The following is a 113,354-nucleotide window of genomic DNA, read 5'->3' as shown; positions in this document are numbered from 1 at the left end:
TTATGGTTTCTTTATGCCCAGAGCCGGGATTCACATCGCGCCGTTACGGCCCCGCATGATCTCCTCTCGCTTCACTTGAGCTTGAGGAGGCCGGATTGGCCGACGTGATCTTTCTGGCGGTGGGGGCAGGGGCGTTCGCCGCCTTCGCCGCCTTGGCCACTGCGTTGAAACGGGTATGACGATGATCGCCATGCTCTGGGGGGCGGGGGCGCTGGTCGTCGCCGTCTATATGGTCGCGGCGCTGCTGCGGCCCGAGCGGTTCTGAAGAACCGGGACGGAATTCATGAACATTCAAGGATGGGGCGAGATCGCCCTGACCCTTGGGCTGGCCGTAATGCTCGGCTGGCCCATCGGCATTTATATGTCGCGCGTCTGGAACGGCGAACGGACCTGGCTGGACCCGGTGCTCAAGCCGGTGGAGGCCGTCTTCTACGGCGCGGCGGGCGTCGATCCGAAGCGCAGCCAGGGCTGGCTGGGCTATGCCGGCGCCCTGTTGGCCTTCAACCTTGCGGGCTTCGTCCTGCTGTATGCCATCCTGCGTTTGCAAGGGCTGCTGCCGCTGAATCCGCAAGGCTTCGCCGGCGTGTCGCCGCACCTGGCCTTCAACACCGCCGTCAGCTTCGTCACCAACACCAACTGGCAGAGCTATGGCGGCGAGACGACCCTGTCGACCTTCACCCAGATGGTGGGCCTGACGGTGCAGAACTTCTTATCGGCGGCCACCGGCGCGACCATCGCGGCCGCCCTGGCGCGGGCCTTCGTCGCCAATCGGGGCGAGGGCGTCGGCAACTTCTGGGCCGACCTGACGCGCACCACCCTCTATGTGCTGCTGCCCGCCGCCCTGATCCTGGCCGTGGCCCTGTCCGGCCTCGGCATCGTCCAGAGCCTGGCGGCCAACGTCCATGCGACCGGCGTCGAGGGTGGATCCCAGACCCTGCCGCTGTTCCCGGCGGCCAGCCAGGTCGCCATCAAGCAGTTGGGCATCAACGGCGGCGGCGTCTTCAACGTCAACGGCGCCCATCCGTTCGAGAACCCGAGCGCCATCACCAATCTGCTGAGCGCCGTCGCGATCAACGTCATGGGCTGGGCTGCCTTCTTCGCCTTCGGCCGCACGGCCCTGGCGGGACGCGACATCAAGGCCTTGGCTGCAGCGGCCCTGATCATCCTGACCGTCTCAAGCGCGGCCATGTATGTGATCGAGACCCAGCCGGCCCCGTCCCTTGTCGCAGCCCAAGTGGACGCCTCGGTGAACATGGAGGGCAAGGAGGTCCGCTTCGGCGCGCCGGCCTCCACCGTCTGGTCCGTCGTCACGACCGGCGCCTCGAACGGCTCGGTCAACTCGATGCACGCCAGCTACATGCCGCTGGGCGGGGCCTTGCAGATGTTCCTGATGCAGCTTGGCGAGATCCTGCCGGGCGGGATCGGTTCGGGCATCGCCATCATGGTGGTGATGGCACTGCTGTCGGTCTTCGTCGCCGGCCTGATGGTCGGGCGGACGCCGGAATATCTGGGCAAGAAGATCGAGGCGCGCGAGATCCAGTTCGCCATGATCGCGGTGCTGATCCTGCCGCTGGCGGTGCTGGGGTTCTCGGCGATCTCCGCCGTCTTCCCGACGGCGCTGGCGGGCCTGCTGAACAAGGGACCGCATGGGCTGTCCGAGATCCTGTACGCCTACACCTCGGCGGCGGCGAACAACGGTTCGGCCTTTGCGGGCCTGACCGCCAACGCGCCCTGGTGGAACACGACCCTGGGGCTGGGGATGCTGTTCGGACGGTTCGTTCCGGCCGTCGCCGTCCTGGCCATGGCCGGCAGCCTGGTGGTCAAGCCCAAGCTGGCGCCCTCCACCGGCACCCTGCCCACCGACAACGGCCTGTTCATCGGCCTGCTGATCGGCGTGATCCTCATCCTCGGCGGCCTGCAGTTCCTTCCCGCCCTCGCCCTGGGACCGATCGTCGAGCACTTCCAGGTGCTCGCCGCGGTCGCCGGCGCCTGATCCCCCGGATATCCTGACATGACACAACTCACATTGGATCCCGGTGAAGGCGGCCGTTCGTCGCCCCTCGCGGGCGGGCTATCGGGACAGATGATCGGCCGGGCCGTGGGCGACGCCTTCGTCAAGCTGAACCCCGTCAAACTGATCAAGAACCCGGTCATCTTCACCACCTGGATCGTGGCGCTTCTGTCCACCATCTCGGCGGCGGCGGCCATCGCCGGCGGTCAGTCGGCGGGCTTTGCGTTGCAACTGGCGCTGTGGCTGTGGGCCACGGTCCTGTTCGCCAACATCGCCGAAAGCATCGCCGAAGGGCGCGGCAAGGCGGCGGCCGACAGCCTTCGCGCCACCCGCGTCACGACCAAGGCCAAGCTGATCGTCGATCCCAAGACCGGCACGGTGGTCCCCACCAATGCGTCGGAACTTGAGGTCGGGTCGATCATCCTGGTCGAGGCCGGCGATGTGATCGCCTCGGACGGCGAGATCATCGAAGGCGTGGCCTCGGTTAACGAGGCCGCCATCACCGGCGAAAGTGCGCCGGTGATCCGCGAAAGCGGTGGCGACCGGTCGGCCGTCACCGGGGGCACCACCGTGGTGTCCGACTGGATCAAGGTGCGCATCACCGCCAAGCCCGGCTCGACCTTCCTCGACCGGATGATCGCCATGGTCGAGGGTGCGGACCGTCGCAAGACGCCGAACGAGCTGGCCCTGGCCGTGCTCCTGGCCGGACTGACCCTGATCTTCCTGATCGCGGTCGTGACCCTGGTCGGCCTGGGCGCCTATTCGGGCGTCCGCATCGATCCGATGGTGCTGGGCGCCCTGTTCATCACCCTGATCCCGACCACGATCGGGGGACTGTTGTCCGCTGTCGGCATCGCCGGCATGGACCGGCTGCTGAAGGTCAATGTGCTGGCGACCTCTGGCCGTGCGGTGGAGGCGGCGGGCGACGTCGACACCCTGCTGCTCGACAAGACCGGCACCATCACCTTCGGCAACCGTATGGCGACCGAGGTCATTCCTGTCCCCGGCGTTCGTCCGGAAGCCGCTCTGGCCGCCGCCGTCATGGCGTCCCTGGCCGACGAGACGCCGGAAGGCCGGTCCATCGTCGAACTGGGCCGCAACGCCGGCGTCTCGGTGGATCAACCGGCCGGCGCCGTCGCCATTCCCTTCACCGCCGTCACCCGTCAATCGGGCCTGGACGTCGGCAAGGACAGCTGGCGCAAGGGCGCGGTCGATGCCGTGCTTAAGGACCTGAACCTGACCGACGGTTCGGCCCCGTCCGAGTTCCGCCAGGCCGTGGACCGGATCGCCCGCTCGGGCGGCACGCCGCTGGCCGTCACCCAGAACGGCGCCCTGGTCGGCGTCATCCACCTGAAGGACGTGGTCAAGCCGGGCGTGAAGGCGCGTTTCGCCGACCTGCGCCGCATGGGCCTGCGCACCGTCATGATCACCGGCGACAATCCGGTGACGGCGGCGGCCATCGCCTCGGAGGCCGGGGTGGACGACTATCTCGCCGAGGCCACGCCCGAGGACAAGATGCGCCTCATCAAGGCCGAGCAGGCCAAGGGCCGTCTGGTCGCCATGTGCGGCGACGGCGCCAACGACGCGCCTGCCCTGGCGCAAGCGGATGTCGGCGTGGCCATGCAGACCGGCGCCCAGGCCGCGCGCGAGGCCGGCAACATGGTCGATCTCGACAGCGACCCGACCAAGGTCATCGAGATCGTCGAGGTCGGCAAGCAACTGCTGATCACGCGCGGCGCCCTGACGACCTTCTCGGTCGCCAACGACGTGGCCAAGTATTTCGCCATCATCCCGGCGATGTTCGTGGTCTCCCTGCCGGCCCTGGGCGCGCTGAACGTCATGCATCTGCACAGCCCGCAGAGCGCCATCCTGTCGGCGGTGATCTTCAACGCCCTGGTCATCGTCGCCCTGATCCCGCTGGCGCTGAAGGGCGTCAAATACCGGGCCATCGGCGCCGGCGCCCTGCTGGGTCGCAACCTGCTGATCTACGGCCTGGGCGGCCTGATCGCCCCGTTCGTCGGCATCAAGCTGATCGACCTCGTCATCTCCGGCCTGGGCCTGGCCTGATGCGCCAGGAGGTTTCCCGCATCCTTCAACTCGTCCTCGCCGTGCTGGTCATTGCGGCCCTGTGGGGCGTCGCGACGATGCGGGAAACCGACCAGCGCAACGGTTCGAACCTCAGAGCCATCCATCCTGTTCAGAATGAGAATTCCAATGCGTAAACCCCTCTCCAAGGCCTCGGGCCGCAACGACGCCTGGTTCGCCGCCGCCTGTATCGTCGGCATCGCCGGCCTGGGCCTGTGCAGCGAAGCCAAGGCCCAGGACGCCTCGGCAAACGTCGCCCTGACCTCTGATTACGTCTTCCGCGGCGTCAGCCAGACCCAGGAAAACCCGGCGATCTCGGCTGGCGTCGACCTGACCAGCAACGGCTTCTACGCCGGCGGCTGGGCCTCCAACGTCGATTTCGGCGACGATACGGACGCCGAAGTCGATCTCTACGCCGGCTATCGGCCCGAGGTCGCCGGCTATGCCCTGGACTTCGGCGTCATCGGCTACCTCTACGCCGGTCAGCCGGACGGCGCGGACTATGACTATGTCGAGCTGAAAGCCGCCGCCTCGCGCGCCGTCGGTCCCGCGACCCTGGGCGCGGCCGTCTATTATTCGCCCGACTTCTTCGGCGCATCCGAGGACGAGGCGACCTATGCCGAGATCAACGGCGCCGTCAGCCCGGCCGACAAATGGACCATCTCGGGCGCCGTCGGGCGTCAGTGGGTCTCGTCGGACCTGGACTACACCACCTGGAACCTGGGCGCGGCCTATCATCTGACCAGCAATCTGGCCTTGGACGTCCGCTATCACACCGATCAACACGACTTCGGCGACATCTACGGCGCGGGCGCCGTGGCGACGCTGAAGGCCAGCTTCTGAGGCGACGACCATGGTCAATCAACTCCGCCCGGCCCTCGTGAAGATGGCCCTGTTCACCCTGCTGCTGGGGCTGGCCTATCCGCTGGCCGTCACCGGCGTCGCTCAGCTCGCCTTCCCCAGCCAGGCCAACGGCAGCCTGGTCAGAGACGCAGGCGGCAAGGTGATCGGCTCGTCCCTGATCGGTCAGCCCTTCGCGGGCGCGACCTATCTGCACCCTCGTCCCTCGGCGGCGGGCGACGGCTATGACGCCGCCGCCTCGTCCGGCTCCAACATGGGCCCGCTGAACCCGGATCTGGCCGCGCGCGTCGCCGAGACCGCCCAGGCGATCCGCGCCGAGGACGGTTCGGGGATCATCCCCGCCGATGCGGTGACCACCTCGGGTTCGGGCCTCGACCCGGACGTGTCTCCGGCCTACGCTCGGCTTCAGGCCGCGCGGATCGCCCGCGCCAGAGGCGTTCCCGTGCAGCAGGTCCAGAGCATCATCGACGCGCGGACCGAGGGGGCCTTCCTCGGCTTCATCGGCCAGCCGCACGTCAATGTCCTGATGACCAATCGCGCGCTGGACGCCCGCTTCGGCGCGGAGGGCTGATTGCCCGAGACCGAGGCCGAAACGCCCGCGACTTCAGCCGTTCCGCGCCGCAAGCGCGGGCGGCTGAAAGTGTTTCTGGGCATGTCGCCGGGCGTCGGCAAGACCTATGAGATGCTGCGCGCCGCCCGCCGTCGAAAGGCCGAGGGGCTGGATGTCGTCGTCGGCGTGGTCGAGACCCACGGCCGCAAGGAGACCATGAGCCTGCTGCGCGGCCTGGACGTCATGCCGCGCGCGCCGATCGATCACCGCGACCGCGCGCTGATGGAGTTCGACCTCGACGGCGCCCTGGCGCGGCGACCCGAACTGCTGCTGGTCGACGAATACGCCCATTCGAACGCGCCCGGCTCGCGCCATCCGAAGCGCTGGCAGGACGTGGAGGAATTGCGCGACGCCGGAATCGATATTTGGACGACTTTGAATATCCAGCATCTGGAGAGCCTGTCCGACGTCGTCCTTCGCATCACCGGGGTGCGCCAGAGGGAGGCCGTGCCCGACAGCGTCCTGAGCGAGGCCGACGACATCGAGGTGGTGGACATCACCCCCGAGGACCTGCGGGCACGTCTCGCCGAGGGCAAGGTCTATGTGCCCGAGACGGCGCGGGTGGCGTCCGAGAACTTCTTCAAGATCGAGAACCTGACGGCCCTGCGCGAACTGGCCCTTCGCCGCGCGGCCCAGACGGTGGACGATCAACTGCTGTCGCACCTGCGCGAGCGGGGCGTGTCGGGGCCGTGGGCGGCGAACGAGCGGATCCTGGTCCTGGTCGGCGGCGACGCCATGACCGCCTCGCTGGTGCGGACCGGGCGGCGGATGTCGGACATGATGATGGACGCCCCATGGTCGGTGGCTCACGTCGAACGGCCCAGCGGATCGCGCGCCGACGCCCGCTCGGCGGGCCGCCTGTCCGAGGCCTTCAAGCTGGCCGAGCAGTTGGGCGGGCGGCCGGTGACGATTAGCGGCGACGACGTGGTGCGCGCCGTGCTGGATCACGCCCATCGCAACAACGTCACCCAGATCGTCATCGGCAAGACGCGCGGCGGGCGGTTCGCCGAATGGACCGGACGGGCGCTGGCGACTGAGCTTCTACGCAAGGCCCAGGGCGTCGCCGTCCACGTCGTGACCGAGGGCGACCTGACCGCGCCTGAACCGGCGACGAAGCCGGGCTTCCGGGCGGCGTTGGACTGGCGTGGCTATCCGGCCGGGGCGGCCTTCGTCCTGGCGGCGACCGGCGCGGCCCTGTTGCTCGACACCCGGTTCGAGCGGGTCGATCTGGGCGTCATCTATCTGGCGGCGGTGGTGGCGGCGGGGGTGCTGAACGGGCTGCGGCCTGCGCTGGCGGCGGCGACCCTGGCTTTCCTGACTTACAACTTCCTCTTCCTTCAGCCGCGCTACAGCTTCCTGATCGGCTCGCCGACGGACGTCCTGACGCTGATCGTCTTCTGGGGCGTGGCCCTGGGCACGGGCGCTTTAGCCGGACGCGTGCGCGAACAGGCCAGAGCGGCCCAGCGCCGCGCCGCCGCCGTCTCGGCCCTTCTGGCGGCCAGCCAGACCCTGTCGGCGGGTCAGGATCGCGCCACCACGGCCCGAACCCTGGCTGAACAGGCCTCGGCCGCCGCCGGGGCCGGGGCGGTGGTGCTTCTGCCGGACGAGGACGACCTGGTCCTGACCGCCGCCAGCCCCGAGGGCGTAGCCCTGGCCCCCGACGCCATGGCCGCCGCCCGCTGGGCCTGGACCCACGGCGAGGTCACGGGACACGGCACCGGCACCCTGCCGCAGACCCACTGGCGGTTTCAGCCCCTCCAGGGCGTGCGCGGCCGGGCCGGGGTGGCGGGCATCGACGCCTCGGCGGTGGCGGCGGGCTCGGACGAGGAGCGGCTGGCCATGGCCCTGCTGGATCAGGGCGCGGTGGCGCTGGAGCGAGCCGATCTGGCGGGTCAGGCGCTGGAGACCGAGACCCTGCGTCGCGCCGACCGCTTCCGCGCCGCCCTGATGAACTCGGTCAGCCACGATCTGCGCACGCCTCTGTCCACCGTCCTGGGCTCGGCGACGACACTGATCGATTATGGCGCGACGCTGAAGCCCGAGGTCCGCGACGACCTGCTGCTCAGCATCCGCGAGGAGGCCGAACGCCTGTCGCGCTATGTCGGCGACCTGTTGGACATGACCCGGCTGGAGGGCGGCGGTCTGAACGTCCGCACCGACTGGAGCGATGTGCGCGACATCCTGAACGCCGCCGCCGACCGGGTGTCGCGCCGCCTGGGCCAGCGCCGCATCACGCGCGACTTCCCGGCCCAGCTCAGCATGGTGGAAGCCGATCCCGGGCTGCTGGAGCAGGCCGTGGTCAACATCCTGGAAAACGCCATCGCCTACAGCCCCGACGGCACGACCATCGAACTGGCGGCCTATGAGGATCGCGGCGCCGTCGTCATCTCCATTGAGGACGAGGGCAGGGGCATCCCCACCGCCGAACTGGAACGGGTGTTCGACAAGTTCCGCCGCATGGAGGAGTCCACCGACCGCGCCCCCGATCGCGTGCAGGGCGCCGGTCTGGGCTTGGCCATCGCCAAGGGCTTCGTCGAGGCCATGTGCGGCCGCATCGCCGCCGCCAGCCCGATCCAGGATGGCCCGGACGGCGGAAAGCTGGGCACCCGCATCCTGATCAGCCTGCCCAAGTCCATCGCCACCCACCGGGATCTGCTGTGATGTCCGCCGTTCGCCCCCAGGTTCTGGTCATCGACGACGAACCGCAGATCCACCGCTTCCTGGCCCCCGCCCTGGACGCCGCCGGCTATGAGCCCCGCCGCGCCGACAGCGGTCAGGAGGGCCTGCGCGCCATCGCCCTGTGGAGCCCCGACGCCGTGGTTCTGGACCTGGGTCTGCCCGACATGGACGGCAAGGACGTGCTGACGCGGGCGCGGGACTTCTATCAGGGGCCGATCATCATCCTGTCCGCGCGCGACCGCGAGGCCGAGAAGATCACGGCCCTGGACCTGGGCGCCAACGACTATGTGGAAAAGCCTTTCGGCGTCGGCGAACTGCTGGCCCGCATCCGCGCTGGCCTGCGTCAGGGCGCACTGACGCCGGTCGCGGGCGGTGTGGTCACGGCGGGCGACGTGGTGATCGATCTGGACCGCCGCATCGTCACGCGGGCGGGCGAGCGGTTGAAGCTGCGGCCCAAGGAATATGAGGTGCTGGCCTATCTGGCCCGCAACGCCGGCAAGGTGCTGGGCCATGCCGACCTGCTGAAGACGGTCTGGGGCGCCGGCCATTCCGCCGACGTCCAGTATCTGCGCGTCGTCGTCGGCCAACTGCGGCACAAGCTGGAGGTCGATCCGGCCGAGCCGATCCTGGTGGTGACCGAGCCGAGCGTCGGTTACCGACTGAACGTCTGAGCGCCTGCGCTGGCGTCCGCCGCCCGACTTCCCTTATTAAAGGACGCCGTCGCTCTCCGACCCACAGGATTTCCCCGCCTCATGACCGCATCGCCGCCCCGGATCGGAGGCCTGGACGTCGAAAGCTGGGGCGATCCCGAGGATCCGATCGTGCTGCTGATCGGCGCGCCTGATGGCCTATCCCGCGACTGGCGCCGCTCGGTGCGCGCGCTGGTCGAGGCGGGACGCCACGTCCTGCTGGCCGCCGGTTTCGACGAGGCCGACGACGGCCCCGTCGCCCTGAGACGGTTGCTGACCGAAATCCCCTCGCGCCCCGCCATCGTCTGTTCGGGCGCGACGCTGCAGGCCGTGGCGCCCGCCCTGGCCGTCACCGGCCCGGCCCTGGCCAGCTGTCTGGTGGTGGTGGCCGAGGGGCAGGCGCTGTCTCCTGACATAGACATCCTGCTGGCCGGTCTCCCGGTCCAGATCATCGCGCGCGACGAGGGCCCCGATCCGGTCGAGGCCGAGAACGCCGCCCTCCTGGGCTTTCTGGAACGCCAGGCCCCGCGCGAGGCCATGCTTTATCAGGCCGGCTCCGACCCCCGCACCCTGCGCGACGCCCTGGGCTGTTTCGCCACCGGCGTGACGGTGGTGACGACGCTGGACGAGGCGGGCCAGCCCATCGGCCTGACCGCCAACTCCTTCTCCTCGGTGTCGCTTGACCCGCCGCTGATCCTGTTCTGCCTGGCCCGGTCGTCCACCAACGTCGAACGCTTCCGCCAGGCCCGGCATTTCGCCATCAACGTCCTGCATATCGGCCAGCAGCCGACCTCCGGCGTCTTCGCCCGCTCGCACGCCGACCGGTTCCAGGACGTGGCGTGGGAGGCCTGGGACACCGGCGCGCCCATCCTGTCCGGCGCCCTGGCCAGCTTCGAATGCGGGACCGAACAGATCGTCGAGGCCGGCGACCATCTGGTCATCATCGGCCGGGTGACGCGCGCGCGGTTCGAGCCCCGCCGCGATCCGCTGCTCTATTTCCGGGGCAAGTATCGGCGGCTGCACTTTTCCTGACCGGCTCGGATCGCTATCTGTCCGCGCAACAAGAGGAAGCCGCTCCATGTCCGATCCCGTCGTCATCGTCTCCTACGCCAGAACCCCGATGGGCGGTTTCCAGGGCGCGCTGTCGGACGCCAAGTCCACCGACCTGGGCGCCGTCGCGGTCAAGGCGGCGCTGGAGCGCGCCGGGCTGGACCCGAACAAGGTCGAACAGATCATCATGGGCTGCGTCCTGCCCGCCGGCCTGGGCCAGGCGCCGGCGCGTCAGGCGGGGATGGGCGCGGGCCTGCCCGTCTCGACCGAGGCGACCACGATCAACAAGATGTGCGGCTCGGGCATGCAGGCGGCCATGATGGCGCACGACGCCCTGGCGGCCGGGTCCGCCGACGTCATCGTGGCGGGCGGCATGGAGTCCATGACCAACGCCCCGTATCTGATGCAAAAGCATCGGGGCGGCGCCCGCATCGGCCACGACGTCATTTCCGACAGCATGTATCTGGACGGGCTCGAGGACGCCTATACCCCCGGCAAGCTGATGGGTCAGTTCGCCGAGGACACGGCCAAGGTCTATCAGTTCACCCGCGAGCAGCAGGACGCCTACGCCATCGAAAGCGCCGGCCGGGCCAAGCGCGCCCAGGACTCAGGCGCCTTCGACGCCGAGATCGCCTCGGTCGAGGTCAAGACCCGCAAAGGCCCCGTCATCGTCGATCGCGATGAACAGCCGACCAAATCCGACCCCTCCAAGATCCCCAATCTGAAGCCCGCCTTCGGCAAGGACGGCACCATCACCGCCGCCTCGGCCGCCTCGATCTCGGACGGCGCCGCCGCCCTGGTAATGATGCGTCAGTCGACGGCCCAGGCCCTGGGCCTGACGCCCATCGCCCGCGTCGTAAGCCAGGCCGCCCATGCGCAAGAGCCCAGCCTGTTCACCACCGCCCCGGTCTTCGCCCTGCAGAAGGCGCTGAAGAAGGCGGGCTGGAGCGCCGACGACGTCGATCTGTGGGAGGTCAACGAGGCCTTCGCCATCGTGCCGATGATCGCCATGCGCGAACTCGGCATCCCCCACGACAAGATCAACGTCAACGGCGGCGCCTGCGCCCTGGGTCACCCGCTGGGGGCTTCAGGCGCCCGCGTCCTGACCACCCTCCTGTCCGCCCTGAAAGCCCACGGCAAGACCAAAGGCATGGCCGCCCTGTGTATCGGCGGCGGCGAAGCCACGGCGATGGGCGTGGAGTTGATCTAGGCCCTGGGCTCTTAGCGGACCCGATACATGAAAAAGGGCCGGCCGGTTTCCCGGTCGGCCCTTCGTCGTTCAGCCCTGCGTCTGGACGATCAGTATTTGACCTTCAGCGTCACGCCCCAGGTGCGCGGGGCGCCCAGGTAGGCGTTGTAGGTCGCCGTGTCGGTGGCGATGTTATAGTATGTGCCGTCGGCCTGGGGCGTCGTGGTGTTGGCGAAGGCCGTGCCCTGCAGCGGCGCGGCGAAGCCGACCTGAGTGTATTCTTCCTCCAACAGGTTCTGGGCCCAGACGTCCACGGTCCAGCGTTCGTCTTCCGAACCGATCGAGATGCGGCCGTTGACGACGGTGAAGGCGTCCTGGTTCTTGTAGGGCAGCAGGTCCGAGCCGGTGTTGTACTCGGTCGAATATTTGGCCGACAGGTTGAACCCGCCGCGCAGGCCGCCGCCCAGCGAGCGGTCGAAGGCCAAGGCGCCGGTCAGCGACCATTCCGGAGCGAACGAAGCGCGCGCGCCGGGCAGCAGCGATAGCTGCGGGAAGCGGCCGGGGCTGGACAGGTCGCCTGCGCCGAACTCGCCGTATTTGGCGTCGGTGTAGGTCACGCCGCCCTGGAACGACAGGCCCTCGACCGGGGTGAACCAGACCATGTCGGCGTCGACGCCGCGCGAGGTCAGCTCGGGGATGGATTCCACCACGAAGGCGGTGCCCAGGAAGGTGTTGAGCTGGAAGTTCTCGAACTTCTGATCGAAGTAGGTCAGGTTCAGCAACATGGTGCGGTTGAACAGGGTCGTCTTGACCCCCGCCTCATAGCTGTCGACCGTTTCGGCCGCGAAGAACAGCGAGGCGTCCGGCGTCACGCCCGTTTGCACCCGGTCCATATTGTAGCCCGCGCCCTTATAGCCGCGCGCATATGAACCATAGACCATGATCGACGGGTTGAAGCGGTAGGACGCCTTGATCGTGCCCGACAGGTCGGTGTCGCTGAACTTCTCCGAGATCGCCCGGTTGTCATACAGCGGGTTCGACCAGGGCAGGCAGAGCAGGCCCAGGGCGGCCGTCGGCGTGGACACATTGGCGGTGCCGGGGATGGGCGAGACGGCGAGATTGGCCGGGTTCTGGTTGGCCAGGGCGCCGCCGCAGGCCGCGCCGTTGCTTCCCAGATTGTCCTGGAGGCCCAACAGGCGCTTGCTGTCGTAGGTGTAGCGCAGGCCCAGATTGATATCGAAGGCCTCGCTCACCTTCCAGGTGTTGTTGGTGAACAGGGCCACCGATTCCGAGCGCTGCGAATAGTGGTCCTGATAGGCCTTGCCGGGGGTGAACCCAGGGGCCGTGGCGCTGGGGGGCACGAGGCCCGCGGCGCACAGGGGCGTGCCCGGCGGCACGGGCGAGGGCGGCGAGGGCGCCGTGCTGACCAGGAAGCCTTGCGGATTGGTGAAGCAGCCCAGACGACCGGGGTTCGGACCGCCCAGTGCCGCCGGCACCGTCGCCGTCAGCAGGAAGGAGGCGAAGGCGTTGTAGTCCGAGCCATAGACATAGCTGTCGTCGCGATAGACGCCTTCCTTGGTGGCGAACAGGCCGACCAGCCAGTCGAACTTGTCCGTCGAACCCGCCAGGCGGAACTCCTGGGTCAGGTTGTCGACGCCGTAGCCGTTGGAGCCGTCGTTGGCGCGGTACAGGATGTCGGCGCCGGTATAGTCGAGGTCCATCCCCTGCTGGAACGACCAGTCGCGCCACGAGGTCTGCGACGTCAGAGTGGCGTTGATGCTGGGGAAGTCGATCGTGGCTTCCGCCGACAGACCCATGTCCTCGATTTCCTGCGGGGTCTCGCGGTTGGAATAGGCCAGGCGCGAGAAGGGCACCGTGCCGAAACCGGCGACGGGCGGCGTCTGGCCGGGGCCGTTGGGCGCCGTCAGGGCGGCGATGAAGGCCTGCGACGGGCCGACGCGGGTCTGGACGGCGGCGCAGCAGAACTCGTCGCGCTTGGTGTAGTCCGCGATCAGGCGGATCGAGGTGGTGTCGTTGGGCAGGATCAGCAGCTGGCCGCGGCCGGTCCAGTAGTCCTGGGTATTGTCCTCGGTCAGGGTGCGCGGGCCGTCGCCGACGTTGACGTCGTAGAAGCCGTCACGCTCGCGGTGGGCCACGAAGATGCGCCCGGCGATCATGTCGGTGAGCGGGCCGGTGGCCGAGACGGAGCCGCCGACGGCGCCGAAGTTGCCGGCGGTCAGTTCCGCCGAGATCGACGGGTCGAACGACGGGCGCTCGGTGATGATGTTGATGACGCCGGCCGAGGTGTTCTTGCCGAACAGGGTGCCCTGCGGCCCCTTCAGGACCTCGATGCGGCTCAGTTCGCCCAGGTCGCCAAAGCCGACCGAGTTGCGCGAGCGATACACGCCGTCGATCACCACGCCGACCGAGCTTTCCAGGCCGGGGTTGTCGCCGACGGTGCCGGCTCCGCGGATGCGGACGGTGGTCGAGGCTTCCGACTGGGTCGAGGTGACGGTCATGCCGGGCGTCAGGATCTGCAGATCCTTGATGTCCTGCACGCCCGCGCCGTCCAGCAGTTCCTGCGAAAGGGTCGTGACCACGATCGGCACGTCCTGCAGGCTCTGTTCGCGCTTCTGGGCGGTGACGATGATGTCGTCGACGCTGGCCGGCGCTTCCTGCGCGGCGGCGGCCCCGGCGAGGCCCCCGGCGAGGCCGAAGACGGCGGCGCCCACGACGGCGGCGGACACGGTGGTCCTGAGTTGATGAGTGCGGCGCATAGGCGACCTCCCGGCTCTGAAGCTGTGACCGCATCAGGCGATCACGGCGTTTCCTGTTCCCAATCGACGCCCCTCTTCGTGGAGAGACGTTCAGTACCGTGAGGCTAAGCGCGCTTCGGCCCGACCCACAAGCGAGCGTTGTTACCCGCGACGATTTTTCGCCGCAGTTCGACCCGCGTGTGACAAGGAAGCGACAGAAAAACCTGACGCAAGGTCAGTATTTGCGCGGATTCATTGAGTTTCAGGTTCAGAAGAGGCGTCGCTGCGGCTGGTCTTTCCGCGCCCCGCCAGACCCAGCACCAAGGCTGCGGCCACGGCCGACAGGATCGACCCGCCAATGACGCCCAGCTTGACCTCGACCTGTTCGGGCGAGTCCACCGCGCCGGGGAAGGCCAGCACGCCGATGAACAGGCTCATGGTGAAGCCCACGCCGCACAGCAGCGACACCCCATAGACCTGCAGCCAGCTGGCGTCGGTCGGACGGGCGCCGATCTTCAGGGCCGAGGCCAGCCAGGCGGCGCCGAACACCCCGATCTGCTTGCCGAAGAACAGGCCCAGGGCGATGGCCACGACCAGGGGGGCGAACGCCTGTTCCATCGACAGGCCGGCGAAGGACACCCCCGCCTTGGCGAAGGCGAACAGCGGCAGGACCAGAAAGGCGTTCCACGGATGCAGGTCGTGGATGGCCTCCTTGAGCGGGCTCTGGCGATCTTCCTTCCTGGCCTTGATCGGCACGATCATGGCGAAGGCCACGGCGGTCAGGGAGGTGCTGAGCCCCGACAGGACCGTCAGATACCAGACCACGGCGAACCCCATGACCCAGAAGGGCGAGGCGAGGCGGATCCGGCTGGCCAGCACCCCGCCGAGGGTGATGAGGCCGAGAGCCCAGAACAGCGGCGTCCAGTTCGCGCCCTCGCTGAACAGCACGGCGATCAGGGCGATGGCGCCCAGGTCATCGACGATGGCGAGGGTCAGCAGGAAGACCCGCAGCGACGACGGCAATCCCTTGCCCACGAATCCGAAGATGGCCAGGGCGAAGGCGATGTCGGTGGCCAGCGGAATGGGCCAACCGGCGTGCGGCGCGCCCATCGTGCTCGACAACAGCAGATAGACCGCCGCCGGTCCCGCCATCCCGCCCAGCGCCGCCAGCACCGGCGTCGCCAGCTTGCGTGGATCGCTGAGTTCGCCGCGCACGATCTCGTATTTGATCTCCAGCCCCACCACGAGGAAGAAGATCGCCATCAGACCTTCCTTGATCCAGTCGGAGATCGTCTCCTCCAGCCGGATCGGGCCGAGCTGGAGCACATGATAGCTCTTCAGCCAGGTGAAATAGTCGCCGGCCCACGGCGAGTTGGCCACGATGACCGCAGCGATGGCGGCCAGCGCCAGGGCCGAACCGGAGGCGGCCTCGGTCTTGAGGAAATCAAGCGTAAATCTGCGCGCCACGGCGGCCTCCTAGCGGAATACTGAAGCTGTCGTGACGCCAGGTTATCGACGGGCGTCGGACCGGATTCGCCGTTTCTTCCTGGAAGACGACGCCGGCCTGGCCGCAAGCGCGACCTGATGGCTGCGACCAGGATAGCTCCTGCGTCTCCACGGGCCAAGACGTTCAGACCGTTTTACTTTTGCGCCCTACGAGGAGCTAACCGCGCGGGCCCAGCAATATGACCCCCGCCCCGGCCAGGCAGACCAGGCCGCCGATCAGGTCCCATCGGTCGGGCGTGGTCTTCTCGACCATCGCCATCCAGACCAGGGAGGCGCAGATATAGACCCCGCCATAGGCGGCGAAGGCGCGGCCCGCTGCGTCGCTGGGGACCAGGGTCAGCAGCCAGGCGAAGGCGATCAGGCAGACGACGCCCGGCGCCAGCCACAAGGGCGAACGATCCAGTTTCAGCCAGGCCCAGAAGGCGAAACAGCCGCCGATCTCCGCCAGCGCCGCCAACGGATAGATCAGCAAGGCTTTCACTCGGGCGTGTCCGTCTTCGCCTTGGCCCGTTCGGCCGCCAGCTTGGCCAGCACCCGTCCCCGCCCCTTGGCCAGGGCGTGGATGGCGCCGCGCATGGTGGCGACCTCTTGCTCCGAGAAGGCGGCGCGGCCCAGCATGACGCGCAGGTTCTGGCTCATCGAGCGCTTCTTCTCGGGCGGATAGAAGAAGCCGCCGTTTTCCAGCTCCTCCTCCAGGTGCTCGTACATTCCGACCAGAAGCTCGTTGGATGCCGGCGGCTCGCTGTCCCGGAAGCGCGGCGGCGGGGCGTCCAGGATCAGGGTGCGCCATTCATAGGCGTTGATCGCCACCGCCTGGGCCAGGTTCAGCGAATGGTGCCGGGGGTCGATGGGGATGGTGACGATGCCGGCGCACAGGGCGATGTCGGTCGTCTCCAGCCCCGCCCGTTCGCCGCCGAACAGCAGGCCGGTCTTCAGGCCCGAGGCGGTGTCGTCGTACAGGACGCGGCTCGCCTCGCGCGGGGTGCGGACCGGCTGGCGCGTCTCGCGCGGGCGGGCGGTGGTGGCGAAGACGGTGTTCAGATCGGCGACGGCGTCCGCCACGCTATCGAACACCCGCACGCCCTCCAGCACCCAGTCGGCGCCCGAGGCCATGGCCCAGGCCCGTTCCTGGGGCCAGCCGTCGCGGGGCGTGACCAGGCGCAGGTCCGTCAGGCCGAAGTTGGCCATCACCCGCGCCACGGCGCCGATGTTCTCGGCCATCTGCGACTTGTCGAGGATGACGGCGGGGGGTGTTAGCTCCGACAAGGAAATCAGTCCTCGCCCACCATGGCGATCCAGGGGTCGGCGGTTCCGGCCTCGACCTCGGCGACCTTGACGGCGGGCCAGCCGATGGAGGCGCTGCTCGAAGCGGTCCAGGCGGTGACGATGAAGTCGCGCAGTTCGCCGGCGCCCGCCGCCAGACGTTCGTTGACGAAGGCCGCGCCGCGCGGATCGGCGTCGCGGAAACCGCCCGCCTTTTCCAGCCGGTAGAAGGGGATGACCGTGCCCAGGGTCGTGGTCAGATAGGAGACGGTGCGCGCCTTGACGTCGAAATCGTCCAGATTGGCGGCGGGCATGGCGGCCTCGATGGCGTCCAGGCGGGCGACGCGACTGGCGAATTCGCCCTCGAACATGCCGTGGGTCTGGCGCGAGTTGGTGAAGCCTTCCGGGTTCGGGAAGTCGCCCCAGCCGTTGTAGTGAATGCTGGTGTGATGCGGTTGGGAGCCGTCGCCGACATAGTGGCCCATCACGCCGATGTCGCGCAGGATCAGGGCCTCGCGGCGGATGCGGTCGGCGCGGTACCAGGCCTGGCGTTCCATGTTCGTCTCGCGCTTCTCGGCGGCGTTCAGCACGCGCCAATAGGCGAAGTCGCGGCCCAGCTGCTGCCAGCCGTCCATCATGGCGTAGGGCAGATAGCCGGCGTCGTTCACGTCCAGACCGGCCTTGGTCAGGGCGGCGTCATATTCGGATTTCAGGCGCGGCAAGTCGGCGAGGGCCATGCCCCGCTGATCGAAGACGTGGCCCTGGTCGTCCATGTCGATGAAGTGGGCGGTGTCGCGCTCGCGGTCGTGCGGCTGGCCGGCGCCCTTCCAGCGGTCGGGCTCGCGCGCCAGTTCACCCACGTCGGCGACGGCGGCCGGGGTGCGCAGGAAGGCGGGCAGATCATCGGGCAAGGCCCGCATCGCCGCCACGCCGATCAGGCGGTGGCCGGTATTGCCCCAGGCGGTGACGGTGACGGCCGGCGCGGCGACCGCGATCAGGGCCAGGGCGGCGATGGCGAGACGTTTCATGGGGACGAACCTTTGGAGCGATCACGCCCGTCTAACGTATCCTTGATCGCCTCTCCAGCCCGCCCGGAGCCCCAAAAGGTTGCAAAGCGGCGCCGTGTCCCTAGGTTAGGAGGGCTCCCGCATCCTTATTTGTCAAACCCAGGCTCCACATCCTGCGGAGAGCGTCGGCGTGATTGCGTCGTCGCCGTCGTGACGGTTTGTGGACGCCAGACCGAAAGGACACGCCCATGCGCGCTCCCCGTCTCGCCCTTCTCGTTTCCGCCGCCGCCCTGCTGACCGCTGCGGGCGCGCAGGCCCAAACCCCGGCCCAAGCTCCGGCCCAGACCTCGCCCGCGGCGCCCGCCGCCGCGCCTGCGCAAACCATGCCCGCGCCCGCCGCCACGACCGGATCGGACTTCACCGACGACGAGCTGATGAAGTACGACGCCGCCATGACGCGCGTTCGCGCCGTCAGCGACACCCTGAACGGCGCAGAGCCCACGCCCGAACAGCAGGCCGAAATGGCCGCCGCCGTGCAGGAGTCCGGCCTGGAAGTCGTCCGCTTCAACGCCATTTCCAGCGCCGCCGCCGAAACCCCGGTGATCAACGCCCGCATCAACCTGCTGAAGGCGCCCGAGCCGGCCGCAGGATCGGTGGCCGCCAGCGTCACCGACGCGGAGCTGGCACAGTTCGTCACCGCCATGACCAAGATCCGCGCCATCACCGCCACCGTCCAGAACAACCAGGCGACGCCCGAGCAGAGCGCCCAGTTGACGGCGGCCGTCGAGGGATCGGGCCTGGCGGTCGATCGCTTCAACGCCATCGCCACGGCGGTGTCGCAGGACGCAGGCCTGCGTGCGCACGCCGAGTTCCTGGGCGCCCAGGCTCAGGCGGCCGGCGGCCAGTAAACGTCAGGCGTCGGCGGGTTCGCTGCTGCGCGTTTCCGGCGCGGCCGGACCCGCCTCGTCCTCGTTCAACAGACGGCCCTCGCGGCGGGGCTTGATGTAGGGCGCCGGTTGCGGCGTCGTCATGTTTCCGCGCATCAGCTGGCGGCCGGCGCTGAGGCCGCCCGTCAGTTGCAGGTCCAGGCGCGCCTCGTCGCGGCGGCGCACGTCGCCGATGGCCTCGGCCGCCTGGCCTTCGTCCATCCCGAGCTCGATCAGGGCGCGCTCGCCGAACTTCAGCGCGGATTCGAAGGTCTCGCGGATCTGGTAATCGACCCCGGCCTGGATCAGCCGCATCGAATGACCCCGGTCGAAGGCGCGGACCATGATCTTGGTGGTCGGGAACTCGGACTTGACCAGTTCGACGATGCGGTCGGCGACCTCGGGCTTGTCCACGCAGACCAGGACGATCTCGGCCTCGTCGGCGCCGGACGCCCGCAAGGTGTGCAGCTGGGCGCCGTCGCCGTAATAGACCTTGAACCCGAACTGCGAGGCGGCCTGGATCATCTCGACGTCGTTCTCGATGATCGACACGTCCACGTCCTTGGCCAGCAGAGGCTGAGACACGACCTGGGCGAAGCGGCCGAAGCCGATGATCAGGACCTGACCGCGCAGATCCTTGGCGAACTCCACCCCCTCGGCGCCCTCGGCGGAGACGACCGGCTTGGGCAGGAAACGCTGGGTCAGCAGGCTGGTCAACGGGGTCAGCGCCATGGACAGGATGACGATGGCCGACAGCATGGCGCCGACCTGGGCGTCGAACAGGCCGGCGGCGACAGCGGCGCCATAGAGCACGAAAGCGAACTCGCCGCCTTGGGCGAACAGGGCCGCGCGCTCGACCGCCTCATGGTGCGAAGCCTTGAACAGGCGCGCGATCCCATAGATGCCCAACGCCTTGACCGCCATGAAGGCGACCACGCCGCCGATGACCAGCCGCCAGTCGGCGACCACCACAGACAGGTCCAGCGACATGCCGACGCTGAGGAAGAACAGACCCAGCAGGATCGCGCGGAACGGCTCGACGTCGGCTTCCAGCTGGTGGCGGAAGGTGGATTCCGACAACAGGACGCCGGCCAGGAAGGCGCCCATGGCCATGGACAGGCCGCCCAGCGACATGGCCCAGGCCGCGCTGACCACGACCAGCAGGGCCGCCGCCGTCATGACCTCGCGCCCGCCGTATCGGGCCAGCAGGCGGAAGATGGGATTGACCAGATATTTGCCGGCCAGCAACACGCCGCCGACGGCCGCCAGCGCAAAGCCGATGGTCTGCCACAAGGGCGGCGCCTGTTCGTTCGCCACGCCAAGCACAGTCGCCAGGACGGCGACGATGGCCAGCAGCGGCACGATGGCCAGGTCTTCCAGCAGCAGGATGGACACCGACCGTTGGCCCGGCCCGCCCGCGATCTCGCCGCGCTCCTCCAGCATCTGCATGATGACGGCGGTGGACGACAGGACGAAACCCATGGCCCCGACGAAGGCGACCGGCGCGGAGAAGCCGGCCAGCATGGCCGTCAACGTCAGGATCAGGCCGCAGAACAGCACCTGGGCCGCGCCCAGGCCGAAGATTTCCTTCCTCAGCCCCCACAGGCGTTTGGGCCGCATCTCCAGCCCGATGATGAACAGGAAGATGACCACGCCGAACTCGGCGACGTGCAGGATGGTCTCGGGCTCCTGAAACAGTTTCAGCCCGAATGGCCCGATGGCCAGGCCCGCCGCCAGATAGCCCAGCACCGACCCCAGGCCGATGCGTTTGAACACCGGCACGGCGAGCACGCCCGCCGCCAGCAAGGCGGCCGCAGCGCCCAGATCCAGTCCCGTCGTCGCTTCGGCCATCGTGCTCCCCGCATGCTCAAGCTCCATTGTGGGGATGCGCGCAGCCAATTGCCATCGGCCTTGTGGCGAACGGCGGTTCGAGCGAAGACGCGGCCATGTCGCGTTCGCTGATGCTCGCCCTGTTCACCCTGACCTTCGGCCTGGCCGCGCCCGGCGTCGGACGGGCTCAAACCGACGCACCCGAGGCCGCCGTGGCCCAGGGCCGTGTGCGGGGCGTGACCCTTGATGGGACGGACCAATTCCTGGGCCTGCCCTACGCTGCGGCACCAGTCCGCGACCTGCGTTTCGCCCCGCCCGCGCCCGCGCCGGCCTGGGACGACGTGCGTGACGCCGGCCGGGCGGGACCGCGCTGTCCGCAAGGCGGCGGCCCCGACACCTGGTCGGAGGACTGTCTGGTGCTGAACGTCATCCGTCCCTCTGCGCCGGCCGCCCAGCCGCGCGCCGTGATGGTCTATGTGCACGGCGGGGGCGCCACCAGCGGATCGGCGGCGGACAACGGCGGCGCCGCGCTGGCGCGCGAAGGCGACATCGTCGTCGTGACCATCAACTACCGCCTGGGCGCGCTGGGCTTTCTAACCCATCCGGCGGTGGCGGCGGTGGAAGGCCAGGCGGGCAACTATGGGGTTCTGGACACGCGCGCGGCGCTGATCTGGGTGCGCGACAACATTCGGGCCTTCGGGGGCGACCCGGAAAAGGTGACGCTGGCGGGCGAGTCCGCCGGCGGCACGGTGATCTGCAACCTGGTCGCAGGCGCGGACGCGGGCACGCTGTTTCGCGCCGCCATAATCTCCAGCGACGATTGCCTGCACGACGTCGACGACCTGACCGTGTCCATCGCGCGCGGGCTGGAGACGGCCCGCCGACTGGGATGCGAGGAGGCCGCCGATCCGCTGGCCTGTCTGCGCGGCCGTTCGGCGGTCGAGATTCTGGCTGCGGGAGGTTTTGCGGCACCGCATTACGGCGGACGGACCGAGCCAGGCCGCAGCGCCTTCGACCGGATCGCCGCAGAGGGCCGCGCACCCATCCCGCTGATGATCGGCGCCAACGCCGAAGAGGGACGCATCGCCGGCCCCGCCTTCGTCGGCTTCGACGTCGCCGAATACCGCGCCTGGCTGCGTCGCCTGGTGGACGAGGAGAACGCGCGACGGATCGAGGCCCTCTATCCGCTGGACCCGGCGCATGGCGACCATGCGGCGGCCGAGGCGATCACGCGCATCCTGACCGACAGCGGCATGCGCGGTTACGGCGGCTGCGCCAGCCTGGTCCTGGCCGAAAACGCCGCCCGACAGGGGCCCGTCTGGTTCTACGAGTTCGCCGACCTGAACCCGCCGATGTGGGACGGTCCGGACGGCTGGCGGTTCGGCGCCGCCCATGCTGCGGAACTGGCCTATCTGTGGCCGGACGGCGTGTTCCAGAGCCATTCGACCCGGTTCGAGCCCGCCCAGGCCGCGCTGGCCCAGCGGATGCGCCAACGCTGGAGCGCCTTCGTGCGCACCCTGTCGCCGAACGCCGAGGGCCTGGCGCCCTGGTCGGGCGTCGGGGAGGCGAACGCCGCCATCGTGTTTCGACCCCAAGGGGACGTCGTCGTGCCGATGTCGGGGCTGAGCGACGCGCATCACTGCGCCTTCTGGCGGTCGATGCCGTGGATCATGGATCGCGGCGAAGACTGAGGCTGTCGTCAGCGTCACCGCGCGCGCCGGACGCGTGCAAGCATTCGTTTCGCCATAGTTTCGACGAACACGGGCCGACGAATGTCGTCGGGGGCGAGAAAGCGGGAGGACGCCATGTCTCATATTTCACGGGCCGCTCTGGCGGCCCTGATCGGTCTTTCGTTCGTCGCGCCGCCGGTGGCTCTGCCGTCAGTCGCCCTGGCCAAGCCGATGGACGGCGAGGCGACGCCTGCGGCCTGCGGACCGCTGGGTTTCGACCTGCGGCCGTCGGCGCTCATGCCGGCCCTCGTGCGCCGGGTGGCGCCCGCGGGGCCTCCCGTTATGGTCGCGCCCACCCGCAAGGAGGATCGCGTCGAATACGCCGCGCCGCCGCCACCGCCTCCGCCACCGCCGCCTCCGGCCCCGCCCGCGCCGATGCGGCCGACGGTGATGCAGAACAATGTCGTCGTCAGCGGCTCGAGGATCATTCCGGGCGGCGTGGCGCCTGCGCCGGCAGACACCGAACGCTATCCCGATGCGACGCCCAATCCGGTGAAGCGGACCAGCGATCAGCCGATCTCGACCTTCTCCATCGACGTGGACACCGCCGCCTATTCGAACATCCGCCGCTTCATCGACGAGGGGCGCATCCCCCCCAGGGACGCGGTGCGGGTGGAGGAGCTGATCAACGCCTTCGACTACGATTACGCCCGGCCGACCGCGCAGAGCCGGCCGTTCGCCGTCACCACGGCGGTCACCGCTTCGCCTTGGGCGCCGGGGCGTGAGATCGTTCATATCGGTCTGCAAGGCTATGAACTGCCCGCCGGGGAGCAGCGGCCGCTGAACCTGACCTTCCTGGTCGATGTCTCGGGATCGATGGCGTCGGCCGACAAGCTGGACTTGGCCAAGAAGGCGATGAACCTGGCCATCGACCGGTTGAGGCCGCAGGACACCCTGGCGGTCACCTATTATGCGGAAGGCGCCGGCACGACCTTGCAGCCGACGCCGGGCGATCAGAAGCTGAAGATGCGCTGTGCGGTCGCCAGTCTGCGCGCGTCGGGCGGCACCGCTGGGGCGACCGGCATGACAAACGCCTATGACCAGGCCCAGGCCAGCTTCGCACGCGACAAGGTCAACCGCATCCTGATGTTCACCGACGGCGACTTCAACGTCGGCGTCACCGACGACAAGCGGCTGGAGGACTATGTCGCCGACAAGCGCGGGACCGGCGTCTATCTGTCTGTCTATGGCTTCGGGCGCGGCAACTATCAGGACGCTCGGATGCAGACCATCGCCCAGGCCGGCAATGGGGTGGCGGCCTATGTGGGGGACCTGCGCGATGCGCGCCGGCTGTTCGGCCCGGCCTTCGACAAGGGCGCCTTCCCCATCGCCGACGACGTCAAGATCCAGGTCGAGTTCAACCCCGCCCGCGTCGCCGAATGGCGGTTGATCGGATACGAGACCCGGCTGCTGAACGAGGAGGATTTCAACAACGACCAGGTCGACGCGGGCGAGGTCGGATCGGGCGCCAGCGTCACGGCCCTGTATGAGATCACCCCCGTCGGCGGCCCGACCCAGGTTCCCGAGCGTCGCTATCCGGACAACCGCATCGGCGTGGGCGGCGGCGATCCGAACGGCGAGATCGGCTTCATCCAGGTGCGCTACAAACAGCCGGGCCAGAGCCGGTCGGAGTTGATCCAGCAGCCGCTGACCAACGCCGCTTCCGGCCGGGTCGGCGCCCAGCCGCCCGAGGCGACGCGCTGGGCCATCGCCGTCGCCGGCTTCGGCCAGAAGCTGCGGGGCGATCCGTGGATGGCGGCCGACTATGGCTGGGACCGGATCGTCGATCAGGCGCAAGGGGCCAGGGGCGAGGATCCGTACGGCGACCGGGCCGAGTTCGTGCAGATGGTGCGGGCGGCCGAGAGCCTGCCGCCGCAACGCACGCCCTGATCGGAACCGCTACGCTCGCGGCGGGTTTCCAGCGCAACGCTTCAACCAAGGAAACCCGCCATGAAGATCCGCGACGTGATGACCAAGGACGTGCATCTGGCCCGCCCCGCCGACAGCATCCAGGATGTGGCCAGCCGCATGGCCAAGGGCGGCTTCGGCTTCGTGCCCGTGGCGGACGGCGACCAGCTGATCGGCACGATCACCGACCGCGACATCGTGGTGCGGGCGCTGGCGACCGGCGCGGCCTCCAGCGCGGCGGTGGTGGAGTTCATCACCCGCGATCCGCACACGGTGCTGGACACCGACGACCTGAAGGTCGTGCTGGACCTGATGGGGTCCAAACAGATCCGCCGCGCGCCCGTCGTGGACAAGCATGGCCGCGTCGTCGGCGTGGTCTCGCTGGGCGATCTGTCCACGCGGGTGAAGGAGAAATACGCCGGCGAGACGCTGGAAAGCATCTCGCGTTAAGACCTGCGTAACCGCGCCCCGACACCGGGCGTCAAGGATCGTCGTTCATCCTGTCCTTTGAATTCTCGGAGAGGTCCATGGCGCGCGCGCAGTTCCAGAAGGGTCAGAAGGTCTGGGTCGAATGCGTCGGCGCCTGGGCCTTCATCGAACAGGTCCAGCCCGTGTGGGCCAAGGGCTTCGAAGAGCCCGTGCGCGTCACCTATGATGTCGGCCTGGGCCGAGAGTTCACCGCCAATGAGCTGATGCTGGCGACGGACGACCCGACGGTCGCGGGCGGCCTGGGCGAATGGCGGCTGCTGCGCGCGCGCAACAAGTGGCAACTGCCCGAGGACTGTCTGCACCATCCCCACCCCGGCACCTATCCCGTCGTGGTCACCGACCGCGCGGACTGGGGCGGCTGGCGCGTGCCGGGCGCGGAATACGACCGCGATCCGCAGCATATCGAGCTTCAGGCCCGGCTGATCGCCGCCGCGCCCCAGCTGATGCAGATCGCCGAGGCCCTGGTGGATCTGGTCTCTGAAAGCCCTGACGACGCGCCGCCCGAGGTGCTGACCCTGGCCCGTCAGGCGCGCGATACGCTTCAGGGCGTGACACGGGTGCTGGAATCCGCGCCAGAGCGCATTCCCTCGCCGGTCGCCTGAAGACGTCGAAAAGGCGTAACCAAGCCTCGACAGGAATCCGCGACGCAGCCTAGATTCCCCCGACAGCTGATTTGCCGGAGGGACAAGCTTGCGCGACGAGGAGCGGCGGGAAGAACGGCCGGGGCGTCGCGCCGCCGACCGCGCCGTCGGCGCGCCGGCCTGGCTGCGCGTCACTGCCCTTGCGCTGGCTCTCGTCACGACCGGCTATGTCCTTCTGGCGTCACGCGAAATCACCCAGCCGACGCGCGACGTCAGCCGGCTCGAAACCGAGAACCTGACGCTGAACGCTCGCCTGGTCGCCAGCGAGACCGGCGCCCTGATCCAGTCCGCCCGCGCGGGCCTGGCCGTCGGCCAGGCCGAGGCGGCGGCCGGTCGCACGCCGGCCGAGGTGGTCGAGGCGGCCCGACGCGCGGCGCCCAGGGCCGGTTTTTCACTGATCGGCGCCGACGCCGTTGTTCAGGCGAGCGCGGGCGAGGGCGAGATGACGGCCGCGAGCGCGGACTTGGACGGTCGGCGTCTGGAGGCGCGCATCGACCCGCCGTCTGCGGCTTCGGACGACGCGCGGATCGTGTCGCCGGCGGGGGTGGTGCTGGCGTCCAGACGCGCGGCCGAGATCGGTCAGCCGATCCGGGCGCTGGTGGGCGTCGACGCCGCCGCCCTGGCCGAGCTGTCGAGCCCGCGCAACGTCGTGATCGACGGCAAGACCCGGACGGTGGTCGCCGCCCGCACCACACCCGACGGTCCCTATGTCGTGGCCCTGTCGAAGGACGCTGCGTCCGCCTTCCTGGACGACGCTTGGCTGGTGGCGGTTCCGCTGCTGCTGGGCCTGGTGGTCGTCGCCCTGTTCGTCTTCTACGGCTTTCGCCAGACCCGTCAGCACCGCGAGCGCATCTCCACCGAGAAGCGGTTCCGCATTGCGGTCGAGGCCGCGCGGTGCGGCGTGTGGGAATGGGACCTGAAGAAGGACGAGGTCTCCCTGTCCGACTATATGGCCGCCCTGCTGGGTTTTGATCGCGGCGGCGTCACCTCAGGCGAGGAGGTGATCGCCCGGGTGCATCCGCGCTTCCGTGAGGAGGTGCTGCATGCGCTGCGCCAGGCTGCGGCCTATGGCGCCTTCGAGATCACCTTCCCGGTGGCCGGCGCCGACGGCCGCACCCGCTGGATCGACGCGCGCGGCCAGGCGCGGGGGACACGCGGCGAGACCGGCTTCACCGCCATACTGGGCGTGGCGCTGGACATCACCGAGGCCCGCCGCGCCAAGGCCGCCGCCCAGGCCGCCGAGAGCCGGCTGCGCGACGGGGTGGAGAGCATCTCCGACGCCTTCGTCCTGTTCGACCGCCAGGGGCGGCTGATCCTGTGGAACCAGGCGTTCGAGGACGCCTTCGGCTTCGAGCACGGCGTGGTGCGGCGCGGCGCGATGAAGGACGAGCTGAACCGCATCGCCGGCCTGGCCATCAAGGCCGAGCACCGTCCCGCCGGCGGGCGCGCGGGTCTTCGCGAGGTGGAACTGCACGACGGGCGCTGGCTGCAGCTGTCCGAACGGTTCACCTCGGAAGGCGGCTCGGTCGTCACCGCCGCCGACATCACCGCCATCAAACGCCAGGAGGCCGAGCGTCGCCGCGCCGCCGACGACCTGCGCGCCACGGTCGATCAGCTGGAAGCCAGTCGCGAGACGCTGGCGCTGCTGGCGCGCAAATACGAGGTCGCCATGACCCGCGCCGAGGCCGCCAACCAGGCCAAGTCCGAGTTCCTGGCCAATATGAGCCACGAGCTGCGCACGCCCCTGAACGCCATCAACGGCTTCTCGGAGATCATGGCCAGCGAGCTGTTCGGGCCGCTGAACGAGAAGTACAAGGGCTATGCGGGCGACATCCTGAAGTCGGGCCAGCACCTGCTCAGCCTGATCAACGACGTGCTGGACATGGCCAAGATCGAGGCCGGCAAGATGACCCTGCACTATGAGCCGGTGTCGCTGCGCGAGGTGTGCGAGGACGCGGTGCGCCTGATGCGCGGCAAGGTGCAGGAGGCGGGGCTGAAGATCTCGGTCGAGGGCGGCGACCTGCCCGACATCGAGGCCGACCACCGGGGGGTCAAACAGGTGCTGCTGAACCTGATCTCCAACGCGGTGAAGTTCACCCCCGAGGGCGGCTCCATCATCCTGGCGCTGACGCCGTTCCAGGGGGCGGCAGGCGAGGACCGCATCCGCGTCGCCTGCGCCGACACCGGCATCGGCATCGCCCCCGACGACCTGGTGCGCCTGGCCCGCCCGTTCGAACAGGTCGAGGGCCAGCACTCCAAGACCACGCAAGGCACCGGCCTGGGCCTGGCCCTGACCAAGGCCCTGATCGAGATGCACGGCGGCCAGCTGACCATGGAAAGCGAACCCGGCGTCGGCACGGTGGTCAGCTTCGACCTGCCGGTGAAACGGCCGGACCAGACGGTGCAGCCGATCCGGGCGGCGTTCGCGGCCTAGGGCGTTCAACCCGTCAGCTTAGCGGCCTCCGCCGTGTTGAGAGATGATGACCGCGTTCGACCCAAAGGCGACTTCGCGCCTGATCGGGCTGTGCATGATTGTGCGTTCGCGGCATGTTGGGGCATGCGCTCGATTTTATTCTCAGTCTTCGTGGTTCTGGCACTGGCCGGTGTCGCCGATGCCCAAGTCCGAACAGATGCCGGACGTCTCCCCCTTCGTGACTGGCTCGATCCCGATCTCGGCGGCTCGATAGTCGAGGGGGTCGCGACACACGACAGCCTCTGGCTGCGAGGCGCGTCAAACAATGTCGTCCGATTTGATCGGCGATCTGGCGAACGGTCAGTCGCCGCAACGGATGTTCTGGATGTGCTGGTAGACGGTCCGCATCTCTGGGCGTTGGTCGCTCTGAACGCGAATGAAAGCCTCGTGCGCGATCTGTGGGACACTGGTTTGCCGGATCGGCGAGTTTATTTGGAAGGTAGCCTTCTCGCCCTGTTCGCGACCCCGACCGGTCCGGGGGTTTTGACAACCACGAAGGATTTGCTGCCTTCGGGTGAGCACTGGGACCGGAGACAGCTTGCTGCATTGCTGGAGCCTGGTGCGCACGTCTCGGCTCTCACTGCCAACACCCTGTTTGTCGGCTACAACAGGGGAGAGTGGGGTGGCGGATTGCGTCGCGTTGATACCTTAACCGGCACGATTTCCGTCGTGAAGGACCCGAACGACCAGACCTGCGGTGGGCGGCTCGATCCTGAATGCGCTCCGGTCGTCGGCGTCATCCCAGACACGGAGTATGCTGGATGCGTGTTGGTCGGAGCCAGCTTGGCGCATCTCAGCGGACGATACGGCGAAGTCCTGAGGGTTTGCGATGACAGGATCACGGCGGTCTTCTCCGATCAGCTGCCCATCGTGCCTAACTCAATCGTCAATCGTCCCGGCCAGACTTGGCCGTTCACGAGTTTGGTTCCGACCAACGATGGCTGGGTGGCAGTCGGTCAGGACCGCTTTGCCCGTTCGCGAGCCAATGTTGTGACCATGGGCGACGTCCCAGCTCTTCGGTCTTGGGCAGGACTCCAGATTTCCGCACCAGCCGACGGCGTCATTTTCGTCGAAGCGGCCTGTTGCTGGGGATCGGAGGCGTCTGTCCAGTATCAGGTCGTGGCGATCCCCGTTGAGCCATGAAATCAGATCGGAAGGTCCGCTACCCCACCCTTTGCGGACCCGCCGAGGGTCCGCAAAGGGATGATCGACCTCACTCCACCACCGTCCCCGGTCTCGGCTTGGCCAGCTCGCGCTGTCCCGCCGTTGAGCGGCTCAGGATGCGGCGGCCCCAGCCGGCGATGTCGTCGACTATGGTGAAAATGGCGGGGATGTAGAGCAGGGACAGGAAGGTCGAGGAGATCAGTCCGCCCAGCACGGCGATGGCCATGGGCGAGCGGAACTGGACGTCGGCGCCGACCCCCATGGCGATGGGCACCATGCCCGCCCCCATGGCGAAGGTGGTCATCAGGATGGGCCGGGCGCGCTTGTGCGCCGCGTCCATGATGGCCTCGTGGCGCGGCATGCCGTCCCGCTCGGCCATGATGACGTAGTCGACCAGCAGGATGGAGTTCTTGGCCGCGATCCCCATCAGCATCAGCACCCCGATCAGGGCCGACATGGAGAAGTTGGCGCCGCCGATGGCCAGGGCGATGAAGGCGCCGCCGATAGCCAACGGCAGGGCCGCCATGATGGTGATCGGATAGGCGAAGCTTTTGAACAGCAACGTCAGAACCGCATACATCAGCAGGATGCCCGAGGCGAAGGCGATGGCGAAGCCGGTCAGCATCTCCTGGATGAACTCGGCGTCGCCGGCCGGCACCTGGCGCACGCCGGCGGGCAGGTTCTGGACCGAGGGCAGGCGGTTGACGGCAGCCCCGGCCGCGCCGGTGGCGATGCCGTCCAGCTCGGCGCTGATCGAGGCGATCCGCGACCGGTCCTGGCGGGTGACGGTGGCGGGACCGGCCCCGAACTGGATGTCGGCGACGGCGCTCAGCGGCACGGAGTTTCCGCCGTTGCCCGGCACGCGCAGGTTCTCCAGCACGGTCAGATCCTCGCGCGCGTTCTCCGTCAGTTGAAGGCGGATCGGGATCTGGCGGTCGCCCAGATTATATTTGGGCAGGTTCTGATCCACGTCGCCGATGGTGGCGACCCGCACGGCCTGGGAGATGGCGCCGGCCGAGACGCCAGCCAGGGCCGCCTCGTCGGGACGCGGCGTGACCAGAATTTCGGGACGGGCGATGGCGGCCGAGTTGACGATATTGGCCAGGCCGGGAACGCCGCGCATCTCCTCTTCGACCTTGCGCGCTGCGGCGTTCAGGGCGTCGGGATTATCGCTCAGGATCGAGAAGGTGTAGCTGGTGCCGTCGCCGGGACCGCCGCCTTGCTGGGCGATGCCCGCGCGGATGCGGGCGCCGGGGATCTGTTTCAGCTCGTCCACCATGGCACGGGCGAAGGCCTGCTGGCTCAGGTCGCGGTCGCCCTTGGGCACCATGTCGGCATAGACATTCGCCTGGGTCACGTCCTGACCGCCGACGGCGGCGTAGACCGAGGTGACCTCGGGACGGGCTTCCAGCCGCCTGGTCACCTGCTGAACCACGGCGTCGGTCTGGCGCAGGGTCGAGCCGGGCGGAAGCTCGACCTGGAACGCGGCGCGGGCGACGTCGCCGGGCGACATGAACTCGAACGACATCTTGGCCACGATGGCCGTGCCGACCGATCCGACCAGGAACAGGATGCCGATGACGAACACCTTCCACCGGTTGCCCAGCGACCAGCGCAGCGCCTTCAGATAGCCGCCCATCCAGAACGGATCCTTGTCCTCATGGTGGCTGTGCTTGAGGATGAAGGCCGCCATCAGCGGCGTCAGGGTCCGCGCGACCAGCAGAGAGAAGGCCACGGAGACACAGGCCGCCAGGGCGAAGGCCTTGAAGAACTGGCCGATGATGCCGGGCATGAAGCCGACCGGCGCGAAGACGGCGATGATGGTGGCGGTGGTGGCCACGACCGCCAGGCCGATCTCGTCGGCCGCCTCCAGCGAGGCGTCATAGGGCGGCTTGCCGTCGCGCATGTGGCGGACGATGTTCTCGATCTCCACGATGGCGTCGTCGACCAGGATGCCGATGGTCAGCGACAGGGCCAGCAGGGTCACCACGTTCAGCGACTGATCCAGCGGGCCCAGGATGGCGAAGGTCGGGATCAGCGACATCGGCATGGCCGTCGCCGCGATGAAGGTGGCCCGCCAGTCGCGCAGGAAGATGAAGACGATGATGACCGCCAGCACGGCGCCCAGCAGCAGGGCCTCCAGCGAGGCGAGATAGCTTTCCTCGATCTGTTCGACGCTGGCCGTGACCTGCTGGATCGTCAGTTCGGGATGGGCGTCGTCGAGTTTCTTGACCTCTTCGCGGACCTTCTCCGCGACCTTGACCTCGGACGCGGTGCGCGAGCGCAGGAAGTTGAAGGTGACGGCCTCCTGGCCGTTGTAGCGGGCCAGGCGGCGCGGTTCGCTCCACTTGTCCTCGACCTTGCCCAGATTATCCAGACGCACCGTCTTGCCGTCGCCCAGCGGGATCAGGGTGCCGCTAAGCTGTTCGACCGAGGTGGCGGCGCCCAGGGTGCGCACGGCGCGTTCGGACCCGGCGATGGTGACGCGGCCGCCCGGCAGGTTGTTGTTGACGTTGTTCAGCGCCTGGCTGACCTCGGCGGCGGTGACGCCATAGGCGGCCAGACGTTGCGGATCCAGCTCGACGCGGATCTCGCGATCCACCCCGCCCGAGCGGTTGACCTCGCCCACGCCGCCCAGGGCCAGCAGGCCCCGGCTGACTTCGTTGTCGATGAACCAGCTGATCTCTTCCGGCGTCATGGTCGGCGAGCGGACCACATAGGTGATCAGGGCGTCGCCGGTGATGTCGATGCGCTGGACCGCCGGTTCCTGCATGTCCTGGGGCAGGCTGGCGCGCAGGCCGGTCATGGCGTTGCGCACGTCGTTGGTCGCGCGGTCGGTGTCGGTGCCCAGTTCGAACTCGATCGTCGTGGAGGACACGCCGTCGGTGATGTTCGACGTGATGTGGCGCACGCCCGACAGGCCGGCCAGCGAATCCTCGATCAGGCGCGTGACCTGAACCTCCATCTCCGCCGGGGCCGAGCCGGGGCGGGCGGCCGTGACGGCGACCAGGGGGAAGTCGATGTCGGGGTTCGAGTTGATCCGCATCCCCATGAAGCCGACCACGCCGCCGAGCGTCAGCAGCAGGAACAGCAGGATGATCGGAATCGGGTTCTTGATCGCCCAGGACGACATCTGGTTCATGGCGTCGGTCCTACTTCTTGGCCGCGGGGGCCGCAGGCTGGGCGGCAGGCGCGGCCTGCGTATTGCCAACAGCCTGGGCCACGTTGACGCGGTCGCCTTCGTTCAGGAAGCCGGCCCCGTCCACCGCCACGCGGACGCCGACGGCGACGCCGCTGACCGCAGTCTGGGCCTCTGTGCGCGACAGGACCGTCACGGGCTGGAAGTGGACCGTGCTGTCGCCGTTCAAGACGAAGACGCCCGGCTTGTTCTCGCGATACAGCACCGCGCCGGTCGGCACGGTGGTCGCGGGCTGGTCGCCGACGGCGATGTCGGCGCGGGCGAACATGCCGGGACGAAGTTGGGCGCCGGGCGCCAGGGAGATGCGCGCCAGGCCCAGGCGGGTCGTGGCGTTCACCTCGGGCGTGACGATACGGACCGAGCCGGTGGTCTGACCCGCCTCGCTGGAGGTCACGGTCGCCGACTGGCCGGCGCGGATCAGGCCCAGTTCGGTCTCGGGCACCTGGGCGTCCAGCTCAAGCCGGCCGTCGCGCACCATGCGGAACAGTTCGGTCCCGGCCGAGATGATCTGACCCTTGGTCACGCTGCGGCTGATGATCAGGCCGCCGACGGGCGCGCGGATGGTCGCCTGCGAAAGCTGGGTCTGGGTCTGGGCCAGGGTCGCGCGGGCCGCCGCCAGATTCGCGTTGGAGGCGCGCTGGTTGGCCAGGGCCGTGTCCAGCGACGCCTGGCTGAGGAAGCCGCGTTCCTTCAGCTGCTGGGCGCGATCAAGCGCCGCGTCGTCGCGCGCCACATTGGCCTGGGCCAGCTGGACCTGGGCCTGCTGCTGCTGCAACTGGGCGCGCAGCAGGACGTCGTTCATCTGGACCAGGGCCTGGCCCTGACGGACGTAGGAGCCTTCGTCCATATAGACGGCGACGGCGGTCAGGCCGCCCGTCTCGGCCGCCACCGGCACCTCTTCCCAGGCCGAGACGGTGCCCGAGGCGGTGACGGTGCGGTTCAGGCTGGTCTGGGCGACGGTCGCGGCGCTGACGGTCTGGCGCGAGCCGCCTGCGGCCTTTTCGTCCGTCTTTTCCTCGCCATGTCCGCCGCAGCTCGCCAGCAGGAAGGCCGACAGGGCCATGGCGCCGAGTTTGAGAGCGGTTCGGGTCGTCTTGGACACGGGGGAAATCCTCGGTTGCAGGCGAAGCGGATCGCCGGCTTGCGCCGGTGGGGAAGAAGGCCTTGCTGCATACCGCGTCCGCGAGCCGTTCTCAAACGCCGAAACGGTTTATTGCCAAGGCTTAATGTGACGCGGGCACGGCGGGATCGGCCGTGCGGCTGGCCCCCGCCCTCTACGCGTGATAGGGGCGCGCGGATGACGACTCCCCCTATCTCGAACATCCGGAACTTCAGCGTGGTCGCGCACATCGACCACGGCAAGTCCACCCTGTCCGACCGACTGATCCAGCACACCGGCGGCCTGACCTCGCGCGAGATGTCCGAGCAGGTGCTCGACAACATGGACATCGAGAAGGAACGGGGCATCACCATCAAGGCGCAGACCGTGCGCCTGAACTACCGGGCCAAGGACGGCCAGGACTATGTCCTGAACCTGATGGACACGCCCGGCCACGTGGACTTCGCCTATGAGGTCAGCCGCTCGCTGGCCGCCTGCGAGGGCTCGCTGCTGGTGGTGGACGCCTCGCAAGGCGTCGAGGCCCAGACCCTGGCCAACGTCTATCAGGCCATCGACAACAATCACGAGATCGTCCCCGTCCTGAACAAGGTCGATCTGCCGGCCGCCGAGCCCGAGCGGGTCCGCGCCCAGATCGAGGACGTGATCGGCATCGACGCCTCCGAAGCCGTCCTGTGCAGCGCCAAGTCCGGCATCGGCATCGAGGACGTGCTGGAAGCCATCGTCACCAAACTGCCGGCGCCCAAGGGCGACCCGAACGCGCCGCTGAAGGCCATGCTGGTCGACGCCTGGTACGACCCCTATCTGGGCGTCGTCGTGCTGGTGCGCGTCTTCGACGGCGTGCTGAAGACCGGCATGCGGGTCAAGATGATGCGCAACGGCTCGACCCACCTGATCGACCGTGTCGGCGTCTTCCTGCCCAAGAACACGCCGGTCGATCAGCTCGGCCCCGGCGAGGTCGGCTTCATCACCGCCCAGATCAAGGAAGTCGCCCACGCCGCCGTCGGCGACACCATCACGGATGAAAAGAAGCCCACCGCCGAACCGCTGAAGGGGTTCAAGGAGGTCCAGTCGGTGGTCTTCTGCGGACTGTTCCCGGTGGACGCCGCCGATTTCGAGGACCTGCGCGCCGCCATCGGCAAGCTGCGGCTGAATGATGCGTCATTCACCTATGAGATGGAATCCAGCGCCGCGCTTGGCTTCGGCTTCCGCTGCGGCTTCCTGGGCCTGCTGCACCTGGAGATCATCCAAGAGCGGTTGAGCCGCGAGTTCAACCTGGATCTGATCGCGACCGCCCCGTCGGTGGTCTACAAGATCGGCCTGCGCGACGGCTCCGAGATCGACCTGCACAATCCGGCCGACCTGCCCGACGTGATGCAGATCGAGACCATTTCCGAGCCCTGGATCAAGGCCACCATACTGACGCCCGACGAATACCTCGGCAGCGTGATCAAGCTGTGTCAGGACCGTCGCGGCCAGCAGATCGAACTGTCCTACGTCGGCGCCCGCGCCATGGTGGTGTACGAATTGCCGCTGAACGAGGTGGTGTTCGACTTCTACGACCGGCTGAAGTCGATTTCTAAGGGCTACGCCTCGTTCGACTACGAGATCACCGAGTACAAGGTCGGCGACCTGGTCAAGATGAACATCCTCGTCAACGCCGAGCCGGTGGACGCCCTGTCCATGCTGGTCCACCGCGCCCGCGCCGAGACGCGCGGCCGGGGCATGGTCGAGAAGATGAAGGAACTGATCCCGCCCCACCTGTTCGTCATCCCGATCCAGGCGGCCATCGGCGGCAAGATCATCGCTCGCGAAACCGTGCGGGCGCTCCGCAAGGACGTGACCTCCAAATGCTACGGCGGCGACGCCACCCGCAAGAAGAAGCTGCTGGAGAAGCAGAAGGCCGGCAAGAAGAAGATGCGCCAGTTCGGCAAGGTCGAAATCCCGCAGGAAGCGTTTATCGCCGCCCTGAAGATGGACGACGATTGATCGTCGTCCATCTGACCTGAGCTTAAGCCCAGGCCATCCAGCCCATCCAGACCGCCATCAGGACCATCATCACGTTCTCGGTCAGGGACACAAAGCCCAGCGGCACGTTGCTGTCGCCGCCGACGCAAGCGCACTTCAGCTCGCGCTTCTGGATATAGACGGCCTTGAACACCGACCAGCCGCCGATCAGCCCTGCGAAAGCGGCCGCCGGCGCAGATAGCCACGTCAGCACGCCCGCGACCATCAGCACGCCCGCGCCCAGCTCCACGAACGGATAGACGTACGCATAGGGGACCCAGCGCCGCGCCAGCAGGTCATACCCCAAGAACATGGTGGCGAACCCGTCCAGATCCCGCAGCTTCAGCATCGCCAGGGCGCACATGGAAAAAGCGATGAACCACTCGGACGTCCGCATCGTCAGCAGCGTCCCGCTGGCGTAACTGGCGGCGACGGCCATCAGCGCCGTGACCGCGAAGACGACAAGCACAGGCGTATAGGTCTTGCGGTTCGGATCCTTGACCGGCCTGCCCAGGAAGCGCCGCAGATCGTCATAGCCGCCGATCCTTTTGCCTTCGATGAAGGTCTGCGGCGTGGTCTTCACCTCGTGTTCGGCCTTGAAGGCGTCGGTCTGCTCGCGCGCGGTCAGCCAGCGGTCGTCGACGACATAGCCCTGACTCTTCAGCAGATGTTTCGCCCGAAGTCCCCAGGGGCAGACGTGTTTTTCCATCACCATGCGATAGAGGACGGCGGTCTTTTTGGCGGCCATGACGGCGCTCCTTCGGCTTTGCGTACAACGCGACCGACCCTATCTGGGGTGCGGACCATGGTACGGAGTCAAGGGATGATCACGACTGTCGCAAACTGGACGATCGCCGGCCTGGCGCGCGCCGGGGGCGTCGGCGTCGAGACGGTGCGCTACTACCAACGACGCGGCCTGATGCCGACGCCGGACGGGGCTGGCGGGGTTCGTCGCTACGACAAGAGCCACGTGCGACGCCTGCGCTTCATACGCACCGCCCAGAGCGCAGGCTTCACCCTGGAGCAGATCGGCGAACTGTTGGCGCTGGACGCCGGTTACGATCACGAGCGGGCCAGAGACCTGGCCCAAGCGCGGATCGCCGACCTGGACGCCGAGATCGCCGCTTCAAAAGGCGCGCACGTCCTTGCAGACGCTGGCCCAGCGATGCGGCGCCGCCAGAACCGGTCCTTGCCCGATTCTGACGGCGTTCGAGGATGGGTGATGGTTCAGTGCGCGCCGTTCAGACGCTCGAACACCGCCTCATAGCTATTCGCCTCCGCGAAGCGCAGCGGCTTGACCCGTTCGACCAGAATCTCGCCGCGCGGGGTGTCGCCGCGTTCGATCAGGCCGATCACCTCGGCGGTGAAGTCGGCCAGCGGCATGGAGTTGGGGTTCTCGGCATGGCCCGGCATCAGGTCGGTGGCGACGGCGGGCGGGGCCAGCTCCAGCACCTCGACCGGGGTGTCGGCCAGCTGATGCCGCAGCGACTGGGTCCAGGAATGGATCGCCGCCTTGGTGGCGTTGTAGGTCGGGGTCGCCGTCAGCGGGATGAAGGCCAGGCCCGAGGTCACGGTGATCACGGTGGACGCCACCTGAGCCCGCAGATGCGGCAGAAGCGCCGCCGTCAGGCGGATCGGGCCCAGCAGGTTCGTCGTGACGGTCGCGTCCACCACGTCCAGGTCGAACGGTTCGGCCTTCAGGTCTTCGGCCTGCATGATGCCGGCGTTGTTGATCACCACGTTCAGGGCGGGGTGATCGCGCACGACCTGGGCGGCGAAGGCGCGGATCGCGGCCGGGTCTGCGACGTCCAGCGCGGCCCAGGCCATGCCCGGATTGGCCTCGACCACCCCCTTCAGCGCGCTCTCGCGGCGGCCGGTGATGACGACCTGGTTTCCGCGTGCGTGCAGGGCCTCGGCCAGGGCGCGGCCGATGCCGGAGCCGCCGCCGGTGATCAGGATGGTGTTGCCGGTGATGTTCATGGGTGTCTTTCCTGACGGGGGTGCGTCGTTGCGACAGACGAGGTATGCCTGACGCTCTCCATTGGAAAGTAGGCACCGAAAGCCGCCATACTTACCCAGGCGAAAGATTTGGACATGACGGCCGTTCCGCCCGCAAGAATTTCGCATCCCGAGACCGGCGAATACGCCGACCCTCGCGTCGAGGCCCTGGTCAACGATGTGATCGGCCGGGTGGCGGATAAGTGGACGATGCTGATCCTGGAGGTCCTGGCCGAACACGGGGAGCAGCGCTTCACGCGCGTCGGCGACCTGGTCGGCGGCATCAGCCAGAAGATGCTGACCCAGACCCTGCGTCAGATGGAGCGTGACGGGCTGGTGATCCGCACCGTCCACCCGGTCATCCCGCCCAAGGTCGAATACCGCCTGACCGACCTGGGGCTGACCCTGGCCGAAGCCTTCTGCGGCGTCTGGACCTGGGCCGAGAAGAACATCGACCGCATCGAGACGGCGCGGGCCGCTTTTGATGGGCGCCAGGGGTAGGGGCGGCCGGTGTCGCGCCGCCCAAACTTGGCAATTTGCGTCTAGTCGAAGTTCGTGGACTTGGAGAGCGCCTCCCAAGTGGCGATCTCTGATCGCATCTGGTCCAGCTTCTGCTCGACCACAGCCAGCGCGTCCTCGCCAAGGAAGAGCCGCGTGGGCGGCGCGTCGGAATCGACGAGCTTCAGCAACGCCTGGGCGGCCTTGGCTGGGTCGCCCGGCTGGTGTCCGCTCTTGGCCTGTCGCGCAGCGCGGATCGGGTCCATGATGGCGTCGTAGGCGGGGATGCTGCGCGGCGCACGGTCCATCGAACGTCCGGCCCAGTCGGTGCGGAATTGCCCGGGCGCCAATGCGGTCACATGGATGCCGAGCGGCTTGACCTCCTTGCCCAAGGCTTCGGAAATCCCCTCCAGCGCAAACTTGCTTCCGCAATAGTAGGCGATGCCGGGCATGGTGATGAAGCCGCCCATTGAGGTGACGTTGATGATGCGGCCGGAGCCACGCTCGCGCATGCCGGGCAGCACGGCTTTGATCATCGCCACTGCGCCGAAGACATTGGCGTCGAACTGGCGGCGCAGATCGTCGATCGACGACTCCTCCACCACGCCTTCCTGGCCGTAGCCGGCGTTGTTGACGAGAACATCGACCGCGCCGAACCGACGCTCGGCGTCAGGGACTTGAGCGGCCACGGCGTCGAAATCGGTGAGATCGAGCACCAGCGCGTGAGCCCGGCCCGGCGCCAGCGCCTCATGCGCCGCTGCGGCCTGTGCGTTTCGAACAGTGCCGATCACCACATGACCGGCCTGCAAGGCGGCGGTGGCGAAGGCCTGCCCCAGACCGGAGCTGACACCGGTGATCAGAAACGTCTTTGTCGATGCGATCATGGCGGTTCTCGAAATCGTCGGATGGGATGAATAAGTTATATCATGATATAGATTGTTGACGCAAGAAGCGGTCTGGATCACCTTGGTCCACATGGTCGAGATGTCCCTCCGAGAGCAGAAGCGAACAATCACGCGCGAGGGGGTGCTTGACGCGGCCGAACGCCTGCTTCGGGCCGATGGCGACGCCGCGTTCTCAATGCGCGATCTGGCGGCCGAGGCGGGCGTGAGCTTCGCCACGCCTTTCAATCATTTCGGAAGCAAGGCGGCCATCGCGCAGGCGCTGTCGGCGCGCCGCATCGATCTGATGAGCGAGCGCTTTTTAGCGACTGCGCCTTCCGGCGATACGATCGACCGTGTGCTCGCCGCCGTCTCGATCGCTGTCGCCGTCATGCTCGATGAGCCCCAGATCAACCGGGCGATCATCCGGTCGCTGGGCTTCCCCGGCGCCAGCCCGAGCGAAGTCAGCGCTCAGTCCCGCGCCTTGTGGGCCGCTGCATTCGGCGACGGCGACGGCGTCGATCCCGCCTTGGCCAAGGCGGCCGTCGAGCGTGTGCCCGAACAGCTGGCGATCGCCTTTCGCGGTTGCCTGTCTTTCTGGATCGCCGACGAGATCACCGATGCTCAGCTGCCTGACAAGGCGCGCACGACGGCCCTTACCGTGCTTCTGGGCTTCGTTAGGTCCGAGAGGCGCGCCGCTCTGTTGTGGCCGTGACGCGTAAAGAGCAACGACTGTCCGTCACCGAGGCGCTGCTAGCGGCGCAAAATATCGACCGTGCCGATGGGCCGCCGAGGGGCGACTTGAAGGTAATCCGCCGGCCTGGTCCTCGGGAGTCATCCGCAGCGGCCAGTCGTCGATTACGTCGCGGGCAGCGACGACGCCAACAGGGCCGCTCCGATCCTGTGTTGTTGTCCCATGTCACCCTCCGAAGCTCGCTGCCAGGATGTTGGGGCGACGACTGTCGATTGGCGCGTGAATTTTCGGACAGTTTGGGCCGGTGCTCAGCCCTGCACCTTTTCCGTGATGAAATGCCGGCCCTGTTTGTCCTCGATCTCGACGACCCACAGGTCGGGATCGTAGCCGCGTTGGCGGGCGATGTAGGCGTCCAGTTCGCTTTCGCTGTCACTGGTCACCGGCTGGATCCACAGGCGGTCGCCGTCGGTTCCGAAGGCCTCGGTGTAGAGGCGGGCGGTGCGGGTGGAGGTGTCATAGGCCTTGACGATGACCGAGCCGGCGCGCTCGTCGCCCTTCTTGACCACGGTGGCGTATGCGCCCTCGATCTGGGCGCGGCGGATCAGGGCGCTGACCCACAGGTCGCTGGAAAGAAGCAATTCGCTAACCCTGCTCGAACACGGAACCCCAACCCTGGCGGGCTAGGGTGGCGGCATGAGGATAGGCCTTTCCCCCCGGCGCGCCAGAGCCTTGATGTCCGCCGTGCTGATCGCGGCGACGCCCGTCGTGGCTTTCGCCGCGCCGCAGGACCGCTTTTATGAGCGCAGCTTCGTGCTGGCCGCCAACGACCGCTGCAGCCTGTTCGAGCCGCAACTGACCGCCGCCCTGACCGCCGCCGCCTATCAGGCGCGGGGCGCGGCCCTGCGCGCGGGCGCCAATGACCGGCAGCTGGCCGAGACGGCGCAGAGGGCGCGGGCTCGGGCGGGCGAGACGCCGTGCGGTTCGGCCGATCTGAAGACGGTCAGCGGCCGGGTCCAGACCGCCTTTTCCGGCTGGTCGCGCGTGACGAAGATGGAGTTTCCCGGCGACCGCAGGGGATGGAGCGCCGACCGCGCCGCCTACGCTCGCCCGACCTGGCGGCTGATGCAGGCGACCACGACGGGCGCCTCGCCGGTGCGGTTCGGGGTGGTGGGCGGCATGGACCGGCCCGACCAACTGGCCGCCGTGGTGTCCTGGCACGGGCGGTCGCGGCCGACCGGGGTGCGGGTGGTGATGCGCGACCACACGGTGGCGCCGCGTCCGTGGCTGGCGCACGAACTGCCGCCCGCCGCCCAGCGCCGCGCCTTCTGGGCCGCAGGCGTGACCGGCGCCGATACAATGCTGCTGCCCGAAGGCCGCCCGGCCGGTCAGGCCTGGCTGTTCCCCGCCGACGCCGCCGACGCTCTGTCGGCGCTGGACCCGCGCGAGGTCTTCACCGTGGAGTTCCTGTTCCGCGACGGCAGCATCGCCCGCTCGACCTTCGAGGCCGGGGATTTTGCGGCGGGCCGGGCGTTCCTGGCGATGGGGCAGGTTTAGCGGCGGGGAGGTGTCGGATCCACATCGCCGAGCGGGCGCGGCTTTGCCGCCCTCCAACCGCGCAGGGTGATGACGAGGCCCAGCAAACTCATCAGGAGCCCAACCAGGACGAGGGCAACGGTGACCGCCTCGGGCCAATGACCCCAGCCCAACAGTCGCACGCCTGATCCGTTCAAGGACGGCAAGCCCAAACACAACAGGCCGACCAGCGCCACATTCAGCCCCGAAGGCGTGCTGAGTTTCAGCTTTGTCTGCATGGTGCGCCTCAACCTCGGTGAATAGGATCTGTTTGGTCGAGTTATATGCGGCGAGGCAGGTTTACAACTCGAAGCTGATCGCTGCGTCGCTTTCAGACATTCACCGGCGCGGGCTTCGCATCGTCTGTCGCTTCCTCCAGCCCACTCGCCTCCTCCACCACCATCACCGGCAGCCGGATCATCACCGCCGCGCCTTCGCCCAGGGTGCTGTCGATGGTCATGCTGCCGCCGTGCAGTTCGGTCAGGGAGCGGACCAGGGACAGGCCCAGGCCGGTGCCTTGCGCCTTTTGATCCGCGCCGCCGGCCTGTTCGAAGGGGCGGCCCAGGCGTTTGAGGTCTTGCGGCGCGATGCCGACGCCGGTGTCGGATACGGCGAGGTCCAGGTCCGGGCCGTCGGCGTCCAGGGTGATGGTGACCGAGCCGCCGGCGGGGGTGAACTTGACCGCATTGGACAGCAGGTTCAGCGCCATCTGCTTCAGGGCGCGGGCGTCGGCGCGTACCTTCACCGGCTCGGACGGCAGGACGGCGGCGAGGTCCACGCCCTTGTCGTCGGCCTGGAGCCGGACCAGGGCGACGGCGGCGGACACGGCGTCGCGGGCGTCGAACGCCTCCATGACCAGCTGGTAGCGTTCGGCCTCGATCTTGGACAGGTCCAGCACGTCGTTGATCAGGTCCAGCAGGTGTCCGCCCGCCTGGTGGATGGCGTCGGCGTATCCGGCGTAGCGGTCGGGCAGGGGGCCGAATAGCTTTTGGCGCATAATGTCGGCGAAACCGATCACGGCGTTCAGGGGGGTGCGCAGCTCGTGGCTCATGTTCGCCAGGAAGCGGGTCTTGCCGGCGGACTGGGCCTCGGCCTCGACGCGGGCGGTCTCAAGGCCGAGTTCGCGGGCGAACTGGGCCGTGCCGTCGAAGGCCTGGGCGATCAGGCGGGGGTGGCCCGCATCGTGCTGGAACGGCCCCAGGATCATGACCACGCGCCTGTCGAGGGCGATGCGCGGGGTGAACTGGACCTCGGCCTGCTGGCCGGACAGGGCCCGGGCCAAGGCTGCGGACACCGCGGGGCGGTCGGGCGCATGGACCGCCGAGATCAGCCCCTGTTCGCTGAGCGCCAGCACCGACAGGGCGGGCGGCGGATTGCCCCAGGTCGCGACGGCGCGGCCGGACGGATCGAGCAGCAGGGTCAGGGCCGGCTGGTCTTCCAGCAGGGCGGCGATGCGCGCGGCCTCGTCTTCCGCCTCGGCCAGGCGGCGTTGGCGCTCGCTCCAGGTCAGGCGCATGGCGGCGACGATCGCGCCCATGGCCAAGAGGCCCGAGACGGCGGCCAGCAGCGGCCCCTGCGCCTCCGGCCCGTTCAACCAGGTCGAGATCAGGCCCGAGATCAACGGCAGGGCCAGGGCGTAGGCGCCCAGCCGCGTCAGCCGATCCTCGCCGATCCGGGCGTGATCCAGGGCGATCCCGGCGGCCAGCGGCATGAGCATCAGCCCCGGCAGGGCGCCGGTCGCCCCGCCCGTCAGCCCCGCCGCCGCCGTCGAGGCCAGCAGCCAGCCGCCCATGGTCGCCAACCGCAGGCCGGCGGTGTCGCGCACCATCAGCACCACGCCGAGGATGCCGGGGAAGGCCATGACCAGCAGGGCCGCCAGAGGCGCGTCCTTCAGCCCGTCCAGCATCTGGGCCGCCAGCGCCGTCAGACTGACCGCCACGGCCCAGATCGCATGCCACAGGGCCACCAGCGGCGTCCCGGGCGACAGGACGCGCGACCCGTCGTCCGCCGGTCGGGCGGGGCGGTCGTCCTCTGGTCTGGCGGAAGCGTCGGTTTTCAAGCGGGGCCGTTATCTCTGTACGCGTTCAGACTAATCGTCGCCTTGAGTCGGTGCGAGGCCGCTCCCCCTTCAGGCGACTCCTACAGCGGCGTTCACCATGAATATCGGGGGACAAAACGGCCGGTTGTCGTTAACGGCCCGGCGGCCTATCTGGCGGGCCATGAGCGCGCGCACCCCTCCGACCGAGACGATTGGCCAGACCCTGGCCGAACTGGCCGAGGATTTCGACCTGCTGGGCGATTGGGAGCAGCGGATCGAATATGTGATCGAACTGGGCAAGGGGCTGGCGCCGCTGGACGAGGCCGACCGGATCGAGGCCCACAAGGTGCCGGGCTGCGCGGCCCAGGTCTGGCTGGCGACGACGCCTGCGGATGGGCGGCTGTGGTTCGCCGCCGACAGCGACAGCGCCCTGTCCAAGGGCAATATCGCCCTGCTGCTGAAACTGTATTCCGGCCGCGCCCCGGCCGAGATCCTGGCCTTCGACGCTCGCGCCGCCCTGGACCGGCTGGGCCTGCCGTCGGCCCTGACGCGTCAGCGCGCCAACGGCCTGAACAGCATGGTCGGGCGCATCCGCGAGGCGGCGATGGCGGCCGGCTGAGATTTTTTCAGGGTGTAATCTGTGCACTTTCACCCGATCCCGTAGTGGTCCGCCAGCGCCTGAAGCGCCTGTTTCAGCAGGGTCTTGCCCTGGCGGCGGCGCAGACCTAGGCCGGTTTCCGCCAGCTTCATACTGTCGCCGTGGATGCAGATGCGGGTCAGCATGGGCCGCAGGCGCGGGCCGACGGCGGTCAGGGCCGCATCGACACGGCGCGAGGCCGACAGGGCGCGGTCGGTCGGCTCCATCCGGGCGGCGGTTCCCGATCCGCCCTGGGGCAGGGCGTCCCAGCGCATGGTCAGGGACGGGCCGCGCAACGACTGTTCGGCCTCCAGCCGCAGCCGTTCGCCGGCGGCGGTCTCGGCCGGGGTCAGCCAGGGACGGCCCGAGGCGTCCTTGCGCCGCGCCAGCCAGGCGATGGGGCTTTCGCCCAGGTTCGCCGTTCGGCGCACCATCCGGCCGTCGGCCTGGATCATCTCACGCTCGCCGGGGATGAGGCCGGGTCGGCCGGGCGGCGTCGAGGCGGTCTCGGTCCCGACGGGCCGCGCCATCCAGCCGCCCTTGGGACGGGGCCGCAGGCCGGGCCGCTCGATCAGGGCGCGGAACTCGGGCTCCGTCAGGGTCAGGCTGATGCGGCTGCGCCGGTCGGCGGTCAGTCTCAGCGCATAGACCCCGCCGTCTGCGGCCAGCCAGGCGTCGGGCCGGGTCAGCAGGTCCCGCGCGCGTTCCACCGTGCGGCTCATTGGGCCAGGTCCAGGCGCGGCGGCTGGTACAGGCCCCGGATGCAGGTCTCCAGTTCGTTCAGCACCGCGTCCACCGAGCGGCTCTCGCGTTCGTCCTCGACCCAGCGGCAGGCGGCGCCGACGCTGGCGCGGTTGACGCAGAAGACGTGGCTGACCCGTTCCATCGTCCAGCCGAAGGCGACGTGGGACAGATACATGGCCAGCCAGCGCGGCCGGGCGATGCGGGAGTTCATCCGCTTGCCGCCGATCATCTCCCACGGCCGCGCGCCCGTGCGCGCCGCGACCAGATGCATGGCCAGCCCGGCCTTGATCCGGTCCTCGTCAGTGACCGGCACCCTGTAATCCTCCATGACGAAACGCCTCCTCTCACAACCTCGATGTCGGCATGATAGGGGGCCGCCATCCCAGTGATAGGAAAATAGTCCTATTCAACGTCAAAAGCGGTCGTGGCGCTTTAGCCGCCTTGAGGTTGTGAAAGGGACGTTGCGCGGGCTGGCGCGGAAGGCGCCGCCATCGCGCTCACCGGGTCTGACGGCGTGGGCCGGCGAACATGGTTAATAAATTTCGAATCGTTGACTCCAACCCCTCGACGGCGATTCGCAAATCACCCTAGATTCGACTCAATCGGATGGCGTTAACCCTTCTTAAGGTTTTCACGTCTTAACTTGCGAACAAGGTTACCCGGACGTTCGTCAGGGTGGTTACCGCAAAGCTTTTGCCTGGAGGGGCACGTATGCGCGTCCTGTTGATTGAAGACGATCACGCAACCGCCCAAAGCATCGAACTGATGCTGAAGTCGGAAGGCTTCAACGTCTATACGACGGACCTGGGCGAGGAAGGCATCGATCTGGGCAAGATCTATGACTACGACCTCATTCTGCTTGACCTGAACCTTCCGGACATGAGCGGCCTGGAAGTCCTGCGCCAGCTGCGCGTGGGCAAGGTCAACACCCCGGTCATGATCCTGTCGGGCAGCCACGAGATCGAAACCAAGGTCAAGACCTTCGGCGGCGGCGCCGACGACTATATGACCAAGCCCTTCCACAAGGACGTGCTGATCGCGCGCACCCACGCCGTGGTCCGTCGCTCCAAGGGTCACGCCCAGGCGATCATCCACACCGGCGAGATCGCCGTGAACCTGGACGCCAAGACGGTCGAGGTGAACGGTCACCGCGTCCACCTGACGGGCAAGGAATACCAGATGCTGGAGCTGCTCTCGCTCCGCAAGGGCACGACCCTGACCAAGGAAATGTTCCTGAACCACCTGTACGGCGGCATGGACGAGCCCGAGCTGAAGATCATCGACGTCTTCATCTGCAAGCTGCGCAAGAAGCTGGCCACCGCCGCCGACGGCAAACATTACATCGAAACCGTCTGGGGCCGCGGTTACGTCCTGCGCGACCCGTCCGAGAGCGTCGTCACCGTCGCCGCCTGATCGATCTTCGATCCGCTGAGTTCGAAACGCCCGCCGGCAACGGCGGGCGTTTTGCGTTTCGGCGTCGAGGTCATCGATTGAGCCGGCATCGCGACGGTTGACGTCTGGCGCTGCGACGACCACAACCTGAAATATCTGTCGGGGCCATGTTAGGCTGATCTCGATCTCCGAAAGGGATGATGGCCAAATACAAGCCGATCGATTGCGGTCCATTGGCGGTCAGCCTCGTCAACGATGCGATGGGTTGGTCGCTTCGTCCCGGTCCCGTCCATTTCTCCGCATCGGCTCAGGAACATGCGGAAGATCGCCATCCTGCCGACTATCCGATCTGCATTCGACACATTGGCCAGATCCTCCAGGCGCCCGATTGGGTGGGGCAGGGGCCGAAGGATCGCGAGGGCTTCGTCATGGTCCGCCGCATCGCCGTCGCAAAAGCGATCCTGCTGGTGGCGATAAAGCTGAAGCCGGACGAGCAGGGGCGGTATGTCGTCGCCAGCACCTATCGGGTGTCGCAGCACGATCTGGATGGGCGCGTCGCCAAGGGCTACTGGCTGCCGACATAAGCAAAAGGCCCCGCCGGTGACGGGGCCTCTTTCCAATCCGACGGCGGGTTCCCAAGGTCCCGCATCTCTTTCGGCTTTCGCCTACTTTACGCCGTCGTGAGACGGAGTGTGTGAGGAGGGAGTTCTCACCTCATCAGATCAGGCATTCAACCTAGCCTTGAAACGGCGAAATTTCAAGACCGGTCACTGCCGCTTGGCGGGCATGTCGCGGCCGCCCTGATGCAGGACCAGACCCTCGACGGCGCCGGCTGTGTCGCGGGTGAAGGTGATCTGGGCGTCGACAGCGGTCAGGTAGAAGGCGTCCTCGGCCTCGGCCGTTAGGGCGAAGGCCGGCTGGCCGGTGGCCTGGGCCATCAGGTTGCCCTCCACGACCGAGATCGTCAGGGCGAAGGTCGGGGCCAGATTATAGACGCCCTCATAAGCCTTCAGCACGTCGGGCGAGAGGGCGACGGCGCGGCGTTCGCTGGGCAGGGTGACGGTCCCGCCGCGCGCCAGGGTGACCAGGGCGGCGCCCAGCTTGTCCGGCGCCTCTCCGTTCAGATTGCCCAGGACGATGACGGCGGTTCGGTCGCCCGGATCATAGGCCATATAGGTGTTGAAGCCCTCGATGGCGCCGTTGTGCCAGACCAGCTTCTTGCCGTCGGCCTGGGTGACCAGCAGACCCATGGCGTAGTCGCTGCGGACGGGGGTGGTCAGGGCAATCATGGACTGGGGGTTCAGCACCCGGCCGCCGAACAGGCCCTCTTCCCATTTCAGCAGGTCGTGGGTGGTCGAATACAGGGCGCCGGCGCCGGTCGGAATGCTCATGTCCACATAGTCGGCGTTGACGACGCCGGTTGCGCCCGGCGCATAGCCGGAGGCGCGGCGGGGCAGGATGGCGTCGTGGCGGTCATAGCCGCTGTCGCTCATGCCCAGGGGTGCGAACAGGTTGGCGATGACGAAGTCGGCGTAGGTCTGGCCGCTGACCGCCTCGATGATGGCGCTGAGCAGGATATAGCCCGAGTTGGAATAGGCGAACCGCGCGCCGGGCGCGAAGTCCAGCGGCCGGTCGCTGAACCGGGCGATCAGTTCGGCCATCGTCGCCGGTCGGGTCTTCAACGTCTCATAGGCGGGGAAGGCGGTGAAGTTGGGGATGCCGGCCGTGTGGCTGAGCAGATGGCGCGGCGTCACCGCGTCCCAGGCGGCCGGCGCCTGGGGCAGCCAGGTCTTGATCGGCGCATCCAGATCGACCCTGCCCTGCTGGTTCAGCAGCATGATCGCGACGGCGGTGAACTGTTTGGTCAGCGAGCCGAGCCGGAACTTGGTGTCGCCGTCGTTGGGAATGTTCCACTCCCGATTGGCCAGGCCGTAGCCCTGATCCAGCAGGATACGCCCATCGCGCGCGACGAGGACGGCGCCGGAAAAGGCGTCGGCGTCGCTGGAGGCGCGCACGACCTGATCCATGCGCGCGACGTCCTGGGCCGCGACGGGGCCGACCGCAAACGCCAGCGCGCTGAAGGCGACCAGCAGGAGCGCGCTACGACGACGGGCGGGAAGAAACTGGGGCAAGGGCGGTCTCCTGGAGCGCGTCACGGTGACGCTTTCAGGGAGAGGCGTCGAGCGGGTGTTATGGATGCAGGCCCGGCGGATTTCTTCAGGCGGGGGTCTTGAACCCCGCCGCCAGGGCCGCCGCCATCGGGTTGGGGCGGCCGAAGCTGTCGAAGGGCAGGGGCTTGTCCTTGCCGTCGTCCTTGTCGCCCTGGCGATACCAGCTGTCGGTGTCGCGCAAGCCCCAGGCGGTGAAGGCGAACTGCTGGGCCTTGGGCAGGGCGGCGAAGGCCGAGGCCAGTTCGGTGACGCGGACGCCTTGTGCGGCGATGCGGTCGGCTTGGCTGCGCAGATCCAGCCGGTTCTCGGTGCGCAGGGTGCAGTCCAGCTCGGACACATGGATGGGCAGGCCGAACTGGGCGACTTCGCGCATATAGGCGGCGATGACGCCGTCGGGGATGTCGATCCACAGGTGGGATTGCAGGCCCAGCCCCTGCAGCGGGCAGCCGGCCTTCAGCAGGCGCTCGACCAGTTTGAGGAACTGCGCACCCTTGGCCGGCACGCTTTCCTGATTGTATTCGTTCAGGAACAGGACGGCCTCGGGATCCGCGATCCGGGCCTTTTCGAAGGCGCGCAGGATATAGCCGTCGTGGCCGTAGCGCTGTGACCAGTGGCAGTCGCGCATGGCCGAGCCGTCGTCCAGGATCGGCTCGTTGACCACGTCCCAGCTGCGGACCTTGCCGCGATAGCGACCGGCGACCGTGGCGATATAGCCGTCGAAGGCGCGGTCGAAGGCGGCGTCGTCCAGGCCGGCGAACGCTTCCTTGCCTTGCGAATACCAGATCAGGGTGTGGCCGTGCATCGCCATGCCCTGGGCCTGGGCGAAGGCGGCGATGCGGTCGGTGCGGTCGAAGTTGGGGCGGTCCAGGCCGTTGGCCAGGATGTATTCCATCTTCATCTCCCACTCGGGCGTGAGCTGGGAGACGTTGGCGCGGGCAAGCGTGACCCAGTCGGAGTCGTCGATCTGCATCGCCTTGATCGCCGTGCCAAAGGGGGCGGGGGCGATGGATTTCAGCGGGGGGACGTTCGGGGGCGTCGGTTCGGCCGAGGCGAAGCGGTCGCAGGCGGCGAGGCCACCCATGGAGAGGGCAAACGGGGCGGCGAGGACGGTGCGGCGGCTGAAGCCCTTCTCCCCTCGGGGGAGAAGGTGGCTCGCGGAGCGAGACGGATGAGGGGGCTGTGTCGTCATCCCTGATCTCTCATCTTGAGGTCGGCGCCCCCTCATCCGAGCCCTTCGGGCCCACCTTCTCCCCCAAGGGGAGAAGGGTCGTCATTCAGACCGCACGTTTCCGCAGGCCCAGTTCGTCGAAGGCGGCGGTTTCGCGTTTGGCGATGGCGATCAACTGGTTCAGGCGGGTCGTCTCGGCGACGTGTTCGAACTTCTTCAGCTCTTCGAAGGCGCCGGTCAGGGCGTCGCGGGCGCCGGCTTCCTCGGCGTCCAGCACTGTCAGGTCGCCCTCGGCCTTGGCCTTGCGGGATTTCCAGCCGTTCAGATAGGCGCCCAGCATCATGCCGGCCTCGGCGTCCATGCGGGCGCGGTCGCGTTCGGCCTCGGCCTCGGCGTCCAGCACGGCGAGGCGCATTTCGGCGGTGGCGCGGCGTTCGGTGATCTCGGCCAGACGCTTCTGCAGCGTCTCGACCTCGTAGTTGGAGATGCGGATCAAGGATTGGGCCCAAGCGGTCATTTAAATCATTACTCCCTGATCATGCCTTGGTTCAGGATTGTCTCCAGCCGGGTAAAGGAATCGGAAAGACGCGTGGCGTCGTCCTTGTCCTGTCCCAGGAAATCTTCCAGCGCGGGGTTCAGCGCGATGGCGCGGTCCACGATGGGGTCGGCGCCGGAGCGATAGGCGCCGATCTTGATCAGCTCTTCCATGTTCGCATAGGCCGACAGGCACTGGCGGGCGCGCTTGTTCAGCTCGCGCTCGGGCGGGGTCTGGCAGGCGGGCATGGTGCGGCTGACGGACTTCAGCACGTCGATGGCGGGAAAGCGCCCGCGTTCGGCGATCTTGCGGTCCATGACGATGTGGCCGTCGAGGATACCGCGCACGGCATCGGCGATGGGCTCGTCATGGTCGCCGCCGTCCACCAGGACTGTGAACAGGGCGGTGATCGGCGCCGCCGTCGTGCCGTCGGGGCGCACCGGACCCGGCCCGGCGCGCTCCAGCAGTTTGGGCAGTTCGGTGAAGACGGTGGGTGTGTATCCCTTGGTGGTCGGCGGTTCGCCGGCGGCGAGGCCGATCTCGCGCTGGGCCATGGCGAAGCGGGTGACGCTGTCCATCAGGCACAGCACCTCCAAGTCCTGGTCGCGCAGATATTCGGCGATGGCCATGGTCATGTAGGCCGACTGGCGGCGTTTCAGGGCCGGCTCGTCCGAGGTGGCGACCACGACGACGGCGCGTTTCAGCCCCTCTTCGCCCAGGGTCTCTTCCACGAACTCGCGCACCTCGCGGCCGCGTTCGCCGATCAGGCCGACCACGACGGCGTCGCAGGTCGCCTGTTTGGCCAGCATGGACAGCAGCACCGACTTGCCCACGCCCGACCCGGCGAAGATGCCCAGGCGCTGGCCCCGGCAGGTGGTGGTGAAGACGTCCATGGCCCGAACGCCCAGGTCCAGACGCTCGCCGACCCGGCCGCGTGAGTGGGCGGGCGGCGGCGGGGCGCGCAAGGGATAGGGGGCCGGACCCTGGGGTAATGGTCCCTTGCCGTCGATGGGCTGGCCGAAGGCGTCGATGATGCGGCCGAGCCAGGCGGTGGTGGGGCGCACGCTGGCGGCCTGGTCGATGATCTTGATGTCCGCGCCGGGAGCCACGCCCTCGACCGGGCCGAAGGGCATCAGCAGGGCCTTGGAATCGCGGAAACCGACGACCTCGGCGGGCAGGGGGACGTGGCCGCGTCGGCTGATTTCGGCGCGGGCGCCGACCGCCAGCCGCGACAGGCCGCCGCGGGACTCAATCAGCAGGCCCGAGACGCCCGCGACCTTGCCGGTCACGATCAGCGGATCGATCGCTTCGACGGCGGCGACGAGATTGCGCAAGCTTTACCCCAGGAACAGCCCCCGATGAGATGCGCCATCATGGTTAACGGGGGGTGAAGCCGCCCTGCCGGTTGCGTACGGTTCCGCAACTCTTGGTGATACAGCTACGCAATTTCCCGCATTGTTCACAACCTCTGCGAGAAAGACTTTGGCAATCATTTGGGCGGAAGCTGCTCTCAGAGATGTCTGGGAGGGGAGGCCGAGATGTTCGCCAAGCGTCGCGTTTCAGCGGATCAGGGTCGGCTGGAGGACATGGACGGCAAGCTCGCCGCCATCGGTCGGTCCCAGGCGGTGATCGAGTTCAATCTGGACGGCACTATCATCGACGCCAACCAAAACCTGCTGACCACGATGGGCTACAGTCTGGAGGAGATCCGGGGCGCCCATCACCGCCAATTCATGGACCCCGCCGAGGCGGCGTCGCCGGAATACGCCGGCTTCTGGCGCGAGCTAAACGCGGGCCAGTTCCTGGCGCGGAAGTTCCGGCGGCTGGCCAAGGGCGGACGCGAAGTCTGGCTGCAGGCCTCCTACAACCCCGTCTTCGGACCCGACGGTCGGCCGACCAAGGTCATCAAACTGGCCATCGACATCACCGCCGAGGAGCAGGAGGCCGCCCGCCGAGAGACCCAGCGGGTCGAGGCGGAACAGGCGCAGAATATGCTGGTCGAAGCCCTTGCCGGCGCCCTGGCGCGGCTGTCTGCCGGGGACCTGACCGCGCGGATCGAGGCGCCGATGCAGGGCGCTCATGCGCGGGTGCGTGACGACTATAACGCCGCCGTCGAAAGCCTGCGTCAGACTTTGGGTCAGGCGCTGAAGGCGGTGTCGGGCCTGCGGGGCGGGGTGGGGGAGATCTCAAGCGCATCCGACGACCTGTCGCGCCGCACCGAACAGCAGGCGGCCAGTCTGGAAGAGACGGCGGCGGCCCTGGACCAGATCACCGCCACGGTGAAACGCAGCGCGGACGGCGCCCGACAGGCCTCGGCCGCCGCCGTCGGTGCGCGGTCGGAGGCGGATCGGTCCGGCGATGTGGTGCGCCAGGCCATCGCCGCCATGGACGGCATCAAGCGCAGCTCGACCCAGATCAGCGACATCATCGGCGTGATCGACGAGATCGCTTTCCAGACCAATCTGCTGGCCCTGAACGCCGGGGTCGAAGCGGCGCGGGCGGGCGACGCGGGGCGCGGCTTTGCGGTCGTGGCCTCGGAAGTCCGCGCCCTGGCCCAACGGTCGGCCGAAGCGGCGAAAGAGATCAAGACCCTGATCACCACCTCGGGCCAGGAGGTGGCGCAAGGGGTGAAGTTGGTGGACGAAACCGGCTCGGCCCTGACGTCCATCGCGGTCAAGGTGGCCGAGATGGACGCCCTGGTGTCCGAAATCGCCGCCTCGGCCCAGGAACAGGCGACCGGCCTCAGCCAGGTCAATAGCGCAGTCAACCAGATGGATCAGGTCACCCAGCAGAACGCCGCCATGGTCGAGCAGACGACCGCCGCCGCCGCCAGCCTGAAGACCGAGACCGAACAGCTGGCGCGCCTGGTCGAACGCTTCGACACCGGGGAGACCCACGCCCCCGAGGCCGCCGCCAACGCGCCCATCCCCCTGGCCCGCGAACGCGCCCGCCTGCGCGCCTTCGCCGGAGGCGGCGCGCCTGCCGCCGCGACTCAGGACTGGGAGGAGTTCTGAGGCGCGCGCTTACTTCCCTTCGCCTCGGGGGTATGACGGTCTGAGAATCTGTCATGCCTCCAGCGTCCGCTGCTGGGTCCGTTTCTCAGGGAGGAGCGGGCATGGCGGGCGGCGCCAGAAATCATCGTCGCGCGGCTGTTGCGGATCGTCGACGGTCTCTATCTGTTATGAGGCCGACAGACCTTACCGGAGCAGCCCCATGTCCGACTTCAGCTACGACGCCTCCCGCCACCTGAAGAAGGGACGCGGCAAGGTGTATGACTCGATCATCGACACCATCGGCGACACGCCGATCGTGCGCCTGCCGCGCCTGTCGGCCGAATACGGCGCCAAGGCCACGGTGCTGGCCAAGCTGGAGTTCTTCAACCCCATCGCCTCGGTCAAGGACCGGATCGGCGTGGCCATGGTCGAGGCGCTGGAAGACGCCGGCAAGATCAACAAGGACACGGTCCTGATCGAGCCGACCAGCGGCAACACCGGCATCGCCTTGGCCTTTGTGGCCGCCGCCAAGGGGCTGAAGCTGATCCTGTGCATGCCTGAGAGCATGTCGATCGAGCGGCGCAAGATGCTGGCCCTGCTGGGCGCCCAGCTGGAACTGACCCCGGCCGAGAAGGGTATGAAGGGCGCCATCGCCCGCGCCCAGGAGCTGCTGGAGACCACGCCGAACGCGGTCAGCCCATCGCAGTTCGAGAACCTGGCCAATCCCGCCATCCACCGGGCGACGACGGCCGAGGAGATCTGGAACGACACCGACGGCGCCGTGGACATGGTGATCGCCGGCGTCGGCACCGGCGGCACCATCTCGGGCGTCGGTCAGGCGCTGAAGGCCAAAAAGCCCTCGGTGCAGATGATCGCGGTCGAACCCGAGGCCTCGCCGGTCCTGTCGGGCGGCGCCCCCGGCCCGCACAAGATCCAGGGCATCGGCGCCGGCTTCATTCCGTCAATCTATGATCCGTCGGTCGTGGACGGGGTCGAACAGGTCTCCAACGACGACAGCTTCGACATGGCCCGCAAGGTCGCGCGTGTCGAAGGCATCCCCGTCGGCATCAGCTCGGGCGCCGCATTGGTCGCCGCCTTCCGCATCGCCGCGCGCGAAGAAAACGCGGGCAAGACCATCGTGGTCATCATCCCGTCCTTCGCCGAACGCTATCTGTCCACGGCCCTGTTCGAAGGGCTCTGAGTCCGGGGCGTCCCTCACTCCCGGTTAACCGCGCGCGTTTAGTCTGATCGGATGAGCGAAGCCTCGGCCATCATTGAGGATGACGACGCCGCGCCGGAGACGCCGGTGAAGGCGCGCCATGCGCTGCTGAAGCGTCTGGCCGACGTCGTCTCCCTGCCCGCCAGCCGGATCAACGCCTTCGAGCGGGCGGTGACGGGGGACCTGCTGGTCGAGATGCTGCGGCTGGCCTCGGCGGAGGAGCGGCGGCGGGTCGCGGCGCGTCTGGCGCCCCTGTCCGAACTGCCCAACACCGTGGCGCGCCTGTTGCTGCGCGACGAGCCCGAGATCGCGGGACTGCTGATCGAACAGTGCGCCTCGCTGAACGACGCCGACCTTCTGGCCTGCGTGCAGGAGACGGGGGCCGAGCATCGGCGGATGATCGCCGTGCGGCGCGGTCTGTCGGAAGTCGTGACCGACGCCCTGCTGGCCTCGGGCGACGCCTCGGTGATGGAGGCCCTGATGCGAAACGCCTCCGCGCGCATCTCCCAGCCGGGGATCGAGGTCGCCGTGGGTCTCAGTCGTCAGAACCCGGGCCTTGGCCACCTGCTGCTGAAACGCCCCGAGCTTCGGCCGTCGGGCGCCTATGTGATGTTCTGGTGGTGCGGGCCGGACGACCGGCGCACCATTCTGCAGCGGTTCGCGGTGTCGCGCGAAGTCATGCAGGAGGTGTCCGAGGACGTCTTCGCCATGGCGGCCCAGGAGAACTGGGCCGACCCGGTCGTGCGAAAGGCGCTGCAGTTCATCGAGCGGCGCCAGCGCAACCGCGCCGCCATTGAAAAGAGCCCGTTCGACAGTCTGGAACACGCGGTCATGGTCGCCGCGCGCGACGGGCTGACGCGAGAAACCGCCTCGGAAATCGCCTTCCTGGCCGGGGTCAAGCCGCTGACGGGGGCCAAGCTGTTGGGCGATCCGGGCGGCGAGCCGCTGGCGATCCTGTGCAAGGCGACGGGGATGTCGCGCACGGACCTGACCAACCTGTGGCGCTCGATGCGGCGGCCCGAGACCACGGCCGACGGCGGCCTGCACCCCGACTGGGAACGGGTGCAGATCACCTATGAGATGTTGGCGGTGGACCGGGCGCAGACGGTGCTGCGTTACTGGAACTGGTCTCTATCCTCGGCGCTGACGCCCGCCTTGCTCCGCGCCATACGCGATGGCGAGGATGATGCGGTCGATGAATATTCTGCGCCGGAACGCGCAGCGATGATGGTGCTGGCCGAAGACTTCGGCCGCTGATCTTCACCACTACAGATACGTATATTTGCGTGTGATATGTGCCGTTATGGGGCGAGTTTGCTTTCGGCCTGAAACAACTCTATGAGCGCATAGGGATAGATCGGCTGGGACTCAGTCGAACTCAATAGATCAGGAAAGCGACGCCGAGAATGGAAGACAAGCCCGAACTGCTCGAGATGACCGCTGACATCGTGTCGGCCTATGTCGGCAACAATACAGTCTCGGCCGAAGCCCTGCCGTCGCTTATCGCCAATATTCACGCCGCCTTGTCGGGCGTCTCCAATGGTCCGGTCGAGCCGGAACCGGAGCCCAAGGAACCGGCCGTGCCGATCCGCAAGTCGATCGCTCCCGACTTCCTGATCTGCTTGGAAGACGGTCGCAAGTTCAAGTCGCTGAAGCGTCACCTGCGCACCAAATACGACATGAGCCCGGAAGACTACCGCGCCAAATGGGGTCTGCCGAAAGACTACCCCATGGTCGCACCGAACTACGCCAAGGCGCGTTCGGAACTGGCCAAGCAGATGGGCCTGGGCCAAGGCGGCCGCAAACCCGCCCGCGCCGCTCCCCGCGCCAAGAAATAAGCCGGGTCTATACCGGTCGACAAACGCCCGCTTCCGAAAGGAGGCGGGCGTTTTTGCTTTCTCTCTCCCCATAAAGGGGAGGGAGATTTCCAGTCAGGCCGCCTGGGCGCTGCGGCGCATGCGCCAGAAGCGCAGGGTGCGCAGGGCGGCGTCGCGGGTCAGCTCGCCGTACATCCGGCCATAGGCGGCGGCCTTGCCCATCGGATTGTCTTCCGACCCCAGCACGGCGACGGCGTAGGTCAGATAGACGGCTCGGTCGATGTCGGCCGCCTTGCAGACCACCGACAGGGCGTCCAGCTCGCGCCGCTCGACGATGCCGCGCGCGGTGTGGAAGTCGATATCGGCCAGTTTGGACAGGGCGATCAGGAAGGGCGTGCGGCCGTTCGAGCGCAGGAAGCGGATCAGCACCTGGGGCGTCAGCTGTCCGGCGGCCTTCAGCTCTTCGACATAGGCCAGATTCTCGGCGTAGTCGGGCGGCAGGGCGCCGTCATCGGTGGCGACCCGGGTGCGGCCGGCGGCCAGGGCCGCCTCCAGCAGTTCGGGGTCCATGCGGGCGTTCTGTTCGAGGATCTGCTGGCGCAGCCGGGCTTCGACGACGAAATACATGTCGTTCAGCAGGTCGGCGGGCAGGCTCTGACGCTCAACCGTGGCGGCGTGCAGCGCCGGATTGGCCTTGGCGCGTTCGACGGCCGTTTCCGACGCCGCGCGCGACAGGCGGGCGCCGTCGTTGCGCAGCAGGGTGTTCAGGGTGTCGTCGTCGCCGCGTTCGACGATGATGTCCGACACGGCCTCCGACACGGAGGCCCGGCCCGAGACGGCGCGCAGGTGCCCTTGGCTGCGTCGGCTCACCACCTGGATCAGATCCTCGTCGGTCAGGACGTTGGAGGCGAGCAAAACCTGTTCGGCGACTTCCAGTTCGTCATCGGCGAAGCGGCGGATCAGATTGTGCGGGGCGTCCGGCGCAGCGGCGAAACGAGCGGCCAGTTCGGCGCGGACGGCCGTCTCCATCTCGTCGGACAGGCGGGCCAGGACCGTGCCGTAAAGGGCGGTCTCGGCAGCTGAATGCTCGGGCGCGCCGAAGAAATGGTCGGTCAGTTCGCGCAGCAGCAGGCGGCGCTTCTCGCTGGAGCCTTCGCCGGCCAGGGCGATCAGCTGCGGCAGGCGCGAGCCTGGGACGACGGCGGGTTCGATCACGGTCTGATCGCTCATGGCAGGGTGTCGGCCTCGGTTTGCGGCATGACCCGCAGGCTGCCGTCGGTGTTGCGGATCATGGCCGGCGGCCCCTCCGGCTGGGCCAGGTCGGTCGAGCGCGGCGTCTGGGTCATCTCGACCGGCAGGGCGTCCAGATAGGTCTGCTGCGGAGCGGGGATGGCGTCGGGGTGACGACCGGCCTGGCGGTGGACCGAATAGTAGCGGGCGCCGTTGTCGGCTGTGGAGGCCAGTTGGGCGGTCTGGCGCGAGGCGGCGACGGCGGCTTCGTCGAGCGGGACGCCGGCCTGGGGCCGCTGAAGGCGGTAGATGGGGGCGTCGCGGCGCGGGGCCATCGGATCGACGACCGCCGCATCGGCGGCCTGGACGGGTTCAGGCTCAGGCTGGGGCTGGGGCTGGGGCGCCGGTTCGGGAGAGGCGGGGGGCGCAACGGGCGTCGCCTCGGCCTGGGGCGGCGGCGCCGAGACGCGAGCCGCGACGGGCGCCGGGACAGGATCGGGCTGATACGGCTGGGGCGCGGCCTGCACGGGCGCCGCTGTGGGCGCCAGCGCCTGGCCGGTCCAGGCGCTGGCGGGCGTCAGGCCGCGGCGCGGGGCGTCGATCGATGCGGGAGGAGGGGGAGGAGCCGGCGGCGGGGCCGCCGGCTCCAGCCTGGCCAGGGGAATGACGGCGGGCAGATCGCGGGCGGCGGCGCTCGGACGGGGCGCGGCGACCCGGGTCACGGCGGGCGTGGCGGTCACGGGCGGCTTGCCCGGCCAAGACAGGTATCGCAGGCCGGCGGTGTTGGTCGCCGCCTGCTGGGCGGAGGCCACGCCGGACACGGCGCCGGCGGCGATCAGGACGGACGAAAGGACGAGGGCGCGGCGCAAGGGCGGCTCTCCGGTGAGGAATTGCAACCTGCAGCCTAGGCTTCACCGCTTAATCGCGCGCTAACGCCGGGAACGATCGCGCCGAGACGCGCTCAGGGCGGCGTGATCCGCCGGCCGTGTCAGCCGCGGCCGGGCAGATAGTTGTCCGTGAAGGCCTCGCGCCAGTTCAGGCCCGGATCATAGACGCCTGCCTGGCTGGTCACGTCGAAGAAGGCCTTCCAGCGCTCCTCGGTCATGGCGCCCAGGCCGTAGAGGGCGGCGTCGCCGCCGTCGACGATGGCGTTGTCGCGCAGCTTCTGACGGGCCTGATCCAGGATGGCCTGGGTCATCTCGGGATTGTCCTTGCGGATCAGGGCGTCGCCCGGCGCCGCATCGCCCCGCAGATAGTCGCGCCAGCCCTCGGCCGAGGCGGCGATGAAGCTGCGCAGGGCGGCGGCGTTGTCGCGTGCGAAGCCGTTCGGCGCCAGGACCATGGCCGCGTAGGAGGGATAGCCTTCGTCGGCCAGCAGGAAGACCTTGGGCTCGAAATCGGCTTCCTGTTCGATGGCGTAGGGCTCCGAGGTCAGATAGCCCTGCTGCACCGCCCGCTCGTCCGCCAGGAAGGGCGCCAGGTCGAAGGCGTATTTGCGCACCTGCTCGTCGGTGAAGCCATATTTGGCCTTCAGCCAGACCCAGAAGGTGTTGACCGCGGCGTCGGCCAGCAGGAAGGGGCGACCGGTCAGATCGGCGAGGGTCTCCAGCGCCGGATCGGGGTGGGCGATCAGGACCTGGGGGTCCTTCTGGAAAAAGGCGGCGACGGCCTTTACGGGTGCGCCGGCCGCGACCAGGTTCATCGGAATGAAGCTGTTGGAGCCCATGCCCAGTTCGACCGCGCCCGAGGCCAGCAGTTGCGGCACGTTCACGCCCGGCCCGCCTTGAACGATCTCGACGTTCAGCCCGCGCTTCTCATAGGCCCCGGTCGCAAGCGCCTGGTAGAAGCCCCCCTGTTCGGCCTGGGCGCGCCAGTCGGTGGCGAAGCGCAGCCGCACGCGCCCCTGTTCGTCCACCGGCGCCTCGACCCGCCCGCAGGCCCGCAGGCCCACAGTCCCCGCCGCCACGGCCGCGCCCGCCGCGATCAGGGCGCGGCGGCGGGTCAAAAGAGGGCGATTCCCGCTCTGGATCATCGCCATGCTTTACGAGGCGATGCGGGCCTTGGAAAGGCGAGGGTTCAGTTCTGATCCGTGTTCGCGGACCCGTCGTCGTCCTGCAGCGTGTAGCGTACCGGAACGACGCATCGGACGCCGGCCTCGAAACCCGGCGTGGCCTGGCTGTTCTGCACCAGCCGCAGGGCGTCGACGCCGAAGGCGGCGGCGGGCTGGGCCTCGATCACCGAGGCGTTGCCGATCTGGCCCCAGGGGGCGATGTCGAAGCGGATCAGCGCCCAGCCCTCCACGGAACGCTCGCGGAAAACCGTTGGAAACACGAGATTGCCGCGAACGGAGAACCGATCGGCGATGGCGGGCGGGCACTGCTGCAGCGGGTCTTCACGCTGGCTCTCCGGCGTCATGGGCGGCGCCGTCAGGGTCTCGCCCGACCGATAGAGGTTATAGACGCAGCCCGTCCGGGCCGGGCCGGGATGCATTCGGGTCTGGGCCGTCGCGCGACGCGCCTCGGAGTCCAGGTCTGCATCGCCGGATGAGCCGAGGGTCTCGACGTCGGTCGCGCGGCCGTCGGCGTCGATATTCCATCGGGTCACGGACCAACTGCGGCCGCCGGGCGTGGGTTTGCGGCCTTTTTCGAAGTCGGGAAATACGACGGTGTCCGGCCGGCGGCCGCCAAACCGGTCGCCGCAGTCGGCGCCGTCCCCGCCCAGACGTTTCGCCACGGCGTCGCGCAAGGCGCCCAGATCCCGGGTGACAGCGAAATAGTTCAGCAGGTCCGGCGTTTCGGCCTCGTCCAATCGGACGCTGCGCCAGCGGATCGTCAGGCGGCAATCCTTTCGCGCCTGGGCCGGAAAGCGCCAGGCCGCGAGGCCGGCCTGAAGAGTGGCGAAGGCTATAGGCGCTGCGTCGGCGGGCCGGATATCGACCGTGCGCCCGTCCGCCGCGATGGAAAACGATAGAACCGTTTCTGCGTCGGATTCGCCTTGTCGTGCGGCCTGCTGCGCCGGCAGGGTCTCGCTGTAGAGGGGCTGCACCGCCAGGCCCCCGCATGTCGTTTCCGTTTCGGGCAGACGCAGGACGGTGTTCTCGTCCGGCTGGGCCAGAGCGCCGAACCTCACGGCGACTGGAGGGGGTGGAGGCGTCGGATTGATGACGGGGGGGCCGACAGGCTCGGGCTGTTGATCGGCGCGGGCCGCACCTGTTGAAATCACGCCGACGGCGAGGGCGCAAAGCGCGGTCTGGATTACACGCATGACTGTCTCCAACTGCACGGCATGGATGCAGATGTCGCAGCGGCTGTCTAGCGTAAGTCCATGAATTCGGTCTCGCATTGACCGACGCCCAATTGAGCGAGGGGACGAAGCGTCCGGGCGAACCCGTGCTCTTCGTCCCCTCGCCAAGTCCGGGTTGGACTTGGCCGGCTGGGTCCGGACCTTGGCGTCAGCGCCGTTTCGAGCGAACCCGAAAGGGCGGTCGGCTGTATCCTGTCGCGCTCCTGGTCTTGGGCGTCCCACGGCATTGCGTCCGCGTCGTCCCTCGATCCCGATCCGGTTCCCCTGGCCTCTCGTCGATCCGAAGATCGTCGAAGACCGGAGCCTTGATCCCGCCTGTCGCACGTTACGATCCGAAGATCGCCCGATCGCGCCAGGTCGGAGAGCCGGGCCGGTTCGCTTGATTTCCGGGGTCTCCCCTGGATTTCCGCGCCGCCGTGTCCCTGTTGGCCCGTTGACGTTCCGACGAAATCGGGTATCAGGCAAGCGTCCCAACTCGCCCCGATGTGCACGACTGGCCCGGCGGCGGTGGACAAGCCTGTTAATGTTGGTGGACGGATTGAATTCGCTTTGGCGGATCAGCGGTTTGGGTTGTCCACAGAAACGCCGTGCTCAGTCGGTCGGCGTCGTCGCCTTGATGAAGTCGATGAAGGCGCGAAGGGGCGCGGGCAGAAGACGACGGCCCGGATAGTAGAGGAATGGGCCTGAGAAACTCTCCCACCAGGGCTCCAGCACCGGCTCCAGCGCGCCGCTGTCGAAATGGGGGCGCAGCCAATCCTCGAACAGGAAGATGACGCCGGACCCGGCGATGGCGGCGTCCACCGCCAGATCGACCGCCGCGCCCAGATGCACCGTCAGCGGCCCGCCCGGGTCGATCCGCACCACCTCGCCGTTCCGCTCGAACTCCCACGGCGGCACCGCGCCGTTTCGGCGGCCGCGCAGGCAGGCGTGGTCGAGCAGGTCGCGCGGATGTTCGGGCCGGCCGCGACGGTCCAGATACCTGGATGCTGCGCCGGCGGCGAAACGCTGGACGCGGGGACCGATCGGGATGGCGATCATGTCCTGTTCCAGCCGTTCTTCGTAGCGGATGCCGGCGTCGTAGCCACCGGCGATCACATCGACCAGGCCGTCCTCGGCGTTCACCTCCAGCTGGATGTCGGGATAGGCGGCCAGGAAGGCGGGCACGATGGAGGGCAGGACCATGCGGGCCGCGCTGACGGGCACATTGAGCCGGAGCGTGCCCATCGGCCGGTCGCGGAAGGCGTTGACGCCGTCCAGCGCCGCCTCGACCTCGTTCAGGGCGGGCTCCAGCCGGTCCATCAGTCGCCGGCCGGCTTCGGTGGGAGTGACGCTGCGGGTGGTGCGGTGCAGGAGCCGCACGCCCAGACGCGCTTCGAGCCGCCGCACCGCCTCGCTGAGGCCCGAGGCGCTGACGCCGCCGTGCCGCGCGCCGTCGCGAAAGCCGCCTGCCCGCGCGACGGCCAGGAAGGCGTTCAGGTCCGAAAGGTCCGTCTTCATTGTTCGCCACTTCGCACAGCCCGTTCGGATTGTGCCTGATTATCGCGCGATCCGACAGGGGCTAGGCTGGCCGCTCATCAAGGAGTTCGCCATGTCCGTTCCCACTTCCGCCGTCTTCAAACTGGGCGACCGCACGGTCCGCCGCATGGGTTACGGCGCCATGCAACTGGCCGGGCCGGGCGTGTTCGGTCCACCCAAGGATCACCAGGCGGCGCTGGCCGTGCTGCGCGAGGCGGTGGCTGCGGGCGTCGATCACATCGACACCAGCGATTTCTACGGCCCCCATGTCACCAACCGTCTGATCCGCGAGGCTCTGGCCCCCTATCCCGACGATCTGGTGCTGGTGACCAAGGTCGGGGCGGTCAGGGGCGAGGACGCCTCGTGGCGGCCGGCCTTCTCGGCCGAGGCGTTGACGCAGGCGGTGCACGACAACCTGACCAATCTGGGGCTCGACGTGCTGGAGGTGGTCAATCTGAGGGCCATGTTCGACGTCCACGGACCGGCGGAAGGCTCGATCGAAGCGCCCCTGACGGTTCTGGCCGAACTGCAGCGCCAGGGCCTGATCCGCCACATCGGGCTGAGCAACGTCACCGCCGCCCAGGTCGCCGAGGGCCGCAAGATCGTCGAGATCGTCTGTGTGCAGAACCAGTACAATCTGGCGCACAGGAACGACGACGCCCTGATCGACGCCCTGGCGAAAGACGGCGTGGCTTATACGCCCATCTTCCCATTGGGCGGGTTCAGCCCGCTGCAGTCGTCGGCCCTGTCGGAGGTGGCCGACAGCCTTGAGGCGACGCCGATGCAGGTCGCCCTGGCCTGGCTGCTGCGCCGGTCGCCCAACATCCTGCTGATCCCCGGCACGGGCTCGGTCGCCCACCTGCGCGAGAACCTGGCCGCCGGATCGCTGGACCTGCCGGATGAGGCGATGGCGAAGCTGGACGCGATCGGCGGCTAAGGGGTCAGTCCGCCTGCAGTCGCGCGTCCAGCCAATGCCGGATGGCCGCGCGGGCGCCGCGGGCGGCGGGGCCGCCGAAGTGGAGGAAGCCGTGGGGCGTCTCGGGGACGCGGATCAGGTCGGCGTCGGCGGCCTCGCCCCAGCGGGTCGCCATCAAGAGGCTGTCCTCGAACAGGGGATCGTATTCGCCCGCCAGGAACAGGGCGGGCGGCAGGCCGGTCAGGTCGGCGTAGAGGGGCGACACGTCGGCCTGGCGCAGGCCGGCCTCGTCGCGGTCGGGGGCCAAACGGGCCAGATCGGCCTGCATGGTGGGGCCGTTGAACAGCAGGGTCTCGGGACCGGCCGAGCGCACGCTTTCGGTGGCCGACAGGTCGAAGACGCCGTAGCTGAACACGCAACCCTTCACCAGGTCGATCAGACCCTGGTCGCGCAGGGCGACGGCGGTCAGGGCCGCCAGATGGCCGCCGGCGGATTCGCCCGTCAGGAACAGGGTCGAGGCGCCTAGTCGATCGACATTGGTCACGGTCCAGTAGGCGGCCGCCAGACAGTCGGCGATGGCGGCGTCGATATAGATCTGGCGACGCTCGGACAGCAGGCGGTAGTCGACCGAGACCACGCAGAAGCCGTGGTGGGCCAGATAGCCGTTCAGCCGGTCGTTCAGGCTGGCGCTGCCCAGAACCCAGCCGCCGCCGTGGATGTCCAGGATGATGGCGCGCGGCGTGCCGGTGGGGTGCAGGATGCGCAAGGGGACGGGGTGGTCGCCGTCTGTCGTGAGCAGTTCGACGGTGACGCCGCGCTTGCGCAGACGCGGCACGGTGACGACGCCCGCCGCCGCATCCAGCCATAGCGACATCCGCTGGCCCGCCTCGACACGCCAGGGGTCGGTGCGCAGGCGCGGCGCGCGGTTCAGAACCGCATTGATCCGGCGCACGGCCGCCAGCTGAGGCGGCGGGAAATCGACGGTGTGGGTGCGCAGGGTCATGGGTCTGGAGTGGGCGGCGGCGGGTTTGGTTTCAAGAGGACAGGGCGGGTCCACTCACTTGCCGTCATCCTAGGCCTTGTGCCTAGGATCCAGACTCCCGGTGTTCGATGGGGTGCGCCGCTTCCCCGACGGAGTCTATGGATCCTCGCCACAAGGGCGAGGATGACGGGTGAGGGGTTGGTTACCCCGCCAGCGCCGCCTTCTTCTCTTCCAGCTCCAGCCATTCCAGTTCGGCGCTTTCCAGGTCGGCGCGGGCCTTGTCGGCGGCCTTCATCGTGGCGTCGAAGGTCTTGGGATCACGGGCGTAGAGGGCGGGGTCGGCCAGGGTCGCGTCGTGCTTGGCGATCGTGGCGGGCAGGGCGTCGATCAGGGCTTCCAGCTCCTTCAGGCGGTGGGCGTCCTTGAAGGTCAGCTTTCCGGCCTTCTTGGTCGCGGCGGCGGGCGCGGGGTTGTCGGCGGCGCGCTGGGCGGCGGCCTTGTCCTGGGGGCGGGGGTTGGAGCCGGGCTGGAGGAAGCCGGGGTTCTGGCGGATGAAGTCGGTCCAGCCGCCGGGGGTCTCGACGATGTCGCCGCGCCCGTTCAGCGCCAGGGTCGAGGTGGAGAGGCGGTCGATGAAGTCGCGGTCGTGGCTGACCAGGATCAGGGTGCCGTCATAGCCCTCCAGCAGCTCTTCCAGCTTGTCCAACGTGTCCATGTCCAGGTCGTTGGTCGGTTCGTCGAGGATCAGCAGGTTCGCCGGTTTCGCCAGGGCGCGGGCCAGAAGCAGGCGGTTGCGCTCGCCGCCCGACAGGGTCGAGATCGGCTGGCGCAGCTGGGCCTCGGAAAACAGGAAGTCCTTGGCGTAGGCGGCGACGTGTTTGGACACGCCGCGCACCAGGATGGAGTCGCCGCCGCCCGGCGTCAGGGCGTCCCACAGGGTCATGTCCGACTTCAGCCCCTCGCGCGACTGGTCCAGATAGACGGACTCCAGGTTGGAGCCCATGCGAACCGTGCCCTCGTCCGGCGGCAGTTCGCCCAGCAGGGTCTTGACCAGGGTGGTCTTGCCCGCGCCGTTGGGGCCGACGATGCCCAGACGGTCGCCGCGGATGATGCGGGTGGTCAGGTCCTTGAACAGGGTGCGGCCGTTGAAGCCCTTGGACACGCCCTTGATCTCGGCGACCAGCTTGCCCGACGTTCCGCCGGAATCGACGCCCAGATAGAGCTCGCGCGGGGCGTCCTTCATCTTTTCGGCGCGTTCGGCGCGGAGCGCGTTCAGCGAGCGGGCGCGGCCCTCGTTGCGGCTGCGGCGGGCGGTGATGGAGGAGTAGAAGGTGGCGGTCTCGCGCTCGATGGTCTTGGTCAGGCGGCGCAGGGATTCGGCCTCCTCCTCCATGACCTTGGAGGACCATTCGTCGAACTCGACGAAGCCCTTGCTCAGGGTGCGGACGCGGCGGCCTTCCAGCCAGTGGACGGTGTTGGTGACGCGGTTCAGGAAGGCGCGGTCGTGGCTGACGACCAGCAGGGCGAACCGGGCCTGAATCAGCTCGTTCTCCAGCAGTTCGATGGCCAGGATGTCGAGGTGGTTGGTCGGCTCGTCCAACAGCAGCAGGTCGGGCTCTTCGGCGAAGGCCTTGGCCAGGGCGGCGCGGCGGGTCTCGCCGCCGGACAGGCCTTGGGTGGATTTCTCGGGGTTCAGGCCGAAGGTGGCCAGCCAGCTCTCAGCCGTCCAGCTCTCGGCCTCGCCGGAGGAGGCGTAGTCCAGCAGGGTTTCGCCGGAGATGACGGGTTCCTGGGGCACATAGGCGAAGCGGACGGCGGACTGGACCGAACGGTCGCCGCTGTCGGGCTCGATCATGCCCATGACGACCTTCATCAAGGTGGACTTGCCGGCGCCGTTGCGGCCGACGAGGGCTGCGCGGCTGCGCGGCTCGACCGCGAGGTCGACGCCGTCGAAGAGGGGGCGCTGGCCGTCCTGAAGACGGACGTCCTTGAGAGCGACGAGGGGGGGTCTGGCTGCCATGGGCGGCCATATAGAGGAGGGGAGGCCGAACCGCCATCGGCGTTGACGGTTTCCGGGCGACACGGTGTAGTTCGTGCACAGTGTGCAGTCGGGGGATGCAGGGATGGATATGACGTCGAACGGGCGCGGGGGCGCGCCAGCGCACAGGACGGAGCGCAAGCCGGGGCGGATCTTCTATCTGCTGGCCGTGCTGCCGGCGATCTGCGGGATCGTGACCATGGTGGTCGTTCTGGTCACGAAACTGCCGGCGCTGGACGACGGTCTGGAGCAGATCGTCGTGCCGGGGGCGCGCGACCTGATGCTGAAACCCGGCGACCATACGGTGTTCCTGGAGTACCGCAGCGTCGTCGACGGGCGGGTCTATGTCGTGCAGGACGTCGGCGGACTGGCGGTCAAGGTCCAGGCGGCGGACGGAACGCCGGTGGCGACGCGAACACCCAGCGGCAGCTCGACCTATACCTTCGGTGGACGACAAGGGCAGTCGATCCAGGTGTTCCGCATCGACCGGGCCGGGACCTACAGGGTGTCGGCGGATTACGAGGGCGGCGCCGGGCCGCAGACCGTGATCGCCGTGGGGCGGGGCTTCATGACAGGAATGTTCGCCGTCGTCCTTTCGGCGCTGGGGGCGTTCTTCGGCGGCGTGTTCGTGTCGGTCGTCGGCATCGCCTGGGTGGCCTGGAGCCGACGGCGGGCGCCGCGCGGGGCCTGATCAGACCTGTCGATTGACAGTTACCGTCCGGTTGGTATGTAGCGGTCATGGATACGATCACACGCCGCCGCGCGCCCGACGACACCCGCGCCGAGATCATCGACAAGGCCCTGGAGGTCGCCGCCGAACTGGGGGCGTCGGGCTTTACGCTGGATGCGGTGGCGGCGCGGACGACGGTCAGCAAGGGGGCGCTGCTGCATCATTTTCCGACCAAGGTCGCCCTGCTGGAAGGGATGATCGACCATCTGGGCCAGATGCATACCGACGGCATCCTGGCCGAGGCGGCGCGCGATCCCGAACCCTATGGCCGCAATGCGCGGGCCTATCTGCGGGCCACGGTGACCGAGCCGGTGACGCCGCAGGACGTCAGCATCGGCCGGGTGGTGATGGCCGCCTGCGCCATCGAACCGGCGCTGGCCCGACGCTGGCGGACCTGGGTGGATCGGGTGAAGGTGGACGATCCCAGCGATCCGGTCGGGGCGGACGACGCCCTGATGTTGCGGTTGCTGGCCGACGGTCTGTGGGTGTCGGACCTGTTCGGCATCCATGAGGTTTCCCCGGAGCAGCGGCAGGCGCTGCTGTCGCTGCTGACGCCCGGCCATCCGATCACGGCGAACGACGTATGAGCCCGGTCACATGGGCGGCGCTGCTGGGCGCCATTGCGCTGGAGGTGGCGGGGACGACCCTGTTGCAGGCCTCGCAGCAGTTCACCAGGGTCTGGCCGACGGCGGGGATGGCGGCCTGTTACGGGCTGGCCTTCTATCTGTTGTCGGTCGCGCTGAAGCAGATGCCGGTGGGGATCGCCTATGCGATCTGGAGCGGGCTGGGGGTGGTGCTGATCTCGGTGATCGGGACGGTGGCGTTCCGCCAGCGGCTGGACCTGCCGGCCATCGCGGGCCTGACGATGATCGTCGGCGGGGTGGTGGTGATCAATCTGTTCTCCAAGACGGTGGGGCATTGAGGCTGTGACAAGCGGCGACGCGGCGCGTATGAGGCGCGCCATGCAGCCCTACTGGGAAACCAAGACCCTGGCCGAGATGTCGCCTTCCGAGTGGGAGGGGCTGTGCGACGGGTGCGGGCTGTGTTGCGTGATCCGGTTCGAGGACGAGGATACGGGCGACGTCGTTCCGACGCGGGTGCATTGCAAGCTGTTCGATTCCCAGGCCTGTTCGTGCTCGGACTATGCGAACCGCAACGCGCAGGTGCCCGACTGTATCAAGCTGACGCCCGGAAACATCCAGGCGCTGGGGTGGATGCCCCTGTCGTGCGCCTATCGCCGTCTGCACGAGGGGCGGCCGTTGGCGGGGTGGCATCATCTGATCTCGGGCAGTCGCGAGACGGTGCATACGGCCGGGGTGTCGGTGCGGGGGCAGACGATCTCGGAGTTGTCGCTGGCCCAGCCGGAGGATGCGCTGGACTTCGAGGCGCCCGAATGGATGCTGGAGCGGGGCTGAGGCTGCTAGGGTAGACCCCGTCAGCCAGCGCAATGACGCTGGTCGAAGTCTTTATAAAACAATCCATTGGCGAATTATGTAGGCGTTCTTCCGGCCTGAGGACGCTGGTGCGCTATGGTTTGGGCATGGCGGGAAATCGGGATGACGGAGAGGGCGGCTGCGGCGGTGCCGGCGGGAGGGCTGCGGCCTGCGCCGGGTGGCTGGAGCCGCTGTTCCTGACGCTGAAGGCCAAGATCGAAGAGACCGCAGAAGCCGTCTGCAAGACCGACGTCAATGAGCCGGGCGCAGCCGAGAAGGTCGCGCGCCAGATCGGCGTGATCGCGCGCTCGGCCAAGGCGGTCGAGGCGATGCGGCTGTTGTGCCTGAGCGACAACGAAGAGGATGAGATGGGTGGACGAACCTACGACCCCGCGGAGGACGAGCGAATCCGACAGGAGCTGGTCGTCGAGCACGCGCGGCTTGATCGGATTCTGGAAGAGAAGAACGCTGAGGCAGCTGAACGGGCGCGAGCTAAGGCTGCATCGCAGCCACTGTCAGGTGGCGAGCCATCAGTGCCTTCCGACTGACGATGATCTGAAAACCTGGCTGCTGCTGGGCGGGCGGGGGTCGGGCAAGACCTTCGCCGGATCGGTCTGGATCGACATCATGGCGCGCGAGCTGCCCGGCATCACCCTGGCCCTGGTCGGCCCCGCTCTGCACGCTGTTCGCGAGGTGATGGTGGAGGGGGCGTCGGGGATCAAGGCGCTGGCGGAACCGGGCGACCGGCCGCGCTGGGAGGCGGGGCGGCGTCGGCTGGTGTGGGACAATCAGTCGGCCGCCTATGCGTTTTCGGCGGAAGACCCGGACAGTCTGAGGGGGCCGCAGTTTCATGCGGCTTGGGCGGACGAGTTCTGCGCCTGGCGCAAGCCGGAGATGGTGCTGTCGAACCTGAGATTCGGGTTGCGGCTGGGAACCGAGCCGCTGCTGGCGGTGACGACGACGCCCCGGCCGATCCCGGCGCTGAGGCGGTTGATGGCCGAGGCCGGGACGGTGACGGAGCGGGCGGCGACGGCGCTGAACGCGCAGAACCTGTCGCCCGGATTTCTGGCGCATCTGAACGACGTCTATGGCGGGACGCGGCTGGCGGCGCAGGAGCTGGAGGGTCTGGTGGTCGAGGGCGAGGGCGCCCTGTTCCGCATCGAGGATCTGAAACGGGCCAGGGGCGCGCGGCCGGTCGAGCTGGAGCGGGTGGTGGTGGCGGTCGATCCGCCGGCGACGGCGGGCGGCGACGCCTGCGGGATCGTGGTGGTCGGTCGCAAGGGGCGGCAGGCGTTCGTGCTGGCCGACCGGACGGTGCGGGGGCTGTCGCCCGGCGGCTGGGCCGGGGCGGTCTGTCAGGCCGCGCGGGATTTCGGGGCGCACGAGGTGGTCGCCGAGGGCAACCAGGGCGGGGACATGGTGCGCGCGGTCCTGAGGACCAACGACTGTCCGGCGCCGGTCGAGATGGTGCACGCCTCGCGGTCGAAAGCGGCGCGCGCCGAGCCGGTGGCCCTGCTCTACGAACAGGGGCGGGTGGTCCATTGCGAGGCCTTTCCCGCGCTGGAGGAAGAGATGCTGGCCCTGGGGTGCGAGGGCGGACCCAGCCCGGACCGGGCCGACGCCCTGGTGTGGGCGATCACGCGGCTGATGCTGGGACCGCAGTCGGCGGGGCCATCGATAAGAAGACTCTAGGGCTTTTCCCTCCCCGTTCCGGGGAGGGAGAATTTGTTGGAACAGGAGAGACGAGATGCCGGCCATTCCCGAGCGGGACGGATTGCTGAACCATGGGCGCGATGCGAGCGGGCCGGCGCGCCTCGCGGGGGCGGTAACGCCCAGCGATACGGTCGATCTGACGACCTACGCCAAGGCGCTGTATGTCGGGGCGGCGGGCAATGTCCGTGTGCTGACGGTTGGGGCTGAGGATACGGATGCGGTGACGTTCGCCAACCATCCGGTGGGCTGGTTGCCGGTGCAGGTGCGCCGGGTGCTGGCGACCGGGACGACGGCGACGCAGATCGTGGCGGCCTTCGACTGATGGCTGAGGTCGGGTTCAGCGTCGGGGCGGCGGCGCCGGGCGGGGTGCTGGGGCGGTCGCGGTTTTCCGTGCCGGACTTGCCAGCCTGGTCGTCGGCGGTGCGGACGATGCAGGCGGGCGGCCGCGAGGCGCGGCTACTGTGCATCGGAGACAGCGTGACGCAAGGCTATGGCGGGGTCTCCGGCGGCTGGACGTCGAACGGTCGGGCGGGCGCCTGGCCCGAGCGGCTGGCGGCCTTGATGAGCGGGCGGGGTCTGCCGGCGTCGGCGGAGTCGGTCGCCGGCGCGGGGGCGGCGGATGCGGCGAGCGGGGGCTATCCGGCCTATGATCCAAGGGTGACGATGGGCGCCGGGTGGGGCGTGAACGCCCTGACGGGGATGGGGGGGCAAGCTGTTCTCGGGCACGGCGTCGTCCAGCGGCGTCTGGAGCTTTCAGCCCGACGGGCCGGTCGATCGGTTCGACCTGTGGGCCGTGACCAATACGGCCCTGGGGGTGATGACGGTCGAGACGGACGGGGTGGTGCGTGCAAGCGTGAACACGACCAAGGCCGCGTCGATGGAGGTGACGACCGTGGCCTTTCCCGAGACGAGCGGGCCGGTGACGGTGCGCTGGGCCTCGGGCGGGGCGGTGTTCGTCGCGGGCGGGGTGGCGTGGCGATCGGACGTGCGGCGGGCGCAGGTGATCAATGCGGGATGGGGCGGGGCGAAGGTGGCGGACTGGACTGCGACGGACCAGCCGTACCGGGCCTATGGGTCGATTCCGGCGGCGGCGCCCGATCTGTCGGTCGTGTGCCTGACGATCAACGACTGGAACGCGGGGACGGCTGTGGCGACCTACAAGGCCGGACTGGGGGCGTTGGTGGATCGGTGCCTGACGACGGGGGACGTGCTGCTGATGACGGGCTGTCCGTCGGACCCGGCGCAGGGCAAGGCGAGCTATGCCGCGCAAACCGCGCTGCGAGATGCCGTTTTCGAGGTCGCGGCGGCGCGGGGGCTGGCGACGCCCATCGACGGGACGGCCCTGTTCGGCGGCGGGTTCGCCGGCGAACTGATGTTCGACGCAGTCCATCCCGATGGGGCGGGTCAGGCCAGGATCGCCGAGGCGGTGCGGGCGCGGGTGACGATCTGAGGTTGTCTGTTCTGCACGCACGGTGTTAACCGTGGCGGATGGGGGAGCGGTTCTACGGGGTGCAGGCGCTGCGGTTCGCGGCGGCGACGGCGGTGGTCGTCACGCACGCCGTGGATCTGGCCGGGACGCGGCTGGGGCTGGAGACGGCGCTGGCCGGCGGGACGCTGGAGAACTTCGGCGCCGTGGGCGTGGACGTGTTCTTCGTCATCAGCGGCTTCATCATCGCCACGACGACGCGGGGGCAGGCGGGTGTCGGTGCGGCCGGAGCGTTCCTGTGGCGAAGGTTTCGGCGGGTGGCGCCGATCTATTGGCTGCTGTCGCTGCCGATCCTGATCGGGATGGCGCGGGGCGGGACCCTGAGCCCGGAGGTGGCTGCGGCGACGTTTCTGTTCTGGCCGTTCAGCGGGCTGGAGATGACGTTTCCGGCGCTGGGGCCGGGGTGGACCCTGTGTTTCGAGATGCTGTTCTACGCCGGGTTCGGGTTGGCGATGGCGGGCGGTAGGCGGGTCGGCTGGGGGCTGGTCGGGGCCTATGCGGCCATGCTGGCGGCCGGGTTGGTCGTGGCGACGCCGGTGCCGAGGTTCTGGGGCGCGCCGATCATTCTGGAGTTCCTGCTGGGCGTGGGGATCGCGTCGGTGTGGCGGAGGACGCCGCGTCGGTCGGGGATATGGGCGGTCGGGCTGGCGCTGGTCGGGTTCGGGCTGAGCCTGGTCGTCGGCTATGGCGGGATCGACGATGTGCGGGCGTTGAACGATCCGTGGAACGGGTTGAGGCGGGTGCTGATCTGGGGGGCACCCAGCGCGCTCTTGGTGTTCGGCGTAGTGCGGATGGAGCGGACGGACACGGCGCCGGGGCGGTGGGAGCGAGCGGCGGCCTTCATGGGGGATGCGTCCTATTCGATCTATCTGGTCCATGTGCTGGTGATCCGCGCGTTGGGACGGTTGTTCGAGAGCGGCATGGTCGCCATGCCTGGGGATGCGGTGGCGGTGTTGACGGTGGTCGCGAGTTTGGCGGCGGGGGTGGTCGTGCACCTGGCGGTGGAGCGGCCGTTGTTGCGGCTGATGACGCCTTCAAGACATCGCGCTTTGCTTCACACATCGTCATCCTAGGCCTTGTGCCTAGGATCCATAAACACCGGACCTGAGCGGCGAGCACCGTGAGTATGGATCCTCGGGACAAGCCCGAGGATGACGAAAATAAAAGGAAATCGACACGATGGTTTCGATCCGGTGGCCGTTCGGCCAGGCGGGGCGCGTGCGTGCGCCTGAGGGCAAGGAGAGCCGAGCGGGCGGGGTGATCGCCTTGTCGGGCGTGGGGCGGCCGCGGTGGACGCCCAACGACTACGCCAGCCTGGCGCGCGAGGGGTATCAGAAGAATGCGGTGGCCTATCGCTGCATCCGCATGATCGCCGAAGCGGCGGCGGCTGCGCCGTTTGCAGTGTTCGTGGACGGGGTGCGCGACGAGGCGCATCCGCTGGCGAAACTGATCCGCCGGCCCAATCCCGAACAGTCGGGGGCCGAGCTGATGGAGGCGGTCTATGGGGCGTTGCAGGTGTCGGGCAACGCCTATGTCGAGGCGACCGGCGATGCGGACGGGGACGGGGCGCCGGACGAGCTGTGGGCGCTGCGGTCGGATCGGGTGAAGGTGATCCCCGGCCGGTCGGGCTGGCCCGAGGCTTGGGATTATTCCGTGGACGGACGTTCGGTTCGGATCGGGCGGGCGGCGGACGGCTGGGCGCCGGTGATGCACCTGAAGCTGTGGCATCCGCTGGACGACTGGTACGGGCTGTCGCCGATGGAGGCGGCGGCGCAAGGGGTGGATGCGCACAATGCGGCGGGCGCCTGGAACAAGGCCCTGCTGGACAATGCGGCGCGGCCGTCGGGGGCGCTGGTCTATGGGGCGCGCAACGGCGAGCGGCTGACGGACGGGCAGTTCGAGGCGCTGAAGGATCAGTTGTCGAACGTCTACGCCGGGGCGACGAACGCCGGACGGCCGATCCTGCTGGAAGGCGGGATGGATTGGAAGCCGCTGAGCCTGACGCCGGCGGAGATGGATTTCACGGCCGGCAAACATGCGGCGGCGCGCGAGATCGCCCTGGCGTTCGGGGTGCCGCCGCAGCTGCTGGGGATACCGGGCGACGCGACCTACGCCAACTATCGCGAGGCCAACGCGGCCTTCTGGCGACAGACGGTGATCCCGCTGGTGAGGAAGGCGGCGGGGGCGATGACGGGCTGGCTGGGCGAACGGTTCGCGGGGTGCGAGGTGCGGGCGGATCTGGAGGCGGTGGCGGCGTTGCAGCCCGAGCGCGACGCCCTGTGGGCGCGGCTGGAGGCGGCGAGCTTCCTGACGGACGAGGAACGCCGGCGGATGGCGGGGGTGGGGGCGTGAGGGGTGATTGGTGAGTCGTGAATGAGGGGCGGCCGGCACTCACGATTCACGACTCACGATTCACGAAATCGAACGGAGAGAGCGACAATGACCGAACATCACATCCGGCGCGTGCCGACGGCGTTGCTGATCGCCGTGGCGGTGCAGACTATCGGCGGCCTGGTCTGGGCAGGCGGGGCGGCGGCGCGGATCGCGACGCTGGAACAGCGGGTCGGGGAGCAGAGGCTGGTCGCCGAACGGCTGGCGCGGCTGGAGGTTCAGGGCGAGGCGACGGCGGCGGCGGTGGAGCGGATCGAGCGGCGGTTGGAGGGCGGGTCGTGAGTGGTGAATCGGGAGTGGTGATGGAGCGCAATCATTCACGGCTCACGAGTCACCACTCACCCCTTCGGATCGAAGGTTACGCCTCCCTGTGGGGCGTGGCGGATCTGAACGGGGATGTGATGCAGGCGGGGGCGTTTGCGGACAGTCTGGCGAAGACGGGCGCCGAAGGGGTGCGGATGCTGAACCAGCACGATGCGCGGGCGCCGGTCGGGGTCTGGGAGCAGATCGTGGAGGATGCGCGGGGGCTGTTCGTGCGCGGCCGGATCGAGGACTGGTCGGCCGAGGCGCGGTTCGCCGGCGCCCTGAGCCGGGCGGGGGCGATGGACGGACTGTCGATCGGTTACCGCACGGCTCGGGCGCGACGTCAGGGGCGGTTGAGGGTGCTGAGCGCGGTGGAACTGTGGGAGGTGTCGCTGGTGACGTTTCCGATGCTGCCTGGCGCGCGGTTCAGTTTGGCTTGATCGCCGCGGCGGCCTGGTTCTGTTCGAGGCGTTCGACGAAGCGGGCGAGGGCGGCGCGGCCCTTCTTGCCGTGCATGGCGCGCAAGGCCCAGAAACCGCCGATGATGGCGAAGGCGAAGGGCAGGCGCAGCAGGGTCACGGCGATCAGGCCGACTACGCCGATCAGGAGATAGAGGCCGAGGAAGACGCCCGCGAGCGCGCCGATCGAGGCGGCGGGGGGTGCCGGAGCGGGAGCCGGAACGGAAGCGGCCCGGGGCGGCGGGGAAGACAGCGTCGGTGCGGCGGCGGCCTCGGTCTTTGGTCTTTGCTGGCGCGGCGGCGGTGCGGGCTCGGGTGAGAGTCGGGCGGGGCGATACAGGATGGACCGGCCGTGGTCGTCGACGATGAAGACCTCGCCGAAGGGCGTGTTCGAGAGGTCGATGCGGCGGGTGTCCTGGCCATAGCTCTGGCCGTGCAGTGCGATCAGACGACCCCGGCGCAGCTCGATCTGGAAGCCGATGGGATCGGGCAGGTTCCCGACCATGACATGAACCGTGCCGAACAGGCCGGTGGCGTCCGGATTGCCGGTCGCGCGGTTCGCATCGACGATCATTTGGGAATAGAGGCCGGCGCCGGTGTTGCGACGCAGGCCGGGCGAACTGGCCGCCGTCTGCGCCGCCAGATCGGGCACGCGATCGCCCATCTGCCAGCCCATGGCGTCCATGACGGTGCGTTCGAGGGGCGTGAGATGGGCCATCAGGCGACCATTATAGAGCAGGGAAGGGGCGACGGCCCTCGGCCTTCGCCTGGCCGACGTAGTGGGCGTTCATCTGGCGCAGTTTCGCCCGAAGCAGGAACAGGAAAGCCAATACGGTCAAGACGACAAACACCGGCCAGTAGGGAATGGGCGGCATCCCCAAATGGCGTGTCAGAAAGCCCAGCGGGTCGCGCGATCCAGCCGTCACGCAAAACATGATCCATACGCAAAGGGCGATCGCGTCGATCACATTGGCAGCAGTTTTGGATGGCGCCGCTCCCCAGCGCGCTATCGCCGCCTGCATAGGGCGAGGCACAGTTTCGATAGGCGGCTGCCTGGTGATGAGCAGGAAATCGCCTAGCGGAATAGGGTCGAGTTCCTGGGATGTCTGAAGCCGCTGTAGCGGCGAGAGGCGGCGCGAGAGTGCGCGCCTCTTGCGACGTTCGATAAAGGCGAGCGCATATTGAAGGCCCAGAGCGCCGAAGATGGCCATTAACGGCAGAACATAGAAGAGGTCGGGAACTGGCCCTTCATAGTGGTTCAAGACGGCGACTGCCGTGATCGGCGCCAGCGGCGCCCATACCCAAACGAGCTTGAGCAGCCAGGAGCGCTGCAAGCCGTCCAATAATTTCGAGGTCGTGTCGGTCACGCCTCGACCCTAACCGCAACCCGCGGTTCTTCAACCGGAGATATCATGAAAGAGACCAAACAGGCTTCGGGCACTCCCGAGGCGCGCGCTGTCGTGCATGAGATGATGGCGGCGTTCGAGGCGTTCAAAGGGGCGAACGACGTCCGGTTGGGCGAGATCGAGAAGAAGGCGGCGGCCGATGTGCTGCTGGAGGAGAAGGTGGCGCGCATCGACCAGGCGGTGGCGGCGGCCCAGGCGCGGCTGGATCGGGTGATGAGCCAGAACAGGCGTCCGGTTATCGGCGGCGAACCGTCCGAGCCGGCGGCTGCCCCCGAGGCGAAGGCGGCGTGGGACGGCTATCTGAAGACGGGTCAGTCGGGTGGTCTGGAGGTCAAGGCGGGTCTGTCGGGTGGGGCGACCTCGGGCGGCTATGTCGTGCCGTATGAGACCGAACGGGCCATCGAGCGTCGGCTGATGGCGGCCTCGCCGATGCGCGAAATCGCCACGGTGCGCACGGTGGCGGCCGGCGTGTTCCGTAAGCCGGTGTCGACGGCGGGCGTGGCCTGCGGCTGGGTGGCGGAGACGGCGGCGCGGCCGGAGACGGACCCGGCGACCCTGGCGTTGCTGGAGTTCCCGTCGGCGGATCTGTACGCCAATCCTGCCGCGACCCAGGCCCTGCTGGACGATGCGCTGGTGGACCTGGACGAATGGCTGGCGGCCGAGGTGGAGGACGCCTTCGCGGCCCAGGAAACCCAGGCCTTCGTGACCGGCGACGGCGTAAACAAGCCCAAGGGGTTCCTGAGCTACGATACCGTGGCGGACGCCGGCCAGGCCTGGGGCCAGATCGGTTCTGTGGCGTCGGGCGCGGCGGGCGGGTTTGCGGCGACCAGTCCGACGGACCGGCTGATCGACCTGATCTATGCGCCCAAGGCCCAGTACAGGCCGAACGGACGGTTCGTGATGAACCGCAAGACGGTCTCGGCCGTGCGCAAGTTCAAGGACGCGGACGGCAACTACATCTGGCAGCCGGCGACGCGGCTGGGCGAGACGGCGTCGCTGCTGGGCTATCCGGTCACCGAGATCGAGACAATGCCGGATATGGCGGCCAACAGCCTGTCCATCGCGTTCGGGGACTTCCAGCGGGGCTATCTGATCGTAGATCGGGCGGGGGTGCGGGTGCTGAGGGATCCCTATTCGGCCAAGCCCTATGTGCTGTTCTACACGACCAAGCGCGTGGGCGGCGGGGTGCAGAACTTCGACGCTGTGAAAGTCATGAAGTTCTCCGCGACGTAGTCGCGGAGGGCAAGGTGATGAAGTTCAGCGCGAGCTGATGTGATGGCGCTCGTTTCTCCCTCCCCCTGCGGGGGAGGGCAGGCCGCGTAGCGGCCGGGTGGGGGCGGCAGGGCGACCGGACTCGGATTGCCTGGCCCTCCCCACCCGGTCTCGCCTGCGGCTCGACCACCCTCCCCCGTGGGGGAGGGAGAATTCTGAATCTGACAATGGAGATTGCCATGGCGCAGCCGGTGACGGTGGCGGAGGCGAAGCTGTTTCTGAGGGTCGAGCATGAGGCCGAGGACGGGCTGATCCAGACCTTGATCGAGGCGGCCCAGGCGAAGGTCGAGGGGGATGTGGGGTTGGGCCTGACATCGACTTCGCCGCCGCCGTTGCGGCTGGCGATCCTGATGCTGGTGCTGCGGGCCTATGAGCGGGGGGAGCCGATGGCGGTGGAGCCCGTGGAAGGGTGGATCGCGCCGTATCGCGTGGTGCGGTTGTGAGGATCCTGGCGGGGCTGTTCCAGCCGGTGGAGGCCGAGACGCCTTATGGCGGGCGCAGCGTGACGTTCGAGGCGGTGGGGTCGGCCTGGCTGAAGTGCGGGGCGCGCAGGCGGGTCGAACGCGGCGAGGGGGATCAGAGGCGGGCGGTCGAGACGATGGGGGCCGAGGCGCGGGCGGATCCTCGGCTGGCGGTCGGGCGGGTGCTGCGGTTCGGCGGGGCGGACTGGCGGATCGTTGCGACGCAGGATGTGCGGCCGGGGCGGGTCAGGCTGGATCTGGAGCGGGTGCGATGAGGGATCATGAAAGCGCGCTGCAGAAGGCGGTGGTGGCGGCGCTGAAGGGGGATGCGGCGGTTGCGGCGCTGTTGGGCGGCCGGGTGTTCGATCAGGCTCCCGAGGGGGCCGCGTTTCCGCATCTGGTGGTCGGGCGGTGCGAGAGCCGGCCGGTGGCGGCGGACGGAGGCGGGGTCGAGCAGAGGCTGACGCTGACGGGCGTGTCGCGGTTCGCCGGATCGGAAGAGGCCAAGGCGGTGGCGGCGGCGGTGCGGGCGTGTCTGCACGAGGCGGTGCTGGAGGCCGATGGCGTGCGGACGGCGACGCTGAGGGCGACGTCTGCGGACGTGTTCCGGGCGAGCGACGGGCGACGGACCTATGCGGTGGTGCGGTTGAGGGCGGTGACGGAAGAGATTTGATCCTCCCTCGCGTCAGCGGGGGAGGGGGACCATGCGCAGCATGGTGGAGGGGGCGAAGAGCGGACCGGGTGTGGAAATCAGGCGACGAGCGCGTGTCCGCCCCCTCCACCACTTCGTGGTCCCCCTCCCCCGTTTCGCTGCGCTTCACGAGGGAGGATTGAGTGATGACCGCACAGGCGGGCAAGGACATGCTGCTGAAGATCGAGGGCGCGCCGGGCGTGTTCACGACGGTGGCGGGGTTGAGGGCGCGGACGATTTCGCTGAACGCCAAGACGGTGGATGCGACCGACGGCGACAGCGCCGGGCGGTGGCGCGAGCTGCTGGCGGGGGCGGGCGTGAAATCGGCGGCGGTGTCGGGGCAGGGGATCTTCCGCGATGCGTCGTCGGACGCCCTGGTGCGCGAGGCCTTCTTCGATCAGGCGGCCAAGACCTGGCGGCTGATCGTGCCGGACTTCGGCGTGCTGGAGGGGCCGTTCCTGGTGGCGGCGCTGGAATACGCCGGCGAGCACGAGGGGGAGGCGACCTTTGCGCTGAGCCTGGCCAGCGCGGGGGCCATCGGGTTCAGCGCGATATGAACGGCGCGCGGGGCGAGGCGGCGGTGATGCTGGGCGGCGAGCGGCGGCGGGTGTGTCTGACGCTGGGGGCGCTGGCGGAGATCGAGACGGGGCTGGGCGTCGATGGGCTGGCGGCGGTGGCGGAACGGATGAAGGCGCTGTCGGCGAGAGATCTGATGGTGGTGCTGGCGGCGGTGTTGCGCGGGGGCGGGGACGAGGCGGCGGATGTCTCGGCGGTCGATCCGCGCGAGGCGGCGGTCGCGGTGGCGCAGGCGTTTTCGGCGGCCGCGAGGTGACGCCCTGGGGCGAGATGTTGAGGCTGGCGGCCGCGATGGGCGTGGGGCCGGAAGCGTTCTGGCGGCTGTCGCTGAAGGAGTGGCGGATGTTGACGCAGTCGCCGCATGGCACGGCTCCGATGGGGCGTGAGGGGCTGGCGCGATTGATGGAGGGTTGGCCGGATGGCGGATGAGTTTGGGCCGGGCGGGATCGACCAGGTCGCGCTGAGAGCAGCGGAGGCCGGGGCGGCGCTGGAGGCGCTGAAGGCGCCGGCGCAGGATGCGGCTGACGCCATCGAGGAGGCGTTCGGCCGGGCGGGCGACAGCCTGACGCGGTCGCTGGCGCGAGCGGCGGCGGACGGGGAGGTGTCACTGGCCGAACTGGCGCGGGCGGTGCTGAACGCGGTCAATGCGGCGGCGGGGTCGCAAGGTGGATTGAGCGGCGCGATCCAGGCGGCGATGTCCAGTTTCGGCGGGGCGCGGGCGGACGGCGGGCCGGTGCTGTGCGGCGGCGCCTATCTGGTCGGAGAGCGCGGGCCGGAGGTGTTTCGACCCGCGACGGGCGGCGAGATCGGGCCGGCTTCCGGCGGCGGGGTTACGGTCAATGTGGCGGTGGACGGCGGCGCGCCGGCCCTGCTGAGGTCGGAGGCGCAGATCGCCCAGATGCTGGCGCGGGCCGTCAGTCTGGGTGCAAGGCGGATGTAAAAACGCCGCCCCGTCGAGGACGGGGCGGCGCTGGAGGCGTGCCTTACAGGCCCTTGGGGTTCGGGCCGAAGCGGTTCTCGCCCTTCTGGCTGTCCGTTATGCCAATCCAAAGCAGGAAGGCCAGGTTGACGAGCGTGGCGATGGTGAAGGCGCCGAAGGCCGGACCCATGATGGACAGCGCGGCCATCGGGTTATCCTCGTAATAGCTCTCGTCCATGCCGCTGGCGGCGATGCCGGCAAACATCATCACGAAGCCGGCGATGACCAGTATCGTGGAGATCGCCCAGGGAATGGCGACCAGCCAGCCGCTCTTGCCCATGTCGTGAAGACGCTTCACCGAAATGGCGAGGTTGGGCCAGATCAGGGCCAGGGAGATCAGCCCGCCCAGGAAGGGAATCCAGCCCAGCACCAGGCTGGCGCCGAAGATGATCAGGAAGCCGATCCAGAAGTGCGAGCGGCGCAGGCGGCCATTGAACGACAGCATGGCGGACTGGAAGTCGAAGCCCGAGCCGGGCGCGCCGACTGCGGCTGAGGCGGCCGAAGCAGCGTAACCGCCGGCGACGCCGGTGGTGGTCGCAGCGCCGGCGAGGATCAGAATCTGGGTGGCGGCGGCGCCTTCGGGGACGAAGTCGACGCGGACGCCGGCGGCGGGGACGGCGGGCGACTGGAGCGCGGCCGAGGTGAAGTCGTAGCGCGCGCCGTCGTCGCCGCTAATCAGGCCGGTTCCGGTCGTGCTGTCGTAGCTGAGGATTTCGCCGCGCAAACGTGTCGCTCCCATGGGCAGGCGGCCGAGGCTGGCCGTGCCGCGAGCATGAACGAGCGGCGATCGATGAACAAGTGAAACAGGGGACAGGTTCGACATGGCCTTCCATGAGGTGCGGCTGCCGGCGCGGCTGGCGTTCGGCTCGACCGGCGGGGTGGAGCGCAGGACCGAGATCACGACGCTGGCGTCGGGATTCGAGCGGCGGTCGACCCCCTGGGCGTTGGGGCGCAGGCGGTATCTGATCGGGGCCAACCTGAGATCGCTGGACGACATGGCCGAGCTGGTCGCCTTCTTTGAGGCGCGTCGGGGGCGGCTGTACGGGTTCCGGTTCAAGGATTTCGCAGACTTCAAGTCGTGCGCGCCGGGCGGGACGGTGTCGGCGGGGGATCAGGTGCTGGGCGTGGGTGACGGGGTGCGGACGGCGTTCGGCCTGGTCAAGCGATACGGCGATGTGGAGCGGCCGATATCAAAGCCGGTCGCGGGGTCGGTGCGCGTGGCGGTCGGGGGCGTCGAGGTCGCGGATTTCACCGTGGATGAGGCGACGGGGGTGATGACTCTGGCGAGCGCGCCGGCGGCGGGCGCCGTGGTGACGGCGGGGTTCGCGTTTGACACGCCCGTGCGGTTCGACAGCGACCGGATCGAGACGACGCTGGAGAGTTTCGAGGCCGGACGGATGGCGGCCGTGCCGCTGATCGAGGTTCGGGTCTGAACCATGCGAAATATACCGGAAGAAATGGCCGCCCGTATCGAGAGCGGGGCGGCGACGCTGTGTCATGTCTGGCGGCTGGAGCGGGCCGATGGAGCGGTGATGGGGTTCACCGATCACGACCGGGACCTGGTGGTGGATGGCGCAGTCTGTCGGGCGGCGAGCGGTTGGACGGCAGGGGCGGGCGAGAGCGCTGTCGGGCTGGCGGCGGGATCGGTCTCGGCGGCGGGGGCGCTGGATGACGAGGCGATCAGCGAAGCGGATGTGGCGGCGGGTCTGTTCGATGCGGCGACGGTCGAGCTGTGGCGGGTGGATTGGTCGCGGCCCGATCTGAGGGTGCGGTTGTGGGCGGGGACGCTGGCGCGGATTCGACGGGAAGGGGGCGGGTTCGTCGCCGAGTTGGAGGGGCCGCTGGCGAAGCTGGAGTGGGTGGTCGGGCGGACCTATGGGCGGATGTGTGATGCGCGGCTGGGGGACCAGAGGTGCGGGGTCGCGGATGCGGCGGGGCGGGTCTGCGACAAGCGGTGGGAGACCTGCGTCAAGACGTTCGGGAATGGGGCGAACTTTCGCGGGTTCCCGGATGTGCCGGGGGACGACTTTCTGACGGCGTATCCCGCGGGGAGCGCGCGGAACGACGGCGGGAGCCGGCGGTGAGGGGCGCGGCGATAATTTCTCCCTCCCCGGAACGGGGAGGGTCGTCGCGAAGCGACGGCGTGGGGACGGCCGGGCGACCGGACTCGGAGTGCCGGGCCGCCCCCACCCGGTCTCGCCGCCGGCTCGACCACCCTCCCCCGCGGGGGGAGGGAGAGGTTGGTGCGCTTGTCGTTGCATCGGCCCGGTCTTGGCTCGGCACGCCGTATCGGCATCAGGCCAGTGTGAAGGGCGTGGGTGCGGATTGTCTGGGGCTGGTGCGCGGTGTGTGGCGCGAGGTCGTGGGGCGTGAGCCGGAGGACTTGCCGGCCTATTCGGCGGACTGGGCCGAAGTCGGCGGGCGCGAAATGCTGCTGGAGGCGGCGGAGCGGTGGCTGAGGCCGGTCGCGGTCGATGAGATGCGGGCGGGGGATGTGCTGCTGTTTCGGATGTCGCCGGGGGCGGCGGTGAAGCACTGCGCCATCCTGAGCGATCTCGGCGGGCCGGAGCCGAGGATGATCCACGCCTATTGGGGACGGGCGGTGGTCGAGAGCTGGATGGGCGTTTGGTGGCGGCGACGGCTGGTCGCGGTGTTTCGGTTTCCAATCCTCCCCAGCGAAGCGGGGGAGGGGGACCGCGCGAAGCGTGGTGGAGTGGGCGAAAGTCCCACGGATTTTGGTGAAGCAGGATTAGAGGTCGGAGGTGCGGTCGCCCCCTCCACCACTTCGTGGTCCCCCTCCCCCGTGAACGGGGGAGGATCTTTGGAGGAGTAGATGGCGCAAGTCGTTCTGAGCGCTGTGGGTCAGTCGGTCGGCGGGCCGGTCGGGCGGGTGATCGGCTCGACGATCGGGCGGGCGATCGACAATCGCGTGGTTGGATCGCTGGGGCCGGCGCGGCAGGTGGGGCCGAGGCTGGAGACGCTGAAGGTGCAGGGGACGGCGGAAGGGGCGCCGATGGCCTGCGTGTTCGGGCGGGCGCGGGTGACGGGTCAGGTGATCTGGGCGGCGCGGTTCCTGGAAGGCAAATCGAAAGGGCGGGCGGGCAAGGGCGGGCCGAAGACGGTCGACTATGTCTATTCGCTGAGCTTCGCCGTGGCGCTGTGTGAAGGCGAGATCGACGGGGTCGGGCGGGTCTGGGCCGATGGGCGGCTGATGGACATGACCGGCGTCGTGATGCGGGTGCATCGCGGGAGCGAGGACCAGACGCCGGATCCGTTGATCGAGGCGGTGGAGCAGGATGCGCCCGCCTATCGCGGCACGGCCTATGTGGTGTTCGAGGACTTGCCGCTGGGGCCGTTCGGGGACCGGGTTCCGCAGTTGAGTTTCGAGGTGTTTCGGCGGCCGCGCGGGCAGGCGGCGCGGCTGGAGGATATGCTTGAGGGGGTGTGTCTGATCCCTGGTGCGGGGGAGTTCGCGCTGGCGACCGAGGCGGTCGTGCGGCGCGAGGGGCTGACGCGGGCGCGGCCCGAGAATGTGCACAATGGCGAGGGTCGGGCGGACCTGATCGCATCGCTGGATCAGTTGCAGGCGCAGCTGCCGAAGCTGAAACGGGTCAGTCTGGTGGTGGGGTGGTTCGGCAGTGACCTGAGAGCGGGGGAAAGCCGGGTGCGGCCGGGGGTGGAGCGGCGCGACAAGCCGACGGAGCCGATGGGCTGGTCCGTGGCGGGCGTGACGCGAGGCGAGGCCTATGAGGTCAGTCGGGTGGACGGGGCGCCGGCCTATGGCGGGACGCCGTCGGACGAGAGCGTGCGGCAGGCGATCCGCGAGCTGAAGGCGCGGGGGCTGGAGGTCACGCTGTATCCGTTCGTCTTCATGGACTGCCCCGGCTATCCGTGGCGGGGGCGTGTGGCGGGCGTGGATGGGGCCGGGGCGACGGCGGAGATTGCGACCCTGTTCGGCGGGGCGGACGATTGGGGCCTGCGGCGGATGGCGCTGCACTATGCCCGGATCGCGGCCGAGGAGGGGGCGGACGGCCTGTTGATCGGGTCGGAGATGCGGGGCGTGACCTGGACGCGGGATGCGGTCGGGGGCTTTCCGGCGGTCGATCAGTTCCGGGCGCTGGCGGGGGAATGCCGGGCGGTGGTGGGGGCGGATGTCGCCCTGTCCTATGCGGCGGACTGGAGCGAATATTTCGGGCGTCAGGCCGGCGGGGAGATCGTGTTTCACCTCGATCCGCTGTGGGCAGATGAGACCATCGATCATGTGTCGATCGACTGGTATCCGCCGCTGACGGACTGGCGCGAGGGCGACGGCGGCGCAGACGCGGCGACGTTCGCGGGGGCGGCGGACCCGGCCTATCTGGCGGCGGGCGTCGCGGGCGGGGACGGGTTCGACTGGTACTACGCCAGCGAGGCGGATCGGGCGGCGCAGGCGCGCACGCCCATCGTCGATGGGGCGCATGGCGAGGACTGGGTGTTTCGGCCCAAGGACCTGAAGGGGTGGTGGTCGAACCGGCACCATGACCGGCCGGGCGGGGTGAGGGCGCCGACGCCGACCGCCTGGGTTCCGGGGATGAAGCCGGTGCGGCTGTCGGAGTTCGGCTGTGCGGCGGTCGACCGGGGCGGCAATGCGCCGAACCTGTTCCAGGATCCCAAGAGCAGCGAGAGTAGCTTGCCGCCGGGATCGACCGGCGGGCGAGACGATGCGGTGCAGCGGGCGGCGCTGGAGGCGGTGCTGGGTCATTACGCAACGCCTGAGAACAATCCGGTTTCGGCGGTCTATGGCGGGCGGATGCTGGCGGGGGCGGACGCCTGGTGCTGGGACGCGCGGCCCTATCCGGCGTTTCCGGCAAGGGGGGATGTGTGGGCGGACGCAGGGGCGTGGCGGGCCGGGCACTGGCTGAACGGGCGGCTGGCGGGGGATGGGCGCGACCTGATCGAGGCGGTGCTGGCGCGGGGCGGTCTGGCGGCTGATGAAATGTCAGTGGAGGGCGTCGAGGGGGCGGCGGCCGGCTATGTCATCGACCGGCCGACGCGGACGCGCGATGCGCTGGAGCCGCTGCTGGCGGCGTTCGATGCGGTGGCGGCGGAGCGTAACGGACGGGTCGCCGTGCTGGGGCGTGTGGAGACGGTGGTCGAGATCGCGGGCAAGGCTTTGGCCTTGCCCGACGGCGGCGCTGCGGAGGCGACGACGCGGACGCTGGAGGCGCGGGCGGGCGAGGCGCGGGTGCGGTTCATCGACGAGACGGCGGACTATCAGACGGGCGCGGTGGTCGTGCGGTCTGAGGATGCGTCGGCGACGGGCGGCGGGGTGGATCTGGATCTGCCGCTGGTGTGCGGTGGTGGGCTGGCCAGGGCGGCGGCTGAGCGGGCGCTGGATGGCGACGGCGTGGAGGCGAAGACGCTGGCGCTGGGGCCGCTGGAGGCCTTGCGGCGGGAGCCGGGGGATGGGGTGCGGCTGGACGGCGTCGCGGGCGACTGGCGCGTGATGCGGACGACGGCGGACGAGACGCCGTCGGCGGTGGTGGAGCCGGTAGCCTCGCGGCGGGTCGTCGAAGACGATGGCGTCTGGCGCGGGGGCGAGACGCCCGCCGTGGTCGGGGCGCCCTTCGTCGGGGTGTTGGACCTGCCGCCTCTGATCGGGCGGGAGGAGGATGGGCGGCCGGTCGTGGCGGTTGCGGCGGAGCCCTGGCGGACGATGCGGCTGCATGCGGGGGCGTCGACCGAGACGCTGACGGCGCGGGCGGATGTGGAGACGCCGGCGACGGTGGGGGTGCTGGTCGAGGCGTTGGGGCCAGGGGTGCGGCATCGCTGGGACGAGGTCCATGCGGTCGTGGTGCGGGTCGAGGGCGGTGCGCCGGAGAGCGCGGTCGAGACGGCGGTGCTGGGCGGCGGCAATGCGCTGGCGGTCGAGACGGCGGCGGGCTGGGAGGTCGTGCAGTATCGGTCGGCGGTGCTGGTCGGGCCGGGGACGTGGCGGCTGGAGGGACTGTTGCGGGGGCAGCAGGGAACCGAGGTCGAGATGCGGGCCGGCGCCGGAGCGGGATCGGTCGTGGTGTTTCTGGACGACCGACTGGCGCGGGCGGAGATCGGGCGGGGGGAGCGGGGCCTGCCTCTGGTCTGTCGCGCGGGGCCGGCCGGGGCGGCGCCGGGTGGGACGGGGTTCACTGAGACGATGTTTCAGTCGAGGAGCATGCATGACCGACCGTGGTCGCCGTGTGGACTGGCGGTCGCTGCGGATGGGGACGGGCTGACGGTTCGGTGGACGCCGCGCGTGCGGCTGTTCGGCGATGGCTGGGACGGGGAGCCTGCGGCGGTCGATCCGGTGCGGTTCCGTGTGCGGGTGCTGGACGGCGACGTCGTGGTTCGGACGGTGGAGGCGGAGGGTTTGTCCGCCTTCTATCCGGCGGCCGCCCTGGCGGCGGACTTTCCCGAGGGCGTGACGGCGACGGCGCGGATCGCCGTGGCGCAGTGGGGCGAGGGATTTGGGTGGGGCCCAGAGGCAGAGGTGGAGGCGGAAATCGGGCTGATCTGAGCAAATGACGGGTCCGGCCCTTTGCGTGGGGCGGGGCATGGCTTAACTGACGGCCTCTCGGTTTTTCAGTTGGAGCGACAACGCACGTGGCAGGCGACCCCTACAAGGAACTGGGCGTTTCGAAGGGCGCGAGCGCGGACGAGGTCAAGAAGGCGTATCGCAAGCTCGCCAAGGAGCTGCACCCCGACAAGAACCCCGGCGACAAGATCACCGAGGACAAGTTCAAGCGGGTGACGGCGGCCTTCGACATCCTGGGCGACGCCGAGAAGCGCGCCAAATACGACGCCGGCCAGATCGACAACGACGGCAACGAACAATATCGCGGCTTCGGCGGGGGCGGTCGCGCCGGCGGTAGTCCGTTCGGCCAGGGTGGTGCGGGCGGCGGCTTCGGCGGCGGGCCGGGCGGCCGGGCCAACTTCGAAGGCGTCGATCTGGACGACCTGTTCGGGATGTTCGGCGGGGCGGGGCGTCAGCGCGGCGCGCGGGACTTCACGTCGCGCGGGCAGGACGTGAAGGCGACGCTGGACATCAGCCTGGAAGACGCCATCGCGGGGGCGACGCGACGGATCCAGTTCTCGGACGGTCGCACGCTGGACGTGACCATTCCCAAGGGCGCGTCGGAGGGCCAGACCATCCGCCTGCGTGGACAGGGTTCGCCGGGGCGCGGGGCCGAGAACGGCGACGCCCTGATCGAGCTGAAGATCGAGGCGCATCCGATCTACAAGCGTGACGGGGCGGACCTGACGATGGACCTGCCGGTGTCGGTTCCCGATGCGGTGCTGGGCGCCAAGGTTCGCGTGCCGACGCCCGAAGGCGTGGTGCAGATGACGATCCCGGCGGGTTCGAATTCGGGCAAGATCCTGCGGCTGAAGGCGCGCGGGGCCTATGCGGCGGGCAAGCGCGGGGATCTGTTGGCGCGGCTGGTGGTGACGCTGCCGGACGAGCCGGACGAGGCCCTGACCCGGTTCGCCGAGGAATGGCGGGCCAAGCGGCCCTATACGCCGGGACGTTAAGCGCGCTCAAGCAGCGCGACGCGCGGTAGCGCCAAGGGGAAAAAGAGCATGAGCGTGAAGCCTGATGTGAAGCCGGCGCGGCCGTGGTTTTCGGCGGGGCCGACGGCGAAACGGCCGGGCTACAGCCTGGCGGGTCTGCCGTCCGATCTGCTGGGACGCGGCATCCGCGCGCCGGAGGTGGTGGAGCGGTTCGCGCATGGCCTGCGGCTGACGCGCGAGGTGCTGGACGTCCCCGAGAGCCACGTGATGCTCTACACGCCGGGGTCGGACACGGGCGCGGTCGAGGCGGCCCTGTGGGGGATGCTGGGGCAGCGGCCGGTGCAGGTCGTGGCGTTCGAGAACTTCGGCCTGACGTGGCTGGCGGACGTGAAGGATCATCTGGGGTTGGAGCCCGAGGCGCTGACGGCGCCCTGGGGCGAACTGCCGGATATGAGCCAGGCGGACTGGTCCAAGGACGTGGTGTTTCCGTGGAACGGCACGACCTCGGGCGTGCGCGTGCCGGACGCCGACTGGATCGCCGACGACCGCGAGGGGCTGGCGATCTGCGACGCGACCTCGGCCGCCTTCGCCATGCCCTTGCCATTCGACAAGCTGGATGTGGTGACCTTCAGCTTCCAGAAGGCGCTGGGCGGCGAGGCGGGCATCGGCGTGATGGTGCTGTCGCCGCGCGCGGTAGCGCGTCTCGATACGTATCGGCCGGATCGGGCGATCCCCAAGCTGCTGCGGTTGACGGACGGCAAGGGCTTCGACCGAGCGCTGGCGGACGGGGTAGCGATCAACACCTTCTCGATCCTGACCATCGAGGACTGGATCGACGCTCTGGACTGGGCGAAGGGCATAGGCGGCCTGACGGAGCTGATCCGGCGCACGGACGCCAACTATGCGGTGTTGGCGGAGTGGGTCGACAAGACCGACTGGATCGCCTTCCTGCCGGATCGGCCGGAGATTCGGTCGACGACGTCGGTGTGCCTGAAGTTCACTGACGCACGGATCGCGGCACTGGACGCCAAGGCGCAGAAGACTTTCGTCGTGCGGTTCAAAGCCTTGCTGGAACGCGAGGCGGCCGTTTTCGACATGGAGCCGCATCGCAACGCCCCGCCGGGACTACGCCTGTGGTGCGGTTGCACCGTCGAGACGGCCGATGTGATCGCGGCGACGCCGTGGCTGGAATGGGCGTTCGAGACGGCGGTCGCCGAACTCGCATAAATGCGCGTAACGGGACGACACCGGACGATTCCCCCGCTATAGGCTGCGCCCGCATTCGGGTCGGCGCGCAGGCGCGACGCCCCAACGATATTGACGCGTTCTTCGAGAAGAACGCTTGGGCGGAGAAGTGCTTTGGCGAACGTAGCGGTGGTCGGCGCCCAGTGGGGCGACGAGGGCAAGGGCAAGATCGTGGACTGGCTGTCCAACCGCGCCGACATGGTCGTGCGGTTCCAGGGCGGTCACAATGCGGGCCATACGCTGGTCGTGGACGGCAAGGTCTACAAGCTGGCGCTGCTGCCTTCTGGCGTGGTGCAGGGCAAGCCGTCGATCATCGGCAACGGCGTGGTTGTCGATCCCTGGCATCTGGTCGGCGAGATCGAGAAGATCCAGGCCCAGGGCGTGGCGATCAGCCCCGAGATCCTCACCATCGCCGACAACGCCTGCCTGATCCTGCCGATCCACCCCGCGCTGGACGTGGCGCGCGAGGCGGCGGCGAGCGCGCCGGGCGCCAAGATCGGCACGACCGGGCGGGGGATCGGCCCGGCCTATGAGGACAAGGTCGGTCGGCGCGCCATCCGGGTCTGCGACCTGGCTGACGAAGACGATCTGAAGGTCAAGATCGACCGGCTGCGCTCGCACCACGATCCGCTGCGCGCGGGCCTGGGGCTGGAGCCGATCGACCCCGATGCGCTGCTGGCCCAGCTGCTGGAGATCGCGCCGAAGATTCTGCCCTATGTGAAACCGGCCTGGCGGGTGCTGGACCAGGCGCAGAAGGACGGCAAGCGCGTGCTGTTCGAAGGGGCGCAGGGCGCCTTCCTGGACGTGGACCACGGCACCTATCCTTACGTGACCAGTTCGAACACTGTGGCCGGACAGGCGGCCGCCGGATCGGGCATCGGGCCACGCGGCGTCGGCTATGTGCTGGGGATCGTGAAGGCCTATACGACGCGCGTCGGCGAGGGGCCCTTCGCCTGTGAGTTGAACGACGAGGTCGGAGAGCATCTGGCGACCGTGGGGCGCGAGGTGGGGGTGAACACCGGGCGGGCGCGGCGCTGCGGCTGGTTCGACGCCGTGCTGGTGCGCCAGTCGGTGGCGATCAACGGCATCGACGGCATCGCCCTGACCAAGCTGGACGTGCTGGACGGGTTGAAGACGCTGAAGATCTGCGTTGGTTACAAGGTCGATGGCGAGGTGCTGGATTATCTGCCCAGCAGCCTGAAGGCCCAGGCCGCCGCCGAGCCGGTGTTCGAGGAGCTGGAGGGCTGGAGCGAGAGCACCGCCGGGGTTCGCAGCTTCAAGGACATCAACGCCAACGCCATCAAATATGTGCGGCGGATCGAGGAGCTGATCGGCGCGCCGGTGGCCCTGCTGTCCACCAGCCCGGAACGGGACGACACCATCCTGATGCGGGATCCGTTCCAGGGTTGAGACGCAAAGCTTTGTTGATTCAACAGGCTTTAACCAGAGTGCGGTAAGGATAACAGCTCCAGACCGGGAGACCGACTTGTTCACCGCCGACGCCAGAACGTTGAGCCGCATCGAGCCTGCCGTAAGGCGGGTGGTGATCGTCGATCCCAACATGTCGTCCGCACGACTGCTGACCGACATCATGAAGGGGCTGGGCGCCCGCGAGGTCTATGTCGAGGGCGACGAGGAGCGCGCGCTGGAGTTGCTGCGCGACGTCGAGCCGGGCGTGATCTTCACCGAGCGGTCCGGCGAGACGCTGAACGGCGAGAGCCTGGCGCGGCGGGTGCGCCGGTCGAGCATGGCGTGCCGCATGTCGCCGATCATCATGGTGACGGGTGAGGCGACCGCCGCCGCTATCAAGGGCGCGCGCGATTCCGGCGTTCACGAGTTCCTGAGAAAACCCTTCACGACCGGCGACCTGTTCAAGCGGGTCGAGAACGTGGCCTTGAAGCCTCGACCCTGGATCGAGGCGGTGGGCTATGTCGGGCCGGATCGACGGCGGTTCAACTCGGGCGAATTTTCCGGTGCGCGCAAGCGGCGCAGCGATGGTACGGCAGGCGGAGGGCCGGCGGAGGTGAAGGATCAGGCGATCCGCATCCTGATTTCGGCCCTGGCGCAGTTCGATCAGGACCCCTCGCAAGCCACGCGCGCCATTCGACAGCAGGCCGAAACGCTGAACGGGCTGGCGATCAAGACCGCGGACGCCAAGCTGGCGATGGTCGTGGCGACGCTGCAGGCCTATTTAGCTGGCGGTCAGGTGACCAAGGTCGGAGTGGCCCAGCCGATCGGCGCGGTGGTTGCGGCGGCGAAAGCTGCAGAAGAAACGGCCCCGATGGCGCGGGCGTCCTGAAAACATAGAGGCCTGTCGCGCCGATAGAGCGCGACAGGTTATTTTCGATCAGGCGTCGACCAGGTTCCGCTCTTCGGCGGCGGCGCGCATGGCCTTTTGCAGCTTCTCGAAGGCGCGGACCTCGATCTGACGCACGCGTTCGCGCGACACGCCGTACTGGCCGGCGAGCTCTTCCAAGGTGACTGGGTCGTCCTTGAGGCGACGTTCCGTGAGGATATGCTTCTCGCGGTCGGTCAGCTCTCCCATAGCCTCTTGCAGGAGGCTCATGCGGATGCCCTTTTCCTCGTCTTCGGCGAGCTGGGTTTCCTGGGATACGGCGGTGTCGTCGGCCAGCCAGTCCTGCCATTCGCTTTCACCGTCAGCGCGCAGCGGCGCGTTCAGCGAGGCGTCGCCGCCGAGACGGCGGTTCATGTTGGTGACCTCTTCCTCGCTGACGCCCAACTTTGTGGCGATGGCGGCGAGGTGTTCGGGGTGCAGGTCGCCTTCCTCGAAGGCCGAGATCTGGCTCTTGGCCTTGCGCAGGTTGAAGAACAGCTTCTTCTGCGCGGCGGTGGTGCCCATCTTCACGAGCGACCAGCTGCGCAGAATGTATTCCTGGATCGAGGCGCGGATCCACCACATGGCGTAGGTCGCCAGGCGGAAACCCTTGTCCGGGTCGAATTTCTTGACGGCCTGCATCAGGCCGACGTTGCCCTCGGAAATCACTTCGCCGATCGGCAGGCCGTAGCCGCGATAGCCCATGGCGATCTTGGCCACGAGACGAAGGTGCGAGGTGACAAGGCGGTGGGCGCTCTCGGCGTCCTGGTGCTCAGACCAGCGCTTCGCCAGCATGAACTCCTCGTCCTTGGTCAGCATCGGAAACTTGCGGATTTCCGTCAGATAACGCGACAGGCCTTGTTCAGGCGACATCACCGCGAGCGTACTATTGGCAGCCATATACAGGTCCCTCCGACCGTCTTGAACGAGCGGGTTCTTCGTCATCGGCCACGGTGCGTGCGCCGAAGTCTCACCCCTCAACCGGTGAAGTAGCGATGGGTTGCCGCCATTTTTAGAGGCGGATCGTCACACGAAAGCGTGACCGTGGCCCTGGCGCCACTCGCGCCGATCGACGTCCTATATAGAACCAAGTCAGTTGCTATTCAAGACCCTGTAAATCTTCTCCCTATGTCGAGGGTCAGATCCCAAGGATTCCACGATAGGTCGGGTGCACCGCTTCGGCGTGCTCGGGGTGTTTCTGAAGATAAGCCGAGAAGAAGGGGCAGACCGGCAGGATCAGCAGGTCGCGGGCCCTGGCGTCGGCCAAGACGTGTTTGGCCAGTCGGCTGGCGATCCCCTGGCCCTCCAGCCGTTCCGGGACCAGGGTCTCGGTGATCATCAGATTGGGCGGCGACAAGTTGTAGGTGACGATCGCCACCTCGCCGTCGACCGGAAGTTCGTAGCGTTTCAGCTCGGCATTGTCGTGGATTTCGGGGTCGAGCATGGCGGCCTCACAGGTCGGAGAGCAGGGCTTCGAGCGTCATCATATCAGCAGGCGGAGCGGTTTCGAAGCGGAGCTGTTCGCCGGTGACGGGATGGACGAAGCCCAGGACGGCGGCGTGCAGGGCCTGACGCGTCAGGCCCGCCTCGGCGATGGCGGTGCGGACGGGGATGGCGGGGCTGCCCGAGCCATAGGTCGCGTCGCCGAGGATGGGCGAACCCTTGGACGACAGGTGGACGCGGATCTGGTGCGTGCGGCCGGTGTGCAGGGTGCAGGCGACGCGGGCGGCCATGGGGGCGCCGCCGGCCTTGGCGGGTTCACCATAGGTCGCCTGGACGACGTAATCGGTGATGGCTTCGCGGCCGCCGGCCTTCAGCACCGCCATCTTCTTGCGGTCGCCGGAGGAGCGGCCGATGCGGGTTTCGATCCGGCCCTTGGACGGCGACGGGGCGCCGCGCGTCAGGGCGATGTAGGTACGCTCGATGTCGTGGGTCGCGAAGAGGGCCGACAGGCCCTGGTGGGCGCGGTCGGTCTTGGCGGCGACCATGACGCCGGAGGTGTCCTTGTCCAGGCGGTGGACGATGCCTGGGCGAGCCACGCCGCCGATGCCCGACAGGCTGTCACCGCAGTGGGCCAGAAGGGCGTTGACCAGGGTGCCGTCGGGCGTGCCGGGCGCCGGATGGGCGGCCATTCCGGCGGGCTTGTCGATGACGATGAGGTCGGCGTCCTCGTAGAGGACGGTCAGGGGGATGGCCTGAGGCTGGGGCGTCGCGGGCGCCACAGGGGGCAGGGCGACGGCGTAGAGGCCGGGCTGGGCCTTGGCCGAACCACCGGTCAGGACCGCGCCGTCGCGGCTGACGGCGCCCTCGGCCAGCAGGGCCTGGAGGCGGGCGCGCGACAGGGTGGGGAAGGCGTCGGCCAAGGCCTTGTCCAGCCGGACGCCGGGCGCGTCGATGCGGGCCTCCAACACCTCGGCGGGGGCGGAGGCGGGGGACAGGTCTTCGTCGTCGATCGGATCAGGGTCGGACACGGGCCTCCCTAGCACGACCGGACGCCTGCGCGAGGGTGGACGTTCGCCGGTGCGGCGCGCGTTGAGCGACCGCTACCCGGTCTGACGTTCGATCAGGCAGCCTTGACTGATGCTCCGCGGAAGGACGGATCCAGGTCGCCCGAGGCGTAGCGTGTGGCCATCTGGGCAGTGGACAGCGGACGGATGGTGGAAGCCTGGCCTTCGCAGCCAAACTGCTGGTAGCGCTCCATGCAGAGCTTCTTCATCGCCGCCTTCGCGGGCTTCAGATAGGCGCGGGGGTCGAACTCGCGGGGGTTTTCCATCAACGCTTTACGAATAGCGCCGGTGATGGCCATGCGGTTGTCGGTGTCGATGTTGACCTTGCGCACGCCGTGCTTGATGCCGCGCTGAATTTCCTCGACCGGCACGCCCCAGGTCTGGGGCATCTCGCCGCCGTACTGGTTGATGATGTTCTGCAGGTCCTGCGGCACCGAGGATGAGCCGTGCATCACCAGGTGGGTGTTGGGCAGGCGGCGGTGGATTTCCTCGATCACGTTCATGGCCAGGACGTCGCCGTCCGGCTTGCGCGTGAACTTGTAGGCGCCGTGGCTGGTGCCCATGGCGATGGCGAGCGCATCGACCTTGGTGGCGGCGACGAAATCGACGGCCTGGTCCGGGTCGGTCAGCAACTGCGAATGGTCCAGCTTGCCCTCGAAGCCGTGGCCGTCTTCGGCCTCGCCCATGCCGGTTTCCAGCGAGCCCAGCACGCCTAGCTCACCCTCGACCGAAACGCCGCAGGCGTGGGCCATTTCGGTGACGCGGCGGGTGACATCGACGTTGTAGTCGTAGGAGGCGGGGGTCTTGGCGTCTTCTTCCAGCGAGCCGTCCATCATCACCGAGGTGAAGCCATACTGGATGGCGGTGGCGCAGGTCGCGGGGCCGTTGCCGTGGTCCTGGTGCATGCAGACCGGGATGTGCGGATAGAGCTCGGCCAGGGCGTCGATCAGCTTGGCCAGGACGATGTCGTTGGCGTAGTTGCGGGCGCCTCGGCTCGCTTGGATAATCACGGGAGCATTGACCTCGTGGGCCGCCTCCATGATCGCCAGACCCTGTTCCATATTGTTGATGTTGTAGGCGGGCAGGCCGTAGTCGTTCTCTGCCGCGTGGTCGAGCAGCTGTCGCAGCGTGATGCGCGCCATTGGTAATCTCCTGAGCCGAATAGTCTTTTTTGATTGGGCGAGAGATTAGCCGCGAGGGGTGACGAAGTCACGCCGCGTTACAGCCGCCTTGCGTTGATTTTCCACGATAGGGCGCGGGCGTGATCCGCCTGCATCGCCCCTCAGACGCGTAGAGCCTCGACGCCGGGAAGGGGCTTGCCCTCCATCCATTCCAGGAAGGCGCCGCCGGCGGTGGAGACGAAGGTCATGTCGTCAACGACGCCGGCGTGGTTCAGGGCCGAGACCGTGTCGCCGCCGCCGGCGACGGCGACCAGGGCGCCGGATTTAGTCAGGTCGGCGGCGGCCTTTGCGGCCTTGACGGTGGCGGCGTCGAATGGCGGCACCTCGAACACGCCCAGCGGCCCGTTCCAGATCAGGGTCTTGGACAGGGCCATGGCCTTGATCAATTTTTCCACCGTCAGCGGACCGGCGTCGAGAATCTTCTCCGCGTCGCCGATATCCTCGCGGGCCAGGACGGTGCGCGTCTCGGCGCCCGGCTTGACCTCTGTCGCCACGACGACGTCGATGGGCAGCAGGATCTCGCAGCCCTTGGTCTCGGCTTCGGCCAGGATTTCGCGCGCCGTGTCGGCCAAGTCCTTCTCGGCCAGCGAGCCGCCGATATCCACGCCCTGCGCGTAGAGGAAGGTGTTGGCCATGCCGCCGCCGATGGCGAGGCGGTCCAGCTTGCCGACCAGGTTTTTCAGCAGGTCCAGCTTGGTCGAGACCTTGGCGCCGCCGACGATGCCCAGAACCGGCTTCTGCGGATTCCCCAGGGCGGCGTCGAGGGCGTCGAGCTCGCGGCGCATGGATTCGCCGGCGTAGGCGGGCAGGTGGTGGGCGATGCCTTCCGTCGAGGCGTGGGCGCGGTGGGCGGCCGAGAAGGCGTCGTTGACATAGAGGTCGCCCAGGTCGGCCAGCTTTTGGGCGAAGACCGGATCATTGGCTTCCTCCGCCGCATGGAAGCGGACGTTTTCCAGCAGGACCACGCCGCCGGCGTCCAGGTCCCGGATGGCGTCCACGGCGTCCGGGCCGATGCAGTCGTCGGCGAAGCGGACGGGGGCGCCCAGTAGGTTTTCCAGATCATCGACGACGGGTCTCAGGCTCATCGACGGGACGCGTTGGCCCTTGGGGCGGTCGAAGTGGGCCAGCAGGGCGACCTTGGCGCCGGCGTCGCGCAGACGCTGGATCGTCGGCAGGGCGACGCGCAGACGGGTGTCGTCGGTGACCTTGCCGTTCTCCATCGGGACGTTGAAGTCCACGCGGACGAGCGCCGTCTTGCCGGCGAGGTCCTTGGCGTCGTCGAGGGTGCGGAAGGTCATGGTCGTTTCCCTGTCTCCTCCCTGTCGCGAAGCGATGGGGAGGTGGCGCGGCGCGCTTGCGCCGTGACGGAGGGGCTCTGGCCCCGAGTTCGGTGCGGTGGAAAGAGCCCCTCCACCACTTCGTGGTCCCCCTCCCCACGCTGCGGGGAGGAGACTGTTGCGGCTTACAGGAACTTCGCCATCACCAGAGCCGTGTCGGCCATGCGGGTCGCGAAGCCCCATTCGTTGTCGTACCAGCTGAGAACACGCGCCAGCTTGCCGTCGACGACCTGGGTCTGGGGCAGAGCGGCGGTGGAGGAGGCGGGGATGTGGTTCAGGTCGTGCGAGACCAGCGGATCGGTCGTCGTGAACAGGACGCCCTTCATCGGGCCGTCGGCGGCGGCCTGGAGCGCGGCGTTGATCTCTTCCACCGTCACGTCGCGGGCGGAGACGACCTTCAGGTCCACGACCGAGACGTTCGGGGTCGGGACGCGGATCGAAGAGCCGTCCAGCTTGCCCTTCAGCTCCGGCAGGACCAGGCCCAGGGCCTTGGCGGCGCCGGTCGAGGTCGGGATCATCGACAGGCCGGCGGCGCGGGCGCGGTACAGATCCTTGTGCATCGTATCCAGCGTCGGCTGGTCGCCGGTGTAGGAGTGGATGGTGGTCATATAGCCGCGCTCGATGCCGAACAGGTCGTTCAGCACCTTGGCTACTGGGGCCAGGGCGTTGGTGGTGCACGAACCGTTCGACACGACGATGTCGTCGGCCGTCAGGACCTCATGGTTGACCTTGAAGACGATGGTCTTGTCGGCGCCCTCGGCCGGGGCCGAGACCAGGACGCGCTTGGCGCCGGCCTTCAGGTGGGCGCTGGCCTTGTCCTTGGACGTGAAGATGCCGGTGCATTCGAACGCGATGTCCACCTTCAGTTCGGCGTGGGGCAGGTTGGCGGGGTCGCGCTCGGCGGTCACCTTGATCTTGCCGGCGCCGACGTCGATCCAGTCCTCGCCGGTCGTGACCGTGCCCGGGAAGCGGCCGTGGACCGAATCGTAGCGGAACAGGTGGGCGTTGGTCTCGACCGGGCCCAAGTCGTTGATCGCCACGACCTCGATGTCCGTGCGGCCGTGTTCGATGATCGAACGCAGCACAAGACGGCCGATGCGGCCGAAGCCGTTGATGGCGACGCGGACGGTCATGGGGGCAACTCCTCTGGGCGGTGATTTATCGTTGGCGTTTCAATGGCCGTCGGCGTCGTGCGTTTCAACCCCGCGGGCGTAACATCAGGCTATTGACTGTTGCGGACGGCCGGCCGCGGTAAGAAACACCCTGCAGGGCTGTTATTTGACGCTGTCGTGCAAAATTCTTGCTTTCATGGGTTGCGTCCTTCGGGGCGCTATGGTTTCCTGCAGTCAGAACAGGGAGCCCTCCGTGGCCACGATGACGCGCGACATGATGAAGGGACGCACCGCCAAGGCGGTCGCAGCCGTTCGCGCGTCGATCGGCCTGGAAAGCCCCGTATTCCTCATTACCCTCGTACTTCTCGGCCTGCTTACGCAAGCGGCGTGGATGCACGCGACCTGACCTAAACGCACTCAGGATCGCCTCGCACCACCCCGCTCCCGAAAGGAAGCGGGGTTTTTCGTGCTTGGCGGTTCCAAAAGAACCGGACCGATGACGCAAGATTCTACCTCACAGCCCAGAAAGCCCAACGCGCGCAGCGCGGCGGTGACGGCTGGCCCGAACCGGGCCGCGGCCCGTTCATATCTGCGCGCCGCCGGCATGCAGGACGCCGACTTCGACAAGCCGATGATCGGCATCGTCAATACGTGGTCGACGGTCACGCCGTGCAACATGCACTTGGATCGCCTGGCCAAAGACGTGCGCGCCGGTATCGTCGCGGCGGGCGGCTATCCGGTCGATTTCAACACCATCGTCGTCACGGACGGCATCTCGATGGGCACGGCGGGCATGAAGGCCTCGCTGATCAGCCGCGAGGTCGTCGCCGACAGCATCGAACTGGCCATCGAGGGCCACCAGCTGGACGGCGTGGTCTGCATCGTCGGCTGCGACAAGACGATCCCGGCGGCGGCCATGGCCCTGGCGCGGATGGATATCCCGGGCCTGGTCTATTACGGCGGCACGATCATGCCTGGCGTGATCGGGGCCAAGGAGGTCTCGGTCCAGGAGGTGTTCGAGGCCATCGGCGCCCATTCCGCGGGCGCGCTGGACGATGCGGGCCTGAAGGCGGTCGAACAGGCCGTCTGCCCCGGCGCCGGCGCTTGCGGCGGTCAGTTCACGGCCAACACCATGGCCATGGCCCTGTCGGTCATGGGCATCTCGCCCATGGGCGCCAATGACGTGCCGGCGGTCGATCCGAACAAGGCGGCCGAAGGCGAACGCTGCGGCCGACTGATCGTCGAGCGGGTCTTCGCCGGCGACACGGCCCGCAAATACATCACCCGCGCCAGCCTGAAGAACGCCGCCGTCGCGGTCTCGGCCTCGGGCGGATCGACCAATGCGGTCATGCACCTGACGGCCATCGCCGCCGAGGCTGGCGTCGATTTCGGCGTCGAGGATTGCCACCAGGCCTGCGTCGAGGCGCCGGTCATCTGCGACCTGAAGCCCGGCGGCCGCTTCCTGGCTTCGCACCTGTTCGCCGCCGGCGGCACCCGCCTGGTCACCCAGCGGATGGCCGAGGCCGGCAAGATCGTGAACACCCCGACCGTCAGCGGCCGCAGTCTGTTCGCCGAGGCCGGCAACGCCGAGGAAACCCCCGGCCAGGTGGTGGTGACCAGCTTCGACGCCCCGGTCATGGCGCGGGGCAGCTATGCCGTCATCTACGGCGATGTCGCCCCGGAGGGCGCGGTCATTAAGCTGACGGGCCACAAGGTCGACACGTTCGAAGGCCCGGCCTGTGTTTTCGACAGCGAGGAAGACGCTTTCCACGCCGTTCAGGACGGTTCGGTCGGCGAGGGCGATGTCATCATCATCCGCTACGAAGGGCCCAAGGGCGGCCCCGGCATGCGCGAGATGCTGCAGGTCACCGCCGCCCTGAAGGGCCGCAAGATCGACAATGTCGCCCTGCTGACCGACGGCCGCTTCTCGGGCGCCAGCTACGGCTTCGTCGCCGGCCACGTCTCGCCGGAAGCCGCCGTCGGCGGCCCGATTGCTCTCATTCGCGATGGTGACCGCATCACCATCGACGTCACCAACCGCCGGATCGACGTAAATGTCGATCTGGCGACGCGCCGGGCGGGCTTTACGCCCCACGTAGTCCGCCCGGCGCGAGGTGTCTTCGCCAAATACCGCGCCTCGGTCTCCTCTGCGGCCCAAGGCGCCGTCACCATCCCCAACCCGCCGCCGGCTCAAGTTCCGGCGTCTCACAAGACAACTGCTGCTCAGGACGCCTGACCCATGGCCATCACCATCTACACCAACGAAGATATCCGCCCCGGCGCCATCGCCGGCCAGCGCATCGCCATCATCGGCTATGGCTCGCAAGGTCGCGCCCACGCCCAAAACCTGAAGGACAGCGGCCATGACGTGGTCGCCGGCGTTCGTCACGGTGGCACGGGCTGGAAACACGCCGCCGAAGACGGCGTCGCGACCGCCGAGCCGGCCGAGGCCGTCAAGGGCGCCGACATCATCGCCATCCTGACCCCGGACATGGTCCAGGGCGAGGTCTATCGCGACATCATCGAGCCGAACGCCAAGGAAGGCTCGGCCCTGCTGTTCGCCCACGGCTTCTCGATCATCTACGAGCGCATCACCCCGCGCGCCGACATGGACGTGATCCTGGTCGCGCCCAAGGGGCCGGGCGATCTGGTCCGCCGCGAGTTCCAGCGTGGTCGTGGCGTGCCCTCGCTGTTCGCCATCGAGAAGGATGTCACCGGCAAGGCCCGCGACCGGGCCATGGGCTATGCCAAGGGAAATGGCGGCGCGACCGGCGGCCTGCTGGAAACCACCTTCCGCGAGGAAACCGAGACCGATCTGTTCGGCGAACAGGCCGTTCTGTGCGGCGGCGCCAAGGAACTGGTCATCCAGGGCTTCAACACCCTGGTCGAGGCCGGCTACCAGCCGGAGATCGCCTATTTCGAATGCCTGCACGAGCTGAAGCTGATCGTGGACCTGTTCTACGAAGGCGGCATCTCGAAGATGCACCACTTTATCTCGGAGACGGCCAAATATGGCGCCGTCGCCAGCGGCCCGCGCGTGGTCAACGAAGAGACCAAGGCCCGCATGAAGACCATCCTGGACGAGATCCAGGACGGCACCTTCGCGCGCAACTGGATCGCCGAGAACGAGGCCGGCAAGCCGCAGTACGAAGCCTGGCTGAAGGCGGACCGCGAAAGCCAGATCGAACAGGTCGGCGCGCGTCTGCGCGAACGCATGGCCTGGCTGAACACGCCCAAGTCCGAAGCGGCCTGAGCCCAAGCAAAAGACCGGATGACCCTGATGACCGCCGCCGCCTTCAAACCCTCAGCCGAGGCCGCTCCCCAGTCGGGCGCGCGCCTGCTGGTCTCCACCCTGGAGCGGCTGGGCGTGGAGGTGCTGTTCGGTTATCCGGGCGGCGCGATCATGCCGGTCTATGACGCCCTGGCCGGGTCCAAGCTGAAGCACATCCTGGTCCGCCACGAGCAGGGCGCGGCCTTCTCCGCCGATGCCTATGCAAGAAAAAGCGGCCGGGTCGGGGTGTGTATCGCCACCTCGGGTCCCGGCGCCACCAACCTGGTCACCGGCATCGCCAATGCGATGATGGATTCGGTGCCGATGGTCTGCATCACCGGCAATGTCGCGCAAGGCCTGATGGGCACTGACGCCTTTCAGGAGATCGACATCCTGGGCGTCACCCTGCCGATCGTGAAACACTCGATCCTGGTCCGTTCGGCCGCCGAGGTTCCGGCCGCGATCGAGGAAGCCTTTTATATCGCCCGGTCGGGTCGCCCTGGCCCGGTTCTGGTCGACCTGCCCAAGGACGTGCAGTTCGCCACGACCAGCGATGACTACGGTTTCTCCATTCCCAACGAAACCCCCCGCGTCGATCACGACGCCATCGCCGCCGCCGAGGCCGCGATCCGCGCGTCAAAGAAGCCGCTGGTCTATATCGGCGGGGGCGTGAAGATCGGCGGCGCGACCGAGGCCCTGCGCGCCTTCGTCGCCGCGACCGGGATCCCCCAGGTTTCGACCCTGAACGCCCTGGGCACCATCCCGACCGACGCGCCGGGCATGCTGGGCATGCTGGGCATGCACGGGACGCGCGCCGCGAATAACGCGGTGCAGGACAGCGATCTGCTGATCGTCGTCGGCGCCCGGTTCGATGACCGCGCCACGGGCAAGCTGGCCGAGTTCGCCCCCAACGCCCGCATCGTCCATTTCGACATCGACGCCTCGGAAGTCGGCAAGCTGCGCGCAGCCAATGTCGCCGTCGTCGGCGAATTGCCTGAAGGGGTCGAAGCCCTGACGCAGCGGATGCGCGCGGGCGCGGCGCTGGACATCCATGGCTGGGCTGACGACTGCGCGCGCGCGGCCGAGGCCGGCGCGCACCGCTATGATGCGCCGGGCGAAGGGGTCTATGCTCCGGCATTGCTGAAGGCGGTTTCGGAAGCAGCGGGCGATGACTTCGTCGCCGCATGCGACGTCGGCCAGCACCAGATGTGGGCGGCCATGCACTGTCGCTTCTCGCGGCCCGAAGCTCACATCACCTCGGGCGGGCTGGGGGCCATGGGCTTTGGTCTGCCCGCCGGCATCGGCGCTAAGCTGGCCGATCCGTCGGCGACGGTCGTTACGATCGCCGGCGACGGCGGCTTCATGATGAACATCCAGGAGTTGGCGACGCTGAAGCGTTACGGCATCCCGCTGAAGATCGTGCTGATCGACAACTCCTCGCTGGGCTTGGTGCGCCAGTGGCAGGAGCTGTTCTTCGCCGAGAACTATTCCGAGATCGACCTGTCCGACAATCCGGACTTCGTGAAGGTCGCCGAGGCCTTCGGCGTCGAGGCTTTCCGCATCGATCGCCGCGATCAGGTGTCCGATGGCATCCAGCGCCTGCTGGCTGCCGACGGCCCCTGCCTGGCCCATGTGGTCATCGATTCCCGAGACAATGTTTGGCCGCTGGTTCCGCCGGGCAAGAGCAATGCTGAAATGATGGAGGGCTCCTGAGATGAGCAACACGATCCACATCCAGATCGACCGTGCGGACGGTTCGCTTCAGCGTCTCATCGGCCTGGTGGAGCGCCGGGGCTTCCACATCGACGGCATGGCGATGGCCGACGAAGGCACGTTCCGCAACATCGCTCTGACCGTGCGCGGCCGCGACGCCGGTCGCTGCATGGACAATCTGGGTCGCCAGATCGACCGGCTGTTCGGCGTTCGCCGCATCGGCAACGACATTATTCAATCCGAGGCCGCGTAATGACCGCCGAACAAGTACGAGTATCCGGCGTATCCCGAACTGAGGAGATCGCCGCCGACCCCAACCGCGTCATCATCTTCGACACGACGATGCGGGATGGTGAACAGGCGCCCGGCTTCTCCATGTCCGCCCAAGCCAAGGTGAAGATGGCCCAGGTCCTGCGCGATCTGGGCGTCGATGTTATCGAGGCCGGCTTCGCCGCCGCCTCGCCCGGCGATGAGGATTGCATCCGCCGCGTGGCGGGCGAGATCGAGGGACCGGTCTTCTGCTCCCTGTCGCGCTCGAACGAAAAGGACATCGACGCCAGCTTCCGCGCCCTGGCTCCGGCGCCCAGGTCGCACCGCCGCTGCCACGTCTTTATCGGCACCAGCCCGATCCACCGCACCGCCAAGCTGAAGATGTCCACCAACGAGGTGCTGTCGACGGCGGTGCGTTCGGTCGAATATGCACGCAGCCTGTTCGATGATGTCGAGTTCTCGGCCGAGGACGCCTTCCGCACCGAGCCGGAGTTCCTGGCCGATGTGATGGAGGCCGCCGCGGACGCCGGCGCCCGGACCCTGAACGTGCCCGACACCGTCGGCTATGCGACACCGGAAGAAGTGCGTGAGACCTTCCGCGCCCTGGCGGCGCGGATCCACAAGCGCCATCCGCATGTGATCTTCTCGGCCCACTGCCACGACGACCTGGGCATGGCGGTCGCCAACTCCTTAGCCGCCATCGAAGGCGGCGCGCGTCAGGTCGAAGGAGCGATCAACGGCATCGGCGAACGCGCCGGCAACGCCTCGATCGAAGAGGTCATCATGGCCCTGAAGGTCCGCGAGGACCGGTACGGCGTCACGACCGGCGCCGACAGCCGCCATCTGGTTCGCGCCTCCAAGATCCTGTGCGAGATCACCGAGACGGTCATCGCCCGCAACAAGTCGGTGGTCGGCATCAACGCCTTCGCCCACGAGGCGGGCATCCATCAGCACGGCATGCTGGCCGACAGCCGCACCTATGAGATCATGCGGCCCCAGGACGTGGGCTTCGAGGGCAGCTGGTTCGTGCTGGGCAAACATTCCGGCCGTCACGCCATCGCCAAGCGGGCCGAGACCATCGGCCGCCCCATCGAGGGCGAACGCCTGGCGGCCGTGGTCGTCGGATTCAAACAACGCGCGGATCAGATCGGCGAGATCAACGACGCCGAACTGATCGCCATCATCGACCGCATCGACGGCGTGGCGGAGACGGTGGCCCAGTATGCGTGATATCGGGCCGAACCCCCGGACCCTGTTCGACAAGGTCTGGAACGCCCACGTCGTGCGGTCCGAAACGGCCGACACGCCCGGGGTCCTTTATATCGACCTGCACCTGGTCCACGAGGTCACCAGCCCTCAGGCCTTCAGCGAGATCGAGGCGCGCGGCCTGAAGGTGCGTCGCCCCGACCGCACCTACGCCACCCTGGACCATTCGACCCCGACCCTGCCGGCGGGGCTGAACGGGCTGAAGCCCTATGTCACGGCCCAGGCCGAGGCCCAGGTGCATCGGCTGGAGAAGAACTGCGCCGCGCATGGGGTGCCGCTGGCGGGTTGGGATTCCGACGATCGCGGCGTGGTCCATGTGATGGGGCCGGAACTGGGTCTGACCCAGCCGGGCATGACCGTGGTCTGCGGCGACAGCCACACGGCGACCCACGGCGCCTTCGGGGCCTTGGCCTTCGGCATCGGCACGTCTGAGGTCGGCCATGTGCTGGCGACCCAATGCCTGTTGCAGCGCAAGGCCAAGGCCATGCGGGTGACGGTGGACGGACAACTGCAGCCCGGCGTCTCGGGCAAGGATGTCGCCTTGGCCGTCATCGCCGCCATCGGCTTCGGCGGCGGCACCGGCTATGTCATCGAATACGCCGGCGAGGCGGTGCGGTCGCTGGACATGGAAGGGCGTATGACCCTGTGCAACATGTCCATCGAGGCCGGCGCCCGCGCGGGCATGATCGCTCCGGACCAGACCACCATCGACTGGCTGCGCGGCAGGAAACACCTCCCCGCCGACTATGAGGCGGCGACGGCCGAATGGCTGAAACTGTCCAGCGATCCGGGCGCGGTCTTCGACAAGGAAGTGGCCATCGACGGCGCGGCCATCCAGCCGATGGCCACTTGGGGCACGACCCCCGACGCCGGCGCACCCGTCGGTTCGCCGGTGCCGCAGCCGCAGTCGGATTCTGACCGCAAGGCTATCGCCTATATGGGTTTCACCGCCGGAGAGGCGACGACCAGCCAGTCGGTGGACGTGGTCTTCATCGGCTCCTGCACCAACGGCCGTCTGCCCGACCTGCGCGCCGCCGCCGAAGTGTTGCGCGGCCGCAAGGTCAAGCCGGGCCTGCGGATGCTGGTGGTGCCGGGCTCGGAAGCCGTGCGGCGCGACGCCGAGGCGGAAGGCCTGCACGAGGTCTTCATCTCTGCCGGGGCCGAGTGGCGGATACCCGGCTGTTCGATGTGTATCGCCATGAACGGTGATTTCGTCTCGCCGGGGCAACTGGCGGTCTCGACCTCCAACCGCAATTTCGAAGGGCGCCAGGGCAAGGACGCCCGCACCATACTGGCCAGCCCCGCGACGGCGGCCGCGACGGCCGTGGCCGGCGTGCTGACCGATCCGCGCGTCTTCCTGAACGAGGTCGCCGCCCTCAAGCAGTCGAGCGCCGCGCGCGAGACGGTAGGAGCGCAAAATGTCTGAGCCCTTCCAGGTCCTCACGTCGAAGACAGTCACGCTCAGCCAGGCCAATATCGACACCGACCAAATCATTCCGGCACGCTTCCTGACCACGACCACGCGCGAGGGGTTGGGCAAGGCGGCCTTCCATGACTGGCGTTACGAGGCGGATGGTTCGGAAAAGCCCGAGGCGATCCTGAACCGGATCGACCCCAGCCAGCATCGCATCCTGCTGGCGGGCAAGAACTTCGCCTGCGGTTCGTCGCGCGAACATGCGCCCTGGGCCCTGTACGACTATGGGTTCCGGGCCGTGATCTCGACCGAGATCGCTGACATTTTTACATCGAATGCGCTGAAAAACGGCCTGCTGCCCATCGTCGTCAGCCAGGCCGTGTGGGACGATCTGGCGTCGCAGCCGGATCAGCCGGTCACGATCGACCTTCAAGCCAGTCAGATCCAGCGCGGCAATGCCGAACCCGTGCCGTTCGGGGTCGAATCCTTCGCCCGCCAATGCCTGCTGGACGGGGTGGACACCCTGGGCTGGCTGCAAGCAAACATGCCCGAGATCGAAGCCTACGAGCGATCGAGAGAGACCGTCTGATGACCCACGCCGCCCCCAAGACCTACAACATCGTCCTGCTGCCCGGCGACGGCGTCGGACCAGAAGTGACGCGGGCCGCGCGCGACGTTCTGGCCGTCATCGGCGACTTCTACAGCCATGATTTCCAGTTCTCCGAACACCTGATCGGCGGCGCCGCCATCGACGAAACGGGCGAGCCTTTGCCCGAGGCCACGCGCGCCGCCTGCGTCGCCTCCGACGCCGTGCTGCTGGGCGCCGTCGGCGGTCCCAAATGGGACGGCGGCAAGCGTCGGCCCGAAGAAGGCCTGCTGGCGATCCGCAAGGCCATGGGCCTGTTCGCCAACCTGCGTCCGCTGCAGGTTTCGCCGGTGCTGGCGCATCGGTCGCCGCTTAAGAAGGAGATCGTCGAGGGCGTCGATCTGATCGTCTTCCGCGAACTGACCGGCGGCGTCTATTTCGGCGAGAAGACCCGCACCGCCGACCGCGCCACCGACCTGTGCGAATACACGGTGCCGGAGATCGAGCGCGTCACCCGTGCCGCCTTCCAGACCGCGCGCCAGCGACGGGGCAAGGTGACCTCGGTCGACAAGGCCAATGTCATGGAGACCAGCCGTCTGTGGCGCGAGGTGGTGACCCGCATCCACGCCGAGGAATTCCCCGAGATCGAGTTGGAGCACGCCCTGGTCGATTCCATGGCCATGCACCTAATCAGGAAGCCGCGCGAATACGACGTCATTCTGACCGAGAACATGTTCGGCGACATCCTGTCGGACGAGATTTCGGTGTTGGGCGGGTCGATCGGCCTGCTGCCGTCGGCGTCGCTGGGCGCGGGCGGTCCGGGCCTGTTCGAGCCGATCCATGGTTCGGCGCCGGACATCGCCGGCCAGGACCTGGCCAACCCGGTCGGGACGATCCTGTCGGCGGCCCTGCTGCTGCGTCACAGCCTGAAGCTGGAGGACGAGGCCGACTCGATCGAGGCCGCCGTCGCCGCCGTGCTGGCGGCTGGGGCCGTCACCGCGGATTTGGGCGGGGCTCTGGGCACCCGCGCTGCGACGGAAGCCGTCATCGACGCCATTCGCGCCATACACTGGGCGGCGGCGCATCGGGTGCAGATGCACTGGGCCTAAAGCCCGTCCAGCGGAAATGGGCCCAAACGCCCGGCGAATTTCCTGCCTCACAATCTCGGCTGTGAAGACACGAAAATGATTCTTGAGACGCATAAACCGCACGGTTCATGCGTCTCATGCTTTTTAATGTGTGACCGTTGCAAGAAAGTTGCACCGGCGGCGGTGAATCCCCTTGCGTGTTTCGCGATTGCAGTAAAACCTTCGCAACTGCGAGATTGCATAGGGGGTACTAGCTCATGTCGCGGACAACGAACCGACTTATGGGGGCCGCAGGGCTCCTTCTTCCAACACTCTGTCTGATGGCCGCCGGAGCGGCCAATGCGCAGGACGCCGCGCCAGCTCTGCTGGGCCACCAGGCCGCGCTTGAATTGGATAGCGCAGGCACGTCCTGGCTGGGCACATCCACCGCCCTGGTTCTGCTGATGACCCTCCCCGGTCTGGCGCTGTTCTACGGCGGTATGGTGCGCAAGAAGAACGTCATCGCCACTATCACCCAGTCCGTCGGCGTGTTCGCCGTGGTGTCGCTGGTGTGGTTCATCGCCGGCTACAGCCTGGCCTTCGGCGCCAACGGCAATGCGGGGCTTCAGCCCTATATCGGCAGCCTGGACATGCTGTTCCTGAACGGCGTGTCGCTGCAAACCGCCAACGCCCTGCTGCCGGGCATCCCCGAGTTCCTGTTCATCTCCTTCCAGATGACCTTCGCCATCATCACGCCTGCGCTGGTGACCGGCGCCTTCGCCGAGCGGATGAAATATTCGGCGCTTTTGCTGTTCACCGCCCTGTGGTCGCTGCTGGTCTATGCGCCCATCTGCCACTGGGTCTGGGGCGGCGGTTTCCTGGGTAGCGCCGGCGTGCTGGACTTCGCCGGCGGCGCCGTCGTTCACGTCAACTCGGGCGTCGCGGGTCTGGTCTGCGCCATCTTCCTGGGTCGTCGCAAAGGCTATGGCATCGAGCCGATCCTGGCGCACAATCCGGTCCTGACCATGATCGGCGCCTCGCTGCTGCTGGTGGGCTGGATCGGTTTCAACGCCGGTTCGGCGGGCGCCGCCAACGACCTGATGGGCGTGGCGCTGCTGAACACCATCTTGGCCGCCGCTGCGGGCGCCCTGACCTGGAAGATCGTCGAATATATCGAGAAGAAGAAGGTCTCGCTGGTCGGTATGCTGTCGGGCGTCGTTGCGGGTCTGGTCGCCATCACGCCGGCGGCCGGCTTCGTCGATCCCAAGGGCGCGGTCATCATCGGCCTGATCGCCGGTCCGGTCTGCTATGCCTCGTCGGTGTGGATCAAGAAGCTGCTGCGTTACGACGACAGCCTGGACGCCTTCGGCATCCACGGCGCGGGCGGCCTGATCGGCGCCCTGTTGACCGGCGTGTTCGCCACGACCGCGATCAACAGCCTGTCGGAAGGCGCCAACGTCGGCGCCCAGGCTCTGGGGCTTCTGTGGACCATCGTGTACAGCGCCGTCGGCACCCTGATCATCCTGTTCATCTGCAAGTTCACCACGGGCCTGCGCGTGAGCGAGGCGGAAGAAGCCGCCGGTCTGGACACCTCGCTTCACGGCGAAGCGCTGGAACACTGACGGAAATCGGGCGCGGCTCCCAAACCTCGCGCCCGACTTTTCCGACCTCGAATAGAACAAGCACAACAAGGGGATAGACTATGAAGAAGACCACCATCCGCGCGGCCGCCGCCGCAACGCTCGCCATGGGCCTGATCGGCCTCGCCGCGCCGGCCTCGGCCCAGAGCACCGTCGATGTCGCCTGGAACGTCGGCGTCGTCAGCGACTATGTCTTCCGCGGCTTCAGCCAGACCGGCGAGGATCCCGCCATCCAGGGCGGCGTCGATCTGACGTCGGGCAGCTTCTACGGCGGCGCCTGGGCCTCGAACGTCGATTTCGGCGACGACACCGATGCGGAAGTCGATCTGTACGGCGGCTATCGCACCGAGGCCGGCGGCTTCGCGCTGGACTTCGGCGTGATCGGCTACCTCTACGTCGGAGAGCCGGACGGCGCCGACTACAACTACGCGGAGTTCAAGGCGGCTGCCTCGCGCGCGGTCGGTCCCGCCACCTTCGGCGCCGCCGTCTATTACTCGCCCGACTTCTTCGGCATCGACGACGAAGCGACCTATGCCGAGGTCAACGCCGCCTTCAGCCCGGCCGACAAGTGGACGATCTCGGGCGCCGTCGGCAAGCAGTGGCTGAACGTGACGGACGACTACACTACCTGGAACGCCGGCGTCGGCTACGCCCTGACCGACAAGGTGGGGCTGGACGTTCGCTACTACGACACCGACGTCGACGGCGTGCCGGGCGCCGAAGACCGGATCGTGGGCGCCATCAAGCTCGCCTTCTGATCCAGCGACCGATTTAAAAGAGAAAGGCCCCGGAGAGCGATCTCCGGGGCCTTTTTTATCAGCGGGCGTAACGGTCTTGGACGGGGTCGTAGCTGTCCCAGACCTTGCCGTCGGCCAGCGACCGCAGCAGCTTCAGATATTCCGCGTGGGTCCAGGCCAGGGGGGTGGCCGAGTCCGTATTCTGGCCCAGGGCGTAGGCCTTGGTCGTCGGATCGCCCATGCCGTCCCAGACCTGTTCGGCCAGCATCAGGCCGTCATTGGCGAACCGCTCCATGCCGCGCACATAGGTCTGGCGGATGGCGGCGATGTCGGCGGGCGACGGTGCGCCGTTCACGCTGACGCGGGCCAGTTCATAGTGACCGCGCTCGCCTGTGAAGAAGGGCCAGACCCGGCCGCGCTGACCGGGGCTCATCTCGCCGCCGACGCCGTAGTTGGCGCCCGTCAGATAATCCTCGCCATAGCCATCGACGCCGTAACGGCGCCAGCCCGGCGTCTTGTCGCCCTCTGGGCCGAAGTCGTAACGAACGCGATACAGCGGCTCCAGCGACTGGTCGTCATAGACGGGCAGGGTGGACAGGATGTGCGGATCGTCCGCCTTGCGCACGCCATAGCGGACCAGTTCCAGGAAGCCGCCGTCCACCACCCGGTCTTCCGCCGGGGCGATCTGGCCGTTGGCGGCGCCGATCGGGGCCTTGTCGTTGGGGTTCTCGTTCTGGGTGATGCGGATGAAGTAGCGGCCGTCGCCGAAGTCGCCGTTGGTGGTGAACATCCGGTCTTCGATCTTGGACGCATAGCTGTCGGCGGCCATCTGATAGCGGGTCGCGCCCGTCGCATCGCCCGAGGCGCGCGCCATTTCGGCCGCGACCGTCAGGCCGGCGACCACGGCGGCGGTCGATGACGGCGAATAGCCCTGCTGCTCTTCCCAGCGTTCCTGCTGGGTGAAGGGCGGCTTGACCTCGGAGTCGTTCCACAACAGGCCGATCTTGCCGCCGTCCACCAGGAAGTCGGCGGCCGGTTTCAGCATGGACTGATAGTGTTCGGTCATCTGGGCGTCGGACAGCCAGCCCATCTTCCACAGACGATAGCCCAGCATGATCGGCATGGCGGTCTGGTCCAACTGGACCGCGACCCACTCCAGTTCGCCATCGACGTGGGTCTTTTGCAGGAACCAGCCGCCGACGCCGGTGTTGCCGGGCGTGTTCGGGCCGACCTGAACCTGGGGCAGGTAGTTGAAGGCCGCCAGCGGGGTCTCCTTGTCGCCCAGGGCCGCCAGGGCCATGGCCACCTGATAGAAGTCGCGCGGCCAGACCGCCTTGTAGCCGGTCGAGGATTTCGACGCGTCCACCGTGTCGCCCCAGGGGTTCGACAGCGATGCGATCAGAGCGCCGGCGTGGGTGCGATCCTCCTGCACCTTCAGCATCAGGGCCGAGGCATAGGCCAGCTTGCCGCCGTCGGTCGCCTGCTGCGCGATGCGCGGCAGCTCGGTCAGGGAGGCGACATAGTCCTCCCAGCCCGCGCGCTCGCCCTCGCCGTTGAACCGGGCCAGCACCTCGTCCAGCCCCGTTGCAAAGGCGCCGTCCGCCGCCGCCTGGGCCGCCGCTTCGCTGCCGCCGAAGCCGATGACGAAGTCGCGGCTGACGCTCTGGCCTATATGGAGGGTCGGCAGGGCGCCGGTCATCATCGTGTTGCCCGCCGTGTCGCCGGTCGAGGCGTAGGTCCAGTCGAGCTTGCCGTCCTTTAAATCGGTAAGACCATCGGACGCCCCGACGAAACCGACGCTGGCGGCGTCAAAGGCCTCGCTGGGCTTGAGCACTAGATGGGTGTCGCCCTCCCAGGCGTGGAAGCCCTGGGGCGTCACCGCGCCACGATCCTCGACGCCGGTGTTGGCGATGTGCGGCTCCAGCAGCAGATAGGGCGTGGCCTCGCCGCTCAGGGCCGTGATGACGACCCGCAGCACCAGGGCGTTGCGGTCGGGGTCGGTGAAGATGCGCTTCTCGATCTCAAACCGGCCGGCCTTGTCGCGCGTCGTGACCTTGTAGGCCGGCGACAACGGGCGCCCCTCGGCGTCCATGTGCAGGTATTCGGTCCGCTCGGTGGTGTCGGTCCCTTCGAGCGCCAGGCCTTCCGGCGTGACGACGGCGAAGCGCAAGGCCTTGATCTGGGCCTCGTGGATCAGGCCGTACATGGTCTCGGTCAGGACGCCGTCGGCGATCGAGAACCAGACCTTGGACACGGCCCCGGTTTGGCCGCCGTCGCGGTACTGGCCGTCGACATAGGCTTCGTAGGACGCGCCGGCGCCGGTCTTGGCGGCGCTGGACCAAGTCGGCATGTCGCCGGGGGCGCCCGGCGCGATGGACTGGGCGGACGCGGCGGAGGCGACAGCCAGACCGGCGGCGGTCGCCAGGCTGAGGGTTTTGAACTTACGCATGGAGAAGCCTCACGGGTTGCGCGTGGGGGAGGGGGAATGTTCGCGCACCAGCAGGGCGCTGATCGCCGCCAGCACGAAGGAAACGGCGCCCAGGACCAGGGCCCATATGGCCTGGCCGTCGAACAGGGTCTTCAGGATCAGGCCAAGGACGGTGGCGGCCAGCAGTTGGGGCACGACGATGAAGATGTTGAAGACGCCCATATAGACGCCCATCTTCCGGTCCGGCACAGCCGCCGACAGGATGGCGTAGGGCATGGAGACGATCGACGCCCAGGCGAAGCCGACGCCGATCATCGGCAACCACAGCAGGCCCGGATCGCGTATGGCGAAGACGCCGAACAGGCCCGCCGCCCCCAGCAGCAGCATCAGGGCGTGGGTCGCCTTGCGGCCGATGCGCTTGGCCAGCACCGGCAGGGTGAAGGCCGCCAGGGCCGCCACGCCGTTATAGACGCCGAACAGCACCCCGACCCAGTCCGCGCCCTCGGCATAGGCGGCCGAGGTGGTGTCGGTCGTGCCGAAATGAACGCTGGTCACGGCGGCGGTGGTGTAGATCCACAGCGAGAACAGGGCGAACCAGCTGAAGAACTGAACGACGGCCAGCCCCCGCATCGTGGCGGGCATGCGGAAGATGTCGTTCAGGATCTCGGTGGCGGCGTTGACGATGCGGCGACGCTGCATCATGCCGACAGCGATCTGCAGCAGGCCGAAACCGGCGAAGAAGCCGGCCAGGATCAGCAGCTCCTTTTCCAAGTTCAACGCGCCGATCAGGACGAAGCCCAAGGCGCCCAGGACGGCGCACACCAGGCCGGAGGTCATCCAGCCCTGGACGCTGCGCGCCGGCGCCTCGGGGCCGTCGTCGGCGGGGGCGCCCAGCGCTTCCTGCTTGGCGCGCTCGAAAGCGGTGATCTGTTCGGGGCTGTATTCCTTGGTCGACAGCACGGTCCACAGCACGGCTGCGAACAGGCCCGCCGCGCCGACGTAGAAGGCGATCTTGACCGACAGCGGCACGACGCCGGCCTCGGCCGTCGAGGCGATGTTGAAGACGTTGGACAGCAGCCACGGCAGGGTCGAGGCGAAGACCGCGCCGGCGCCGATGAAGAAGCTCTGCATCGCATAGCCGGCGGTGCGCTGTTCTTCCGGCAGGTTGTCGCCGACGAAAGCGCGGAACGGCTCCATCGTGATGTTGATCGAGGCGTCCATGATCCACAGCATGGCTGCGGCGAACCACAGGCTGGGGCTGTTGGGCATGGCGATCAGGGCCAGGGTGGTGGCGATGGCGCCGACCAGGAAATAGGGCCGTCGGCGTCCGAACCGGGTCCAGGTCCGATCGCTGAAATGGCCGATGATCGGCTGGACCAGCAGGCCCGTCAGCGGCGCGGCGATCCACAGGATGGCCAGGCTATCGACGTCCGCGCCAAGGGTCTGGAATATGCGGCTGGTGTTGGCGTTCTGCAGGCCGAAGCCGATCTGGATGCCGAAGAAGCCGACGCACATGTTCCAGATCGCCAGGCCGGACAGGCGCGGGCGGTGGGCGAGCAGGCTCATGCGACGCCTGTCCACATCGCCGTCAACCTCGTTTTCAGCACCCTCATCCTAGGCCTTGCGCCCAGGATCCAGACGCTCCGTAGAGGACGCGACGCACCGGCGGACACCGGGAGTCTGGATCCTCGGGACAAGCCCGAGGATGAGGGAAAAGGAGTGATACGCGTGAGAGAATTCGACGACGAATTCTGCGGTGACTTCGACGACAGGGAATACGGCTGAGTAGTCATCGTCACCGCCGTGCCCTTCCAACCGGCACGAACCGGATCGCCTGGCCGCCGCCGGGCGCCAGGGCCAAGGTCAGCGTGTCCGCCGACGTCACCTCACGCTGCTCGATGACAATGTCCTCGCGCTTGCCCTTGTAATCGGCGTCGGGGCCGTCGCGGTAGATCTCCGCGCGATAGCGGCGCCCGTCGTCCAGGAAGTCGAGGTGGGCGGTCAGGACGCGCGGATGCTCGTCGGTGATGGCGCCCAGGGCCCAGACGTCCGACGCCCGGTCCTTGCGCGCGATAGCGACGTAATCGCCGATCTCGGCCGCCAGTACGCGGGTTTCGGCCCAGTCGCAGGGCACGTCCTTGATGAACTGGAACGGCGCCGGATTGGCCTCGTAGTTGACCAGCAGGTCGGCGGCCATCTGGATCGGGCTGTAGATGACGACATAGAGGGCCAACTGCTTGGCCCAGGTCGTCTGCACGCCGCCGGGGCTGCGCGTCTCCATGCCGAAGATG

The 113,354-nt window shown here is 68.2% G+C and carries 108 protein-coding genes (1 of these 108 only partly in view); 69 read left to right on the top strand and 39 right to left on the bottom strand.

Annotated features, from left to right (window positions below):
- Positions 1–175 precede the first annotated feature (175 nt).
- From ACODSC_RS14395 to ACODSC_RS14350, 10 genes are all read left to right on the top strand, one after another.
- Positions 176–265, top strand: coding sequence for a potassium-transporting ATPase subunit F (locus ACODSC_RS14395; protein WP_105625212.1), 90 nt, complete (start codon positions 176–178; stop codon positions 263–265).
- An 18-nt stretch (positions 266–283) separates the two neighbouring features.
- A complete protein-coding gene (kdpA, locus tag ACODSC_RS14390) occupies positions 284–1,993 on the top strand; it encodes a potassium-transporting ATPase subunit KdpA (RefSeq protein ID WP_488814679.1) in 1,710 nt (569 codons plus the stop codon).
- An 18-nt stretch (positions 1,994–2,011) separates the two neighbouring features.
- Positions 2,012–4,078, top strand: a complete 2,067-nt coding sequence (kdpB, locus tag ACODSC_RS14385) for a potassium-transporting ATPase subunit KdpB (RefSeq protein ID WP_488814677.1) — start codon at positions 2,012–2,014, stop codon at positions 4,076–4,078.
- Positions 4,078–4,233 carry a hypothetical protein gene (locus ACODSC_RS14380; protein ID WP_409719770.1) on the top strand — a complete coding sequence of 52 codons (156 nt, stop codon included), beginning with the start codon at positions 4,078–4,080 and terminating at the stop codon, positions 4,231–4,233. The genes kdpB and ACODSC_RS14380 overlap by 1 nt, the downstream gene beginning before the upstream one ends.
- Positions 4,226–4,939, top strand: a complete 714-nt coding sequence (locus ACODSC_RS14375; protein WP_488814676.1) for a TorF family putative porin — start codon at positions 4,226–4,228, stop codon at positions 4,937–4,939. Before ACODSC_RS14380 ends, ACODSC_RS14375 begins: the two co-directional genes overlap by 8 nt.
- 10 nt (positions 4,940–4,949) lie before the next feature.
- Positions 4,950–5,528 carry a K(+)-transporting ATPase subunit C gene (kdpC, locus tag ACODSC_RS14370; RefSeq protein WP_488814675.1) on the top strand — a complete coding sequence of 193 codons (579 nt, stop codon included), beginning with the start codon at positions 4,950–4,952 and terminating at the stop codon, positions 5,526–5,528.
- Positions 5,529–8,228, top strand: a complete 2,700-nt coding sequence (locus ACODSC_RS14365; RefSeq protein ID WP_488814674.1) for a DUF4118 domain-containing protein — start codon at positions 5,529–5,531, stop codon at positions 8,226–8,228.
- Complete coding sequence (locus ACODSC_RS14360) at positions 8,228–8,917, top strand: response regulator (protein WP_488814673.1); 690 nt, start codon at positions 8,228–8,230, stop codon at positions 8,915–8,917. Before ACODSC_RS14365 ends, ACODSC_RS14360 begins: the two co-directional genes overlap by 1 nt.
- Before the next feature lie 81 nt (positions 8,918–8,998).
- Positions 8,999–9,967: a flavin reductase family protein gene (locus ACODSC_RS14355; protein ID WP_488814672.1), complete on the top strand. Its 969-nt coding sequence runs from the start codon at positions 8,999–9,001 to the stop codon at positions 9,965–9,967.
- 46 nt (positions 9,968–10,013) lie between these two features.
- Positions 10,014–11,195 (top strand): acetyl-CoA C-acyltransferase, encoded by a 1,182-nt coding sequence (locus ACODSC_RS14350; protein ID WP_488814671.1) that lies wholly within the window; start codon positions 10,014–10,016, stop codon positions 11,193–11,195.
- A gap of 89 nt (positions 11,196–11,284) precedes the next feature.
- Here ACODSC_RS14350 and ACODSC_RS14345 read toward each other — a convergent pair whose 3' ends face one another.
- The 5 genes from ACODSC_RS14345 to ACODSC_RS14325 all read right to left on the bottom strand — a co-directional run bounded on the left by ACODSC_RS14345 (position 11,285) and on the right by ACODSC_RS14325 (position 17,727).
- Positions 11,285–13,951 (bottom strand): TonB-dependent receptor, encoded by a 2,667-nt coding sequence (locus tag ACODSC_RS14345; protein WP_488814670.1) that lies wholly within the window; start codon positions 13,949–13,951, stop codon positions 11,285–11,287.
- Positions 13,952–14,182: 231 nt separating this feature from the next.
- The gene (gene nhaA, locus ACODSC_RS14340) at positions 14,183–15,397 is read right to left on the bottom strand and encodes a Na+/H+ antiporter NhaA (RefSeq protein WP_488814669.1); all 1,215 of its coding nucleotides are present in this window, start codon (positions 15,395–15,397) and stop codon (positions 14,183–14,185) included.
- Positions 15,398–15,593: 196 nt separating this feature from the next.
- The gene (locus ACODSC_RS14335; protein WP_488814668.1) at positions 15,594–15,917 is read right to left on the bottom strand and encodes a YnfA family protein; all 324 of its coding nucleotides are present in this window, start codon (positions 15,915–15,917) and stop codon (positions 15,594–15,596) included.
- Positions 15,914–16,702: an RNA methyltransferase gene (locus ACODSC_RS14330; protein WP_488814667.1), complete on the bottom strand. Its 789-nt coding sequence runs from the start codon at positions 16,700–16,702 to the stop codon at positions 15,914–15,916. Before ACODSC_RS14330 ends, ACODSC_RS14335 begins: the two co-directional genes overlap by 4 nt.
- Positions 16,703–16,707: 5 nt before the next feature.
- Positions 16,708–17,727: a phospholipase C/P1 nuclease family protein gene (locus tag ACODSC_RS14325; RefSeq protein WP_488814666.1), complete on the bottom strand. Its 1,020-nt coding sequence runs from the start codon at positions 17,725–17,727 to the stop codon at positions 16,708–16,710.
- 227 nt (positions 17,728–17,954) lie between these two features.
- Here ACODSC_RS14325 and ACODSC_RS14320 point away from each other — a divergent pair, with 227 nt between their 5' ends.
- A complete protein-coding gene (locus ACODSC_RS14320; protein ID WP_488814665.1) occupies positions 17,955–18,614 on the top strand; it encodes a DUF4168 domain-containing protein in 660 nt (219 codons plus the stop codon).
- 3 nt (positions 18,615–18,617) lie between these two features.
- Here the strand turns inward: ACODSC_RS14320 and ACODSC_RS14315 are convergent, their stop codons facing one another.
- Entirely contained in the window at positions 18,618–20,483 is a 1,866-nt protein-coding gene (locus ACODSC_RS14315) for a monovalent cation:proton antiporter-2 (CPA2) family protein (RefSeq protein WP_488814664.1), read from the bottom strand.
- 95 nt (positions 20,484–20,578) lie between these two features.
- On the opposite strand from ACODSC_RS14315, the gene ACODSC_RS14310 reads away from it, so the two are divergent.
- The 6 genes from ACODSC_RS14310 (at position 20,579) to ACODSC_RS14285 (ending at position 28,846) form a co-directional block, all read left to right on the top strand.
- Entirely contained in the window at positions 20,579–22,153 is a 1,575-nt protein-coding gene (locus ACODSC_RS14310; protein ID WP_488814662.1) for a carboxylesterase/lipase family protein, read from the top strand.
- Positions 22,154–22,267: 114 nt separating this feature from the next.
- Complete coding sequence (locus ACODSC_RS14305) at positions 22,268–24,082, top strand: vWA domain-containing protein (protein ID WP_488814661.1); 1,815 nt, start codon at positions 22,268–22,270, stop codon at positions 24,080–24,082.
- A 60-nt stretch (positions 24,083–24,142) separates the two neighbouring features.
- A complete protein-coding gene (locus ACODSC_RS14300; protein WP_488814659.1) occupies positions 24,143–24,550 on the top strand; it encodes a CBS domain-containing protein in 408 nt (135 codons plus the stop codon).
- A gap of 77 nt (positions 24,551–24,627) precedes the next feature.
- Positions 24,628–25,191, top strand: coding sequence for a hypothetical protein (locus tag ACODSC_RS14295; RefSeq protein WP_488814658.1), 564 nt, complete (start codon positions 24,628–24,630; stop codon positions 25,189–25,191).
- A gap of 88 nt (positions 25,192–25,279) precedes the next feature.
- Positions 25,280–27,664 carry a sensor histidine kinase gene (locus ACODSC_RS14290; protein WP_488814657.1) on the top strand — a complete coding sequence of 795 codons (2,385 nt, stop codon included), beginning with the start codon at positions 25,280–25,282 and terminating at the stop codon, positions 27,662–27,664.
- A 123-nt stretch (positions 27,665–27,787) separates the two neighbouring features.
- Positions 27,788–28,846 (top strand): hypothetical protein, encoded by a 1,059-nt coding sequence (locus ACODSC_RS14285; RefSeq protein ID WP_488814656.1) that lies wholly within the window; start codon positions 27,788–27,790, stop codon positions 28,844–28,846.
- Positions 28,847–28,916: 70 nt separating this feature from the next.
- Here the strand turns inward: ACODSC_RS14285 and ACODSC_RS14280 are convergent, their stop codons facing one another.
- Positions 28,917–32,009: an efflux RND transporter permease subunit gene (locus ACODSC_RS14280; protein ID WP_488814655.1), complete on the bottom strand. Its 3,093-nt coding sequence runs from the start codon at positions 32,007–32,009 to the stop codon at positions 28,917–28,919.
- Positions 32,010–32,019: 10 nt separating this feature from the next.
- Positions 32,020–33,168, bottom strand: a complete 1,149-nt coding sequence (locus tag ACODSC_RS14275) for an efflux RND transporter periplasmic adaptor subunit (RefSeq protein ID WP_488814654.1) — start codon at positions 33,166–33,168, stop codon at positions 32,020–32,022.
- Positions 33,169–33,363: 195 nt separating this feature from the next.
- On the opposite strand from ACODSC_RS14275, the gene lepA reads away from it, so the two are divergent.
- The gene (gene lepA / locus ACODSC_RS14270) at positions 33,364–35,172 is read left to right on the top strand and encodes a translation elongation factor 4 (protein ID WP_488814653.1); all 1,809 of its coding nucleotides are present in this window, start codon (positions 33,364–33,366) and stop codon (positions 35,170–35,172) included.
- A 22-nt stretch (positions 35,173–35,194) separates the two neighbouring features.
- Here lepA and ACODSC_RS14265 read toward each other — a convergent pair whose 3' ends face one another.
- Positions 35,195–35,938 (bottom strand): MauE/DoxX family redox-associated membrane protein, encoded by a 744-nt coding sequence (locus tag ACODSC_RS14265; RefSeq protein ID WP_488814652.1) that lies wholly within the window; start codon positions 35,936–35,938, stop codon positions 35,195–35,197.
- A gap of 75 nt (positions 35,939–36,013) precedes the next feature.
- Between ACODSC_RS14265 and ACODSC_RS14260 the strand changes: the two genes are divergently transcribed.
- Positions 36,014–36,457 (top strand): MerR family transcriptional regulator, encoded by a 444-nt coding sequence (locus ACODSC_RS14260; RefSeq protein ID WP_488814651.1) that lies wholly within the window; start codon positions 36,014–36,016, stop codon positions 36,455–36,457.
- Here ACODSC_RS14260 and ACODSC_RS14255 read toward each other — a convergent pair.
- A complete protein-coding gene (locus ACODSC_RS14255) occupies positions 36,418–37,170 on the bottom strand; it encodes an SDR family oxidoreductase (RefSeq protein WP_488814650.1) in 753 nt (250 codons plus the stop codon). The two genes, ACODSC_RS14260 and ACODSC_RS14255, sit on opposite strands and share 40 nt — an antisense overlap.
- A 114-nt stretch (positions 37,171–37,284) precedes the next feature.
- On the opposite strand from ACODSC_RS14255, the gene ACODSC_RS14250 reads away from it, so the two are divergent.
- On the top strand, positions 37,285–37,689 hold the full coding sequence (locus ACODSC_RS14250; RefSeq protein WP_488814649.1) for a winged helix-turn-helix transcriptional regulator: 405 nt from the start codon (positions 37,285–37,287) through the stop codon (positions 37,687–37,689).
- A gap of 41 nt (positions 37,690–37,730) precedes the next feature.
- Here ACODSC_RS14250 and ACODSC_RS14245 read toward each other — a convergent pair whose 3' ends face one another.
- Positions 37,731–38,570 carry an oxidoreductase gene (locus ACODSC_RS14245; protein WP_488814648.1) on the bottom strand — a complete coding sequence of 280 codons (840 nt, stop codon included), beginning with the start codon at positions 38,568–38,570 and terminating at the stop codon, positions 37,731–37,733.
- A 91-nt stretch (positions 38,571–38,661) separates the two neighbouring features.
- Here ACODSC_RS14245 and ACODSC_RS14240 point away from each other — a divergent pair, with 91 nt between their 5' ends.
- A complete protein-coding gene (locus ACODSC_RS14240; RefSeq protein WP_488814647.1) occupies positions 38,662–39,282 on the top strand; it encodes a TetR/AcrR family transcriptional regulator in 621 nt (206 codons plus the stop codon).
- A gap of 287 nt (positions 39,283–39,569) precedes the next feature.
- Here the strand turns inward: ACODSC_RS14240 and ACODSC_RS14235 are convergent, their stop codons facing one another.
- Positions 39,570–39,899 carry a DUF1491 family protein gene (locus ACODSC_RS14235; RefSeq protein WP_488814646.1) on the bottom strand — a complete coding sequence of 110 codons (330 nt, stop codon included), beginning with the start codon at positions 39,897–39,899 and terminating at the stop codon, positions 39,570–39,572.
- A gap of 94 nt (positions 39,900–39,993) precedes the next feature.
- On the opposite strand from ACODSC_RS14235, the gene ACODSC_RS14230 reads away from it, so the two are divergent.
- Entirely contained in the window at positions 39,994–40,815 is an 822-nt protein-coding gene (locus tag ACODSC_RS14230; RefSeq protein ID WP_488814645.1) for a hypothetical protein, read from the top strand.
- Here ACODSC_RS14230 and ACODSC_RS14225 read toward each other — a convergent pair.
- Together ACODSC_RS14225 and ACODSC_RS14220 are read right to left on the bottom strand one after the other, a co-directional pair.
- A complete protein-coding gene (locus tag ACODSC_RS14225; protein WP_488814644.1) occupies positions 40,812–41,072 on the bottom strand; it encodes a hypothetical protein in 261 nt (86 codons plus the stop codon). The two genes, ACODSC_RS14230 and ACODSC_RS14225, sit on opposite strands and share 4 nt — an antisense overlap.
- 92 nt (positions 41,073–41,164) lie before the next feature.
- Positions 41,165–42,892, bottom strand: a complete 1,728-nt coding sequence (locus ACODSC_RS14220) for a sensor histidine kinase (RefSeq protein ID WP_488814643.1) — start codon at positions 42,890–42,892, stop codon at positions 41,165–41,167.
- A gap of 160 nt (positions 42,893–43,052) precedes the next feature.
- On the opposite strand from ACODSC_RS14220, the gene ACODSC_RS14215 reads away from it, so the two are divergent.
- Positions 43,053–43,490 (top strand): SufE family protein, encoded by a 438-nt coding sequence (locus ACODSC_RS14215; RefSeq protein ID WP_488814642.1) that lies wholly within the window; start codon positions 43,053–43,055, stop codon positions 43,488–43,490.
- Positions 43,491–43,519: 29 nt separating this feature from the next.
- Here ACODSC_RS14215 and ACODSC_RS14210 read toward each other — a convergent pair whose 3' ends face one another.
- Both ACODSC_RS14210 and ACODSC_RS14205 read right to left on the bottom strand, forming a co-directional pair.
- Positions 43,520–44,230, bottom strand: a complete 711-nt coding sequence (locus tag ACODSC_RS14210; RefSeq protein WP_488814641.1) for a DUF6456 domain-containing protein — start codon at positions 44,228–44,230, stop codon at positions 43,520–43,522.
- Positions 44,227–44,580: a chromosomal replication initiator DnaA gene (locus tag ACODSC_RS14205; protein WP_488814640.1), complete on the bottom strand. Its 354-nt coding sequence runs from the start codon at positions 44,578–44,580 to the stop codon at positions 44,227–44,229. The genes ACODSC_RS14210 and ACODSC_RS14205 overlap by 4 nt, the downstream gene beginning before the upstream one ends.
- A gap of 383 nt (positions 44,581–44,963) precedes the next feature.
- Between ACODSC_RS14205 and ctrA the strand changes: the two genes are divergently transcribed.
- Together ctrA and ACODSC_RS14195 are read left to right on the top strand one after the other, a co-directional pair.
- Positions 44,964–45,665, top strand: coding sequence for a response regulator transcription factor CtrA (gene ctrA, locus ACODSC_RS14200; protein ID WP_488814639.1), 702 nt, complete (start codon positions 44,964–44,966; stop codon positions 45,663–45,665).
- A 179-nt stretch (positions 45,666–45,844) separates the two neighbouring features.
- Entirely contained in the window at positions 45,845–46,228 is a 384-nt protein-coding gene (locus ACODSC_RS14195; protein ID WP_488814638.1) for a PBECR3 domain-containing polyvalent protein, read from the top strand.
- 183 nt (positions 46,229–46,411) lie between these two features.
- Here ACODSC_RS14195 and ACODSC_RS14190 read toward each other — a convergent pair whose 3' ends face one another.
- The 4 genes from ACODSC_RS14190 to fliI form a co-directional block, all read right to left on the bottom strand.
- Positions 46,412–47,776: a serine hydrolase gene (locus ACODSC_RS14190; protein ID WP_488814637.1), complete on the bottom strand. Its 1,365-nt coding sequence runs from the start codon at positions 47,774–47,776 to the stop codon at positions 46,412–46,414.
- 85 nt (positions 47,777–47,861) lie between these two features.
- Positions 47,862–48,896, bottom strand: coding sequence for an endo-1,4-beta-xylanase (locus ACODSC_RS14185; protein WP_488814636.1), 1,035 nt, complete (start codon positions 48,894–48,896; stop codon positions 47,862–47,864).
- Between the two features lie 193 nt (positions 48,897–49,089).
- The gene (locus ACODSC_RS14180; protein WP_488814635.1) at positions 49,090–49,500 is read right to left on the bottom strand and encodes a flagellar export protein FliJ; all 411 of its coding nucleotides are present in this window, start codon (positions 49,498–49,500) and stop codon (positions 49,090–49,092) included.
- A gap of 8 nt (positions 49,501–49,508) precedes the next feature.
- Positions 49,509–50,852 (bottom strand): flagellar protein export ATPase FliI, encoded by a 1,344-nt coding sequence (gene fliI / locus ACODSC_RS14175; protein WP_488814634.1) that lies wholly within the window; start codon positions 50,850–50,852, stop codon positions 49,509–49,511.
- A 204-nt stretch (positions 50,853–51,056) separates the two neighbouring features.
- Between fliI and ACODSC_RS14170 the strand changes: the two genes are divergently transcribed.
- The 4 genes from ACODSC_RS14170 (at position 51,057) to ACODSC_RS14155 (ending at position 55,568) form a co-directional block, all read left to right on the top strand.
- Positions 51,057–52,532 (top strand): methyl-accepting chemotaxis protein, encoded by a 1,476-nt coding sequence (locus ACODSC_RS14170; protein ID WP_488814633.1) that lies wholly within the window; start codon positions 51,057–51,059, stop codon positions 52,530–52,532.
- Between the two features lie 199 nt (positions 52,533–52,731).
- Complete coding sequence (cysK, locus tag ACODSC_RS14165; RefSeq protein WP_488814631.1) at positions 52,732–53,712, top strand: cysteine synthase A; 981 nt, start codon at positions 52,732–52,734, stop codon at positions 53,710–53,712.
- Between the two features lie 51 nt (positions 53,713–53,763).
- Positions 53,764–54,987: a DUF2336 domain-containing protein gene (locus ACODSC_RS14160; protein WP_488814630.1), complete on the top strand. Its 1,224-nt coding sequence runs from the start codon at positions 53,764–53,766 to the stop codon at positions 54,985–54,987.
- Positions 54,988–55,136: 149 nt separating this feature from the next.
- A complete protein-coding gene (locus ACODSC_RS14155; RefSeq protein ID WP_488814629.1) occupies positions 55,137–55,568 on the top strand; it encodes a Ros/MucR family transcriptional regulator in 432 nt (143 codons plus the stop codon).
- A 93-nt stretch (positions 55,569–55,661) separates the two neighbouring features.
- Here ACODSC_RS14155 and ACODSC_RS14150 read toward each other — a convergent pair whose 3' ends face one another.
- From ACODSC_RS14150 to ACODSC_RS14130, 5 genes are all read right to left on the bottom strand, one after another.
- Positions 55,662–56,777, bottom strand: coding sequence for a DUF2336 domain-containing protein (locus tag ACODSC_RS14150; protein ID WP_488814628.1), 1,116 nt, complete (start codon positions 56,775–56,777; stop codon positions 55,662–55,664).
- Entirely contained in the window at positions 56,774–57,646 is an 873-nt protein-coding gene (locus tag ACODSC_RS14145) for a hypothetical protein (RefSeq protein ID WP_488814627.1), read from the bottom strand. The genes ACODSC_RS14150 and ACODSC_RS14145 overlap by 4 nt, the downstream gene beginning before the upstream one ends.
- A 119-nt stretch (positions 57,647–57,765) precedes the next feature.
- Positions 57,766–58,809, bottom strand: coding sequence for an ABC transporter substrate-binding protein (locus tag ACODSC_RS14140; RefSeq protein ID WP_488814625.1), 1,044 nt, complete (start codon positions 58,807–58,809; stop codon positions 57,766–57,768).
- 44 nt (positions 58,810–58,853) lie between these two features.
- Positions 58,854–60,041: a TonB family protein gene (locus ACODSC_RS14135; protein WP_488814624.1), complete on the bottom strand. Its 1,188-nt coding sequence runs from the start codon at positions 60,039–60,041 to the stop codon at positions 58,854–58,856.
- A gap of 630 nt (positions 60,042–60,671) precedes the next feature.
- A complete protein-coding gene (locus ACODSC_RS14130) occupies positions 60,672–61,577 on the bottom strand; it encodes a LysR family transcriptional regulator (protein ID WP_488814623.1) in 906 nt (301 codons plus the stop codon).
- 91 nt (positions 61,578–61,668) lie between these two features.
- On the opposite strand from ACODSC_RS14130, the gene ACODSC_RS14125 reads away from it, so the two are divergent.
- Positions 61,669–62,532: an aldo/keto reductase family oxidoreductase gene (locus tag ACODSC_RS14125; RefSeq protein WP_488814622.1), complete on the top strand. Its 864-nt coding sequence runs from the start codon at positions 61,669–61,671 to the stop codon at positions 62,530–62,532.
- 4 nt (positions 62,533–62,536) lie between these two features.
- Here the strand turns inward: ACODSC_RS14125 and ACODSC_RS14120 are convergent, their stop codons facing one another.
- Together ACODSC_RS14120 and ACODSC_RS14115 are read right to left on the bottom strand one after the other, a co-directional pair.
- Positions 62,537–63,514, bottom strand: a complete 978-nt coding sequence (locus ACODSC_RS14120) for an alpha/beta hydrolase (RefSeq protein WP_488814621.1) — start codon at positions 63,512–63,514, stop codon at positions 62,537–62,539.
- Positions 63,515–63,695: 181 nt separating this feature from the next.
- Positions 63,696–65,513: an ABC-F family ATP-binding cassette domain-containing protein gene (locus ACODSC_RS14115; protein WP_488814620.1), complete on the bottom strand. Its 1,818-nt coding sequence runs from the start codon at positions 65,511–65,513 to the stop codon at positions 63,696–63,698.
- A 103-nt stretch (positions 65,514–65,616) separates the two neighbouring features.
- On the opposite strand from ACODSC_RS14115, the gene ACODSC_RS14110 reads away from it, so the two are divergent.
- The 12 genes from ACODSC_RS14110 (at position 65,617) to ACODSC_RS14055 (ending at position 74,027) form a co-directional block, all read left to right on the top strand.
- On the top strand, positions 65,617–66,222 hold the full coding sequence (locus ACODSC_RS14110; protein ID WP_488814619.1) for a hypothetical protein: 606 nt from the start codon (positions 65,617–65,619) through the stop codon (positions 66,220–66,222).
- Between the two features lie 47 nt (positions 66,223–66,269).
- Positions 66,270–66,848, top strand: coding sequence for a TetR/AcrR family transcriptional regulator (locus ACODSC_RS14105; protein WP_488814618.1), 579 nt, complete (start codon positions 66,270–66,272; stop codon positions 66,846–66,848).
- On the top strand, positions 66,845–67,183 hold the full coding sequence (locus tag ACODSC_RS14100; RefSeq protein ID WP_346494937.1) for a DMT family transporter: 339 nt from the start codon (positions 66,845–66,847) through the stop codon (positions 67,181–67,183). Before ACODSC_RS14105 ends, ACODSC_RS14100 begins: the two co-directional genes overlap by 4 nt.
- 40 nt (positions 67,184–67,223) lie before the next feature.
- Positions 67,224–67,676 carry a YcgN family cysteine cluster protein gene (locus tag ACODSC_RS14095; RefSeq protein WP_425985698.1) on the top strand — a complete coding sequence of 151 codons (453 nt, stop codon included), beginning with the start codon at positions 67,224–67,226 and terminating at the stop codon, positions 67,674–67,676.
- A 32-nt stretch (positions 67,677–67,708) separates the two neighbouring features.
- A complete protein-coding gene (locus tag ACODSC_RS14090) occupies positions 67,709–68,242 on the top strand; it encodes a hypothetical protein (RefSeq protein ID WP_488814617.1) in 534 nt (177 codons plus the stop codon).
- Positions 68,214–69,386 carry a DNA-packaging protein gene (locus ACODSC_RS14085; protein WP_488814616.1) on the top strand — a complete coding sequence of 391 codons (1,173 nt, stop codon included), beginning with the start codon at positions 68,214–68,216 and terminating at the stop codon, positions 69,384–69,386. The genes ACODSC_RS14090 and ACODSC_RS14085 overlap by 29 nt, the downstream gene beginning before the upstream one ends.
- A 55-nt stretch (positions 69,387–69,441) precedes the next feature.
- On the top strand, positions 69,442–69,729 hold the full coding sequence (locus tag ACODSC_RS14080; protein ID WP_488814615.1) for a spike base protein, RCAP_Rcc01079 family: 288 nt from the start codon (positions 69,442–69,444) through the stop codon (positions 69,727–69,729).
- Between the two features lie 471 nt (positions 69,730–70,200).
- On the top strand, positions 70,201–70,857 hold the full coding sequence (locus ACODSC_RS14075) for an SGNH/GDSL hydrolase family protein (protein WP_488814614.1): 657 nt from the start codon (positions 70,201–70,203) through the stop codon (positions 70,855–70,857).
- 38 nt (positions 70,858–70,895) lie between these two features.
- On the top strand, positions 70,896–71,966 hold the full coding sequence (locus ACODSC_RS14070; RefSeq protein WP_488814613.1) for an acyltransferase family protein: 1,071 nt from the start codon (positions 70,896–70,898) through the stop codon (positions 71,964–71,966).
- 106 nt (positions 71,967–72,072) lie between these two features.
- The gene (locus ACODSC_RS14065) at positions 72,073–73,245 is read left to right on the top strand and encodes a phage portal protein (protein ID WP_488814612.1); all 1,173 of its coding nucleotides are present in this window, start codon (positions 72,073–72,075) and stop codon (positions 73,243–73,245) included.
- 87 nt (positions 73,246–73,332) lie between these two features.
- Positions 73,333–73,566 (top strand): hypothetical protein, encoded by a 234-nt coding sequence (locus tag ACODSC_RS14060; RefSeq protein ID WP_488814611.1) that lies wholly within the window; start codon positions 73,333–73,335, stop codon positions 73,564–73,566.
- Positions 73,567–73,586: 20 nt separating this feature from the next.
- Positions 73,587–74,027: an HK97 family phage prohead protease gene (locus ACODSC_RS14055; RefSeq protein ID WP_488814790.1), complete on the top strand. Its 441-nt coding sequence runs from the start codon at positions 73,587–73,589 to the stop codon at positions 74,025–74,027.
- On the opposite strand, the gene ACODSC_RS14050 is transcribed toward ACODSC_RS14055, so the two are convergent.
- Together ACODSC_RS14050 and ACODSC_RS14045 are read right to left on the bottom strand one after the other, a co-directional pair.
- Positions 74,014–74,763, bottom strand: a complete 750-nt coding sequence (locus tag ACODSC_RS14050) for a hypothetical protein (protein WP_488814610.1) — start codon at positions 74,761–74,763, stop codon at positions 74,014–74,016. The genes ACODSC_RS14055 and ACODSC_RS14050 overlap by 14 nt on opposite strands.
- A gap of 10 nt (positions 74,764–74,773) precedes the next feature.
- Positions 74,774–75,412, bottom strand: a complete 639-nt coding sequence (locus ACODSC_RS14045) for a hypothetical protein (protein WP_488814609.1) — start codon at positions 75,410–75,412, stop codon at positions 74,774–74,776.
- Between the two features lie 45 nt (positions 75,413–75,457).
- Here ACODSC_RS14045 and ACODSC_RS14040 point away from each other — a divergent pair, with 45 nt between their 5' ends.
- The 8 genes from ACODSC_RS14040 to ACODSC_RS14005 all read left to right on the top strand — a co-directional run bounded on the left by ACODSC_RS14040 (position 75,458) and on the right by ACODSC_RS14005 (position 79,391).
- Positions 75,458–76,684 carry a phage major capsid protein gene (locus ACODSC_RS14040; protein ID WP_488814608.1) on the top strand — a complete coding sequence of 409 codons (1,227 nt, stop codon included), beginning with the start codon at positions 75,458–75,460 and terminating at the stop codon, positions 76,682–76,684.
- 218 nt (positions 76,685–76,902) lie between these two features.
- On the top strand, positions 76,903–77,166 hold the full coding sequence (locus ACODSC_RS14035) for a head-tail connector protein (protein WP_488814607.1): 264 nt from the start codon (positions 76,903–76,905) through the stop codon (positions 77,164–77,166).
- Positions 77,133–77,459, top strand: coding sequence for a phage head-tail adapter protein (locus tag ACODSC_RS14030; protein WP_488814606.1), 327 nt, complete (start codon positions 77,133–77,135; stop codon positions 77,457–77,459). Before ACODSC_RS14035 ends, ACODSC_RS14030 begins: the two co-directional genes overlap by 34 nt.
- Positions 77,456–77,857 (top strand): DUF3168 domain-containing protein, encoded by a 402-nt coding sequence (locus ACODSC_RS14025; RefSeq protein WP_488814605.1) that lies wholly within the window; start codon positions 77,456–77,458, stop codon positions 77,855–77,857. The genes ACODSC_RS14030 and ACODSC_RS14025 overlap by 4 nt, the downstream gene beginning before the upstream one ends.
- Positions 77,858–78,021: 164 nt before the next feature.
- Entirely contained in the window at positions 78,022–78,432 is a 411-nt protein-coding gene (locus tag ACODSC_RS14020; protein WP_488814604.1) for a phage major tail protein, TP901-1 family, read from the top strand.
- Positions 78,429–78,707, top strand: coding sequence for a GTA-gp10 family protein (locus tag ACODSC_RS14015; protein ID WP_488814603.1), 279 nt, complete (start codon positions 78,429–78,431; stop codon positions 78,705–78,707). The genes ACODSC_RS14020 and ACODSC_RS14015 overlap by 4 nt, the downstream gene beginning before the upstream one ends.
- Positions 78,704–78,880, top strand: coding sequence for a phage tail assembly chaperone (locus ACODSC_RS14010; protein WP_488814602.1), 177 nt, complete (start codon positions 78,704–78,706; stop codon positions 78,878–78,880). Before ACODSC_RS14015 ends, ACODSC_RS14010 begins: the two co-directional genes overlap by 4 nt.
- Positions 78,870–79,391: a phage tail tape measure C-terminal domain-containing protein gene (locus ACODSC_RS14005; protein WP_488814601.1), complete on the top strand. Its 522-nt coding sequence runs from the start codon at positions 78,870–78,872 to the stop codon at positions 79,389–79,391. The genes ACODSC_RS14010 and ACODSC_RS14005 overlap by 11 nt, the downstream gene beginning before the upstream one ends.
- A gap of 43 nt (positions 79,392–79,434) precedes the next feature.
- Here ACODSC_RS14005 and ACODSC_RS14000 read toward each other — a convergent pair whose 3' ends face one another.
- Complete coding sequence (locus tag ACODSC_RS14000) at positions 79,435–80,154, bottom strand: DUF805 domain-containing protein (protein ID WP_488814600.1); 720 nt, start codon at positions 80,152–80,154, stop codon at positions 79,435–79,437.
- Between the two features lie 97 nt (positions 80,155–80,251).
- Here ACODSC_RS14000 and ACODSC_RS13995 point away from each other — a divergent pair, with 97 nt between their 5' ends.
- From ACODSC_RS13995 to ACODSC_RS13960, 8 genes are all read left to right on the top strand, one after another.
- Positions 80,252–80,863: a phage distal tail protein, Rcc01695 family gene (locus tag ACODSC_RS13995; protein WP_488814599.1), complete on the top strand. Its 612-nt coding sequence runs from the start codon at positions 80,252–80,254 to the stop codon at positions 80,861–80,863.
- 3 nt (positions 80,864–80,866) lie between these two features.
- Complete coding sequence (locus ACODSC_RS13990; RefSeq protein WP_488814597.1) at positions 80,867–81,514, top strand: baseplate hub domain-containing protein; 648 nt, start codon at positions 80,867–80,869, stop codon at positions 81,512–81,514.
- Positions 81,511–82,263, top strand: a complete 753-nt coding sequence (locus ACODSC_RS13985) for an NlpC/P60 family protein (protein WP_488814595.1) — start codon at positions 81,511–81,513, stop codon at positions 82,261–82,263. The genes ACODSC_RS13990 and ACODSC_RS13985 overlap by 4 nt, the downstream gene beginning before the upstream one ends.
- Positions 82,264–85,962 carry a baseplate multidomain protein megatron gene (locus ACODSC_RS13980; protein ID WP_488814593.1) on the top strand — a complete coding sequence of 1,233 codons (3,699 nt, stop codon included), beginning with the start codon at positions 82,264–82,266 and terminating at the stop codon, positions 85,960–85,962.
- An 86-nt stretch (positions 85,963–86,048) separates the two neighbouring features.
- Entirely contained in the window at positions 86,049–86,975 is a 927-nt protein-coding gene (locus tag ACODSC_RS13975) for a DnaJ C-terminal domain-containing protein (protein ID WP_346494960.1), read from the top strand.
- Between the two features lie 48 nt (positions 86,976–87,023).
- Positions 87,024–88,181 carry a phosphoserine transaminase gene (locus ACODSC_RS13970; RefSeq protein ID WP_488814592.1) on the top strand — a complete coding sequence of 386 codons (1,158 nt, stop codon included), beginning with the start codon at positions 87,024–87,026 and terminating at the stop codon, positions 88,179–88,181.
- 132 nt (positions 88,182–88,313) lie between these two features.
- Positions 88,314–89,609: an adenylosuccinate synthase gene (locus tag ACODSC_RS13965; RefSeq protein WP_488814591.1), complete on the top strand. Its 1,296-nt coding sequence runs from the start codon at positions 88,314–88,316 to the stop codon at positions 89,607–89,609.
- 76 nt (positions 89,610–89,685) lie between these two features.
- A complete protein-coding gene (locus tag ACODSC_RS13960; RefSeq protein WP_488814590.1) occupies positions 89,686–90,498 on the top strand; it encodes a response regulator in 813 nt (270 codons plus the stop codon).
- Positions 90,499–90,546: 48 nt separating this feature from the next.
- On the opposite strand, the gene rpoH is transcribed toward ACODSC_RS13960, so the two are convergent.
- The 6 genes from rpoH to gap form a co-directional block, all read right to left on the bottom strand.
- Entirely contained in the window at positions 90,547–91,434 is an 888-nt protein-coding gene (gene rpoH, locus ACODSC_RS13955; RefSeq protein WP_346494964.1) for an RNA polymerase sigma factor RpoH, read from the bottom strand.
- 238 nt (positions 91,435–91,672) lie between these two features.
- Complete coding sequence (locus ACODSC_RS13950; RefSeq protein WP_372692982.1) at positions 91,673–91,978, bottom strand: GNAT family N-acetyltransferase; 306 nt, start codon at positions 91,976–91,978, stop codon at positions 91,673–91,675.
- A gap of 7 nt (positions 91,979–91,985) precedes the next feature.
- The gene (locus ACODSC_RS13945) at positions 91,986–93,005 is read right to left on the bottom strand and encodes an RluA family pseudouridine synthase (RefSeq protein ID WP_488814589.1); all 1,020 of its coding nucleotides are present in this window, start codon (positions 93,003–93,005) and stop codon (positions 91,986–91,988) included.
- A gap of 92 nt (positions 93,006–93,097) precedes the next feature.
- Entirely contained in the window at positions 93,098–94,183 is a 1,086-nt protein-coding gene (gene fba / locus ACODSC_RS13940) for a class II fructose-bisphosphate aldolase (RefSeq protein ID WP_488814588.1), read from the bottom strand.
- Positions 94,184–94,323: 140 nt separating this feature from the next.
- The gene (locus ACODSC_RS13935) at positions 94,324–95,520 is read right to left on the bottom strand and encodes a phosphoglycerate kinase (protein WP_488814587.1); all 1,197 of its coding nucleotides are present in this window, start codon (positions 95,518–95,520) and stop codon (positions 94,324–94,326) included.
- Between the two features lie 164 nt (positions 95,521–95,684).
- Positions 95,685–96,692, bottom strand: coding sequence for a type I glyceraldehyde-3-phosphate dehydrogenase (gap, locus tag ACODSC_RS13930; protein WP_488814586.1), 1,008 nt, complete (start codon positions 96,690–96,692; stop codon positions 95,685–95,687).
- Positions 96,693–96,924: 232 nt separating this feature from the next.
- On the opposite strand from gap, the gene ACODSC_RS13925 reads away from it, so the two are divergent.
- From ACODSC_RS13925 to ACODSC_RS13875, 11 genes are all read left to right on the top strand, one after another.
- A complete protein-coding gene (locus ACODSC_RS13925; protein ID WP_488814585.1) occupies positions 96,925–97,077 on the top strand; it encodes a hypothetical protein in 153 nt (50 codons plus the stop codon).
- Positions 97,078–97,167: 90 nt separating this feature from the next.
- Positions 97,168–98,907 (top strand): dihydroxy-acid dehydratase, encoded by a 1,740-nt coding sequence (gene ilvD, locus ACODSC_RS13920; protein ID WP_488814584.1) that lies wholly within the window; start codon positions 97,168–97,170, stop codon positions 98,905–98,907.
- Between the two features lie 3 nt (positions 98,908–98,910).
- Positions 98,911–99,924, top strand: coding sequence for a ketol-acid reductoisomerase (gene ilvC / locus ACODSC_RS13915; RefSeq protein ID WP_488814583.1), 1,014 nt, complete (start codon positions 98,911–98,913; stop codon positions 99,922–99,924).
- An 18-nt stretch (positions 99,925–99,942) separates the two neighbouring features.
- Entirely contained in the window at positions 99,943–101,655 is a 1,713-nt protein-coding gene (ilvG, locus tag ACODSC_RS13910; RefSeq protein ID WP_488814582.1) for an acetolactate synthase 2 catalytic subunit, read from the top strand.
- Position 101,656: 1 nt separating this feature from the next.
- Entirely contained in the window at positions 101,657–101,908 is a 252-nt protein-coding gene (locus tag ACODSC_RS13905; protein WP_488814581.1) for an ACT domain-containing protein, read from the top strand.
- On the top strand, positions 101,908–103,155 hold the full coding sequence (locus ACODSC_RS13900) for a 2-isopropylmalate synthase (protein ID WP_488814580.1): 1,248 nt from the start codon (positions 101,908–101,910) through the stop codon (positions 103,153–103,155). The genes ACODSC_RS13905 and ACODSC_RS13900 overlap by 1 nt, the downstream gene beginning before the upstream one ends.
- Positions 103,148–104,617 (top strand): 3-isopropylmalate dehydratase large subunit, encoded by a 1,470-nt coding sequence (leuC, locus tag ACODSC_RS13895; protein WP_488814579.1) that lies wholly within the window; start codon positions 103,148–103,150, stop codon positions 104,615–104,617. The genes ACODSC_RS13900 and leuC overlap by 8 nt, the downstream gene beginning before the upstream one ends.
- Entirely contained in the window at positions 104,610–105,194 is a 585-nt protein-coding gene (gene leuD, locus ACODSC_RS13890) for a 3-isopropylmalate dehydratase small subunit (protein WP_476694395.1), read from the top strand. The genes leuC and leuD overlap by 8 nt, the downstream gene beginning before the upstream one ends.
- On the top strand, positions 105,194–106,300 hold the full coding sequence (gene leuB, locus ACODSC_RS13885) for a 3-isopropylmalate dehydrogenase (protein WP_426023824.1): 1,107 nt from the start codon (positions 105,194–105,196) through the stop codon (positions 106,298–106,300). The genes leuD and leuB overlap by 1 nt, the downstream gene beginning before the upstream one ends.
- A gap of 236 nt (positions 106,301–106,536) precedes the next feature.
- Positions 106,537–107,880 (top strand): ammonium transporter, encoded by a 1,344-nt coding sequence (locus ACODSC_RS13880; protein WP_488814578.1) that lies wholly within the window; start codon positions 106,537–106,539, stop codon positions 107,878–107,880.
- 80 nt (positions 107,881–107,960) lie between these two features.
- The gene (locus ACODSC_RS13875; RefSeq protein WP_135193441.1) at positions 107,961–108,656 is read left to right on the top strand and encodes a TorF family putative porin; all 696 of its coding nucleotides are present in this window, start codon (positions 107,961–107,963) and stop codon (positions 108,654–108,656) included.
- Between the two features lie 58 nt (positions 108,657–108,714).
- On the opposite strand, the gene ACODSC_RS13870 is transcribed toward ACODSC_RS13875, so the two are convergent.
- From ACODSC_RS13870 to ACODSC_RS13860, 3 genes are all read right to left on the bottom strand, one after another.
- Entirely contained in the window at positions 108,715–111,084 is a 2,370-nt protein-coding gene (locus tag ACODSC_RS13870; RefSeq protein WP_488814577.1) for a glucan 1,4-alpha-glucosidase, read from the bottom strand.
- Positions 111,085–111,093: 9 nt separating this feature from the next.
- Positions 111,094–112,629, bottom strand: a complete 1,536-nt coding sequence (locus ACODSC_RS13865) for an MFS transporter (RefSeq protein ID WP_488814576.1) — start codon at positions 112,627–112,629, stop codon at positions 111,094–111,096.
- Positions 112,630–112,858: 229 nt separating this feature from the next.
- Positions 112,859–113,354 carry the end of a glycoside hydrolase family 97 protein gene (locus tag ACODSC_RS13860; RefSeq protein ID WP_488814574.1) on the bottom strand. The gene runs 1,568 nt beyond the window's last position, so 496 of the gene's 2,064 nt are visible here — the last part of the coding sequence; its start codon lies beyond the right edge, outside the window; the stop codon is at positions 112,859–112,861.

The organism is Brevundimonas sp. FG128 (assembly GCF_057809775.1).
This window is presented reverse-complemented; position numbering and strand designations above follow the sequence as displayed.

Bases quoted from the DNA above. Each gene is read 5' to 3' on its own strand.
- ACODSC_RS14395 (WP_105625212.1), top strand. From the start codon at position 176: ATGACGATGATCGCCATGCTCTGGGGGGCGGGGGCGCTGGTCGTCGCC.
- kdpA (WP_488814679.1), top strand. From the start codon at position 284: ATGAACATTCAAGGATGGGGCGAGATCGCCCTGACCCTTGGGCTGGCC.
- kdpB (WP_488814677.1), top strand. From the start codon at position 2,012: ATGACACAACTCACATTGGATCCCGGTGAAGGCGGCCGTTCGTCGCCC.
- ACODSC_RS14380 (WP_409719770.1), top strand. From the start codon at position 4,078: ATGCGCCAGGAGGTTTCCCGCATCCTTCAACTCGTCCTCGCCGTGCTG.
- ACODSC_RS14375 (WP_488814676.1), top strand. From the start codon at position 4,226: ATGCGTAAACCCCTCTCCAAGGCCTCGGGCCGCAACGACGCCTGGTTC.
- kdpC (WP_488814675.1), top strand. From the start codon at position 4,950: ATGGTCAATCAACTCCGCCCGGCCCTCGTGAAGATGGCCCTGTTCACC.
- ACODSC_RS14360 (WP_488814673.1), top strand. From the start codon at position 8,228: ATGTCCGCCGTTCGCCCCCAGGTTCTGGTCATCGACGACGAACCGCAG.
- ACODSC_RS14355 (WP_488814672.1), top strand. From the start codon at position 8,999: ATGACCGCATCGCCGCCCCGGATCGGAGGCCTGGACGTCGAAAGCTGG.
- ACODSC_RS14350 (WP_488814671.1), top strand. From the start codon at position 10,014: ATGTCCGATCCCGTCGTCATCGTCTCCTACGCCAGAACCCCGATGGGC.
- ACODSC_RS14345 (WP_488814670.1), bottom strand. From the start codon at position 13,951: ATGCGCCGCACTCATCAACTCAGGACCACCGTGTCCGCCGCCGTCGTG.
- ACODSC_RS14325 (WP_488814666.1), bottom strand. From the start codon at position 17,727: ATGAAACGTCTCGCCATCGCCGCCCTGGCCCTGATCGCGGTCGCCGCG.
- ACODSC_RS14320 (WP_488814665.1), top strand. From the start codon at position 17,955: ATGCGCGCTCCCCGTCTCGCCCTTCTCGTTTCCGCCGCCGCCCTGCTG.
- ACODSC_RS14315 (WP_488814664.1), bottom strand. From the start codon at position 20,483: ATGGCCGAAGCGACGACGGGACTGGATCTGGGCGCTGCGGCCGCCTTG.
- ACODSC_RS14310 (WP_488814662.1), top strand. From the start codon at position 20,579: ATGTCGCGTTCGCTGATGCTCGCCCTGTTCACCCTGACCTTCGGCCTG.
- ACODSC_RS14305 (WP_488814661.1), top strand. From the start codon at position 22,268: ATGTCTCATATTTCACGGGCCGCTCTGGCGGCCCTGATCGGTCTTTCG.
- ACODSC_RS14300 (WP_488814659.1), top strand. From the start codon at position 24,143: ATGAAGATCCGCGACGTGATGACCAAGGACGTGCATCTGGCCCGCCCC.
- ACODSC_RS14295 (WP_488814658.1), top strand. From the start codon at position 24,628: ATGGCGCGCGCGCAGTTCCAGAAGGGTCAGAAGGTCTGGGTCGAATGC.
- ACODSC_RS14285 (WP_488814656.1), top strand. From the start codon at position 27,788: ATGCGCTCGATTTTATTCTCAGTCTTCGTGGTTCTGGCACTGGCCGGT.
- ACODSC_RS14280 (WP_488814655.1), bottom strand. From the start codon at position 32,009: ATGAACCAGATGTCGTCCTGGGCGATCAAGAACCCGATTCCGATCATC.
- lepA (WP_488814653.1), top strand. From the start codon at position 33,364: ATGACGACTCCCCCTATCTCGAACATCCGGAACTTCAGCGTGGTCGCG.
- ACODSC_RS14265 (WP_488814652.1), bottom strand. From the start codon at position 35,938: ATGGCCGCCAAAAAGACCGCCGTCCTCTATCGCATGGTGATGGAAAAA.
- ACODSC_RS14260 (WP_488814651.1), top strand. From the start codon at position 36,014: ATGATCACGACTGTCGCAAACTGGACGATCGCCGGCCTGGCGCGCGCC.
- ACODSC_RS14255 (WP_488814650.1), bottom strand. From the start codon at position 37,170: ATGAACATCACCGGCAACACCATCCTGATCACCGGCGGCGGCTCCGGC.
- ACODSC_RS14250 (WP_488814649.1), top strand. From the start codon at position 37,285: ATGACGGCCGTTCCGCCCGCAAGAATTTCGCATCCCGAGACCGGCGAA.
- ACODSC_RS14245 (WP_488814648.1), bottom strand. From the start codon at position 38,570: ATGATCGCATCGACAAAGACGTTTCTGATCACCGGTGTCAGCTCCGGT.
- ACODSC_RS14240 (WP_488814647.1), top strand. From the start codon at position 38,662: ATGGTCGAGATGTCCCTCCGAGAGCAGAAGCGAACAATCACGCGCGAG.
- ACODSC_RS14230 (WP_488814645.1), top strand. From the start codon at position 39,994: ATGTCCGCCGTGCTGATCGCGGCGACGCCCGTCGTGGCTTTCGCCGCG.
- ACODSC_RS14225 (WP_488814644.1), bottom strand. From the start codon at position 41,072: ATGCAGACAAAGCTGAAACTCAGCACGCCTTCGGGGCTGAATGTGGCG.
- ACODSC_RS14215 (WP_488814642.1), top strand. From the start codon at position 43,053: ATGAGCGCGCGCACCCCTCCGACCGAGACGATTGGCCAGACCCTGGCC.
- ACODSC_RS14210 (WP_488814641.1), bottom strand. From the start codon at position 44,230: ATGAGCCGCACGGTGGAACGCGCGCGGGACCTGCTGACCCGGCCCGAC.
- ACODSC_RS14205 (WP_488814640.1), bottom strand. From the start codon at position 44,580: ATGGAGGATTACAGGGTGCCGGTCACTGACGAGGACCGGATCAAGGCC.
- ctrA (WP_488814639.1), top strand. From the start codon at position 44,964: ATGCGCGTCCTGTTGATTGAAGACGATCACGCAACCGCCCAAAGCATC.
- ACODSC_RS14195 (WP_488814638.1), top strand. From the start codon at position 45,845: ATGGCCAAATACAAGCCGATCGATTGCGGTCCATTGGCGGTCAGCCTC.
- ACODSC_RS14185 (WP_488814636.1), bottom strand. From the start codon at position 48,896: ATGGGTGGCCTCGCCGCCTGCGACCGCTTCGCCTCGGCCGAACCGACG.
- ACODSC_RS14180 (WP_488814635.1), bottom strand. From the start codon at position 49,500: ATGACCGCTTGGGCCCAATCCTTGATCCGCATCTCCAACTACGAGGTC.
- ACODSC_RS14170 (WP_488814633.1), top strand. From the start codon at position 51,057: ATGTTCGCCAAGCGTCGCGTTTCAGCGGATCAGGGTCGGCTGGAGGAC.
- cysK (WP_488814631.1), top strand. From the start codon at position 52,732: ATGTCCGACTTCAGCTACGACGCCTCCCGCCACCTGAAGAAGGGACGC.
- ACODSC_RS14160 (WP_488814630.1), top strand. From the start codon at position 53,764: ATGAGCGAAGCCTCGGCCATCATTGAGGATGACGACGCCGCGCCGGAG.
- ACODSC_RS14155 (WP_488814629.1), top strand. From the start codon at position 55,137: ATGGAAGACAAGCCCGAACTGCTCGAGATGACCGCTGACATCGTGTCG.
- ACODSC_RS14150 (WP_488814628.1), bottom strand. From the start codon at position 56,777: ATGAGCGATCAGACCGTGATCGAACCCGCCGTCGTCCCAGGCTCGCGC.
- ACODSC_RS14140 (WP_488814625.1), bottom strand. From the start codon at position 58,809: ATGATCCAGAGCGGGAATCGCCCTCTTTTGACCCGCCGCCGCGCCCTG.
- ACODSC_RS14135 (WP_488814624.1), bottom strand. From the start codon at position 60,041: ATGCGTGTAATCCAGACCGCGCTTTGCGCCCTCGCCGTCGGCGTGATT.
- ACODSC_RS14130 (WP_488814623.1), bottom strand. From the start codon at position 61,577: ATGAAGACGGACCTTTCGGACCTGAACGCCTTCCTGGCCGTCGCGCGG.
- ACODSC_RS14125 (WP_488814622.1), top strand. From the start codon at position 61,669: ATGTCCGTTCCCACTTCCGCCGTCTTCAAACTGGGCGACCGCACGGTC.
- ACODSC_RS14120 (WP_488814621.1), bottom strand. From the start codon at position 63,514: ATGACCCTGCGCACCCACACCGTCGATTTCCCGCCGCCTCAGCTGGCG.
- ACODSC_RS14115 (WP_488814620.1), bottom strand. From the start codon at position 65,513: ATGGCAGCCAGACCCCCCCTCGTCGCTCTCAAGGACGTCCGTCTTCAG.
- ACODSC_RS14110 (WP_488814619.1), top strand. From the start codon at position 65,617: ATGGATATGACGTCGAACGGGCGCGGGGGCGCGCCAGCGCACAGGACG.
- ACODSC_RS14105 (WP_488814618.1), top strand. From the start codon at position 66,270: ATGGATACGATCACACGCCGCCGCGCGCCCGACGACACCCGCGCCGAG.
- ACODSC_RS14100 (WP_346494937.1), top strand. From the start codon at position 66,845: ATGAGCCCGGTCACATGGGCGGCGCTGCTGGGCGCCATTGCGCTGGAG.
- ACODSC_RS14095 (WP_425985698.1), top strand. From the start codon at position 67,224: ATGCAGCCCTACTGGGAAACCAAGACCCTGGCCGAGATGTCGCCTTCC.
- ACODSC_RS14090 (WP_488814617.1), top strand. From the start codon at position 67,709: ATGACGCTGGTCGAAGTCTTTATAAAACAATCCATTGGCGAATTATGT.
- ACODSC_RS14080 (WP_488814615.1), top strand. From the start codon at position 69,442: ATGCCGGCCATTCCCGAGCGGGACGGATTGCTGAACCATGGGCGCGAT.
- ACODSC_RS14070 (WP_488814613.1), top strand. From the start codon at position 70,896: ATGGGGGAGCGGTTCTACGGGGTGCAGGCGCTGCGGTTCGCGGCGGCG.
- ACODSC_RS14065 (WP_488814612.1), top strand. From the start codon at position 72,073: ATGGTTTCGATCCGGTGGCCGTTCGGCCAGGCGGGGCGCGTGCGTGCG.
- ACODSC_RS14060 (WP_488814611.1), top strand. From the start codon at position 73,333: ATGACCGAACATCACATCCGGCGCGTGCCGACGGCGTTGCTGATCGCC.
- ACODSC_RS14055 (WP_488814790.1), top strand. From the start codon at position 73,587: ATGGAGCGCAATCATTCACGGCTCACGAGTCACCACTCACCCCTTCGG.
- ACODSC_RS14050 (WP_488814610.1), bottom strand. From the start codon at position 74,763: ATGGCCCATCTCACGCCCCTCGAACGCACCGTCATGGACGCCATGGGC.
- ACODSC_RS14040 (WP_488814608.1), top strand. From the start codon at position 75,458: ATGAAAGAGACCAAACAGGCTTCGGGCACTCCCGAGGCGCGCGCTGTC.
- ACODSC_RS14035 (WP_488814607.1), top strand. From the start codon at position 76,903: ATGGCGCAGCCGGTGACGGTGGCGGAGGCGAAGCTGTTTCTGAGGGTC.
- ACODSC_RS14025 (WP_488814605.1), top strand. From the start codon at position 77,456: ATGAGGGATCATGAAAGCGCGCTGCAGAAGGCGGTGGTGGCGGCGCTG.
- ACODSC_RS14020 (WP_488814604.1), top strand. From the start codon at position 78,022: ATGACCGCACAGGCGGGCAAGGACATGCTGCTGAAGATCGAGGGCGCG.
- ACODSC_RS14015 (WP_488814603.1), top strand. From the start codon at position 78,429: ATGAACGGCGCGCGGGGCGAGGCGGCGGTGATGCTGGGCGGCGAGCGG.
- ACODSC_RS14005 (WP_488814601.1), top strand. From the start codon at position 78,870: ATGGCGGATGAGTTTGGGCCGGGCGGGATCGACCAGGTCGCGCTGAGA.
- ACODSC_RS13995 (WP_488814599.1), top strand. From the start codon at position 80,252: ATGGCCTTCCATGAGGTGCGGCTGCCGGCGCGGCTGGCGTTCGGCTCG.
- ACODSC_RS13990 (WP_488814597.1), top strand. From the start codon at position 80,867: ATGCGAAATATACCGGAAGAAATGGCCGCCCGTATCGAGAGCGGGGCG.
- ACODSC_RS13980 (WP_488814593.1), top strand. From the start codon at position 82,264: ATGGCGCAAGTCGTTCTGAGCGCTGTGGGTCAGTCGGTCGGCGGGCCG.
- ACODSC_RS13970 (WP_488814592.1), top strand. From the start codon at position 87,024: ATGAGCGTGAAGCCTGATGTGAAGCCGGCGCGGCCGTGGTTTTCGGCG.
- rpoH (WP_346494964.1), bottom strand. From the start codon at position 91,434: ATGGCTGCCAATAGTACGCTCGCGGTGATGTCGCCTGAACAAGGCCTG.
- ACODSC_RS13950 (WP_372692982.1), bottom strand. From the start codon at position 91,978: ATGCTCGACCCCGAAATCCACGACAATGCCGAGCTGAAACGCTACGAA.
- fba (WP_488814588.1), bottom strand. From the start codon at position 94,183: ATGGCGCGCATCACGCTGCGACAGCTGCTCGACCACGCGGCAGAGAAC.
- ACODSC_RS13935 (WP_488814587.1), bottom strand. From the start codon at position 95,520: ATGACCTTCCGCACCCTCGACGACGCCAAGGACCTCGCCGGCAAGACG.
- gap (WP_488814586.1), bottom strand. From the start codon at position 96,692: ATGACCGTCCGCGTCGCCATCAACGGCTTCGGCCGCATCGGCCGTCTT.
- ilvD (WP_488814584.1), top strand. From the start codon at position 97,168: ATGACGCAAGATTCTACCTCACAGCCCAGAAAGCCCAACGCGCGCAGC.
- ilvC (WP_488814583.1), top strand. From the start codon at position 98,911: ATGGCCATCACCATCTACACCAACGAAGATATCCGCCCCGGCGCCATC.
- ilvG (WP_488814582.1), top strand. From the start codon at position 99,943: ATGACCCTGATGACCGCCGCCGCCTTCAAACCCTCAGCCGAGGCCGCT.
- ACODSC_RS13905 (WP_488814581.1), top strand. From the start codon at position 101,657: ATGAGCAACACGATCCACATCCAGATCGACCGTGCGGACGGTTCGCTT.
- ACODSC_RS13900 (WP_488814580.1), top strand. From the start codon at position 101,908: ATGACCGCCGAACAAGTACGAGTATCCGGCGTATCCCGAACTGAGGAG.
- leuC (WP_488814579.1), top strand. From the start codon at position 103,148: ATGCGTGATATCGGGCCGAACCCCCGGACCCTGTTCGACAAGGTCTGG.
- leuD (WP_476694395.1), top strand. From the start codon at position 104,610: ATGTCTGAGCCCTTCCAGGTCCTCACGTCGAAGACAGTCACGCTCAGC.
- leuB (WP_426023824.1), top strand. From the start codon at position 105,194: ATGACCCACGCCGCCCCCAAGACCTACAACATCGTCCTGCTGCCCGGC.
- ACODSC_RS13880 (WP_488814578.1), top strand. From the start codon at position 106,537: ATGTCGCGGACAACGAACCGACTTATGGGGGCCGCAGGGCTCCTTCTT.
- ACODSC_RS13875 (WP_135193441.1), top strand. From the start codon at position 107,961: ATGAAGAAGACCACCATCCGCGCGGCCGCCGCCGCAACGCTCGCCATG.
- ACODSC_RS13870 (WP_488814577.1), bottom strand. From the start codon at position 111,084: ATGCGTAAGTTCAAAACCCTCAGCCTGGCGACCGCCGCCGGTCTGGCT.
- ACODSC_RS13865 (WP_488814576.1), bottom strand. From the start codon at position 112,629: ATGAGCCTGCTCGCCCACCGCCCGCGCCTGTCCGGCCTGGCGATCTGG.